Annotated in this window: 110 protein-coding genes and 2 pseudogenes (1 of these 112 only partly in view); 53 read left to right on the top strand and 59 right to left on the bottom strand. The window is 70.1% G+C overall.

Annotated elements, in window-relative coordinates:
* Both LBW94_RS40035 and LBW94_RS40030 read right to left on the bottom strand, forming a co-directional pair.
* On the bottom strand, positions 1–461 hold the beginning of the coding sequence (locus tag LBW94_RS40035) for an ABC transporter ATP-binding protein (protein WP_225060693.1). Its footprint begins 1,339 nt before the window's first position; only the first 461 of its 1,800 coding nucleotides appear in the window; the start codon lies at positions 459–461; its stop codon lies off the left edge, out of view.
* Positions 458–2,266 carry an ABC transporter ATP-binding protein gene (locus tag LBW94_RS40030; RefSeq protein WP_225060694.1) on the bottom strand — a complete coding sequence of 603 codons (1,809 nt, stop codon included), beginning with the start codon at positions 2,264–2,266 and terminating at the stop codon, positions 458–460. The genes LBW94_RS40035 and LBW94_RS40030 overlap by 4 nt, the downstream gene beginning before the upstream one ends.
* Before the next feature lie 213 nt (positions 2,267–2,479).
* On the opposite strand from LBW94_RS40030, the gene LBW94_RS40025 reads away from it, so the two are divergent.
* From LBW94_RS40025 to LBW94_RS40000, 6 genes are all read left to right on the top strand, one after another.
* Positions 2,480–3,784, top strand: coding sequence for an acyl-CoA dehydrogenase family protein (locus LBW94_RS40025; protein ID WP_225060695.1), 1,305 nt, complete (start codon positions 2,480–2,482; stop codon positions 3,782–3,784).
* Between the two features lie 2 nt (positions 3,785–3,786).
* Positions 3,787–4,176, top strand: coding sequence for a hypothetical protein (locus LBW94_RS40020; RefSeq protein ID WP_225060696.1), 390 nt, complete (start codon positions 3,787–3,789; stop codon positions 4,174–4,176).
* Positions 4,177–4,454: 278 nt separating this feature from the next.
* A complete protein-coding gene (locus tag LBW94_RS40015; protein WP_225060697.1) occupies positions 4,455–5,534 on the top strand; it encodes a DUF3349 domain-containing protein in 1,080 nt (359 codons plus the stop codon).
* 180 nt (positions 5,535–5,714) lie between these two features.
* Positions 5,715–6,152, top strand: coding sequence for an NAD(P)H-dependent oxidoreductase (locus LBW94_RS40010; protein ID WP_323138045.1), 438 nt, complete (start codon positions 5,715–5,717; stop codon positions 6,150–6,152).
* The gene (locus tag LBW94_RS40005) at positions 6,149–6,295 is read left to right on the top strand and encodes a hypothetical protein (RefSeq protein WP_225060698.1); all 147 of its coding nucleotides are present in this window, start codon (positions 6,149–6,151) and stop codon (positions 6,293–6,295) included. The genes LBW94_RS40010 and LBW94_RS40005 overlap by 4 nt, the downstream gene beginning before the upstream one ends.
* A 158-nt stretch (positions 6,296–6,453) precedes the next feature.
* Positions 6,454–6,744 (top strand): hydrolase, encoded by a 291-nt coding sequence (locus LBW94_RS40000; protein ID WP_225060699.1) that lies wholly within the window; start codon positions 6,454–6,456, stop codon positions 6,742–6,744.
* 25 nt (positions 6,745–6,769) lie between these two features.
* On the opposite strand, the gene LBW94_RS39995 is transcribed toward LBW94_RS40000, so the two are convergent.
* The 4 genes from LBW94_RS39995 to LBW94_RS39980 all read right to left on the bottom strand — a co-directional run bounded on the left by LBW94_RS39995 (position 6,770) and on the right by LBW94_RS39980 (position 9,788).
* Positions 6,770–7,549, bottom strand: a complete 780-nt coding sequence (locus LBW94_RS39995; protein ID WP_225060700.1) for an SDR family NAD(P)-dependent oxidoreductase — start codon at positions 7,547–7,549, stop codon at positions 6,770–6,772.
* Between the two features lie 28 nt (positions 7,550–7,577).
* Positions 7,578–8,000: an ester cyclase gene (locus LBW94_RS39990; RefSeq protein WP_225060701.1), complete on the bottom strand. Its 423-nt coding sequence runs from the start codon at positions 7,998–8,000 to the stop codon at positions 7,578–7,580.
* 75 nt (positions 8,001–8,075) lie between these two features.
* Positions 8,076–8,876 (bottom strand): alpha/beta hydrolase, encoded by an 801-nt coding sequence (locus LBW94_RS39985; protein ID WP_225060702.1) that lies wholly within the window; start codon positions 8,874–8,876, stop codon positions 8,076–8,078.
* A 102-nt stretch (positions 8,877–8,978) separates the two neighbouring features.
* Positions 8,979–9,788: an alpha/beta fold hydrolase gene (locus tag LBW94_RS39980; protein WP_225060703.1), complete on the bottom strand. Its 810-nt coding sequence runs from the start codon at positions 9,786–9,788 to the stop codon at positions 8,979–8,981.
* A gap of 38 nt (positions 9,789–9,826) precedes the next feature.
* Between LBW94_RS39980 and LBW94_RS44640 the strand changes: the two genes are divergently transcribed.
* Together LBW94_RS44640 and LBW94_RS44635 are read left to right on the top strand one after the other, a co-directional pair.
* Complete coding sequence (locus LBW94_RS44640; protein WP_416277048.1) at positions 9,827–10,180, top strand: FAD-dependent oxidoreductase; 354 nt, start codon at positions 9,827–9,829, stop codon at positions 10,178–10,180.
* The gene (locus LBW94_RS44635) at positions 10,080–10,430 is read left to right on the top strand and encodes a helix-turn-helix domain-containing protein (RefSeq protein ID WP_416277053.1); all 351 of its coding nucleotides are present in this window, start codon (positions 10,080–10,082) and stop codon (positions 10,428–10,430) included. The genes LBW94_RS44640 and LBW94_RS44635 overlap by 101 nt, the downstream gene beginning before the upstream one ends.
* 52 nt (positions 10,431–10,482) lie before the next feature.
* Here LBW94_RS44635 and LBW94_RS39970 read toward each other — a convergent pair whose 3' ends face one another.
* The 5 genes from LBW94_RS39970 to LBW94_RS39950 all read right to left on the bottom strand — a co-directional run bounded on the left by LBW94_RS39970 (position 10,483) and on the right by LBW94_RS39950 (position 15,397).
* Positions 10,483–10,638: a DUF6131 family protein gene (locus LBW94_RS39970; protein WP_225060705.1), complete on the bottom strand. Its 156-nt coding sequence runs from the start codon at positions 10,636–10,638 to the stop codon at positions 10,483–10,485.
* Between the two features lie 96 nt (positions 10,639–10,734).
* On the bottom strand, positions 10,735–11,658 hold the full coding sequence (locus tag LBW94_RS39965) for a phytanoyl-CoA dioxygenase family protein (RefSeq protein WP_225060706.1): 924 nt from the start codon (positions 11,656–11,658) through the stop codon (positions 10,735–10,737).
* Positions 11,655–12,566, bottom strand: coding sequence for a class I SAM-dependent methyltransferase (locus LBW94_RS39960; RefSeq protein WP_225060707.1), 912 nt, complete (start codon positions 12,564–12,566; stop codon positions 11,655–11,657). The genes LBW94_RS39965 and LBW94_RS39960 overlap by 4 nt, the downstream gene beginning before the upstream one ends.
* Positions 12,567–12,921: 355 nt before the next feature.
* The gene (locus LBW94_RS39955) at positions 12,922–14,457 is read right to left on the bottom strand and encodes a class I adenylate-forming enzyme family protein (RefSeq protein ID WP_225060708.1); all 1,536 of its coding nucleotides are present in this window, start codon (positions 14,455–14,457) and stop codon (positions 12,922–12,924) included.
* 34 nt (positions 14,458–14,491) lie between these two features.
* Positions 14,492–15,397, bottom strand: coding sequence for a cyclase family protein (locus LBW94_RS39950; protein WP_255634907.1), 906 nt, complete (start codon positions 15,395–15,397; stop codon positions 14,492–14,494).
* A gap of 306 nt (positions 15,398–15,703) precedes the next feature.
* On the opposite strand from LBW94_RS39950, the gene LBW94_RS39945 reads away from it, so the two are divergent.
* The gene (locus LBW94_RS39945) at positions 15,704–17,008 is read left to right on the top strand and encodes a TetR/AcrR family transcriptional regulator (RefSeq protein ID WP_225060710.1); all 1,305 of its coding nucleotides are present in this window, start codon (positions 15,704–15,706) and stop codon (positions 17,006–17,008) included.
* Between the two features lie 6 nt (positions 17,009–17,014).
* Here the strand turns inward: LBW94_RS39945 and LBW94_RS39940 are convergent, their stop codons facing one another.
* Positions 17,015–18,223, bottom strand: a complete 1,209-nt coding sequence (locus tag LBW94_RS39940) for a cytochrome P450 (RefSeq protein WP_225060711.1) — start codon at positions 18,221–18,223, stop codon at positions 17,015–17,017.
* A gap of 202 nt (positions 18,224–18,425) precedes the next feature.
* On the opposite strand from LBW94_RS39940, the pseudogene LBW94_RS39935 reads away from it, so the two are divergent.
* From LBW94_RS39935 to LBW94_RS39910, 6 genes and pseudogenes are all read left to right on the top strand, one after another.
* Positions 18,426–18,590 (top strand): annotated as a pseudogene (locus LBW94_RS39935) (ABC transporter permease); the annotation flags it as partial.
* A 288-nt stretch (positions 18,591–18,878) separates the two neighbouring features.
* A complete protein-coding gene (locus LBW94_RS39930; protein ID WP_225060712.1) occupies positions 18,879–19,241 on the top strand; it encodes a hypothetical protein in 363 nt (120 codons plus the stop codon).
* A gap of 124 nt (positions 19,242–19,365) precedes the next feature.
* Positions 19,366–20,514, top strand: a complete 1,149-nt coding sequence (locus tag LBW94_RS39925; RefSeq protein WP_225060713.1) for a radical SAM protein — start codon at positions 19,366–19,368, stop codon at positions 20,512–20,514.
* A gap of 100 nt (positions 20,515–20,614) precedes the next feature.
* Positions 20,615–21,472 (top strand): hypothetical protein, encoded by an 858-nt coding sequence (locus LBW94_RS39920; protein WP_225060714.1) that lies wholly within the window; start codon positions 20,615–20,617, stop codon positions 21,470–21,472.
* A gap of 83 nt (positions 21,473–21,555) precedes the next feature.
* Positions 21,556–22,671, top strand: a complete 1,116-nt coding sequence (locus LBW94_RS39915) for an ROK family protein (protein WP_225060715.1) — start codon at positions 21,556–21,558, stop codon at positions 22,669–22,671.
* 61 nt (positions 22,672–22,732) lie between these two features.
* Positions 22,733–24,076 carry an LLM class flavin-dependent oxidoreductase gene (locus LBW94_RS39910; protein WP_225060716.1) on the top strand — a complete coding sequence of 448 codons (1,344 nt, stop codon included), beginning with the start codon at positions 22,733–22,735 and terminating at the stop codon, positions 24,074–24,076.
* A gap of 57 nt (positions 24,077–24,133) precedes the next feature.
* Here LBW94_RS39910 and LBW94_RS39905 read toward each other — a convergent pair whose 3' ends face one another.
* From LBW94_RS39905 to LBW94_RS39885, 5 genes are read right to left on the bottom strand one after another with little or no spacing between them, the layout of a single operon-like run.
* A complete protein-coding gene (locus tag LBW94_RS39905) occupies positions 24,134–24,394 on the bottom strand; it encodes an acyl carrier protein (RefSeq protein ID WP_225060717.1) in 261 nt (86 codons plus the stop codon).
* A 33-nt stretch (positions 24,395–24,427) separates the two neighbouring features.
* Entirely contained in the window at positions 24,428–25,414 is a 987-nt protein-coding gene (locus tag LBW94_RS39900; protein WP_225060718.1) for a hypothetical protein, read from the bottom strand.
* Positions 25,411–27,159 carry an AMP-binding protein gene (locus LBW94_RS39895; protein WP_225060719.1) on the bottom strand — a complete coding sequence of 583 codons (1,749 nt, stop codon included), beginning with the start codon at positions 27,157–27,159 and terminating at the stop codon, positions 25,411–25,413. Before LBW94_RS39895 ends, LBW94_RS39900 begins: the two co-directional genes overlap by 4 nt.
* 13 nt (positions 27,160–27,172) lie before the next feature.
* Positions 27,173–28,636 carry an MFS transporter gene (locus tag LBW94_RS39890; RefSeq protein WP_225060720.1) on the bottom strand — a complete coding sequence of 488 codons (1,464 nt, stop codon included), beginning with the start codon at positions 28,634–28,636 and terminating at the stop codon, positions 27,173–27,175.
* Positions 28,633–30,252 carry an AMP-binding protein gene (locus tag LBW94_RS39885; protein WP_225060721.1) on the bottom strand — a complete coding sequence of 540 codons (1,620 nt, stop codon included), beginning with the start codon at positions 30,250–30,252 and terminating at the stop codon, positions 28,633–28,635. Before LBW94_RS39885 ends, LBW94_RS39890 begins: the two co-directional genes overlap by 4 nt.
* 292 nt (positions 30,253–30,544) lie before the next feature.
* Here LBW94_RS39885 and LBW94_RS39880 point away from each other — a divergent pair, with 292 nt between their 5' ends.
* Positions 30,545–31,846, top strand: coding sequence for a cytochrome P450 (locus tag LBW94_RS39880; protein WP_225060722.1), 1,302 nt, complete (start codon positions 30,545–30,547; stop codon positions 31,844–31,846).
* On the opposite strand, the gene LBW94_RS39875 is transcribed toward LBW94_RS39880, so the two are convergent.
* The 4 genes from LBW94_RS39875 to LBW94_RS39860 all read right to left on the bottom strand — a co-directional run bounded on the left by LBW94_RS39875 (position 31,843) and on the right by LBW94_RS39860 (position 36,383).
* Positions 31,843–32,761, bottom strand: a protein-coding gene (locus LBW94_RS39875) for an IS5 family transposase (RefSeq protein WP_266271503.1) whose coding sequence is annotated in 2 segments (ribosomal slippage) — positions 31,843–32,395 and positions 32,394–32,761 — 921 coding nt in all. Because the reading frame shifts where the segments join, the coding sequence is not laid out codon by codon here. The genes LBW94_RS39880 and LBW94_RS39875 overlap by 4 nt on opposite strands.
* A gap of 37 nt (positions 32,762–32,798) precedes the next feature.
* Positions 32,799–33,717, bottom strand: a protein-coding gene (locus LBW94_RS39870) for an IS5 family transposase (RefSeq protein ID WP_266273261.1) whose coding sequence is annotated in 2 segments (ribosomal slippage) — positions 32,799–33,351 and positions 33,350–33,717 — 921 coding nt in all. Because the reading frame shifts where the segments join, the coding sequence is not laid out codon by codon here.
* 284 nt (positions 33,718–34,001) lie between these two features.
* Complete coding sequence (locus LBW94_RS39865; protein ID WP_225057998.1) at positions 34,002–34,856, bottom strand: LLM class F420-dependent oxidoreductase; 855 nt, start codon at positions 34,854–34,856, stop codon at positions 34,002–34,004.
* A 57-nt stretch (positions 34,857–34,913) separates the two neighbouring features.
* On the bottom strand, positions 34,914–36,383 hold the full coding sequence (locus LBW94_RS39860; protein ID WP_225057986.1) for an aldehyde dehydrogenase: 1,470 nt from the start codon (positions 36,381–36,383) through the stop codon (positions 34,914–34,916).
* A 152-nt stretch (positions 36,384–36,535) separates the two neighbouring features.
* Here LBW94_RS39860 and LBW94_RS39855 point away from each other — a divergent pair, with 152 nt between their 5' ends.
* The 7 genes from LBW94_RS39855 to LBW94_RS39825 all read left to right on the top strand — a co-directional run bounded on the left by LBW94_RS39855 (position 36,536) and on the right by LBW94_RS39825 (position 44,166).
* Positions 36,536–37,741: a cytochrome P450 gene (locus tag LBW94_RS39855; RefSeq protein ID WP_225057985.1), complete on the top strand. Its 1,206-nt coding sequence runs from the start codon at positions 36,536–36,538 to the stop codon at positions 37,739–37,741.
* Positions 37,742–38,527: an SDR family oxidoreductase gene (locus LBW94_RS39850; RefSeq protein WP_225057984.1), complete on the top strand. Its 786-nt coding sequence runs from the start codon at positions 37,742–37,744 to the stop codon at positions 38,525–38,527.
* A 50-nt stretch (positions 38,528–38,577) separates the two neighbouring features.
* Positions 38,578–39,126 (top strand): nuclear transport factor 2 family protein, encoded by a 549-nt coding sequence (locus LBW94_RS39845; RefSeq protein ID WP_225057983.1) that lies wholly within the window; start codon positions 38,578–38,580, stop codon positions 39,124–39,126.
* Complete coding sequence (locus tag LBW94_RS39840; RefSeq protein ID WP_416277052.1) at positions 39,123–40,376, top strand: hypothetical protein; 1,254 nt, start codon at positions 39,123–39,125, stop codon at positions 40,374–40,376. Before LBW94_RS39845 ends, LBW94_RS39840 begins: the two co-directional genes overlap by 4 nt.
* 58 nt (positions 40,377–40,434) lie before the next feature.
* Positions 40,435–42,060: an acyl-CoA synthetase gene (locus LBW94_RS39835; protein ID WP_225057981.1), complete on the top strand. Its 1,626-nt coding sequence runs from the start codon at positions 40,435–40,437 to the stop codon at positions 42,058–42,060.
* 48 nt (positions 42,061–42,108) lie between these two features.
* Positions 42,109–42,696 carry a TetR/AcrR family transcriptional regulator gene (locus LBW94_RS39830; protein ID WP_225057980.1) on the top strand — a complete coding sequence of 196 codons (588 nt, stop codon included), beginning with the start codon at positions 42,109–42,111 and terminating at the stop codon, positions 42,694–42,696.
* A 225-nt stretch (positions 42,697–42,921) separates the two neighbouring features.
* Positions 42,922–44,166, top strand: coding sequence for a cytochrome P450 (locus LBW94_RS39825; RefSeq protein ID WP_225057979.1), 1,245 nt, complete (start codon positions 42,922–42,924; stop codon positions 44,164–44,166).
* Positions 44,167–44,262: 96 nt separating this feature from the next.
* Here LBW94_RS39825 and LBW94_RS39820 read toward each other — a convergent pair whose 3' ends face one another.
* Positions 44,263–45,000 (bottom strand): glucose 1-dehydrogenase, encoded by a 738-nt coding sequence (locus LBW94_RS39820; protein WP_225057978.1) that lies wholly within the window; start codon positions 44,998–45,000, stop codon positions 44,263–44,265.
* 117 nt (positions 45,001–45,117) lie between these two features.
* On the opposite strand from LBW94_RS39820, the gene LBW94_RS39815 reads away from it, so the two are divergent.
* Together LBW94_RS39815 and LBW94_RS39810 are read left to right on the top strand one after the other, a co-directional pair.
* Positions 45,118–46,203, top strand: coding sequence for a diacylglycerol kinase (locus tag LBW94_RS39815; RefSeq protein ID WP_225057977.1), 1,086 nt, complete (start codon positions 45,118–45,120; stop codon positions 46,201–46,203).
* A gap of 69 nt (positions 46,204–46,272) precedes the next feature.
* The gene (locus LBW94_RS39810; RefSeq protein ID WP_225057976.1) at positions 46,273–46,761 is read left to right on the top strand and encodes a hypothetical protein; all 489 of its coding nucleotides are present in this window, start codon (positions 46,273–46,275) and stop codon (positions 46,759–46,761) included.
* Between the two features lie 3 nt (positions 46,762–46,764).
* Here LBW94_RS39810 and LBW94_RS39805 read toward each other — a convergent pair whose 3' ends face one another.
* Positions 46,765–47,352: a TetR/AcrR family transcriptional regulator gene (locus tag LBW94_RS39805; protein ID WP_225057975.1), complete on the bottom strand. Its 588-nt coding sequence runs from the start codon at positions 47,350–47,352 to the stop codon at positions 46,765–46,767.
* Between the two features lie 159 nt (positions 47,353–47,511).
* Here LBW94_RS39805 and LBW94_RS39800 point away from each other — a divergent pair, with 159 nt between their 5' ends.
* Entirely contained in the window at positions 47,512–49,737 is a 2,226-nt protein-coding gene (locus LBW94_RS39800) for a glycoside hydrolase family 3 C-terminal domain-containing protein (RefSeq protein WP_225057974.1), read from the top strand.
* A gap of 67 nt (positions 49,738–49,804) precedes the next feature.
* Here the strand turns inward: LBW94_RS39800 and LBW94_RS39795 are convergent, their stop codons facing one another.
* Positions 49,805–50,782 carry a LacI family DNA-binding transcriptional regulator gene (locus LBW94_RS39795; protein ID WP_225057973.1) on the bottom strand — a complete coding sequence of 326 codons (978 nt, stop codon included), beginning with the start codon at positions 50,780–50,782 and terminating at the stop codon, positions 49,805–49,807.
* Between the two features lie 163 nt (positions 50,783–50,945).
* On the opposite strand from LBW94_RS39795, the gene LBW94_RS39790 reads away from it, so the two are divergent.
* Positions 50,946–52,148 carry a cytochrome P450 gene (locus LBW94_RS39790; protein WP_225057972.1) on the top strand — a complete coding sequence of 401 codons (1,203 nt, stop codon included), beginning with the start codon at positions 50,946–50,948 and terminating at the stop codon, positions 52,146–52,148.
* Between the two features lie 110 nt (positions 52,149–52,258).
* On the opposite strand, the pseudogene LBW94_RS44630 reads toward LBW94_RS39790, so the two are convergent.
* From LBW94_RS44630 to LBW94_RS39770, 4 genes and pseudogenes are all read right to left on the bottom strand, one after another.
* A pseudogene (locus tag LBW94_RS44630) lies at positions 52,259–52,366 on the bottom strand (AraC family transcriptional regulator); the annotation flags it as partial.
* A gap of 242 nt (positions 52,367–52,608) precedes the next feature.
* Complete coding sequence (locus LBW94_RS39780; RefSeq protein WP_225057971.1) at positions 52,609–53,181, bottom strand: dihydrofolate reductase family protein; 573 nt, start codon at positions 53,179–53,181, stop codon at positions 52,609–52,611.
* A 72-nt stretch (positions 53,182–53,253) separates the two neighbouring features.
* Complete coding sequence (locus LBW94_RS39775) at positions 53,254–53,988, bottom strand: SRPBCC family protein (RefSeq protein ID WP_225057970.1); 735 nt, start codon at positions 53,986–53,988, stop codon at positions 53,254–53,256.
* A 2-nt stretch (positions 53,989–53,990) separates the two neighbouring features.
* Positions 53,991–54,629 (bottom strand): ArsR/SmtB family transcription factor, encoded by a 639-nt coding sequence (locus LBW94_RS39770; protein WP_225057969.1) that lies wholly within the window; start codon positions 54,627–54,629, stop codon positions 53,991–53,993.
* A 116-nt stretch (positions 54,630–54,745) separates the two neighbouring features.
* Between LBW94_RS39770 and LBW94_RS39765 the strand changes: the two genes are divergently transcribed.
* Complete coding sequence (locus tag LBW94_RS39765; RefSeq protein WP_225057968.1) at positions 54,746–56,305, top strand: HD domain-containing phosphohydrolase; 1,560 nt, start codon at positions 54,746–54,748, stop codon at positions 56,303–56,305.
* 46 nt (positions 56,306–56,351) lie between these two features.
* Here the strand turns inward: LBW94_RS39765 and LBW94_RS39760 are convergent, their stop codons facing one another.
* A complete protein-coding gene (locus tag LBW94_RS39760; RefSeq protein WP_225057967.1) occupies positions 56,352–56,717 on the bottom strand; it encodes a DsrE family protein in 366 nt (121 codons plus the stop codon).
* A 506-nt stretch (positions 56,718–57,223) separates the two neighbouring features.
* Here LBW94_RS39760 and LBW94_RS39755 point away from each other — a divergent pair.
* The 4 genes from LBW94_RS39755 to LBW94_RS39740 all read left to right on the top strand — a co-directional run bounded on the left by LBW94_RS39755 (position 57,224) and on the right by LBW94_RS39740 (position 60,938).
* Complete coding sequence (locus tag LBW94_RS39755; protein ID WP_225057997.1) at positions 57,224–58,042, top strand: mycofactocin-coupled SDR family oxidoreductase; 819 nt, start codon at positions 57,224–57,226, stop codon at positions 58,040–58,042.
* A 199-nt stretch (positions 58,043–58,241) separates the two neighbouring features.
* Complete coding sequence (locus LBW94_RS39750) at positions 58,242–58,775, top strand: HtaA domain-containing protein (protein ID WP_225057966.1); 534 nt, start codon at positions 58,242–58,244, stop codon at positions 58,773–58,775.
* A 137-nt stretch (positions 58,776–58,912) separates the two neighbouring features.
* Positions 58,913–60,358, top strand: a complete 1,446-nt coding sequence (locus tag LBW94_RS39745; protein WP_225057965.1) for an MFS transporter — start codon at positions 58,913–58,915, stop codon at positions 60,356–60,358.
* Positions 60,359–60,362: 4 nt separating this feature from the next.
* Positions 60,363–60,938 (top strand): TetR/AcrR family transcriptional regulator, encoded by a 576-nt coding sequence (locus LBW94_RS39740; RefSeq protein ID WP_225057964.1) that lies wholly within the window; start codon positions 60,363–60,365, stop codon positions 60,936–60,938.
* A 60-nt stretch (positions 60,939–60,998) separates the two neighbouring features.
* On the opposite strand, the gene LBW94_RS39735 is transcribed toward LBW94_RS39740, so the two are convergent.
* From LBW94_RS39735 to LBW94_RS39725, 3 genes are all read right to left on the bottom strand, one after another.
* On the bottom strand, positions 60,999–61,838 hold the full coding sequence (locus tag LBW94_RS39735; RefSeq protein WP_416277047.1) for an enoyl-CoA hydratase-related protein: 840 nt from the start codon (positions 61,836–61,838) through the stop codon (positions 60,999–61,001).
* A 5-nt stretch (positions 61,839–61,843) separates the two neighbouring features.
* Positions 61,844–63,361, bottom strand: coding sequence for a class I adenylate-forming enzyme family protein (locus tag LBW94_RS39730; protein ID WP_225057962.1), 1,518 nt, complete (start codon positions 63,359–63,361; stop codon positions 61,844–61,846).
* 96 nt (positions 63,362–63,457) lie between these two features.
* Complete coding sequence (locus LBW94_RS39725; RefSeq protein ID WP_225057961.1) at positions 63,458–64,420, bottom strand: PDR/VanB family oxidoreductase; 963 nt, start codon at positions 64,418–64,420, stop codon at positions 63,458–63,460.
* 162 nt (positions 64,421–64,582) lie between these two features.
* Between LBW94_RS39725 and LBW94_RS39720 the strand changes: the two genes are divergently transcribed.
* Entirely contained in the window at positions 64,583–65,371 is a 789-nt protein-coding gene (locus LBW94_RS39720) for an SDR family NAD(P)-dependent oxidoreductase (RefSeq protein ID WP_225057960.1), read from the top strand.
* 97 nt (positions 65,372–65,468) lie between these two features.
* Positions 65,469–66,134 (top strand): TetR family transcriptional regulator, encoded by a 666-nt coding sequence (locus LBW94_RS39715; RefSeq protein ID WP_225057959.1) that lies wholly within the window; start codon positions 65,469–65,471, stop codon positions 66,132–66,134.
* Here the strand turns inward: LBW94_RS39715 and LBW94_RS39710 are convergent.
* Both LBW94_RS39710 and LBW94_RS39705 read right to left on the bottom strand, forming a co-directional pair.
* On the bottom strand, positions 66,124–66,786 hold the full coding sequence (locus tag LBW94_RS39710) for a class I SAM-dependent methyltransferase (RefSeq protein ID WP_225057958.1): 663 nt from the start codon (positions 66,784–66,786) through the stop codon (positions 66,124–66,126). The two genes, LBW94_RS39715 and LBW94_RS39710, sit on opposite strands and share 11 nt — an antisense overlap.
* Before the next feature lie 248 nt (positions 66,787–67,034).
* On the bottom strand, positions 67,035–68,027 hold the full coding sequence (locus LBW94_RS39705) for a GNAT family N-acetyltransferase (protein WP_225057957.1): 993 nt from the start codon (positions 68,025–68,027) through the stop codon (positions 67,035–67,037).
* Between the two features lie 134 nt (positions 68,028–68,161).
* Between LBW94_RS39705 and LBW94_RS39700 the strand changes: the two genes are divergently transcribed.
* Positions 68,162–69,331 carry an aromatic ring-hydroxylating oxygenase subunit alpha gene (locus tag LBW94_RS39700; protein ID WP_225057956.1) on the top strand — a complete coding sequence of 390 codons (1,170 nt, stop codon included), beginning with the start codon at positions 68,162–68,164 and terminating at the stop codon, positions 69,329–69,331.
* A 41-nt stretch (positions 69,332–69,372) separates the two neighbouring features.
* On the top strand, positions 69,373–70,524 hold the full coding sequence (locus LBW94_RS39695; RefSeq protein ID WP_225057955.1) for an acyl-CoA dehydrogenase family protein: 1,152 nt from the start codon (positions 69,373–69,375) through the stop codon (positions 70,522–70,524).
* A gap of 157 nt (positions 70,525–70,681) precedes the next feature.
* Here LBW94_RS39695 and LBW94_RS39690 read toward each other — a convergent pair whose 3' ends face one another.
* From LBW94_RS39690 to LBW94_RS39675, 4 genes are all read right to left on the bottom strand, one after another.
* Positions 70,682–71,362 carry a hypothetical protein gene (locus LBW94_RS39690; protein WP_225057954.1) on the bottom strand — a complete coding sequence of 227 codons (681 nt, stop codon included), beginning with the start codon at positions 71,360–71,362 and terminating at the stop codon, positions 70,682–70,684.
* Between the two features lie 611 nt (positions 71,363–71,973).
* Positions 71,974–73,401, bottom strand: a complete 1,428-nt coding sequence (locus tag LBW94_RS39685) for an APC family permease (RefSeq protein ID WP_225057953.1) — start codon at positions 73,399–73,401, stop codon at positions 71,974–71,976.
* Positions 73,402–73,611: 210 nt separating this feature from the next.
* Positions 73,612–74,499, bottom strand: a complete 888-nt coding sequence (locus LBW94_RS39680; RefSeq protein WP_225057952.1) for a dihydrodipicolinate synthase family protein — start codon at positions 74,497–74,499, stop codon at positions 73,612–73,614.
* 3 nt (positions 74,500–74,502) lie between these two features.
* On the bottom strand, positions 74,503–75,297 hold the full coding sequence (locus LBW94_RS39675; RefSeq protein WP_225057951.1) for an aldolase: 795 nt from the start codon (positions 75,295–75,297) through the stop codon (positions 74,503–74,505).
* A 92-nt stretch (positions 75,298–75,389) separates the two neighbouring features.
* Here LBW94_RS39675 and LBW94_RS39670 point away from each other — a divergent pair, with 92 nt between their 5' ends.
* Both LBW94_RS39670 and LBW94_RS39665 read left to right on the top strand, forming a co-directional pair.
* Complete coding sequence (locus LBW94_RS39670) at positions 75,390–75,944, top strand: helix-turn-helix domain-containing protein (RefSeq protein WP_225057950.1); 555 nt, start codon at positions 75,390–75,392, stop codon at positions 75,942–75,944.
* Between the two features lie 178 nt (positions 75,945–76,122).
* Positions 76,123–76,665 carry a cupin domain-containing protein gene (locus LBW94_RS39665; protein ID WP_225057949.1) on the top strand — a complete coding sequence of 181 codons (543 nt, stop codon included), beginning with the start codon at positions 76,123–76,125 and terminating at the stop codon, positions 76,663–76,665.
* Here the strand turns inward: LBW94_RS39665 and LBW94_RS39660 are convergent.
* A complete protein-coding gene (locus tag LBW94_RS39660; RefSeq protein ID WP_225057996.1) occupies positions 76,634–76,951 on the bottom strand; it encodes a maleylpyruvate isomerase N-terminal domain-containing protein in 318 nt (105 codons plus the stop codon). The two genes, LBW94_RS39665 and LBW94_RS39660, sit on opposite strands and share 32 nt — an antisense overlap.
* Before the next feature lie 251 nt (positions 76,952–77,202).
* Here LBW94_RS39660 and LBW94_RS39655 point away from each other — a divergent pair, with 251 nt between their 5' ends.
* A complete protein-coding gene (locus LBW94_RS39655; RefSeq protein ID WP_225057948.1) occupies positions 77,203–80,016 on the top strand; it encodes a tetratricopeptide repeat protein in 2,814 nt (937 codons plus the stop codon).
* Between the two features lie 63 nt (positions 80,017–80,079).
* On the opposite strand, the gene LBW94_RS39650 is transcribed toward LBW94_RS39655, so the two are convergent.
* The 6 genes from LBW94_RS39650 to LBW94_RS39625 all read right to left on the bottom strand — a co-directional run bounded on the left by LBW94_RS39650 (position 80,080) and on the right by LBW94_RS39625 (position 87,260).
* Complete coding sequence (locus tag LBW94_RS39650) at positions 80,080–81,564, bottom strand: aldehyde dehydrogenase (protein WP_225057947.1); 1,485 nt, start codon at positions 81,562–81,564, stop codon at positions 80,080–80,082.
* 17 nt (positions 81,565–81,581) lie between these two features.
* Positions 81,582–82,406 (bottom strand): mycofactocin-coupled SDR family oxidoreductase, encoded by an 825-nt coding sequence (locus LBW94_RS39645; RefSeq protein ID WP_225057946.1) that lies wholly within the window; start codon positions 82,404–82,406, stop codon positions 81,582–81,584.
* A 37-nt stretch (positions 82,407–82,443) separates the two neighbouring features.
* Complete coding sequence (locus tag LBW94_RS39640; protein ID WP_225057945.1) at positions 82,444–83,985, bottom strand: class I adenylate-forming enzyme family protein; 1,542 nt, start codon at positions 83,983–83,985, stop codon at positions 82,444–82,446.
* A gap of 235 nt (positions 83,986–84,220) precedes the next feature.
* On the bottom strand, positions 84,221–85,408 hold the full coding sequence (locus LBW94_RS39635; RefSeq protein ID WP_225057944.1) for a CaiB/BaiF CoA transferase family protein: 1,188 nt from the start codon (positions 85,406–85,408) through the stop codon (positions 84,221–84,223).
* Positions 85,405–86,070 (bottom strand): hotdog fold domain-containing protein, encoded by a 666-nt coding sequence (locus tag LBW94_RS39630; protein ID WP_225057943.1) that lies wholly within the window; start codon positions 86,068–86,070, stop codon positions 85,405–85,407. The genes LBW94_RS39635 and LBW94_RS39630 overlap by 4 nt, the downstream gene beginning before the upstream one ends.
* A 5-nt stretch (positions 86,071–86,075) precedes the next feature.
* Entirely contained in the window at positions 86,076–87,260 is a 1,185-nt protein-coding gene (locus tag LBW94_RS39625) for an aromatic ring-hydroxylating oxygenase subunit alpha (RefSeq protein ID WP_225057942.1), read from the bottom strand.
* Between the two features lie 84 nt (positions 87,261–87,344).
* Between LBW94_RS39625 and LBW94_RS39620 the strand changes: the two genes are divergently transcribed.
* On the top strand, positions 87,345–87,932 hold the full coding sequence (locus LBW94_RS39620) for a TetR/AcrR family transcriptional regulator (RefSeq protein WP_225057941.1): 588 nt from the start codon (positions 87,345–87,347) through the stop codon (positions 87,930–87,932).
* 340 nt (positions 87,933–88,272) lie between these two features.
* On the opposite strand, the gene LBW94_RS39615 is transcribed toward LBW94_RS39620, so the two are convergent.
* The 7 genes from LBW94_RS39615 to LBW94_RS39585 all read right to left on the bottom strand — a co-directional run bounded on the left by LBW94_RS39615 (position 88,273) and on the right by LBW94_RS39585 (position 96,778).
* Positions 88,273–90,810, bottom strand: a complete 2,538-nt coding sequence (locus tag LBW94_RS39615) for a CaiB/BaiF CoA transferase family protein (RefSeq protein WP_225057940.1) — start codon at positions 90,808–90,810, stop codon at positions 88,273–88,275.
* 35 nt (positions 90,811–90,845) lie between these two features.
* Complete coding sequence (locus tag LBW94_RS39610; protein ID WP_225057939.1) at positions 90,846–92,294, bottom strand: aldehyde dehydrogenase; 1,449 nt, start codon at positions 92,292–92,294, stop codon at positions 90,846–90,848.
* Positions 92,295–92,359: 65 nt separating this feature from the next.
* Entirely contained in the window at positions 92,360–93,544 is a 1,185-nt protein-coding gene (locus LBW94_RS39605) for a thiolase C-terminal domain-containing protein (RefSeq protein WP_225057938.1), read from the bottom strand.
* Positions 93,541–93,978, bottom strand: a complete 438-nt coding sequence (locus LBW94_RS39600) for a Zn-ribbon domain-containing OB-fold protein (RefSeq protein ID WP_225057937.1) — start codon at positions 93,976–93,978, stop codon at positions 93,541–93,543. The genes LBW94_RS39605 and LBW94_RS39600 overlap by 4 nt, the downstream gene beginning before the upstream one ends.
* Complete coding sequence (locus LBW94_RS39595) at positions 93,975–94,286, bottom strand: hypothetical protein (RefSeq protein ID WP_225057936.1); 312 nt, start codon at positions 94,284–94,286, stop codon at positions 93,975–93,977. The genes LBW94_RS39600 and LBW94_RS39595 overlap by 4 nt, the downstream gene beginning before the upstream one ends.
* A gap of 81 nt (positions 94,287–94,367) precedes the next feature.
* Positions 94,368–95,849 carry an acetyl-CoA acetyltransferase gene (locus LBW94_RS39590; protein WP_225057935.1) on the bottom strand — a complete coding sequence of 494 codons (1,482 nt, stop codon included), beginning with the start codon at positions 95,847–95,849 and terminating at the stop codon, positions 94,368–94,370.
* Positions 95,850–96,013: 164 nt separating this feature from the next.
* A complete protein-coding gene (locus LBW94_RS39585; RefSeq protein ID WP_225057934.1) occupies positions 96,014–96,778 on the bottom strand; it encodes a crotonase/enoyl-CoA hydratase family protein in 765 nt (254 codons plus the stop codon).
* A gap of 285 nt (positions 96,779–97,063) precedes the next feature.
* On the opposite strand from LBW94_RS39585, the gene LBW94_RS39580 reads away from it, so the two are divergent.
* The 4 genes from LBW94_RS39580 to LBW94_RS39565 all read left to right on the top strand — a co-directional run bounded on the left by LBW94_RS39580 (position 97,064) and on the right by LBW94_RS39565 (position 100,102).
* Positions 97,064–97,930, top strand: coding sequence for an SDR family NAD(P)-dependent oxidoreductase (locus tag LBW94_RS39580; protein WP_225057933.1), 867 nt, complete (start codon positions 97,064–97,066; stop codon positions 97,928–97,930).
* A gap of 1 nt (position 97,931) precedes the next feature.
* Positions 97,932–98,171, top strand: a complete 240-nt coding sequence (locus LBW94_RS39575) for a ferredoxin (protein ID WP_225057932.1) — start codon at positions 97,932–97,934, stop codon at positions 98,169–98,171.
* Positions 98,168–99,400: a cytochrome P450 gene (locus LBW94_RS39570; protein WP_225057931.1), complete on the top strand. Its 1,233-nt coding sequence runs from the start codon at positions 98,168–98,170 to the stop codon at positions 99,398–99,400. The genes LBW94_RS39575 and LBW94_RS39570 overlap by 4 nt, the downstream gene beginning before the upstream one ends.
* Positions 99,401–99,490: 90 nt before the next feature.
* Positions 99,491–100,102, top strand: a complete 612-nt coding sequence (locus LBW94_RS39565) for a TetR/AcrR family transcriptional regulator (protein ID WP_225057930.1) — start codon at positions 99,491–99,493, stop codon at positions 100,100–100,102.
* Between the two features lie 66 nt (positions 100,103–100,168).
* Here the strand turns inward: LBW94_RS39565 and LBW94_RS39560 are convergent, their stop codons facing one another.
* Entirely contained in the window at positions 100,169–100,909 is a 741-nt protein-coding gene (locus tag LBW94_RS39560) for an SDR family NAD(P)-dependent oxidoreductase (protein ID WP_225057929.1), read from the bottom strand.
* 148 nt (positions 100,910–101,057) lie between these two features.
* Between LBW94_RS39560 and LBW94_RS39555 the strand changes: the two genes are divergently transcribed.
* Positions 101,058–102,056 (top strand): sigma-70 family RNA polymerase sigma factor, encoded by a 999-nt coding sequence (locus tag LBW94_RS39555; protein WP_225057928.1) that lies wholly within the window; start codon positions 101,058–101,060, stop codon positions 102,054–102,056.
* Positions 102,057–102,104: 48 nt separating this feature from the next.
* Here the strand turns inward: LBW94_RS39555 and LBW94_RS39550 are convergent, their stop codons facing one another.
* The 4 genes from LBW94_RS39550 to LBW94_RS39535 form a co-directional block, all read right to left on the bottom strand.
* A complete protein-coding gene (locus LBW94_RS39550; protein ID WP_225057927.1) occupies positions 102,105–103,052 on the bottom strand; it encodes an LLM class F420-dependent oxidoreductase in 948 nt (315 codons plus the stop codon).
* Positions 103,049–103,174 carry a hypothetical protein gene (locus LBW94_RS39545; protein ID WP_255634283.1) on the bottom strand — a complete coding sequence of 42 codons (126 nt, stop codon included), beginning with the start codon at positions 103,172–103,174 and terminating at the stop codon, positions 103,049–103,051. The genes LBW94_RS39550 and LBW94_RS39545 overlap by 4 nt, the downstream gene beginning before the upstream one ends.
* A 96-nt stretch (positions 103,175–103,270) precedes the next feature.
* Positions 103,271–104,518 (bottom strand): RNA polymerase sigma factor, encoded by a 1,248-nt coding sequence (locus LBW94_RS39540; protein WP_225057926.1) that lies wholly within the window; start codon positions 104,516–104,518, stop codon positions 103,271–103,273.
* Entirely contained in the window at positions 104,515–104,871 is a 357-nt protein-coding gene (locus LBW94_RS39535; RefSeq protein WP_225057925.1) for a YciI family protein, read from the bottom strand. The genes LBW94_RS39540 and LBW94_RS39535 overlap by 4 nt, the downstream gene beginning before the upstream one ends.
* Before the next feature lie 266 nt (positions 104,872–105,137).
* Here LBW94_RS39535 and LBW94_RS39530 point away from each other — a divergent pair, with 266 nt between their 5' ends.
* A complete protein-coding gene (locus tag LBW94_RS39530) occupies positions 105,138–105,983 on the top strand; it encodes an SMP-30/gluconolactonase/LRE family protein (protein WP_225057924.1) in 846 nt (281 codons plus the stop codon).
* Positions 105,984–106,254: 271 nt separating this feature from the next.
* Here LBW94_RS39530 and LBW94_RS39525 read toward each other — a convergent pair whose 3' ends face one another.
* A complete protein-coding gene (locus tag LBW94_RS39525; RefSeq protein WP_225057923.1) occupies positions 106,255–107,646 on the bottom strand; it encodes an amidohydrolase family protein in 1,392 nt (463 codons plus the stop codon).
* Positions 107,647–107,826: 180 nt separating this feature from the next.
* Here LBW94_RS39525 and LBW94_RS39520 point away from each other — a divergent pair, with 180 nt between their 5' ends.
* A complete protein-coding gene (locus LBW94_RS39520) occupies positions 107,827–108,579 on the top strand; it encodes a GntR family transcriptional regulator (RefSeq protein ID WP_225057922.1) in 753 nt (250 codons plus the stop codon).
* Positions 108,580–108,645: 66 nt separating this feature from the next.
* On the opposite strand, the gene LBW94_RS39515 is transcribed toward LBW94_RS39520, so the two are convergent.
* Positions 108,646–109,407, bottom strand: coding sequence for an amidohydrolase family protein (locus LBW94_RS39515; protein WP_225057995.1), 762 nt, complete (start codon positions 109,405–109,407; stop codon positions 108,646–108,648).
* 59 nt (positions 109,408–109,466) lie between these two features.
* Between LBW94_RS39515 and LBW94_RS39510 the strand changes: the two genes are divergently transcribed.
* The 6 genes from LBW94_RS39510 (at position 109,467) to LBW94_RS39485 (ending at position 112,814) form a co-directional block, all read left to right on the top strand.
* Positions 109,467–109,679, top strand: coding sequence for a hypothetical protein (locus LBW94_RS39510; protein ID WP_225057921.1), 213 nt, complete (start codon positions 109,467–109,469; stop codon positions 109,677–109,679).
* A 298-nt stretch (positions 109,680–109,977) separates the two neighbouring features.
* Positions 109,978–110,874, top strand: a complete 897-nt coding sequence (locus tag LBW94_RS39505; RefSeq protein WP_225057920.1) for a DoxX family protein — start codon at positions 109,978–109,980, stop codon at positions 110,872–110,874.
* A gap of 11 nt (positions 110,875–110,885) precedes the next feature.
* Positions 110,886–111,305 (top strand): hypothetical protein, encoded by a 420-nt coding sequence (locus LBW94_RS39500; RefSeq protein WP_225057919.1) that lies wholly within the window; start codon positions 110,886–110,888, stop codon positions 111,303–111,305.
* A gap of 102 nt (positions 111,306–111,407) precedes the next feature.
* Positions 111,408–111,563 carry a hypothetical protein gene (locus LBW94_RS39495; protein ID WP_225057918.1) on the top strand — a complete coding sequence of 52 codons (156 nt, stop codon included), beginning with the start codon at positions 111,408–111,410 and terminating at the stop codon, positions 111,561–111,563.
* A 184-nt stretch (positions 111,564–111,747) separates the two neighbouring features.
* Positions 111,748–112,605, top strand: coding sequence for a glycosyltransferase (locus LBW94_RS39490; protein ID WP_255634282.1), 858 nt, complete (start codon positions 111,748–111,750; stop codon positions 112,603–112,605).
* Entirely contained in the window at positions 112,605–112,814 is a 210-nt protein-coding gene (locus tag LBW94_RS39485; RefSeq protein WP_416277046.1) for an ANTAR domain-containing protein, read from the top strand. Before LBW94_RS39490 ends, LBW94_RS39485 begins: the two co-directional genes overlap by 1 nt.
* Positions 112,815–113,013: the final 199 nt, after the last annotated feature.

Below are 113,013 nucleotides of genomic sequence, written 5' to 3'. Positions count from 1 at the left end.
TGCACCAGGGTGACGCCGCCGGACTGCGCGTAGCGGGTGACCATGTCGAGATCGTTGGTGACGCGCGCGACGAGATCGCCGCCGGGCGCGATCACCGGATCGGCCGGGCTGCGGCGCATGATCCGGGTGAACGCGGCGATCCGCAGGTGCAGCAGCGCGCGCTCGACCAAGCCGATGACGAGCCGGTTCACCAGCGACGAGCACACCATCGCGACCAGGATCGCGGTCGTGCCCACAGCGACCGCGCCGGTCACGATCCGAGTGCGGCCGGCGGAATCGACGTGGGCGAGCAGGGCGTGGTCGAGGGCGTACTGGATGGTGACCGGAATGACGATCCGGCCGCCTCCGGCCGCCACCACCAGGACCACGGCGATCAGCAGCGCGCCGCGCGGCACCGGCGCGATGCGCGCTATCCGCCGTACCAGCGAGACGGTGCCGTGGGGACGGGCGTCGGCGCTCACCGCGCACAGTCCGCGGTGTCGTAGGCCCCCAGCAGATCTCGATAGCCGGACACGGTCCGGGCCAGCTCGTCGTGCGGTCCGTGGGCGACGATCCGGCCCGCCTCCAGATAGACGACGGTGTCCGCCAGCCCGACCGTCGCGGCCCGATGACCGACGAGCACCACCGTGGTGCGGCGATCCGCACCGGCGTAGCGACATCGCAGCCGATCGATCACGATCCGCTCGACCACCGGATCGAGCGCGGAGGTCGCATCGTCGAGCAGCAGCAGTCGCGGCGCGCGGAACACCGCGCGCGCCAACGCGATCCGCTGGCGCTGCCCGCCGGACAACTGGACCGTCTCGGAGAGCACGGTGTCCGGGCCGTCCGGGAGCGCGGCGACGAACTCGTCGGCGGCGGCCACGTACAGCGCCGCCCGGACCGCGTCGTCGGTGGCGGCGGCGCCGAGGGTCACGTTGGCGCGCACGCTGCCGGTGAACAGGAAGGCACTCTGGGTGACCAGCGCGATATCGCGGCGCAGCGCCCCGGGTGCGAGGCGGCGGGTGTCGGTCCCGTCGAGCAGCACCGTGCCCCGTCCGGCCTCCAGCAGATGCGCCACGACGGTCAGCAGGGTGGACTTGCCCGAACCGGTCGGACCCACGACGGCGACGATCCCGCCCGGTGGGATCCGCAACGCGATGTCGCGCACCACCGCCGCAGCGCCGTAACCGAATTCGACCTCGGCCAGTTCGACCGCCGCGCCCGGCCCGCCGCCGGGTGGATCGCACCGGCCGTGCCGGGGCGCCTCGGTCTCGGCCGCGGTCTCCCGCACGCGGCGGTGCCCGGCGACCCCGGTCGGCAGCGCGCCGAGGAAGCGGGCGATCACGTTCAGCGGAATCGCGGTGGTGATCAGCAGGTAGACGACCTCCACCAGGACACCGACCTCGAGCCGGCCGGCCTCGACGCGGGCGACCCCGACGGCGAGGATCACCAGCGCGGCCAGCGGCGGCAGCAGTTCGATCGCGGGATCGAAGATCGCGCTCGCGCCGCCGACGCGGATGTTGGCGGCGCGCAACGCGTCCGCCGCCGTCCGGAACAGGGCGATCTCCCGATCGGCGATGCCCAGGGTGGTGATGACCTGACGGCCCTCGATCGCCTCGTGGGCCAGTGCGCCGAGTTCCGCGCGGCGCCGCTGCGCGCGTTGCGCGCGCGGGGTCAGTACCCGCTGGTAGACCAGATTCGCGGCGAACACCAGGGGCACGACGACGACCGCGACGACCGCGAGCCAGCCGTCCGCGGCGACGATGTCGATCATCACCAGGATCAACATGCCGGTCATGCCCACGGCGAACGGGAAGTGCTGCATAGGATCCCAGGTCATCTCGGTGTCGGAGACCGCGTGCGACACCAGATGACCGGCCCGGCGCCGCCGATGCCAGCCCACTCCGAGCCGGAGATAGTGCGCGACAACGGCTTTGCGCGCCACCGCGACGGAACCGTACTGCACCAGCCCGGTGGCGACGGTCCGGCCGACGATGGTCGCGACCCGGATCAGCGACACGCCGAGGACATAGGCGGCGCCGAGACCGCCGGCGGCCCAGGAGAACCGGCCCTGGGCGAAACCGGCGACCACCACGTGCTGGGTGCACCAGCCGATCGCCTTGGCGCCCAGCACCATACAACCGCCGTTGATCAACGCGCAGCCGAGCGCGATCAGCGCCGGCCACGGATGACGCCGACACCCCGCCGCCATGATCGCGAGCCCGCCCCGCAGTGCGGAGCCGTCGCGATCGGCAGCCGTATCGGCCGGGAGACCAACGCCGGCCACCGCACCTCCTCACCTGACAACCCGTCCACTGTGCTCGGTCCGGTTAGCCGAGGCAACGAAATCGATCGCCGTGATCGGAACTCCGCTCGGTCCGATCGTGAAGTTCAGGTTTACGAAATCTCGCCGAATAAAACATTGTTCGGCTCCCGCCGGACTCGCATGCTGAGCGAATCAGCGCGCCCGGTCGTCCGCGGACGAGGAATGGAGAGCACCGTGCCACCCATCGAGACCATCACTGCCACAACGGACCTCGCCCCGGCGGCGGCCGTCGGCGACGCGGAACTGCTCGCGCGGTTCCGTCCCCTCTTCGACGACATCGCCGCGGGCGCGGTCGAGCGGGAGGCGGGCCGGCGGCTGCCGATCGAGGAGATCCGGCGGCTGCGCGCGGCCGGATTCGGCGCCCTGCGGGTGCCGCGGGAACTCGGCGGGTCCGGCGTCTCGCTGCGGCAGCTGTTCCTGTTGCTCACCGAACTCGGCGCCGCCGATTCGAATCTGGTGCAGGCCCTGCGGGTGCACTACCGCTTCACCGAGGAGCGACTGGCCGAGCGGGACACCGAACGGGGCCGGGAATGGTTGCGGCGCATCGGATCCGGCGTCCTGGTCGGCAATGCCAGCAGCGAGCGCTCCGGGAACGTGCGCGGCCGCACCAACACCACCCTGACGCCCGACGGCGATCGGCTGGTGCTCAACGGGACCAAGTACTACAGCACCGGCAGCCTCTACTCCGACTACATCTCGGTGGCGGTCACCGGTGACGACGGCGGCCGGGTGACGGCGCTGGTCCGCAACGACACCCCCGGCATCGAATTGTTCGACGACTATTCGGGTTTCGGCCAGTACGCCAGCGCCAGCGGCACCACCGTCTTCACCGATGCCGCGGTGGATCCGGACAACGTGATCACCCAGCAATTCCGCATCGCCGGTCAGCAGGCGGTGTTGCAACTGACCCATCTGGCGACACTGGCGGGGATCGCCCGCCGCGCGGTGGACGACATCGCGGAATTCGTGCGCCGCCGGCGCCGCTCCTACGGCCACTCCACCGCCGATCTGCCCCGGGACGAGGCGCTGGTGCAGCAGGTGATCGGCAAGGCCGACGCCACCGCGCACGCCGCCCGCGACATCGTGCTGAGCGTGGCCGCCCGCCTGGACCGGGTGGTGGACGACCGCCGGGCGTACGCGTTGCTACCCGAGGAGGACCGGACTGCGGAGGCGGACAACGCGATTCGCGATCTGGAGGTCGCCGCGGAACTCGACGTGTACCGGGCGCAGTCGATCGTGATCGAGCTGGTGTTGCGCACCACGACGGAGATCTTCGAGGTCGGCGGGGCGTCGGCGCTGGACGCGAGCCTGCGGCTGGACCGGCACTGGCGCAATGCCCGCACCCTCTCCTCCCACAATCCGCTCATCTACCGGCAGCGGCAGATCGGCGACCACCTGCTCAACGGCACGGTGCCGAACAACATCCCGTCGGTCGGCGAGGCCCCGGGGCTCGCCGCCGATCCGGCCGGGGAGGCGTGACCATGACCCGGCCGCGGCTGTTGCTCAACGCCTTCACGATGGACACCGTCACGCACGTCTCGGACGGCTCCTGGCGCCGGGACGACACCCGGCAGACGGACGCGGGGGTGGACGGGATCAACCTCCAATACCTGGTCACGCCGGGCAGTTTCGCGGATTTCGCCGACCATGTGGTGCCGGAGTTGCGGCGGCGAGGGCCGGCACAGCACGAGTACGCGCCGGGGACGTTGCGGCACAAGCGTTCTGGGGCTGGTGACATGCTGCCGGAGTCGCATCCGGGGCGGAGGTGGCACGGGGCGTTCACTTCGGTCTCGGCCGAGGCCGCGGGGGTGAGGTGGGAAGAGAACTCGAGGGTGCCGGGCCTGCGAGTCGGTGACCGCGAACCGGGGTGAGCCGGGTGGCGAGCCTGCGTTGTGGTGACACAGGTCCGAAGGCGAGGTGGGCAACGAACTTGGGATGTCTGGTGACCGGGATCCGGGGCGAGCCGGGTGCGAGGTCTGTGCGGTGGTGGCTGGGGTGTGTTGGTGGATCGGGGCGGACGACCGGCGTATCGGACGCCGGGGTTCTAGGCTGTGGGCGGCAGGTGTTTCCAGGTGGCGGGAGGTGGGGTGACCGTGCGTGGTACCTGGGCGGGGTGTGCTTCCGGTGTGACTGTGCAAGGGACCGGCTGATGGAGTGGTCGAATCTGCTGGCTCGGATCGTGGCGTGGTTGCGGGCGGGGTATCCGCACGGGGCGCCGGATCGGGACTATTTCCCGCTCTTGGCGGTGCTCGGGCGGCGGCTGTCCGACGACGAGGTGGACGCGGTGGTCGGTGAGCTCGTCGCGCAGGGCAAACTGCCCGCGACCCGGATCGACGCGGGGGTGGCGATCGCCCGGCTCACCCTCGAACTGCCCCGGGAATCCGATCTTGCGCGGGTCCGTGAACGGCTGCTGGTCACCGGGCGGTCCGTCGATCGCGGCTGGCTCGCGGCCGTGCCGTCGCGACCCGCCGTGGCCGGTGGGCCTGTCGCAACAGCGCCGAATGGGTTTGAATGGGGTGTGCGGACCCAGTACCACGAGAATTTGCAGCAACTCGCCGGATCGCTGCATGCGATGTGCCTGCGCGACCGCGACATCGTGGCGGCCGCGACCGAGGCCCTGCTGAGCAACGATCTACCGGCCGCGGAGGCCGCCATCGATCTCGGCCACGAGGTCGAGGTCATGCAGCAGGACGCCGAGCGGGAGGCCATGCGGTTGCTGACCTTGCAGTCGCCCGTCGCCGGGGAGTTGCGGCAGGTGGTCACCGCGGTCCAGCTGACCGGCAATATGAAACGGATGGCCGCGCTCGCCACTCATATCGCCGCCGCGGCGCGCCGCCGGCATCCCGAACCGGTCGTCCCCGGCCCGGCCCATGCGGTGATCGCGGGAATGGGCGCCGCGGCGGTCGCGATCGCCGACAGTGCCGCCGCGGTGCTGGAGTCCGGTGATCCCGAGGCCGCTGCCGCGCTCGACCGGCAGGACGACACGATGGACCAGTTGCACGAGCAACTGCTCGCCATCGTCCTGGCTCCGGACTGGTCCGGCGGCATCACCTCCGCCGTCGACCTGACCCTGCTGGGCCGCTACTACGAGCGTTTCGCCGACAACGCCGTCGAGGTCGGGCGGCGCACCATCTTCCTCACCACCGGCGAGACCGCCGACGCTTGGGTTTCCGGCATGGGCGCGGAAACCACCGACGCGGACACGGACACCGCGGACACCGGCGAATAATCGACCGTTCGCACGCATCCGGGAACTCTTGCTGCCGTCAGCACGCCGCCGTCTCGTCGACATCGAGTCGGCCTCCTGCTGACGGTCAGCGTTTTCTGCGGCGGGGCGCGGCCGCCGGGGCCTCGGCGGCGGCCCGGTGTTCCCGGATCCTCACTCGGGGAAGCCTCGGTCTCCCGCCAGGTGGCCGCGTCGTTCCGGGACGCCTGGCAGAGGGCGGTCGTTCATCGCGACCTGGCCGCCACACCCGTGCCGCATCTGAGTGCCGCGGCCATCTCCGCCCGCACCACCGAACCCGCCGGCCGCACCCCGGAACAGGCCGCTGCCGCCGCGCTCGAGGAGGAGCTGATCGGCGAATTCCTCGGTGCGAGCGCGTACCTGTTCACCGTACCGATGTACAACCTGACCATGCCGTCGGTGTTCAAGGCGTGGCTGGACCAGATCATGGTCGTCGGCCGCACCCTCGACCCCGCCGGCACCCCGCCGGCCACCGGCCGCCCGGCCGTGGTGATCTCCGCCCGCGGCGGCGGCTACGGTCCCGGCACCCCAGGCACGGCATGGACCACCTGGTTCCCACGCTGGAAACCGTACTGGGCCCCGCCGTTCTCGGCCTGGACGTGACCACCCTGACCCCCGAACTGACCATGGCTCCGCACGTCCCGGAATTCGCCGCACTGCTGCCGCTGCACGAGGCGTCCCTGGTCGAATCCCACACCCGCGCACGCCAACTCGCCACGAGTATCGGCACGCTCGCCGCGGCCTGAGACGGCTCCTGGCCGGGGAGTTCCTCGGCGCCGCGCCAGAATTCGGCCGTCCACCTGTACCTGATGGCCCAGCCCGCCGGCCTGCCCGAGGAGCTGATCGGCCACAGCGCCGACGCGTTCTTCGGCCACTTCCTCGACATCTGGTCGGTCCGGCCGACGTGCGAGCGGACTGCCGGAACGCCGTACCGTCGATCGTCGCCGACTACCGGGCGACGGCGACGATCGACATCGAACACGATCGGGCCGACCTCGCGGCCGGCCACCGGCTCACCCTGCCGGTCACTGTCCTCCAGCAGGACTGGGGCAGTGTGCTCGGCTTCGACGCCGCCGCGGTGTGGCGGCCCTGGGTCGCGGACCTGCACCATGTCACCACGCGCGCAGGACATTTCATGGCCGAGGAGGCCCCGGCCGACACCGCCGCGATGCTCGCGGAGCTGCTGCGCCGGTGATCGTCACCGCCGCGCGGTGTCGTTGTCACCAGGTGGGTACATAGCCGCCGTCGATACGGAATTCGGCGCCGGTGATGTTGCCGCCCAGGTCGCGGGCGAGGGTCAGGACCAGGGCGGCGACCTCCTCGGGGGTGGAGAACCGGCCGGTGACCATGGCGGCGGAGGCACCCGCGGCGACCTCCTCGGGGGTGCTGCCGGTCGTGCGGCCGACCGTCGCCGCCACCCCGTCGGCGGCCAGCCACAGGTCGGTCGCCACCGGGCCGGGGCTCACGATGTTCGCCCGGATCCCTTGCGGGCCGTACTCTTTCGAGACCGCCTTGGTGAACGCGGTCACCGCCGCCTTGGCGGCGCTGTAGTCGACCACCAGCGGCTCGGGCAGGCTCGCGTTGACCGATCCGATGGTGACGATGCTGCCGCCGCCGGTGGCGAGCATGGCGGGCAGCACGGCGCGGGTGGTCCGGACCGCGGCGAGCAGGTTGAGCTCCAGCGTGGTCTGCCACTGCTCGTCGGTCACCGCGAGGAATCCCGCGGTGCGCGGCGGGGCGCCACCGACGTTGTTGACCAGGATGTCGATGCGCTCACCGGCGGCCGCCACCAGTTCGGCCGGTGCGGCCGGATCCGTCAGATCGGTGGTGACACAACGGACTCGACCGGCGGCGATCACCTCGTCGAGTTCGGGCCCGAATTTCCGGGCCCCGGCGATGACGAAGGCGCCGTCGGCGGCCAGTGCGCGGACGACCGCCAGGCCGATACCGCGGCTGGCACCGGTGACCACGGCGATGCGGCCGTGCAGATCGGTTCCCATGGGTGTGCTCCTCTCGGGTGGGTGTGGATCAGGCCGCCCGGACACTGTCGGGCAGGTAGCCGATCTGCTTCAGCAGGCCGAATTGATCCTGGAGAGTGCGGATTTCGACGACCAGATCACCGTCGAAGCGCCACAGCGCCAGATCGGAGATGGTGACCCGGCGGCCGGTGGGCTCGACACCGCCGTAGGCACCGGTGTGGGTGCCGGACCACATCAGGTGGATCGCCACCGTGTCGTCGGCCGCGACGAGCCGCTCCACGGAGGTCGTCAGATCGGGAAAGCCGATCAGCCGCTCACGGATTCGCGTTTTCGGCCCCTCGATGCCGACGGGTACCCCGTTGGTGACCAGGTCGGTGCTGAAGAGGGTGTCGGCGAGATCGATGTCGACGGTCCAGCCTTCGGTGAACCACCGGTAGGCGAGGACGAGGCGTTTCTGGTCGGCGTCGGACATGTGCGGTTCCTCGGATGCCTGGGCGGGCGAGGTGGGCGACGGTGGCCACCCCGCCGGCGTTCGGGGTCGACGGGTTCAGAAGCCTTGTTCGGCAAGCCAGTGCAGGCAGGCGTCGGCGACCTCGGACCAGCCGTTGTCGATGGTGAGCGAATGCCCGCGGTCGGGGAATTCGATCAGGTCGGTCGGGGCGTCGGTGTGCCGGTACTGCTTCAGCGTCGCCTTGGTGATCACCTCGGGCACGGTGTGGTCCTGGCCACCGGCGATCAGCAGCAGCGGCGCCCCGGTGTCGCGGTCGGTGTTCACCTTCGCCGGTGAGTGCAGCGAGAAATTCGCCGCGGCCGCCTCGAACAGCGGCCGTCCGGGCGCGGGAATCGCGAACCGCGCGAACAGTTCCTTGGATTCCAGCTCGGGGACCGCGTTGCCGAACGCGTAGCGGAACTGGTCCTCGGTCAGCTCCACCGCCCGGTGGATGTTCGCGGGATTGCGGAACACCGGCAGCGTCGCGTGCAGCGACGACAGCGGCAGCGGCAGTACCCCTTTGATCTGCGCGGCGTCGATGCCGATCGCCGCCGCGGCGGTGCCCTCGCCGAGCAGCTTCTGCGCGATCATGCCGCCGAAGGAGTGCCCGATGACGATCGGCGCTTCGGGCAGGCCCGCGATGATCTCGGTGTAGTGCGCGTCCACGGCGTCGATGCCCTTGTCCGCAATGGCCTCCGGGTTGTCGCGGCTCTCCGCGACGGTGGCGGCCACGCCGGGCCAGCCCGGGGCGACGGCGGCGTAGCCGTGGGCGGCGAACCGCTCCACCCACGGCTGCCAGGAATCGGGGTGCAGCCACAGTCCGTGGATGAATACCACCGGGCGCTTGCTGTCGGTCATTGTCGTCTCTCTTCTCGAATTCGGCGGGTTTGCTTCATCATCGCCAGCCGGTCGGCCCGGCTTCTTCAGTCGATCGACTGACGATCGTGATCCGGTCGGCTGTCAGGGGCGGTCGGCGGCGACCGCGTCGAGCACGATCTGCACGACGGCGTCCGGATGCGACACCATCACCGCGTGCGACGAGTGCACCCGTTCCACCCGGGCGCCGGCGCGCTCGGCCATGTATTCCTGCCCGGCCGGGGGAATCGCCTTGTCGTCCAGAGTGATCAGGTCCCGGCTGGGCACGGTTCGCCAGGCCGGCGGGCCGGACGGGTCCAACTGCGCGGACAGCGCCAGCGGATGCTGGGTGGCGGCCATGTCCCGCTGCCGGTCGGCGGGCACGTCCGCGGCGAACACGGCGGCGAAATCCTCGGACTTGATGTAGACGTCGGCGTCGAGCGCGTCGGTGCGCGGGTGGACGTCGATGGTCGCCGGGCCCAGCAGGGCACCGGGGAACCGGATCGGATCGACTGCGGTGGTGATGCTTTCACCCTCGTCCGGCACGAAGGCGCCGACGTACACCAGTGCCTGCACATTCGGCACCCCACGGGCGGCATTGGTGATCACCGCGCCGCCGTAGGAGTGCCCGACCAGCACGATCGGCCCGGGTATCGCCCGCAGGGCGGCCCGTACGGCATCGGCGTCGCTCGCCACGCCGCGCAGCGGATCATCCACCGCCACAGCGGAATAGCCGCGCTGCCGCAGGCCGGCGATCACCGCGTCCCAGCCGCTGGAGTCGGCGAAGGCGCCGTGCACGAACACGATCGTCGGCGCGGGCCCCGCCGCGGCACCGGCCACGGTCTGCGGCAGTACCGGTGACAGCGCGATCGCCGCCGCGAGAACCGTTGTACGCCAGCCAAATCCGATACCCATAGCACTTCGCCCTTCGGTCTTCGACGCCGCCGGTCGCGATGTCGTATCCGACGGTAGGCAGTGCGGTACGAGCCGGGCTTCGGTCAGATGGCCGAAGCCCCGACCGCCGTCGGCGACCTGAGGTGACGGACATGTTCGCTACGTCATCTCGTTCCACCGGCCCCGCGCATCGGGTGGCCGTGATCGGCGCGGGGCTGGCCGGACTGTTCGCCGCCAGAACAGTACGACGGGCACCGGTCGAGGTGACGCTCATCGACCGCGCGCCGTACCACCAATTACGGCCGCTGCTCTATAGGTCGCGACCGGCATTCTCTCCGAGGGCGGTATCGCACCGCCGGTCCGGGCGATCCTGCGCGAGCGGCGCGACGTGCAGGTGTTGCCGGGCGAGGTGACCGCGATGTCCGAGCTCGAGATGGACCCCTGTCACCCCAGGAATTGCAGATCGCCCGCCTGGCCGCGCAGGGGTTGTCGAACCGGGAGATCGGGGAGCGGCTGTATCTGTCGCCCCGCACGGTCGGCTCCCACCTCGACCGGATCTTCCCGAAACGCGGCATCACCTCCCGCGACCAGCTCGCCGCATGTTCCGATCAGCGGGCGGCCGATATCGGTATCGCCGAGGCCTGGGCCGCACCCGGGCACTGAGACATGCGGCAACGGTGGCGGTCCGTCCGGGCCGTCACCCGAATCGCCGGGATCAGTAGTAGTGGCGGCGGCCGCCGATCGGCCGGCCGACGGCACCCAGCAGCATCAGGATCGCACCCACGACCAGCAGAATGATGCCGATGGTCGTCAGGATCGGAATTCCGGCGACGATGCCGATGATCAGCAGGATGATGCCCAGGACGATCATGGTTCCTCCTCACGGAGCGACGGTCCGGCGGACCGCCACGACCTGCGGCTACCCCGCCGGAACCGAACCATGCAGCGGCCACAGGACACGACTCGGTCACGCCGGCGGACGCACCGAGGCCCTGTCCGCATCCGGCGGTCCCGACGAGGGTGCCTCGCTGCCGAGGAGGCGTTTCGGATGCATGCCGTCGACCGCGCCCATGAACGGCGGGTGGATGCTGTAGCCGAGCATGCGGCGAATGTCCTCGGACACCAGGCGCGCGGTCTCCCGGCTGGTCGACAACGTGTACGCCTCCTGCGGCCGCAGCCACGGCTCGCAGTACTGCGCGGTCACCGCCAGCCGCGCGGTATGGTCGCGATTGGCCCCGCCGCCGTGCCAGAGGGTGCCGAGATAGAACACGCAGGAACCGGCGGGCATCCGCGTGCTGGTCCGGACATCCACGTCGGCCGGTGACCGGTCGCCCCAGCGGTGACTGCCGGGTACGAGCACAGTCCCGCCGTTGGTCTCGGTGAAGGGGTCGACGGCCCACATGGTGGCGGCGCTCAGCGGTGGCCGGGGCCGGGGCACCGGATAGAAGCCGTCGTCGTGGTGCAGTAGTTGGGCCTGTTCGCCGGGCAGGATGTTGATCACCTGGAGCTGGGAGAGCAGATAGTTGGGCAGGAACAGCCGGTCGAGCAGTGCCAGCACCCGCGGATGGTCGACGAGCCGGTCGCAGGCGCGCGTCTTCTCCAGCAGGGTGTAGACGCGCTGGGTTCGCTTGCCTTCGAAGGTGTTCCGGCCGGTGTGGCCGAGCAGCCCGGCGAGTTCGGCACGGACGGCCGCGCACTGGGCGGGGGTGAGCAGGCCGGGCAGCACGACGTATCCGTCGCGGTCGAGGGCGGCCAGGTCGGCGTCGACCACGGCCGGATCGACCGCCGCACCCGCGCTGGGGGTGGCGCGGTACTGCCGGGCCAGGTCGACGCGCAGTTCGTCCAGATCGGTGATGACGTCACCGCCGGTGTCCGGCCCGGGGGCGGTCACGGTTGTGCCCCAGCGGATTCCGGCGACACCTTCCGCAACATGATCCGATAGAGCACGAGGTGTTCCCGCTCGAACTGCCGGATCGAGGCCGCCAGATACTGTTCGTAGGCCTCCGTGACGCGGGCGCCCGCGATGCGTTCCGCCTCGGCGCGCCGGGCCCGCAACCGGCGCAGCCAGTGCGCGCACGTCAGCGCGTAATGACTGCGATCGTTGACCACCGATCGGATCTCGAACAGCTTCTCCGCGGCATGCGCGAGTTCCGCCAGCCGCGGCGGCTCCGATTCGGGAAATATCTCGTCGGCGAGGAATTGCACATCAGCCAGGGCATTCTCGTCCAGCGGACGGTTACCCTTGCCGATGGTCTGCACCACGAGACCGCCACCGGGACGGAGCAGATCGTGGCAGTGCGTGAAGAACGCCCGGTAGGTGGCGGTACGTTCCTGCCGGGAACGGCCGAATCTGACGAAATGCTCGAGGGCGCCGATGCAGAATATCGCGTCGTAGGGCCGCTCGCCGCGGTGTGCATTCCAGTGTTCCAACCGGACGTCGATGCGGTCGGCCGGATGGGTACGGGCGTAGTCGAATTGGTCGCGGCTGAGGGTGAGGCCGGTGACCCGCGCCTGCGGGTACCGCCCGGCCGCGCGGCGCATGAGACTGCCCCAGCCGCAACCGATGTCGAGGATGCGATCAGCGGTGGTCAGCCCGGCGCCGTCCAGGAGATAGTCGAGCTTGCGGCGCTGCGCCAGATCCAGTGCGTCGTCGGCGTCCTCGTCGCCGTCGGCCCACAGCGCGCACGAGTAGGTCAGCTCGGAATCGAGCCACAATCGGTAGAATTCGCTGCCGACGTCGTAATGATGGCGGACCGCATCCGCCGACGCACCCTGATGCTCACCGATATCGGATACCATTTTCGATCTCCGTCGCTCCGGTACTCACGCGCGGTCGCACCGAACGACCGCACGGGAGAAGCCCCACCACTGCCATGATCAGAAGAGACAACGTATCGATGTCTCAGAGCGGACAAGAAACCAACGGCCGCAGGAATATTCGAACTCATCGACGACAATCGCCGCTACTCGCAACATATTTCGCGACCGGCACCAATTTTCCCGCAGGACAACCGTTACCCATTCTAGCCAATCGGCGGCATCCCCGGCAAGCGTCCGGCGCCGACCGGCAACCTTCCGGCGGCCGGGTGGTACTGCGCCGGAACGACTTCCGCCGCGGCCGGGGTCCGGCCGCGGCGGCAGCGCCGATGCGGTGTCAGCCGTCGGCGAGGCGGGCGCGCAGTTCCGCCTTGCGGATCTTGCCGCTGACCGTCTTCGGCAGTTCGTCGACGAAGACGACCTCCCGCGGCTGCTTGAAGGACGCGAGGCGGTCCTTGCAGGCCGCGGCGACCTGCTCCGGCGACACCGTCGCGCCGTCCCGGGTGACCACGACCGCCGTGACCCGCTCACCCCAGACCGGATCCGGAGTGCCGATCACCGCCGCCTCGGCCACGTCCGCCAGGGTGTAGATCGCGTTCTCGACCTCACTGGGATAGATGTTCTCGCCGCCGGAGATGATCATGTCCTTGGTGCGGTCCACGATGTAGACGAAGCCCTCCGCGTCCTGCCGGGCCAGGTCGCCGGTGTGGAACCAGCCGCCCTCGAAGGCCTCCGCGGTGGCCTCGGGATTACCGAAATAGCCTCGCATGACCTGATTTCCGCGGATCACCATCTCACCGACCTCGCCCACGGCGCACTCCTGCCCCGCGGTGTCGACGATCCGGACGTCGACCAGCGCCATCGGCTTGCCGGCGGCGTCCAGCAGATGATCCTCGCCGTGCGCGGCACGGATGTGCGCCTGCCGGTCCAGGGTCAGGATGTTGCCGCCGAGTTCGGTCATCCCCATCCCGGCGTAGACGATCGGACCGAAGTGCTCGATGGTCCGCCGCAGCACCTCCACCGGAATCTTCGACGCTCCGTAGCCCATCCACCGCAGGCTGGACAGGTCGTACTCCGCCAGCTTCGGATGATTGAGCAGCATTGTCATCATGGTCGGCGCGAAACCGCCACTGGTGACGGCGTTGTCCTGCACCGTCCGCATCCAGCGCTGCGGATCCCAGCCGGCCATCATCAGCACCCGGCCACCCTTGAACAGATTCGTCGGGACCAGATATCCGGCGACATGGCACAGCGGCATGGCGTTCAGATAGACGGTGTCCTCGGACAGTTCGTACTCCAGCGCCGACTGCACCACCGCGGTGACGAGATTGCGATGCGACAGCTGCGCACCCTTCGGGAATCCGGTGGTCCCGCTGGTGTACAGCAACCACGCGATGTCGTCCTCGGTGGTGTCCGTCGCGGGCTGCGCGGAATGCTCGGGCCCGGTGAAACTTTCGTACCCGGCCACGCCGTCCACCGGATCGCCGATCACGACGATGTCGGTGACGGTGACCAACTGATCCCGATACTCCGCGATCGCCTCGTAGTACGGCGCGGCCACCAGCAGCACCCGGGCCCGGGCATTGTTGAGGATCCACACCCATTCCTTCGGATGCAGCCGGTAGTTCAGCATGGTCAGCGCCATGCCGGCCGCCGGAATGCCGTAGTACGCCTCGACGTATTCGAGGCTGTTCTCGGACAGGATCGCGATGCGGTCCCCGCGACCGGCCAGGGTACGGATCCCGTTGCCCAGCCGGATCGCGCGCTCGTAGAGCTCCCGATAGGTGCGGGTCGCTCCGGTGTCGATGTCCTGCACCGCGATTCGGTCGGGGGTGCGAGTCGCGACGCGCCGCAGGATGTCATGGAAAAGCATGGGTGGTCCTTCGGATGCGGAGGGGTCGGCGCCGCTACTTGATGGCCAGCGGGTTGATCGGCGACCCGACACCGCGGGTGAACTTCAGCGGCGGCCCCGCGTAGAAGAACTCGTAGACGCCGTCGGCCGCGCAGTCGGCGGCCAGCTCCTCGAAGTCGAGCAGCTCCGCCAGCGTCATACCCATGTCACGGATGAGCACCATGTGCAGTTCGAACAGCGCGCCCTCGTGCTCGCCGGGGATGACCTCGACGGCCCAGTTGTCCGAGCCGACGACGGCGGCGTCGCGGTCCTTGAACCAGCGCGCGGTGGACAGGCCCAGGCCCGGCTCCCCCGCCATGAACGCCTGCGGATCGCGCTCGGCCAGGAACTTCGCCCGCCAGCCGGTGCGGATCAGCACGATGTCACCGGGGCCGACCCGCACGCCCTGTGCCCGTTCGGCGGCGTCGAGTTCGTCGGCGGTGACGACCTCGCCCGCGGCCAGCCAGTCCACCCCGCGCAACCGCGCGATGTCCAGCAGCACGCCGCGACCGGCGATGCCCTTCGACTGGGTCTGGATCCCGCAGCGCCCCGCACCCTTCACGGTGACCGCGTCGCCGTCGTGGCCGTTGTACAGCTGCCCGTCGTAGTGCACGTGGGCCAGCGCGTCGTACTGGGACGCCGATTGCAGGGGCATGAACACATAGTCGTCGGCCCATTTGAAGCCGCCGGGCAGCACCTGCTCCTGGCCGTTCTCCGACATCAGCCGGATCGGGTTGATGCGGTTGCCACCCGGCTGCGGGCCGTCGCCGTCGAGCGGGATGCCCAGGTCGAAGACCTTGCCCGTGCGCACCAGCCGCGCGGCCGCCACCAGGGCCTCCGGCGTGATCAGGTTGGTGGTTCCGCGTTCGTCATCGGCCCCCCACCGACCCCAGTTCCGCAGTTCTGCGCCCAGTTCGCGCATATCCGGCGCAACTTCGCTCACCAGGACCTCCTCGTCCGTCCGTGAATGCATTTAGTGACGTGACAGTCATGTCATGTTTGGGGACAGGAGCGAGTATGTCCGGGATCACACCGCCTGTCAACAGGCCGGCGAACTGGGCCGCCGACCGGACCGGCGCCGATCTCGCGGATCGTCCGGTATCCGTGCGGGCGGTCCGGCGACCCGGACGTGTCCCCTGCTCTGCTACCTTGAACCAAAGAGTTGGTGTCGTCACCACGGCAGCCCGGCGGGCACCTGTGACCGGGATCGAGCGGGTGTGGAGGTGCCGTGGTACGGAGTCGGGCAAGCCGGGGGCAACCCGCGCTGGAGCCGGTCGGCGCCGGGTACGCCGCCGACGACGGCACCCGCCGCACCGAGATCCTGCACACCGCCGCCGCGCTGATCGCGTCCACCGGCCTGCGCACCTCGCTCCAGGAGATCGCCGACGCCTGCGGCATTCTGCCCGGCAGCCTGTACCACCATTTCGAATCCAAGGAAGCCATCCTGGTCGAGCTGTTGCAGCGCTATCACACCGACCTGGACGAGGTGGCCCGGCATGCCCGGGAGACATTGCAGGACAACGACGCCCGGCCACCGCTGGATCGGGTCACCGATCTCGCCGTCGCGATCGCGCGGTGCGCGGTGGCGCATCGCGCGGCGTTGCAGATGTCGTTCTACGAGGGCCCCGCCGCCAATCCCGCACTGGTGGAACTCACCCGGCGCCGGCCGACGGTGCTGCTCGAGGTGATGACGCAGACCCTGCGCGCCGCCCGGGTGCACGGCGATCTCGCGGCCGGTATCGAGGCGCCGCTGCTGGCGGACCGGATCACCCAGACGATGCTGTACGTCGGCCTCGATGTCATCCGCCACCACGCCCCGGCCGACCAGGTCGCCCTGGTGTTCTGCCGAATCCTGTTGCACGGGTTGGCCACCGGCCCGCTCGACGATGCCGCGCTGGACGGTTCACCGGCGTTCCTGGCCGCCGACCGGGTCGTCCGGAGCTGGGCCGGCGACGGCGAGGACGGCGCCGACGCCAAGACGGCCCACATCCGCGCGGTCGCCCGCGCCGAATTCGGCCGCCGGGGGTACGAGGGCACCACCGTCCGCGACATCGCCACGGCCGCGGGGCTCGGCACCGGGTCGGTCTACCGGCTGATCGGCTCGAAGGAGGAGCTGCTGGCGTCGATCATGCGGTCCTTCGGGGAGAAGGTCGCCATCGGCTGGACCGACGTGCTGCGCTGCGACGCCTCGCCGGTGGCGAAGCTGGACGCGCTCAGCTGGATCAACACCAACATGCTCGCGCGGTTCGGCGACGAGTTCCGCATCCAGCTGGCCTGGATGCGGCAGTCGCCGCCGGACACCCCGAATCCGGGCTGGCACTTCGCCAAACGCATCCGGCAGATGAAATCGTTGCTGGCCCAGGGCATCCGGTCGGGCGAGATCGCGATCGAGCATCCGTCGCAGGAGATGCTGACCCGCTGCGTGATCGGTGCGAGCTGGGTACCGGAGAACATCCTGGCCGACATCGGGCCGCGAGCAGCGCAACTGCTGGTGCGGGACACCACTTTACGCGGGGTCGTCACCGCACGCTGACCGCGATCAGGCGGTCAGCGCCGGCAGGGTGGCCCAGCCGCGCACGCTGGAGGTGTGCGCCTTGACCGCGCGGGTGTAGTCGACCTCCCAGTCCGGCCACCGCGTCAGCACCTCGTCGAGGGCGACGCGGGCCTCCATCCGCGCCAGCGCCGCTCCGAGGCAGAAGTGCAGGCCCTGACCGAAGCTCAGATGCGTGGCCTGCCGGTCGATGTCGAAGGTGTCGGCGCCGGGGTAGCGGCGCTCGTCGCGGTTGGCGGATCCGTTGAGCAACAACATCACCGACCCCTCGGGCACCGTGTGACCGTGGTACTCCCGATCGGCGGCGACATAGCGGGCCTGCACCGGGGACGGCGCCTCGTAGCGCAGCACCTCCTCGATCGCGTTCGGGATCAGTGCGCGATCGGCGGCGATGCGGCGGCGCTGATCCGGATGGTCGGACAGCAACTGACCGATGAAACCGATGAGGCGCGTGGTGGTCTCGCTGCCCGCGCCCATGATCATGCTGATGTAGGTGAGCACCTCGATGCGGGTGAGGGCGCGGCGGGTGTTGCCCTCCTCGTCCTCCACCTCGGCGTGCAGCAGATCCGTCATCAGGTCGTCGGTGGGATGCTGGGCCCGCCATTCCACGTACTCGGCGATCATCTCGAGATTCGGTGGCGTGAACTCCTTCACGACGCGACCGGTCGACGGCGCACCCGAGGACAGCGTGATGGCCTTGTCGGTGGTGTCGCGCATGATCTGCTGATCCTGCTCCGGGATGCCCAGCAGCGCACCGATCGTGCGCATCGGCATCCGGGCGCCGAGATTCTCGATGAAGTCGAAGGAACCGGTGTCCCGCAACGGATCCAGCGCCTCCACGGTGAAGGCGCGGGCGATGGGCTCGACCGCCGCCATCCGCCGGGGGGTGAACACCCGCGACAGGATCTTGCGGTGCATGTCGTGCAGCGGCGGGTCCTCCCACAGCACGAGCCCGGACGGGATCGCGACCCCGCTGGTGATGACGTCCAGGACGGTGCCCTTACCGGAACGGAAGGTTCGCCAGTCCGTGATGGCCGGCGCCACATCGTCGTAGCGGCTCAGCGCGTAGAAGTTGTACTTCTCGTTGTGGTAGAGCGGAGCCTCGTCGCGCAACCATCGCCAGACCGGATAGGGATCGTCGTCGATGGCGAAATCGTAGGGATCGTAGTAGACATCCGAGTCCGTGGTTCCGTCCATCAGTCGACGCCTTCCCTGCCCGGCGTGCGGTGAGCCGGCGCGGTGCCCACGGCCACAGCCACTACCAAAGATTTGTTCAGAGCGTATCGGCACGGCCGCGGCGGGTCAATCACTCTCGGTCGGAGGCCAATTCGGGACGGGGTCGCGCTGCTGCGGCTCGGCCTCCGCGGCGGGACCGGCCCAGCTGTCCAGGGCGTCGTCCGGCAGTCACTGGGCCTCGTTCGGCTCCTTCACCAGTCCCGTCGACATCTGGGTGTCGCTGGTGAAGGCGGCGATCTTCGGCTTCCTGGTCGTCGTGATCGCCTGCCGGCGCGGGCTGGAGGCGAAGGGCGGCCCGCGCGGCGTCGCCGACGGTGTGAACGCCGCCGCCGGGCCTGCGCCGGCCGGCCCGGCTCCGGCATCGGGTCCGCCCGCTGGCCACGATCGAATCCCTGGGTTTCGCACTGGGATTCGGCTGGCAGGTGATCTCGTCGGTGCCGTACACGCTGGTGCACTACCGGCGCGAGACGGTCCGGGTGATCACCGACATGACCCGGGGCCGTGGCCCGCTTCCGATCCGATCGTGTAACCCACGGTCATATCTGTGATTGTCCGGCTGAATTCACAAGGAGTTCAAGGCTTCTGGAGCCGACCGGGCACGATCGGAGGAGTCCACATGTCACCTTCACACAGCGGCCGCGCGGCGGCGATCGCGCGGCTCGCCGGCATCGCCGCGACGATGGCGGCGGCGCCGGCGATCGCCATGAGTCTGGCCGGTCCGGCCGGTGCGGCGATCCTGCCCACGGCGGACAGCACCGTGGTCGGGGCCGCGGCCCAGGCCCATCTCGCGACCGTGCTCGATCAGCCCACGTCGGCGGAGCCCGTGTCCGCCGACGGCGTACAGCACGACGCGGTGCCGAATCCGTTCCACCAGTTCAACCAATTCCAGGAGGGTCCGTTCCGGCAGGGACAGCCGTTCCACCAGGTGGAGCCGTTCCGGCAGGCGCCCACGGGCTTCGTCCAGATCATCGATCCGTAGTCCGTCCGATAGATCTGCCGATGTCCTCGGGGCACCGCATGTTCCACGCTCGCCGTCGAGCCGGGGCGACTCGGCGGCGGGTGCGGGCAGTGTGCCCCGACTCGCGAGAAACGAGCGCGCTCAGATGAATTCGACCACCCGGAACATGCAGATCGTGGTGAAGGTCTCCAAGTTCTGCAACCTGCGATGCAAATACTGCTACGAGTATCCGGAGCTGGGAAACCGTGCGGCCATGTCCCGTGCGCAGCTCCTCACCATGTACCGGAACCTGCGCGACCATTTCCAGGCCGCCGACGAGCGGGACGGAGCCCGCACGGCACTGGATTTCATCTGGCACGGCGGCGAACCGCTGATGCAACCGGCGCAGTTCTACCGGCAGACGCTGGCCGACCAGCGGGAGATCTTCGGCGCGGCGATCGCGACCTCGAACAGTGTGCAGACGAATCTGACGGTGCTCGACGACGAACGCCGGCAACTGCTGGCCGACGGTTTCGATTCCGTCGGCGTCTCGCTCGACGTGGCCGGTGGGCTGCGCGTGAACCTGGCGGGCCGGGACTCCCAGCAACGAGTGGCCGCGAACCTCGACGCGCTGGTGGCCACCGGTGTGCCGGTGGGATGCATCTCGGTGCTGACCGCGCAGAACATCCACGCCGTGGAACGGGTCTTCCGGTTCTTCGAGGCACGCAACCTCAACTTCCGCGTACTGCCGCTGTTCGACACCGGCGAGCCCGGCCAGACCACCCCGTTCGAGGTGAGCACCGAACAGGAACTCGCCGCACTGGCACGGCTGGTGCAGCTGTGGCTGGCAGGCGACACCTTGCAGCGGCCGCCGGCTCCCCTGGACGACTACGTCCGGATCGCGGCCCGCTACCTCGCGGGCGAGCACGGGCCGCGATACCGGGACCGCCGCGAATGGCTGCCCGTCATGCTCGTCGACACCGACGGCTCCTGCTACACCTACGGCGAACCCTACGGCGACCGCGCGTGGTCGATCGGCAACGTCTTCACCGAACCGTTCGCCGACCTGCTGGCGGGTCCGGTCTTCGAGCGCTGCGCCGTCGAGGCCGAACGCCGGGTCGCGCGAAACTGCCTGTCCTGCCCCTTCTTCGACGCCTGTGGCGGCGCCCTGGTGGCCGAGACCGAAGCCCGCGAGCGCGACGAGGACGGCCACGGCACCCTGCTGTGCACCGGGCGGCCGATGATCACCTACATCGTCGATCAACTGCGCGATCGGGTGCCGCACACCGTGGCGCGCTGGCGCGCGACCGCCTGATTTCGTTGCCGCACAGTCACCCCCGGCACACCATCCGCATCATCTCGTTGCCGCACAGTCACTTCCGGCCAGACACCTCGACACCGCGCAGGAGAGCGCCATGCCCCACCACCTCGCCGATCTCGGGCGCCCGGCACTGCTGCGGGGACTGACGCTCACGCTCCCCGCCGCGGACCGCGCCGAGCTCAGCGCGGGCGTCCGGCCCGCGGCCGAAACCTCTTGTGCCGACACCTATTCAGAGGGTTGCTTCGTGCCCCGCGCGCCGTGGCGCGCACCCACCCGGCACGAGCGCGCGGTGCTCTCCGGCACGCCCGGACCCGGTGCGCTGCCCGGTGATTGGATCGCCGTCGTCCCCGTCCCCGGCCGGGTGCTGGCGGCGTGCACCGAATTGCGCGCGGCATCGGCCACCGGCGACGCGGCCGCCGTGGACGCCCTGATCGAGGGCCCGATCGGCCGGGTGGCACTGGTCGAGGCGCTGCGCTGGGCGACCGGCCTGACCGACCCGGCGCGGCCGGGCACCCGGACCCCGTTCCTCTACGGCAGGACCCCCGCCGGCAACCCGACCATGACCACCGGAAGTCATGGCCGCCGAGTCGGATTGCACGTCGACAGCTGGGACGACGGCCCGCTGGCGGAGCGCGCGGCGGCGGCCAACCGCGTCTCCGCCAACCTCGGCCACCGCGACCGCTACCTGTTGTTCGTCAACGCGCCCCTGCGGGTGATGGCGGCAGCCCTGCGCGAGCGCGATCTGCTCGACGGCGCCGCGGATCCGAGATTCGCACTGGGGCAGCGCTTCATGACGGTGTTCCCGCGCTACCCCGTCACGAGGCTCGTGGTCCACCCCGGCGAGGCCTACATCGCACCCACCGACAACATGCTCCACGACGGTTACGCCGAACCGCACGGGCAGATCGACGTGCAGTTCAGTTGCCGGGGCTGGTTCGTGGCGCCGGGGTAGCGCGAGTACCGATCCTGCTGCGCCGAAGCATGGCCACGCGTGCGGCCGCTGCCTAGGCTGACGCCGGACGAACGGAGACGGCGATGGCGGACAGTGCGGGCGCTGTGCTGCGGGCGGTACTGGATCTCGGCCCGGCGCCGCGGACGGCGGTCGCCCGCCACGCCGGGCTGTCCCCGGCCACGGTCACCTCGGCGAGCCGATCGCTGCTGGCCGCAGGGCTGCTGACCGAACTTCCCGGGGTCGGCGGCGCGGTCGGCCGGCCGACCAATCCCCTCGCCCTGGCCGCCGACTCGAACGTGGTGCTCGCGGTGCACGTCGCCGCGACGGTGACCTCGGTGGCGGTGGTGGATCTGGCCGGAATCGTGCGGCGCACCGATCGCATCCCACATCGCGGCGCCGGTCCCGGCACCGTGCTGGACGCCGCCGCCGACCGGGTCCTGAAGTGGCGCAGCGAGATCGGGGAACGGGTCCTCGGTCTGGGAATCGCCACCGGTGGCTGGGTGGACCGCGACAGCGGCACCGTGGTCGAACATCCGGCGCTGGGCTGGCGCGATGTGCCGGTGCGCGACCGGCTGGCCGCCCGCACCGGGCTGCCCACCGGTCTGGACAGCCACGCGCGCGGACTGGTCCACGCCGAGCGGTTGTTCGGTCAGGTCGGCCGGGCGGACTGTGCGGTGGTGTTGTTCGTGGGCAACGTGATCGATGCCGCGCTGGCCGTGCACGGCAGTGTCCACTACGGGCCGCGGTCCGGCGCCGGCTCACTGGGCCGGATGCTCGGCGGCGCGCCACGCCCACTCGGCGACTACACCGAACGGGCGCTGCTGGATCGGTCGCCGCATCCGGACTTCGCCGCGCTGGTAGCTGCGGCCGCGGCCGGTGACACACCCGCGCGGGCCCTGCTGCTGGAGCGGGCGCGGGCCCTGGGCCAGTTGCTGGCCGTGCTGATCGATCTGATCGACCCGGACACCGTGGTCGTGGTCGACCGGGCACTGGATGCGGTGCCGGGGGTGTACGAGGCGTATCTGGCCGCGGTGCGGGAATTCTCGGCGGTGTGCGACCGGCCCGAGAAGGTGGTGATCGCCACGTCCTTCGACGGGCGGGTACTGGAACTGTCCGCGGGCGCGGTGGCGCTGCACGAGATATTCGCCGCTCCCCTGGCCCATTCGAATCCGCGTTATTTTAAGTCGAACGAAAATTGACGGCCCACAATCCCATTGGCGACGATCTTTTCGACAGCAGGTGAAGGCGAAAGGGATCGATATGTCCGGGAACCGAAAGCAGTTGCACCTCAATGCCTTCCTGATGTCGGTCGGACATCACGAGGCCGCTTGGCGGCTGCCGGAAAGTGATCCGCACGCCCACATCGACATCGACCACTACGTCCGGCTGGCCCAGCTGGCCGAACGCGGCAAACTCGACTCGATCTTCTTCGCCGACGGTCCGGCGCTACAGGGAGATCCGGGCCGCAGGCCGCTGGGTACGCTGGAGCCCACCGTGATCCTGACCGCCGTGGCGGTGCAGACCAGCCGCATCGGGCTCATCGCCACCGCCTCCACCAGCTACAACGAGCCCTACAATCTGGCCCGGCGGTTCGCCTCGGTGGACTGGGTCAGCCGCGGGCGGGCCGGCTGGAACATCGTCACCACCGCCGGGGACGACGCGGCGCGCAACTTCGGCCTCGACGGCGCGCCCGAACATCGCCGCCGCTACGAGAAGGCCGCGGAATTCGTCGAGGTGTCGACCAAACTGTGGGACAGCTGGGAGGACGACACCACGGTCGCCGACAAGGAACTGGGCATCCACACCGATTCGTCGCGAGTGCACCCCGTCGCGCACGACGGCGAATTCTTCCGGGTGGCAGGCGCATTGAACGTACCCCGGCCGCCGCAGGGGTATCCGCTGCTCGTGCAGGCGGGTTCGTCGGAGGACGGCAAGGATTTCGCGGCCCGCTACGCCGAGGCGGTCTTCACCGCACAGCAGACCCTCGCCGACGGGCAGGCGTTCTACACCGATCTCAAGCGGCGGGCGGTGGAATCGGGCCGGGACCCCGACACGATCAAGATCCTGCCCGGCATCGTGCCGGTCATCGGCGACACCGAGGAACAGGCCCGCGCACTGGATGCCGAACTGGAGCGCCTCATCTCGCCGGAGTTCGCCCGCGCCCAGCTGTCCCGCCAGTTCGGCCTGCCCGTCGAGGAATTGGATCTGGATGCCGAACTGCCCGACACGCTGCGCGGCGAGGACGAGATCGAGGGTGCCAAGAGTCGCTACACGCTGATCGTGAATCTGGCCCGCCGCGAACATCTCACGCTGCGGCAGTTGATCGCCCGCCTCGGCGGCGGTCGCGGGCACCGCACCTTCGTCGGCACCCCCGAACAGGTCGCCGACACCATCGAGGAGTGGTTCGACGCGGGCGCGGCCGACGGATTCAACATCATGCCCGCGGTGCTGCCCTCCGGACTGGAGCGTTTCGTCGACGATGTGGTCCCGATCCTGCAACGGCGCGGGCTGTTCCGCACCGAGTACACCGCCACCACGCTGCGCGGTCACTACGGATTGGACCGGCCCGCCAACCGGTTCGCCGAACCGGTCACGGTGAGCTGAGCACCGGCCCCGGTGCGCCGAGCCGTCACCGGCCGGCGGCCCGGGCCGGGAGCCGCCTCAGATCGCCGGCGTGGCGCTGGATTGTGCTGCCGCGATGAGCTTTTCCAGGTCAGCCACGGTCGCCAGGTCCGCGGGCGCCTCGTCGCCGCCGACCGGCTGCAGGTCGAACTCTGATTCCAGCGCCACCGAAAGCTCCACCAGCGCCATGGAACTCAGGCCCAGATCCTCGATGAGCCGATCGTCGCCGCCGATCTCCCGATCGACCTTGGCCAACCGGCCGACGATGGCCCGCACCCGGGCCGAGATGCTGTCGTTCATGGTGTCTTCTCCTGCTGTCGTGACTTCGGATGATCAGGCGTCGGTCAGCCGGACCAGATGCGGCCGGCCCCAGATCTCGGCGTACCGGTCGAGTCCGGTTTCGACACCGGCGTCGAAGGCCGCCGCGGCGGCGGGCCCGTACTGCGCCAAGCCGATGCTGCCCAGTTGCCGCACGGCCCGGTCACGCGCCGTCGACCAGGCGTCGCGCAACTGTGCCCCCAGATAGTTCGACGCGGCCCGGATCATCGGGACGTGCTGCCGGGCGTGCGGCGCGACCAGCACGATCGCGGCCAGCCCGACCGCGTCCAGATACGCCGCGACCAGCGGCTGCGCGAGCCCGGTCGCGACGGCCCGCCGCGCCGCCAGGACACCGAACGAGATGTGCCGCGACTCGTCGCGGGTGACGTTGGTCAGGCCCTCGTCGAGGGTGTGCAGTTCGAGCGCTTTCGCGCGCCTGCGGTTGGTGCGCAGACCGGTCACCGCCAGCACGCCTTCGGTGACCAGGTGGTAGTAGACCGAGGCTGTGCACCAGCTGACCGGGTCGCCACCGCTGGTGTGCACCGCACGGGTGACGCGCCGCAACTCGGGGTCGAAGTAGTGGCCGTAGTCCGTCCGGGTCCGCATGGCGGCGAGCTCGGACTCCGAACCCACCCCCGCGACGCGGTCCAGATAGGTCTGGAAGAACAGGACGTGCCGGGCCTCGTCCGCCAGCTGGGTGGCGAGATACAGCTGATCGGATTCGGTTCCCGCATGCTCCACCAGGGAGCTGAGCGTGGCGGTGACCGACACCTCGCCGATCTCGATCTCGGCCAGCGCGCCGAGCAGTTCCGCGCGATGATGCGGGCCGAGTTGCTCCCACACCACCCGGTCGCGGTCGAAATCCAGCGCGGCCACGGTCCAGTGCTGATTCTCCCAGCGGTCGTAGAGCGCACGCGCGCCGGCGGAATCGCCGGTGCGGCCGGGGGCGGGCTCGTCGGTGAGGGCGGTGTCCAGGTCGTCGACGAGTTCGGTTGCGCTCATGCGGCGTCTCCGTCCGGGTGGATCGTGGTGTGGGTTTCCCAGGGTGGCGGGGTCGGTGCGACAGCGCGCCAGGTGGTGTGGACGAGCATGCCGGGCAGCCGGCCGTCGGTGACCACCTGCCACATGACCCGGCGCCGCGGCTTGCCGCTCGACGTGCGCTGGATCGCCCCGGAGGTCGCCCGAACGATCACCAGGGCCACTGCGTCCGACGTGCGGGCCGCCATCAGCGTGGTGATGCGGGAGACGAGGTCGTCGTCCAGGTCCGCCTGTACGACGATCACGGCGGTGTCGACCAGATCGAGGGTGCCGAGCAGCACGGCGACCTGGCTGGTGACCAGACCGAGTTCGCGGGCGATCTCCAGTTCCACGTCCTCGGCGTGCACCGCGGCGCCGCGGACCTTGAGACTGTCGCCGATGCGGCCGATCACGAACAGGCTGCCCTCGACCAGGACGCCCGAGTCGCCGGTGCGGAAACCGCCGCCGGCGAAGCGGTCGTCCGGGCCGCCGGGGTCGGCGTCGCCGTGGTGGTAACCGGCCGTCACCGAGGTCCCGTGCACCCGGATCTCGCCGAGATATCCCTCGGGCAGCGGATTTCCGGATTCGTCGATGATCTCGATCCGCGTCCCGGCCGCGGGGGTGCCGCACTCCGTCAGCCAGGTTCCGGTGTGCGGTGCGTCCGCCCCGAGGATTCCGGTCGCCCCGAACTTCACCGGCTCACCGATGCGGACCGTGGGTTCGGACAGCTCCCGGATGAGCGATTCCTCGCCGACGGTGACGCCGGCGGCGATCAGCGTGGTCTCGGCCATACCGTACGCGGGCATCAGTGCGGCGGTGCGGAATCCGAACGGCTCGACCGCGCGGACGAATTCGGCCACCGCGGCGGGATCGATGCGCTCGGCGCCGAGCACGGCCACCCGGCACGGCGAGAAGTCCATTCCGGCAAGCTGTTCCGGCTGCACGCGGCGGGCCGCGTAGAGGTAGCCGAAGGGCGGGCCGCCGGTCAGCGTCGCACCGTCCTCGCCGAGGCAGCGCAGCCACCGCAGCGGGTCGCGGATGAACTGCTGGGGCGTCATGAGCCACAACGGGATCTGCGATGTCACCCCGAGCAACAGGCTCATCAGGCCCATGTCGTGGTAGTGCGGCAGCCACAGCGCCGAGCTGTCGCCGGCGGACATCCCCATCCATCGGTGCAGGGCGGAGACGTTGGCGCACAGGTTGTCCCGGGTGACCCGGACACCCTTCGGGGTGCCGCTCGAGCCCGAAGTGAATTGCAGCAGCGCCAGATCCGGGATCGCGCGGGCGTCCGGCCGCGCCGGCGCGTCGGCCGGTTCGGCGCCGACCCGCAGCACCGCGGGCACCGGCGCACAGGTGGCGGCGGTCGTGGTGGCGACGGCGGCCGTGCTGTCGTCCACCAGCACCGCCGCACAGCCGCTGCGGTGCATGAGGGTGGTCAGGTGCGCGCTGTAGCGTGCACCGTTGCCGAACGCGGCGGGCGGGGCCACCGGAACCGGTGTGCAGCCCGCGCCGAGCGTCCCGAAGAACCCTGCGATGAAGTCGGCTTGCCGGGCGAACAACAGCATCACGTTCGCGCCGGGGGCGATCCGGGCCGCGCGCAGGTGCGCGGCCGTCGCGGCCGCGGCGGCGGCGAGTTCGGTGTAGGGCCGATACGTCCAGCCGTCCGCGCCGTCGGCGACGTGGACTCCGCGGTCGGCACTCGGGTCCGACAGCCAGTCGTTGAGCAGCATGGTGCGAATCCTTCTAGGAGACAGCCGAATTCGGCGAATCGGCGGGGGTTGCGGCCGGGCGGGCCCGGCGCGGCAGGACGCTGATCACGGCGGCCGCGGCCGCCGGCACCGCGACGACCGCGAAGGCGGGCCGGAACCCGGCCACCAGGGCGTCGCCGACCGCGGATCCGGACAGCATCCGATGTGTGCCGATCGTCGACGCGATCGATGTCGCCGCGGCGATGCCGAGGGCGCCGCCGATCTGGCCGGACGTGGTGAACAGGCCCGCGCCCGCGCCCGCCTCGGCCGGTCCGAGACCGTCCATGGCGAGCACGGTGTTCGACACCGCCGAGAGTCCGAAACCGGCACCCAGCGCGATCAGCGGCACGAGCAGGTTCACCAGGTAGGAGGCGTGCGTGCCCGCGCTGATCAGCCACAGCCCGCTCACCACGGACGCGATCGCGCCGGCGAACGCGACCGCCTGCGCACCGATCCTCGGAAGCGCCCGCCGGGCAACGAGAGTGGCGAGCACGATGGCGGCGCCGGCGGGCAGGAACAGCAGTCCGGTTCGTAATGCGCTGTAGCCGAGCACGTCCTGGCACAGCCGGGTCAGCAGGAATTTGGCGGGATAGCCGAAGGCGAACACCAGCAGGTAGGTCAGGCAGGCCCGGAGGGTGCTGCCGTTGGCGAACAGGTGCACCGGCACGATCGGCTGTGCCGACAACCGCTCGGCGACAACGAAACCGGCGACCAGCACGATGGCCGCCGCCAGGGCCGCCAGCGTCCCGTGATCGCCCCAGCCCTGATCGCCGGCCCGGATCAGCGCGTACACCACCGTGATCAGCGTCGCCGTACCCAGCAGCGCGCCGAGCACGTTCAGCCGTCGCGGGATCGTCGGCGGCGTGCTGAGCACCAGCGGCGCGGCGATCAGCAGCACCAGTCCCACCGGGACGTTGACCCCGAACACCCAGCGCCACGACGCTTCCCCGGTGAGGATGCCGCCCAGCAGTTCGCCCATCATGGCGCCCAGCCCGCCCATCGCGCCGTACAGCGCCAGCGCCGAGGTGCGCGCCCGTCCCGCCGGAACCATGGTCGCGATCAGGGAGATCGCGGCCGGGCTGATCATCGCGCCGCCGACGCCCTGCACCAGCCGGGCCGCGACGAGCAGCGCGCCGCTGCCGGCCAGCCCGCACGCCAGCGACGCGGCGGTGAACACGACGATGCCCGACAGGAAGACCCGCCGCTTGCCCAGCACGTCCCCGAGGCCGCCGCCGAGCAGCAGCAACCCGCCGAAGGTCAGCACGTAGCCGTCCGCGATCCACGCCAGACCGGAGCCGCCGACGTGCAGCGACCGGCCGATCGAGGGCAGTGCCACGTTCACGATGGTGGCGTCGAGCACGACGATGAACTGGGCCAGGCAGATCAGCGGCACCGCGTAGCGCGAGAACCGTTTGCCCTGTCCCGCAGCCGGATCGGCCGAGACGATGGTGTCGCTCACGGCGCCACCGCCGTCGTCCGGGCGGACGAGTAACGCTCCCGGCACACGCCGCGCCGGGCCTTCCCGCTCGTCGTCACCGGGATGGTGCCGGTGGCGGTGAGGGTCACGTCCCGGACGGGGACACCGTGACTCGACGCCACCGCCGTGGCGACGGCCGCCGTGACCGCCTCCGGGTCCGGCACCTGCGCACCGTCGACCTCGAGGACGAGCGCGACCGCGTCCGCGACGCCGAAGGCGACCGCGCGCCGGACCGGCACGCCCGCCGCAGCGGCGGCCGTGCGCTCGAGGTCGAACGGGTAGTGGTGACGGCCGGCGATCGTGATCAGGTCCGCGAGGCGGTCGAGCACGAACAACTCGCCCGCATTCATCGCCCCGAGGTCGCCGGTCGGCAGATAGCGCACGCCGTCGAGCACCACCGCGGGGTCCGGCCGCCCCCAGTAGCCGGCGCTGATGTTGTCACCCGCGAGCAGGATTTCACCGGTGTGACCGTCCGGCCGGTCGGCGCGGGTGACCGGGTCCACGATCCGGACCCGGATTCCCGGCGCCGGCACGCCGCTGCCGATCAGTGCAAGATCGCCAGAGCCGGGGACGAGCACGCCGGTCGACAGCAGGTCCCGGCTCACCCGCGTCGTGGTCCACGGGGTGCCCGGTGGGCAGGACGCCACCAGCGCGACGGCCTCGGCCATGCCGTAACACGGCAGCAGCGCAGTCGGATTCAGGCCCGTATCGGCCAATCCGTCGGCGAAGGCCCGCAACTCGTCGTGGGATACGGTGTCGGCCCCGACGCCGATCGCCCGCAGACTCGACAGATCGAATTCCGCGCGCTGCGCCACCGGCACCCGCTGCAACAGCATCCGGCAGGCGAAGGCGGGCAGCGGGGCGAATTGCGCTCGGTACCCGCTGATCCGGTGCAGCCACTGCTTCGGGAAGCGCACGAAATCCAGCGGGTCCATGACGACATTGCGACGACCGTCGAAGATCGGGGCCAGCAGCTGGACGACCAGGCCGAAGTCGTGGAAGTGCGGCATCCAGCCGACCGTGGTCTCCTCCGGTCCCGGTGCGAACATCGACGCGAGCATGGCCAGGTTGGCCAGCGCATTGGCGTGGGTCACCCGCACGCCCCGCGGGGAACCCGTTGTGCCCGAGGAGTATTGGAGATAGGCGAGATCGCCCGGCGCCACCGCCGGCAGGGCCCCGGCCCCGGCCGGGGCGACGGCCTCGACATCCGAGGCGGCCCAGGGCGTCACGCCTGCGTCGAACAGCGCGCTCCACGCACCGGCCGTCAGGATCAACGCCGGGTCGCAGTCCGCCACGATGTGGCCGAACCGGTCACGCATCGGCCCCGGCAGCGGCGGCGGCACCGGAACCGCGACGACCCCGGCCGTCAGGCAGCCGAAGAAGGCCGCGACGAACTCGGGGCCGGCCGGATAGGCCAGCAGCACCCGCTCACCCGGTTCCACTCGCCGTAACAGCAGTGCGGCAATGGATTCCACTCGCGAGTACAGCTCGGCATAACTCGGTGCGGCGACGGCGCCGCCCGCGCTCGGAAACTCCAGCGGCGCCTGGTCCGGCGCCGCGGCGACCCGAACCCGCAGCATTTCTTCCAACGTTCGCATGAGCCTCTTCCGTGACAACAGCGATTCGGCATACGACCACGCGGAAACCACATGGTCACTTCGGATTTCGACCCGGCTCGGACAACCTTCCTGTCGCAGAAGCTATCTGTGTTCCGGCATCGAATGCCGTCGCGGAGATGAACGGACAACCAATGATTGCCGGGCTTTTCGTGATTCACATGCAACAACGAACGTGTCATCGAATGGACAGATTCGGTTTCCCACTCGGGTACCGACCGGTCTTCAGCGGCGGACAGCATCCGTGCCCTACCCGTTCGACAGAGAGCGTCCGATGACGTCGATGTTGCAGAGCTCGTTCATGCAGGAGTCCGCCCGCATGGCGCCCGAACACGGACCGGTATTCGCGCGCCGGCTGTTCAACCTGGAATTCACGTTCGTCACCGGCGCCGAACTCGTCGCCGAACTGGCCGACGACAACCGGTTCGAGAAGCATGTGGTACCGGCGCTGCAGGTGGTGCGCCCGCTGATCGGCGACGGCCTGCTCTCCGCGCACAACCACGAACCCACTTGGCACACAGCGCACGACCTGCTGATCCCGGCGTTCTCACAGACCGCGATGCGTCACTACCACACGCTCATGACCGAGGTCTGCGGCCGGTTGACCGATTCCTGGGACCGGTCCGCCCGGGAGGGCGGCAGTGTGGACGTGACGGCGTCGATGGCGAAGGTCACCCTCGAGATCATCGGCCGCACCGGCTTCGGCTACTCGTTCGGGTCCTTCGATCGCGACACTCCACATCCGTTCGTGACCGCCCTCGACGAGGTGCTCGACCACGGCCAGCGATCGGTCACCAGTCCCGCGATCGCCGGCCGCTTCCTGGGCAAGCGGATGGCTGAGCGCAACAACGAGAACGTCACCTACCTCAGGGATGTCGTCGACGAGGTGATCGCGCGCCGCAGCCGCGGCGATCACGGCACCGATCTGCTGGGGCTGATGCTCGACTCCGATGTGCTGGACCCGGTCAACATCCGCTACCAGGTGCTGACCTTCCTCGCGGCCGGCCACGAGACCACCTCCGCGGCAATGTCGTTCACCCTCTACTACCTCGCCGCCAATCCCGGGATCGCCGAACGGGCGCGCGCGGAGGCGGAATCGGTGCTCGCGGCGCCCGAGCCGCAGTTCGCCGACATCGCCAGGCTGCGGTACCTGCGCCGGGTCATCGACGAGTCGCTGCGGTTGTGGCCGACGGCGCCGGGATACGCCCGGAAGGCCAAGGCGGACACGGTGCTCGGCGGACGCTACCCGATGCCGGCGGGGGAGCCGTTCTTCGTGCTGCTGCCCGCGCTGCACCGGGAACCGGTGTGGGGCGCCGACACCGACGCCTTCGACCCGGACCGCTTTCTGCCCGAACGTGTCCGGGCTCGCCCGCCGCACTCGTTCAAGCCGTTCGGCACCGGCATGCGGGCCTGCATCGGACGCCAATTCGCCTTGCATCAGATCGCTCTGGTCATCGCGACGATCCTCCGCCGCTACGACCTCGCGCTACCCACCGACTACCGGCTCACCGTAGCCGAGGGGATCACGTTCAGCCCTGTCGACCTCACCCTGAACCTCTCGCCACGCCGGGCCTAGGTCTTGTCTCCCAATAGTTTGAGCCATTCGACTACGAGGGCCATGACGACGCCTGCACGGTAGGTCAGCGCCAGCTTGTCGTAGCGGGTGGCGACGGCCCGCCACTGTTTGGCCTTGTTGAAGGCCCGTTCGACGACGTTGCGTCCCTTGTACGCCTCCCGGTCGAACGAGGGCGCCCTGCCACCGTCACGGCCCTTGCGTTTCCGATTGGCGAGCTGATCGGCACGCTCGGGAATGACAGCTCGTATCCGTCTGCGGCGCAGCAGTTTCCGATTCGCTGCCGACGAATACGCCTTGTCGCCGAGCAGTGCGTCCGGATTCGTCCGTGGTGCCCCGCCGCCGAGGCGGGGCACCCTGACACCGTCGAGCACCTCACCGAGAAAGGGACTGTCGCCGGCCTGACCGGGCGTGATCAGCACCGACAGGCCGCGACCGGCACCATCGGTGATCAGGTGGATCTTCGTCGTCAGCCCGCCACGAGACCGGCCGATCCCGTGATCGGCAGGCTCATCGAGCAGATTCGTGTAATTCGAGGGAGCCCCCTGTGTGGCGGGCGGCGTTCGCACCGTGCTGGTGAACCCGCACGATCGTGGTGTCGATCGACGCCACCCAGTCCAGATCACCGGACACGTCGGCCAGCGCGGCCAACGCGATCAGCACCTTGTCCCACGTCCCATCAGCGGCATAGCGGCGATGGCGCTTCCACACCGTCTGCCACGGCCCGAACACCGCCGGCAGGTCCCGCCACGGCCCGCTGACCCGCAGCCGGTACAGCAATCCCTCCACGATCAGGCGGCTATCACTGAAGTTACGGCCCACGCGCCCTTCGGATTTCGGCAGCAGCAACTCCAGCAACTCCCACTGCGCATCCGTCAACACCCGAAACCGATCACCAACCACAACCACGACGACCATGCTGCCGCACCGCCACCGATCTATTGGGAGACACGCCCTAGGTCTTGTCTCCCAATAGTTTGAGCCATTCGACTACGAGGGCCATGACGACGCCTGCACGGTAGGTCAGCGCCAGCTTGTCGTAGCGGGTGGCGACGGCCCGCCACTGTTTGGCCTTGTTGAAGGCCCGTTCGACGACGTTGCGTCCCTTGTACGCCTCCCGGTCGAACGAGGGCGCCCTGCCACCGTCACGGCCCTTGCGTTTCCGATTGGCGAGCTGATCGGCACGCTCGGGAATGACAGCTCGTATCCGTCTGCGGCGCAGCAGTTTCCGATTCGCTGCCGACGAATACGCCTTGTCGCCGAGCAGTGCGTCCGGATTCGTCCGTGGTGCCCCGCCGCCGAGGCGGGGCACCCTGACACCGTCGAGCACCTCACCGAGAAAGGGACTGTCGCCGGCCTGACCGGGCGTGATCAGCACCGACAGGCCGCGACCGGCACCATCGGTGATCAGGTGGATCTTCGTCGTCAGCCCGCCACGAGACCGGCCGATCCCGTGATCGGCAGGCTCATCGAGCAGATTCGTGTAATTCGAGGGAGCCCCCTGTGTGGCGGGCGGCGTTCGCACCGTGCTGGTGAACCCGCACGATCGTGGTGTCGATCGACGCCACCCAGTCCAGATCACCGGACACGTCGGCCAGCGCGGCCAACGCGATCAGCACCTTGTCCCACGTCCCATCAGCGGCATAGCGGCGATGGCGCTTCCACACCGTCTGCCACGGCCCGAACACCACCGGCAGGTCCCGCCACGGCCCGCCGACCCGCAGCCGGTACAGCAATCCCTCCACGATCAGGCGGCTATCACTGAAGTTACGGCCCACGCGCCCTTCGGATTTCGGCAGCAGCAACTCCAGCAACTCCCACTGCGCATCCGTCAACACCCGAAACCGATCACCAACCACAACCACGACGACCATGCTGCCGCACCGCCACCGATCTATTGGGAGACACGCCCTAGCGCGCTCGCGCCGGTGGCCGGCTCTGCCCGCGCGCGATGATCACAGCCGTGCCGTCAGCCGATCAGGCCCTCGAGTTCCGCGATCGACCACGGCGGCTGGTCGGCGTGGTCGCGGTAGGCCACCGGCACGGTCGCCGGCCGCGCCGATACCGCTGCCGCCGCCGACCACGACCACTCCGCGGTCGGCGAACATCTTCTCCTCGGACATGTCTCCCTCGATTTCGTCGGGGCCGCCGGACCTCGTCAGAACAGTTGCAGCGCTTCCAGTTTCGCCTGCAAGCGGTCCAGGTGGGCGAGGATGTCGCCGGGGGACCTGTCCGGGAGCCCGTACAGCACGTCGGTGACGCCCTCGGCGGCCCAGCTCGCCAGGCGCTCGCCGTCCGGCTTGAAGTCCAGCGCTACCACCCGGGGCCGGCCCGCACGGCCCGCTTCGGCCCAGATCTTCTGCAACAGTGGCAGTCTCGCGGAGATATCGGTTTCGGTCGGGGTGGTGATCCAGCCGTCCCCGGTGCGCGCGATCCAGCGGAAGGTCTTCTCCGTGCCCGCGGCGCCGACCAGCACCGGGATGTGGGACTGCACCGGCTTGGGCCAGGCCCAGCTGGGTCCGAAGTTGACGTATTCGCCGTCGTAGGCGGCCTCTTCGCGGGTCCACAGTTCCCGCATGGCCTCCACGTACTCGCGCAGCACGGTGCGCCGCTTCTGCGGCGGCACCCCGTGATCGGTGAGTTCGTCGGTGTTCCAGCCGAATCCGGTGCCGAGGGTGACCCGGCCGCCGGAGAGGTGGTCCAGCGTCGCGATCGTCTTGGCCAGGGTGATCGGGTCGTGCTCGACCGGCAGCGCGACGGCGGTGGACAATTCGATGCGCTCGGTCACCGCCGCCGCCGTCGCCAGCGCCACCCAGGGATCCAGGGTGCGGGTGTAGCGATCGTCGGGCAGCGAGGCGTCTCCGGTACCCGGATGCGCCGCTTCGCGTTTCACCGGGATGTGGGTGTGCTCCGGGACGAAGAACGATCGGAAGCCGCGCTCCTCGGCGGCCACGGCGGCCGCCGCCGGCGTGATGCCGCGATCGCTGGTGAACAGGACGATGCCGGCGCGCAGCGGGCCGGCGGCGGGTGATGCCACGATATCCACTCCTGAATGTTCGAGATCGGCGGGTCAGGCCGGGGTCGCGACCAGCTTGGTCTCGAGGTACTCCTCGAATCCGGCGACGCCCATCTCCCGGCCGATACCGGACTGCTTGTAGCCGCCGAAGGGCGCGTCGGCGTGGTACCACAGCCCGCCGTTGACGCTCAGCGTGCCGGTGCGCACGCCGGACACCACGCGCTCCACCCGCTCCGGATCGGTGCCCCACACCGAACCCGAAAGGCCGTAGGGGGATTCGTTGGCCAGCCGGATCGCGTCGGCATCGTCGTCGTAATCGATCACCACGAGCACCGGGCCGAAGATCTCCTCCTGGGCCACCGTGGAGTTGTTGCCGAGTCCGGTGATGAGGGTCGGGTCGATGAAGAAGCCCCGCGGCCGCTTCCCGGGCCGGCCACCGCCGACCTCGATCGTGCCGCCCTCGCTGCGCGCGATCTCCAGATACCGCTCCACCCGCTCCCGCTGCCGTGCGGAAATCAGTGGGCCGCAGATGGTTCCGGGCTTGGTGGGATCACCGGCCCGGATGCCGGACAGCGTCCCCGCGGCCGCGGCCACCGCCTCGTCGTGCCGCGAGCGCGGCACCAGCAGGCGGGTGGTCAGCGCGCAGCCCTGCCCGGCGTGCATGGCGACGGAGAAGGCGGTGTAGGCCGCCGCGGCGGCGATATCGGCGTCGTCGAGCACGAGAGCGGCCGACTTGCCGCCCAGCTCGAGGAAGGTGCGCTTGAGATTGGCCGCGCCGCCGATCATCACGGAGCGACCGGTCGCGGTCGAGCCGGTGAAGGTGATCATGTCGACCCGCGGATCCTCCACCAGCCGGGCGCCCAGGCGGTGATCGGTGGCGGTGACGATGTTCAGCACCCCCGCCGGGATGTCGGTGTGCTCGGTGATCAGCGAGCCGAGAGCGGCTGCGCACCACGGGGTGTCGGGCGCGGGCTTGAGCACCACGGTGTTGCCCGCGGCCAGCGCCGGCCCGATCTTGGCCAGGTTGATCTGATGCGGGAAGTTCCACGGCGTGATGGCCCCGACGACACCGGTCGCCTCGCGCCGGATCACCCGGCGGCTGGCGATGCCCATCTGCTCGGCGACGCCGAGATCGGTTTCCCAGCTGTAGCTCTCGGCCAGATCGGCGGCGAAGCTCAGGTCGGCGACCGGGCCCTCCAGCTGCGGTCCGCTGGTGAGCATGACCGGCGCGCCGACCTCGGCGACGGTGATCTCCCGCAGTTCCTCGATGTGGGCCTGCATGGCATCGCGCAACTGGCGCAGGCAGTGCGCACGCAGGGCCGGGTCGCGCGACCAGCCGGACTCGTCGAAGGCCGTCCGGGCCGCCGCGACCGCGGCGTCCATGTCCTCGGCGGAGGCGTCGGCGGCGTGGCCGAGCACCTCCTCGGTGGCCGGATTGACGGTGGCGAAGACGCCCGAGCCACCGGGGACCAGCTTGCCGCCGATCAGCAGAGGGGTGCCCTCGGAAGGGACGAGGCCGTTCATGTGCAGGCTCCGATGCATGTCTGGACAGGTGTTCGGAATATAGTTCGAATCCTTGATCGAATGCAAGAATCGCAAGGCCGTTGTGGTGAGCGGACGTCGGTGATACCGTCCAGACACATGTCCAGCTGTGTGTCTTCCTGGAGGGGGACGTCATGACCTCGGCCTCGCTCGAGCCGTTCACGTTCGACCCCTACGACTACCGGTTCCACGACGACCCGTACCCGACCTATCGGCGGCTGCGCACCGACGCACCGCTGTACCACAACCCGGAGCTGAACTTCTGGGCGTTGTCGCGGCACTCGGACGTCATCACGGCCTTCCGTGACCACGTCCGGCTGTCCAGCGCCAACGGGGTCTCCCTGGATCCCGCGGCCTGGGGCCCGCACGCGCACAAGACGATGTCCTTTCTCGCCATGGACGATCCGCGGCACGTGCGGATGCGGCGCCTGGTGTACAAGGGCTTCACCCCGCGCCGGGTCCAGGAGATGGACGAGCGGATCCTCGAACTGACCCGTGAGCATCTGGAACCGGCGCTGGCGCGCGGAACCTTCGACTGGATCGAGGATTTCGCGGGCAAGCTGCCGATGGACGTCATCTCCGAACTGATGGGGGTGCCGGTCCCGGATCGCGCCGAGGTACGCCGGCTCGCCGATCTCGTGGTGCACCGCGAGGAGGGCGTGCTCGACGTCCCGATGGCCGCCATCGAATCGGCGCTGTCGCTGATCACCTACTACAGCGACATGGTCACCGCCCGGCGCAAGTCGCCGACCGAGGACCTGACCTCCGCGCTGCTCGACGCCGAGATCGACGGCGACCGGCTCACCGACGAGGAGATCATCGGCTTCATGTTCCTGATGGTCGTCGCCGGCAACGAGACGACCACCAAACTGCTGGGCAATTCGGTCTATTGGGCCGCCCGCAACCCGGAGGAGTACGCCAAGGTCGCCGCCGACCCGGGCCTGGTGCCGGACTGGGTGGAGGAGACGCTGCGCTACGACACCTCGAGCCAGATCGTCGCCCGCAGCGCGGCGACCGATATCGAGATGTACGGCGCCACGATTCCGGCGGGCTCGAAGGTGCTGCTGCTGATCGGCTCCGCCAACCGCGACACCGAGGTGTTCGAGGACGGTGACAGCTACCGCATCGACCGGCCCGACAAGGGCAACCTCGCGAGTTTCGGCGCCGGCGTGCACTTCTGCCTCGGCGCGCACCTGGCCCGCCTGGAGACCACCATCGCCCTGCGCGAATTCGCTTCGCGCGTCCGCGCTTACGAGCTCATCGAGTCCGGCATCGAACGGGTGCACTCGACGAATGTCCGCGGCTTCGCCACACTCCCCCTCACCGTAGAGGTCCGCTAGATGCCCCGTTTCGAACCCCATCCCGACCGCCGGCCCGTGCTGATCGCCGGCGCCTCCTCCGGCATCGGCGCGGCGACCGCCGAGGCGCTCGCCGAACTCGGCCATCCGGTGGCGCTGGGCGCGCGCCGCGTCGAACTGTGCGAGGCGCTGGCCGCGAAGATCACCGGCAACGGCGGTGAGGCGTTCGCCCATCGGCTCGACGTCACCGACGGCGATTCGGTCGACGCGTTCGTCACCGCCGCCGAGGCCGCGCTCGGCCCGGCCGAGGTCGTCGTCTCCGGGGCCGGTGACATGACCTTCGGCTTGATTCACGAGATGACCCCGGCGGAATTCGGGGCACAGATCGACGTCCATCTGGGCGGCGTGCACCGCCTGGTGCATCGGGTGATTCCCGGCATGATCGCCCGGCAGCGCGGCGATTTCGTGATGATCAGCTCCGACACCGCGAACCATCCCCGGCCCCGCGCGGGCGCCTATCCCGCCGCCAAGACCGCCGTCGAGGTGATGGCCCGGCAGCTGGGGATGGAGCTGGAGGGGACCGGCGTGCGGGTCTCGCTGGTCCGGCCGGGCCCGACCATGACCGGGATGGGGACGACCACCCCCGCGGACGTTCTCGGGCCCGTGCTAGAGGACTGGGTGCGCTGGGGTTTCGCGCGGCATCCGGAGATGCTGCGCGCGAGCCACCTGGCCGGCGCGATCGTCGCGGTGGTGTCGGCCCCGCGTGGCGCGCACATCCAGCTGACCGAGGTGCAACCGGAAGCCCGGGTACTGCCCGCCGGTTCCTGACCGCCCGCAGCCACCGGAACATCGACAGAATCACCGAAAGGAATACTGCCATGGCCGATTTCGATCGCGCCGAACTCGACGAGATGGTGCGGCGCTGGCTGCAGGCCAACCACGAGTGCGAGGAGGCGGGCGACTGGCGTCCGCTGGCGGACTACTACACCGAGGACGCCACCTACGGCTGGAACTACGGGCCCACCCAGGAGTTCATGGCCGTCGGGCGCGACCAGATCCGCGACATCGCCATCGGATTGGAGATGGACGGGCTGGAGGGCTGGACCTATCCGTATCAGGACTGGGTCATCGACGATCGCAGCGGCAACCTGATCGGCCTGTGGAAGCAGGTCTCCGATCGGACCCGGCCCGACGGCACCCACTATTCGCCGGAAGGTATCGGCGGCAGCTGGTTCCGCTACGGCGGCGACTTCCGGTGGTCGTGGCAGCGTGACTTCTTCGACTTCGGCAACGTCTCCGCGCTGTTCGTGGAGATGATCACCGCGAACGCGCTGTCGGAGGGCATGCAGCAGCGGATCGCGCGTACCGGATCCGGGCCGCTGCCTGGCTGGTACCGGGTCGGCACGGCGCCGGTGCCGCTGTGGTGAACGAAACCTCCACCGCCGCCAGCGGTTTCGCGGATCTGAGCCGGGACGAGCTGGCGGTGCTCGTGCCCGAACTGCTGCTGAGCGGGCATCTGATCGACCGTTCCGGCATGGCGCACAGCATCGCCGCCTTCGGGCGCGAAGGTATGGCCGCCGTCGCGATCGAGGAGTGGCAGACGGCCAGTCCCGTCTACACCCGGCGCATGCAGCGCGCGCTGAACTTCGTCGGCGACAGCGTCGAGACGATCTTCAAGGCACTGCAACTGGATGTCGGCGCACCACCGCAGTTCATGGACTTCCGGTTCCGGGTGGACGACCACGACCACGGCGAATTCTGGCTCGACCACTGCGGGGCGCTCGCGGATGTGGAGCCGATGGGCGAGTCGTATGTGCGCTCGATGTGCCACGACATCGAGGACCCCACCTTCGATGCCACCGCCCTGGCCACCAACGCCCGTGCCCAGGTGCGGCCGATCCACCGGCCGCCCCGGGTGCCCGCCGACCGGCATCCGGTCTGCGCGTGGACGGTGATCATCGATCCGTCGCACGAACCGCCGCCGATTCCGCCGAACTCGGACCGGCTCGCCGAGTGCCGGGCCGCCGAATTGTCCTTGGACCCCATCGATCCCACGGATGCGGGTACCGCGGACTACTCCGGGCCGCTGCTGAGCGATCTGCGGTTCGCCGACTTCTCGCGGTCGGCGCTGATCCGCATCGCCGACGAGGTGTGCCTCCAGCATCACCTGCTGGCACGGGCGTTCCGGATCTCGGTCGCCTCCCGCACCGACGCCGACGCCGACATCCTGCGCAAGAGCTTCACCGGTATCGCCGGACTCACCTCCGAGCGCATTCGCGACGCGCTGGGCCTCGGTGACGACGATGCGGGCCTGGCCCGGGTGCTGCGGCTGCATCCGGCCTGGAATCCGTTGCGCTACAGCGGCGCCGAGGTCGAGCATACGGAAGCCGGAGTGCGGCTGCGGCTTCCGAAGCACAGCCCCGCCCTCGAGGACGAGGTGTGGCCCTCGGTGATCGACGCCGAGCACCTGGCGCCGCTGGAGGCCATGGCACGCGGGGTGAACCGGCGGTACGCGGTCGAGGTCCTCGCGGACACCGAGGCGGAGTTGTCGATCGGTTTCGCGCTGGCCGACAAGCCGTTCCGCGAATCCGGTGAGGTGGCGATCACCCGGATCAGCACCGGAGCGAACTTCCGCTTCACCGATCGCGGCATCCCGCTGCCCCTGACGGTGGTCTGAATTCGGCGCCGTCCCACAACCCGGCAGTGGTCCGAACACAGATGAGAGACGAATTACCATGGCGTGTAACTTCGCTGACCTGTTCGAGCACTCGGTGGACGCGATGGGCGACCGCATCGCGCTGATCCACGGCGACCGCCGCGTCACCTACGCCGAACTCGAGGCGCGGGCCGACCGGCTGGCCGACCACCTGGCCACGACCGGCCTGGGCCGCGGCGATCACCTGGGTTTCCAGATGCACAACAGCATCGAGACCATGGAGACCCTGATCGCCTGCTTCAAGCTGCGGATGGTGCCGATCAACGTCAACTTCCGCTACGGCGTGGAGGAGCTGTGCTACCTCTACGACAACGCGGACCTCGACGTGCTGGTCTACCACCGCAGCTACGAGCCGGCAGCGGCGGCGGCGCTGCGGCGATCGCCGCGGGTGCGGCACGCCCTGGTCGTCGACGACGATCTGGGCAGCGCACAGGTGCCCAGCCACTCCACCTGCTACGAGACCGCGCTGGCCGGGGGCTCCCCGCGGCGGCGCGCGATCGAGCGCAGCGCCGACGACTTGTTCATGATGTACACCGGCGGCACCACCGGCCTGCCGAAGGGGGTGATGTGGCGGCAGGAGGACATGTGGCGGGTGCTCGGCGGCGGCATCGACTTCTACACCGGCGAGCCGGTCGCCGACGAGTTCCAGCAGTCCCGCACGGGCGCCGAGAGCGAGCCCAGCACCTGGCTGGTGCTGCCGCCGCTGATCCATCCCTCGGCGATGATGCCGACCTTCACCGCGCTGTGGACCGGCAACACCGTCGCCCTCGAATCCACATTCGACGCGGATCGGGTGTGGCGCACCGTGGTTCGCGAGCGGCCGCAGGTGCTGGTGATCACCGGGGACGCCATGGCCCGCCCGCTGCTGGACGCGCACGCCACCGCCGAGGGCGACACCGGCTCACTGGCGATCCTCGCCTCCGGCGCCGCGCTGCTGTCACAGCCGGTGAAGAACGCGCTGCTGGAACGATTCCCGGCCGCACTCATCTCGGACTCCATCGGATCCTCCGAAACGGGTTTCGGCGGTATGGGTTTCGCGACCAAGGACGACGATCCCAGCCGCGGCCCGCGGGTGCGGATCGGCCGCGGCGCGGTGGTGGTCGACGACGACGGCCGGCCGGTCGCCGTCGGCGAGGAGGGCTGGCTGGCCAAGACCGGATCGGTGCCGCTGGGCTACTACAAGGACGAGGCGAAGACCGCGAAGCTGTTCAAGACGGTGAACGGGGTCCGGATGGTGGTCACCGACGACCGGGCCCGCGCCGAGTCCGACACCGCCATCATGTTGCTCGGCCGCGGCAACATGGTGATCAACACCGGCGGTGAGAAGGTGTACGTGGAGGAGGTGGAAAGTGTTCTCAAGGCGCATAATTCGGTTTGCGACGCGGTGGTCGTCGGCATCGCGCACGAGCGCTGGGGCCAGCAGGTCGCGGCGGTGCTCTCCGCCGCGGACGCGGACGGGCCCGATTTCGAGGACCTCATCGCCCACGTGCGCCGTCATCTGGCGGGCTACAAGGTACCCCGCACTCTCTGGGTCGCCGAGACGGTGGTCCGCTCCCCCAGCGGTAAACCCGACTATCGCTGGGCGCGGGACTACGCCGGCGGCCGCACCCCGGACCATCGGGTCGGAACCGGCGGCGATCGCTAGCCGTGCCGCAACGACCCTGGTCGTGACACTACAGTAGGATTCAGACACATGTCCGAACTCGCATCCACCGGCATCGAGGCGACTCGACGGCGACTCACCGAGAAACAGGCCGACACCGTCGACCGGCTCACCACGGCCGCGGTCGATGTACTGTCGCGAGAAGGCTACTCCGGCACTACAATTCGACTCGTCGCCGCTGCCGCGGGAGTCGGCACCGCCACCGCCTACACCTATTTCTCGTCCAAGGAGCACCTCATCTCGGAGGTGTACTGGCGCCGTCTGATCGCCGCGCCGCCGCTGGAGACCGACGAGAAGGATCCGGCCACCCGCGTGGTGGCGGTGTTGCGCCAGGTTTCGCTGCTGGTGGCCGATGAACCGGCGCTGGCGAGTGCGGTGAGCAGCGCGCTGCTCGGCGACGATCCGGATGTCCGGCATCTGCGGGTGCGCATCGGCACCGAGATCCGGGGCCGATTGTCCGCGGCGCTGGGCTCGGCCGATACCGAGAGTCTGTCGATGCTCGAACTGCTCTACTCGGGCGCGCTGTTGCAGGCGGGCATGAATCTGCTGTCCTACGAACAGGTCGCCGATCTGCTGGAGATCTCGGCGCGGCGCCTGCTGGCCGATCGCGGGGCCTGATCCGGAACCCGCCCCGGCCTTCATCTTCCGGCCCGCCCGACGGCCCCGACCGCAACCCTGCGGCCGGGGCCGTCGTGGTTGTGCGGGCTTCGCTCCCACCGTGAGGCTTGTCGAGGGGATCTCATTCATAGTAGCGTCCAGACAGATGTCCATGATGTGTCTGGACAGCCATACGGAAAGGATTCTCCGGTCCGCGAGGACGTCAGTCCTGTCAGGAGGAATGCAGTGTCAGCTCCGTCCATCCCCGCCGGCTTCGATTTCACCGATCCGGCCCTCTGGGAGACCCGTAATCCGATTCGGGAATTCGCCGAACTGCGCCGCACCGCGCCGGTGTGGTGGAACCCGCAGACCGACGAACAGTCCGGCGGTTTTCGCGACGGAGGATACTGGGTCGTCTCCACACACGAGGACATCAAGGAGGTCTCGCGCAACGCGGAATTGTTCTCCGCGTCCCGGAAGGGGACCGTCATCCGGCTGCCCGGCGAGGTGACCCCCGAGCAGATCGAGATCACCGGCGCCCTGCTGCTCAACATGGATCCGCCGAAGCACACCAAGATCCGGCGGATCGTCGCCAAGGGCTTCAGCCCCCGGGCCGTCGAGGGATTGCGGGCCGCCCTGGCCGAGCGCGCGGCCGCCATCGTGCACGCGGCCCGCACCGAGGGTCACGGCGATTTCGTCGAGCAGGTGGCGTGTGAGCTGCCGTTGCAGGCCATCGCCGAATTGATCGGCATCCCGCAGGAGGACCGGCACAAGCTTTTCGAGTGGTCCAATCAGATGCTCAACTACGACGACCCGGAATACGGGGGCGCCAGTACGGCGGAGGTCTCGGCGCGGGCATCGATGGAAATCCTCGGCTACGCCTGGAACATGGCCGAGGCGCGGCGCGCCGAACCGCTCGGCGATATCGTGAGTCAGCTCGTGCACGCCGATATCGACGGTGAGGCACTGGCTTCCGAGGAATTCGGTTTCTTCGTCATCCTGCTCGCGGTGGCCGGAAACGAGACCACCCGCAATGCCATCACGCACGGCATGAAGGCATTCGTCGACAATCCCGAGCAGTGGGAGCTGTACAAGCGGGAGCGGCCGCGCACCGCGGTGGACGAGATCGTGCGCTGGGCCAGCCCGGTGACCGTGTTCCAGCGCACCGCCACCGCGGACACCGAACTCGGCGGGCAGCGCATCCGCGCGGGTGATCGCGTCGGATTGTTCTACAGCTCCGCCAATTTCGACGAGGACGCCTTCGAGGATCCGTTCCGGTTCGACATCACCCGCGATCCCAATCTGCATCTCGGCTTCGGCGGCACCGGCGCGCACTTCTGCATCGGGGCCAACCTGGCGCGGCTGGAGATCGGCCTGATGTTCGACGCCATCGCCGAGGTGATGCCGAATCTGACCGAACTGTCGGCGCCGAGCCGGCTACGGTCGGGCTGGATCAACGGCATCAAGCACTGGCAGGTCCGGTACGAATAACCCGGCCCGGGAACGACAACGGCCCGGACGGAGATCCGTCCGGGCCGTGCGACCTCCGGCCCATCCGGCCCTGGTGATGCCGAAAGGCGTTCGCGCTCAGGCCTTGTGCGGCACGGCGGTGACGAGCCCGCCGTCCACCACGAACTCCGAACCGGTCGCGTAGGAGGCCTCGTCGCTGGCCAGGAACAGCACGAAGGTCGCGACCTCGGACGGCTGCGCGGGCCGGCCCAGCGGGATGGTCACCAGATCGTCGGGGATCTGCTCGGTCATCGGGGTCCGGATCAGGCCCGGATGCAGCGAATTGACCCGGATGCCGCGGGGGGCCAGCTCGAGCGCCGCGGACTTGGCCAGACCGCGCACGGCCCATTTGGAGGCCACGTAGCCGTGCGCCCAGGGCGCGCCGCGCAGGCCCTCGATCGAGGACACGTTGATGATCGAGCCGCCGCCGGCGGCGGTCATCGCGTCGACCACCGCGCGCATGCCGAGGAAGGTGCCGGTGAGGTTGACGTCGATGATCCGGCGCCACTTCTCCAGATCGAACTTCTGAAGCGGTCCGCCGTTGATGATGCCGGCATTGTTCACCAGCACGTTCAGCCGGCCGTAGGTGGCGACCGCATCGGCCACCGCGGCCTGCCACTGCTCCGGATCGGTGACATCCAGATGTACGTAACGCGCTGCGGCGCCGAGCTTCTCGGCGACCGCCTTACCTTCGTCGTCCAGGACGTCACCGATGACGACCTTGGCTCCCTCGGCCACGAGCAGCTCCGCGTGCGCCGCGCCCATGCCGCGCGCGCCGCCACTGATGAGTGCCACTTTGCCGTCTACTCGTCCCATGGTCTGCACGCTAACATACCGACTGGAAGCCAATCCAGACTACTGTCCAGATATCTGAACGGACTCCGGCGCAAGGCTGCCCGCCGGGCGCCGATCCACCCGTCACGAGGAGAATCCATGTCCGTCCGAGTCGCCCACGTCGGCACCGGCAACGTCGGCCGCCTGGCCCTGACCGGCCTGATCGAGAGCCCGCGCTACGAGCTGACCGGCGTCTGCGTCTCGACGCCCGCCAAGGTCGGCCGCGATGCCGGGGAGCTCGCGGGACTCGGGGTCACGACCGGGATCACGGCGGTCGGCGATCTCGACGCGCTGCTGGCGACCGAGCCGGAGGTGGTGGTGTACTGCGCGATGGGCGACACCCGGCTGCTGGAGGCGGTCGAGGACGTGCGGCGGCTGCTGGCCGCCGGCGTCCACGTCGTCGGCTCGGCGCCGGGACTGCTGATGTACCCCTGGCAGGTGCTGCCGCCGAAATTCGTCGCACCGATCGAAGAGGCCGCGCGGCAGGGCAATTCGAGCCTGTTCATCACCGGCGTCGATCCCGGGTTCGCCAATGATCTACTGCCGCTGGCATTGACGGGCACCTGCCAGACCGTCGAACAGGTCCGCTGCATGGAGATCGCCGACTACGCGACCTACGACGGCGCCGAGGTCATGTTCGACGTCATGGGTTTCGGCAAGCCGCTGGACGAGATTCCGATGCTGTTGCAGCCGGGCGTGCTGAGCATCGCGTGGGGTCCGTCCATCCGGATGCTCGCGGCGGGGCTCGGCGTCACCGTGGACAACATCACCGAGCACTACGAGCGGATCCCGGCCACGGCGGCGTTCGACATCGCCGCCGGGCACGTACCCGCGGGCGGCGTGGTGGCCCTGCGCTTCGAACTGTGCGGCATGGTCGACGGGCATCCGGCGATCGTGATCGAGCACATCACCCGCCTGCGCGAGGATCTGTGCCCGCAGTGGGCGCAGCCGGCCCAGCCGGGCGGGTCCTATCGCATCGAGATCACCGGCGAGCCGTCGTACGCGGTCGACATCTGCCCGAACAGCCGTAAGGGTGATCACAACCACGCCGCCATCGTGGCCGCCGCGGGCCGCATCGTGAACGCGATCCCGGCCGTGGTGGCCGCCGCCCCCGGCATCCGCACCACCCTCGACCTGCCGTTGGTCACCACACCCGGGGTGATCCGGGTGCCACGGCCGCGGTAGCGCCACCGGCTCCCGAGCCGACCTGACAGTCCTTGCCACCCGCACTCGTCTGGACTAGCATTCGGACACATGTCCGATCCAATGTCCATCGTCGGTCCGCCGCCCGATGATCCCCCGATGGACCGCGCCGAACTGCTCGGCGTACTACTCGACTCGGCCTGGACGATCGTCGCGCGCACCGGCCTCGGGAGTCTCACGGTGCAGGCCCTCGCCGTCGAGGCGGGGATCAGCCTCACGGCGGCGCCCGCGCAGTTCGCCTCCGCTGCCCGGCAGATCTCCGAATTGCTGTGGCGCCAGATGACTTCCGCGCCGCGCACGGGAGTGCGCCGCACCCTGCGATCGGATGCCCTCGACGTGCTGCACCTGCGCGACCGCACCGCCGGGGAGATCCGGCACCGCATCGCCGAAGCGCTGGGCCCGCAGCCCGACGACTCAGTCGCCGCGCGCCTGGAGACGATCTACACCGCCGCCCTGTTCGACGCGGGCACCGGCTACGCGGACTCCCGCGACGGCCGGGCCCGCGAGCAGGTCGTGTGGCGAATCCTCGACCGGCGCTGAGCGTCAGTCCGGCGCGGGCGCGGTTGCCAGCAGCTCGAGGAAATACCGCACCAGCGCGGGCATGTCGATGTCGCGGTCGTACAGCCATTGGGTCTGTAAGCCGTCGATGACCGCGAACAGCAACGGCGAGAGCCGGTGCGGATCGAGACCGGGGGCGATCGCGCCGGTGTCGCGGAGTTGCTCGAACGCGGCGCGGCCGAGTGCGCGGGTCGACTCGTAGCGGTCCCGGACGTAGGGGTGGGACGGGTGCGCCGATTCGGTGGCCTCCGCGGTCAGCCGGGTGTACAGCTCGACCAGGCCCGGTACCCCGGCGTTGTGGGCGACCAGATCCGCCAGCCGGGCGCCGATGTCGACGGCGGGCGTGCCGTAGGTGGCCAGGTCGAGTTCGTCACGGCGGCGCAGGATTTCGGTGAACAACGCGTCCTTGGAACCGAAATAGTGCAGCAGGCCGTTCTGGCTCAGTCCCACCGCCTCGGCGATCTCCTTGACCGTCGCCTTGCCGTAGCCGTTGCGAGCGACCACCGCCAGCGCGGTGTCGAGGATCTCCGCCCGTTTCTCGACACCCTTGCTGTAGGGACCGCGACTCGCCATGGATGCATCGTACGGAGCCGCCGGAGCCGGTCCCGGGCGCCGGACATCCGGCAGTTCCGGACCGGCGGTTGCTTGCCGCGCCGAAAACCGCATGCCATTCTGTTTTCATCCGAATGTCGCGCCACAACGGTGTGCCGGGAAGTGTCGGGAGGAACGACCATGACGTCGACGGTGCCGGATCCGGACCCCGTGATCACGCAGCAAGCCGCAGCGACCAGCGGCGCATCGTTCTGGTCCACGAAACAGCTGGACTCGGCGGCCGCGTTCGCGCTGCACGACGGGCCGCACGGCCTGCGGAAGCAGACCGGGACCACCGACCATCTCGGTATCGGCGAGAGCGTGCCGGCCACCTGCTTCCCGCCCGCGGTCGGACTGGCCCAGACCTGGAGCGTCGCACTCGCGCGGGAGGTCGGCGCCGCACTGGGCCGGGAATGCCGCGCCGAGAACGTCGGCGTACTGCTCGGCCCGGGAGTCAACATCAAGCGGGACCCGCGCGGCGGCCGCAACTTCGAGTACTTGTCCGAGGATCCGCACCTCACGGGGGCGCTCGGCGCGGCGTGGGTGACCGGACTACAGGAACAAGGCGCCGGCGCGTCGGTGAAACATTTCGCCGCCAACAACGCCGAGAACGACCGGATGCGGTCCAGTTCCGACATCGATCCGCGGACCCTGCGCGAGATCTACCTGCGCGGCTTCGAACGCATCGTCCGCGACGCGCGGCCCTGGACGATCATGTGTTCCTACAACCGGCTCAACGGCGTTCGCGTCTCCGAGGATCGCTGGCTGCTCACCGACGTGCTGCGCGGGGAATGGGGTTTCACCGGGGCCGTGGTCAGTGATTGGGGGGCGGTGCGCAACCGGCCCGCCGCACTCGCGGCCGGGGTGGATCTCGCGATGCCCGGCCCCGATCCGCGCGGCGACGAGCGCATCGTGGCCGCGGTGGCGGCCGGGGAACTACCGGCCGCGACCGTCGCGCGGGCCGCGGGCCGTCTCGGCGAACTGTCGGCGCGGATCGCCACACAGCCGGGCGTCCCGGTCGATCGGGACGCGCACCACGCCCTCGCCGCGCGGATCGCCGCGCACGCGATCGTGTTGCTGCGCAACGAGAACGCCCTGCTGCCGCTGGACCCCGGCCGATCCGTCGCGGTGATCGGCGAATTCGCCCGTACCCCGCGCTATCAGGGCGGCGGCAGCTCCCACGTGAACCCCACCCGGCTGGACATCCCGCTCGACGAGATCCGGCGGCTGGCCGCGACCGAGGTACCGTTCGCCACCGGATTCACCACCGACGGCGGCGGCGACGCCGCGGCCCTGCGCCGCGAGGCCGTCGACCTCGCCGCCGCGGCGTCGGTGGCGGTGCTGTTCCTGGGCGTCGCGGCCGGTCAGGAATCCGAGGGATTCGACCGCGACCACATCGAACTGCCCGCCGATCAGCTCACCCTGCTCCGCGAGATCGCCGCCGTGCAACCGGACACCGTCGTGGTGCTGTCGCACGGCGGGGTGCTGCGGCTGGCTCCGGTGGCGCGACTGGCCCCGGCGATCCTCGACGGCGCCCTGCTCGGCCAGGCCGGCGGCACCGCGATCGCCGAGGTGCTCTACGGCGTCGTCAATCCCTCCGGCAAGGTGGCCGAGACGGTGCCCGCACGGCTCGAGGATGTCCCGTCCTATCTCGAGTTTCCAGGCGAGTTCTCACACACCCGGTACGCGGAAGGGCTGTTCGTCGGGTACCGCTGGTACGACGCGCGCGCGATCGAGGTCACGTTCCCGTTCGGACACGGCTTGTCCTACACCAGCTTCGAATACTCCGACCTGCGGCTGACCACCACCGGCGCCGGCCTCACCGCGACCGTGGCCGTCACCAACACCGGCTCCCGGACCGGGCGCGAGGTCGTGCAGTTCTACGCCGGCCTGCCGGGTTCGGCGATCACCCGCGCGGTGCGGGAACTGAAGGGCTTCGCCGAGATCACCCTGGAACCGGGCGAGACCGCGGACGTCGCGGTCCTGCTGCGCCGGGAAGACCTGTGCTACTGGGACATTCGCACCGAGTCGTGGCTGCTGGAGTCCGGCGACTACGAGATCGTGGCCGCGGCCTCCAGCGCCGACCTCCGGTTGCGCGGCACCGTCACCGTCATCGGCGATACCGTGCCGCTGAGCATCGGCGAGGACACCACCCTCGGCGAGGTGCTCGCCGACCCCGCCGCGGCCGCCATGGTGGTGCCGCTGTTGCAGCAGATGATGCCCGCCGGCGGCGAACAGACAGCACTCGGCATGGATCTGGCCCGCATGATGCTGTCGATCCCGCTGGGCATGCTGGCCTCGTTCGCCGGTGGCGACGGCCCCGATCTGGTGGAACAGATCGCGAAGGCGGTGGGCACACCGGACTGAACGCCGCGCGGCCGGCCGTCTCTCTCGGCACGCTGTCCCGCCGACGCCGAGATCACCCGCCCCCGGATCAGGTGGAGCGGCGGGCAATCACCCGGGCCAGGCCGGTGTCCGGGGGTGGGTCCGGGACCTGGTAGCCCAGTGAGCGGAGCAGGACGGCGATGGCGATCTCGACGATGACATCGGCGTCGAAGGCCACGGTCGTCAAGGGTGGGGCCGCGACCTCGCCGAGCGGGATGGCGTCCACCCCCATCACCGCGAGATCCTCGGGGCAGCGCAGGCCCGCCTCGCGGATGCCGTGCTGGACCACGAAGGCCGTCTCGTCGTTCTGCGCGCAGACCGCGGTGACGCCGGCCTCGACCCAGCCGGTGACGGTGGCGGCGGCATCGTGCGGGCGCACGGTGGCCACGCGCAGGTCGGGCAGGTCGCGGGCGCGGGCGGCCGCCTCGAGCCCGGTCAGCCAATAGTCGCCCAGCGGACGCCATTTCGGCGATTCGGTGTAGGCGAACGCGAGTTGCCGGTGGCCGCGTTCGACCAGGTGGTCCACCCGCATCTCGCCGGTCAGCAGATGCAACTGGCCCACGGACTGCAATTCGCTGCTGCCCAGGTGGAATCGCGGCACCCCGGCCGCCTCCACCGCGGCCAGCGCGCCGCCGCTGAGCGGGAAGACACTGGTCACCGCCACCGGATCGAAGGAGGACAGGGCCTCGCCGACCTGCCGGTCGTCCTCGGTCTCGAACACCACCAGCGACATCACGCCGTGCCGGGCCAGCGCCGTCGTCATCCCGCTGCCGACCTCGATCACCAACTCTCCCAGGGCAACCCGGGGCACGATGTAGAGCACCACACCGCTGCCGCCGCGGGCGAGGTTGCGAGCCGCCAGATTGGGCCGGTAGCCCAGTTGCCGCGCCGCGCGCTGCACCGTCTCGCGCGTCTGCGCCGAGATACTGACACCTTTGGCGTCGTTGAGCACATAGCTGACCGTCGCCGTGGACACCTTCGCCAGGCGCGCCACATCGGCCTTCGTGGGCCGATCGGACCGGCTCATCGCTGCCACACCTCCGATCAGCCCGCACCGACTACGCCTCGCCAATAATGCCCCATACGGATTCCCCGGTGTGCCCGCGGATCGCTATTTACGCGCGTAAGCTGTCCGGCGAGCAGGGAGTTACGCGACGGTGTGACTTCAGAAAGTTGAAAGGCGAAGTTCCGTGACGATCACCGCCCCGAGCGACGTGCACTTCGATCCGTACGATGTCGATCTCATCGCCGATCCCTACCCGATGTTCCGGCGACTGCGCGAGGAAGCCCCCCTCTACTACAACGAGCAGTACGAGTTCTACGCGCTGAGCCGATTCGACGACGTCAACAAGGGTCTGATCGACTGGGAGACCTACAGCTCCGCCCGCGGCGGCATCCTGGAGCTGATCAAGGCGAATATCGAGATCCCCTCCGGGGTGGTGCTTTTCGAGGACCCGCCGCTGCACGACGTGCACCGCAAGCTGCTGGCCCGGATGTTCACCCCGCGCAAGGTCTACGCGCTGGAGCCGCGCATCCGCGAATTCTGCGCCCAGAGCCTCGACCCGCTGGTCGGCTCCGGCGGATTCGACTTCATCGCCGATCTCGGCGCCCAGATGCCGATGCGGGTGATCAGCATGCTGCTGGGCATCCCGGAGGACGATCAGGAGGCGATCCGCGATCACGCCAACGCCCAGTTGCGCACGGAGGAGGGCAAACCCATGCGCGCCGCCGAGGAGGGCCTGATCGCCGGCGACATCTTCGGCGCCTACATCGACTGGCGTGCCGCGCATCCCTCCGACGACATCATGACCGAGTTGCTCGAGGTCGAATTCGACGACGAGAAGGGCGTGCATCGCAAGCTCACCCGCGACGAACTGCTCACCTACATCAACGTCGTCGCGGGCGCCGGCAACGAGACCACCACCCGCCTGATCGGCTGGGCCGGAAAGGTTCTCGCCGAACATCCCGATCAGCGCCGCGAACTGGCCGAGAACCCGGCCCTGATCCCCGGCGCCATCGAGGAGCTGCTGCGTTTCGAGCCGCCGGCCCCGCACACGGCCCGCTACGTCACCCGCGACGTCGAGGTGCACGGCCACACCGTGCCGGAGGGCAGCATCATGATGATGCTGCTGGGCTCGGCCTGCCGCGACCATCGCCAATACGCCCCCGACGGCGATGTTTTCGACATCCACCGCGAGATCAAGCAGAACCTGGCCTTCAGTATCGGCACCCACTACTGCCTCGGCGCGGCACTGGCCCGGCTGGAGGGCCGCATCGCCCTCGAGGAGATCCTGAAGCGCTTCCCGGAGTGGAACGTCGACCTGAGCCGCGCGAAGCTGTCGCCGACCTCCACCGTCCGCGGCTGGGAAACCCTGCCCGCGGTGCTGGGCTGAGCGCGAACACCGTGGTGCGCGTGGCGGTCCGGCAGCTCACCGGCCGCTACGCGCATACCGCGCGGGGTCACGCCGACGATCCGGGTGAAGTGCCGGGTCGGATGCGGCTGATCGTGAAATCCAGTGGCAGCCGCGACATCTCGCGTCGGCACACCCGACGGCAACAGCGGGCGGGCGAGATCCACCCGGCGCGAGATCAGGTACCGATGCGGCGGCATCCCGAACTCGCGGCCGAACGCCCGCACCAGGTGGCTGGCGCCGGCGTGCAGCACGCCCGCCGCCTCGGCCAGATTTCCGGGTCGTGCTGGTCTCGGATGCGATCTCGGGGCTGTACGAACGCGGTGTGGCGGAGTGCCGCGCGATCGGCGTCGAGGTGCGCGAACTCGCGGCGGCGTCGGAGTGGTTGCGGCGCGGGTGAATTCGGGCCGTCGCCCGGGAGTGCCGGGCGACGGCCGAAGCGTCAGCGCACCACGTCGAAGACGTTCTTCTGGATGCCGTTCGAATAGGCCTCGTACTCGACCAGTTTCAGCTGTTGCGTGTCTTTGTCGGTGGCACTGAACAGACGCTTGCCCGCACCCAGCAACAGGGGGAAGACGAGCAGGTGGTAGCGGTCGATCAGGTCCGCGTCGGCGAGTGCCCGATTCAGGGAGGCGCTGCCGTGCACGATGATCGGGCCGCCCTCGGTCCGCTTCAGCGCGGCGACCTCGTCGAGGGAGCGCAGGATCGTGGTCTCACCCCAGTTCGACACCAGGTCGTCCTCGGTGAGGGTGGTGGAGACGACATATTTCGGCATCGCCTTGTAGCCGGTGAATTCGGCCATGTCCGGCCACACCGGGGCGAACGCCTGGTAACTGGCCCGGCCCAGCAGCAGCGCGGCCGATTCCGCCTGTTCGCGACCCTTGATCTCGTAGGCCTCGGGGGCGAATTCGATGTCCTTGAAGGTCCAGCCGGAATTACGGTACCCGGGTTCGCCGCCCGGACCCTCGACGACGCCGTCGAGGGAGATGAAGGCGGTGCTGATCAACGTGCGCATGGGATTTCCTCATCTCTGGTGAAGGTCGATTGCCGTTGCCGCCGGAATGCGCGGCAGCACATGGTCATCCGGTCAGGCGAGCAGGCCGGTCAGCCAGTGCTGCCAGGCGGTTTCGGCGCCGTCGGTGTCCGGGCCGAACAGGTGGTGGAACATCAGGGCCAGGCCGGTGAAGCCCTGGTGGAAGCTGTAGAGGCCGCCGGCGGTGCGGATCGCGATGCGCTCGTCGTCCGACCAGACCACCTCGCCGTCCAGCGGCGGCAGGCCCGCCGGCTCGGCATGGACGGGTGTACCGACGACGACGGGATCCGGCAACGACAGCCCGCGCACGAACGCCGCGCGGATAGCGGCGGCCGACGGGCCGGGGGCGGCGGCGAAGACGGGCACACCGGTGCGGCCGGGGAAGTGCGCCAGATACTCGCCGAGGGTGTGCAGGTGGAACGGCCAGCCGCGGCGCAGGGCGTCGTACTCGTCCTGCCAGTCGTCGCCGAGCATGCCGCTGTGGACGACGCGCAGCACCGTACTGCTCTGGTCGCGGCCCTCGACGAGATATTCGAAGGCCATGAACCGGCCGTCGTCCGTGGTGCCCGAGCGGGTGGCCAGTCGTTTGCCGGGCTCGTACGCGGTGATCACCGCCTCCTCGCGGTGGCCGCCGGTCTCCATGGCGACGACACCGCCCGCCCGCGGCTCCACCTCGTTGCGGCCCATGAACCAGGAGTCGATCCCCGGCCCGGTCGCGATCGCCGCCCAGACCTGGTCCGGGCTCGCCGGCAGCGTCGTCTCCAGTTCGATCTCGAACGGATGCGCCATCGTCAATTCTCCTGTCCTGCTTCGGTTCCGGTTTCCGGTGCGGAATCGCCGCCGCCGGGCGGCGTTCCGGGTATCTGGTGCAGCCCGACGACCACCCGGTGGGTGCGGCCACCGGCGGTGGACTCGTCGTGATAGCGGCCGACCAGGGTGGTCACCGCATTCGCCAGCTCCTCGGCGAAGGCGGCGCGGTCGGCCGCGGACGCGAACCGTACCTCCGCATCGATGCCGAAGGTGGCGACCCGCCGCTGCGCCCGGGCCGCGCCGGTCAGCAACGCGCCGACCTCCTGCACCAGCCGGGCCCCCAGCGCCAGCAGCCAGCGGGCCGAGAGCTGATCGGGCGCGCGGGCGGGGTCGGGGCAGACCGCGGCCAGGGCGGCGGGCGAGATGACATAGGAGGTGGCGGTGGCGCGGTACACCCGCTCGGTGACATTGCCCTTGCGCCGCTCCGCCTCGAGCTCCACCAGCCCGTGCCGCTCCAGCTCCTTGAGGTGGTAGTTCACCTTCTGCCGGGGCAGCTCCAACCGGGCGGCGAGCATGGCGGCCGAGCCGGGTTCGGACAGGGCGGCGAGGATCCGGGACCGGATCGGGTCCAGGGACGCCTCGGCCGCGGCGGGTTCTTCGATCACTGCGACGTCGAGCACGGCCCCAGCATGCTACCGACAAATTTTTTTGTCAAGACAAGACTAATTGTCGGAGACTCGGGGCGACGCGACGGCTCGGGGCGACCCGGTGGCAACGCGGAATCTATAGTCGGAGCGTGGATCGCACACGGGTCCGTCTCGCCGAACTTCTGGCCGTCCTGTCGCTGGCGAGCGACCTGGGTATGGGTCAGCCGATGGAACATGTCCTGCGGCAGTGCCTGATCGCGTTACGGCTGGCGCAGCGGCTGGGCCTGAGCGAGTCCGACCGCGAGGTGGTCTACTACACCGGGCTGATCTCCTGGGTGGGCTGCCATGTGGACGCCTACGAGCAGGCCAAGTGGTTCGGTGACGATCTGGTGTTCAAGGGCGATTTCCGCGGCACCGACATGGCCTCCACGACCGCCGAGCGGATGTTCGTGCTCCGGCATCTCGGCGCGGGAAGGCCACCGGCCGAACGGATCCGGCTCGGCGTCGGATTCCTCGGCGACGGCCGCCGGGTGGCCGATTCCCTGCTGGACAACCACTGGCGGGCCTCCGACCATCTCGCGATGCGGCTCGGCCTGGACCAGCGGGTGCGCGACGGGGTGGAGCAGACCTTCGAACGATGGGACGGCCGGGGCGCACCGAAAGGCATACGCGGCGAGGATCTTTCGCTGCCCGCCCGGCTGGTGAACCTGGCCGACGTGGTCGAGGTGTTCCACCGGGCCGCGGGCACCGCGGCGGCCGTCGAGGTGGCGCGCGCTCGCGCCGGCACCCAGTTCGATCCGGCGGTGGTCGAACTCTTCGCGGCCGAAGCCGAGGCGATCTTCGCCGATCTGGACGGGATCGACAGCTGGGACACCGTCATCGCGGCCGAACCGGCCCTGGGCGCCCGGCTGACCGATCCCGAACTGGACTCCGCGCTGGCCGCCATCGCCGACTTCACCGACGTCAAATCGCCCTATACGATCGGCCATTCGCGCGGCGTCGCGGAACTGGCCGGGGCCGCCGCCGAGACGCTGGGCCTGGCGACGGCGGCGCTGGTGCGCCGGGCCGGACTGGTGCACGATCTGGGCCGGCTCGGGGTGTCGAATGCCATCTGGGACAAGCACGCCACGCTGAACCACATCGAGCAGGAGCGAATTCGCCTGCACCCGTACCTGACCGAGCGGATGCTCGCCCGCTCCCCCGCGCTGGCGCCGCTGGCCGAGATCGCCGTGCAGCATCACGAACGGCTGGACGGGTCCGGCTATCCGCGCGGATTGTCCGGCGCCGCAATCGGTATCGAGGGCCGGGTGCTGGCCGCCGCCGACTTCTACCACTCCCGGACCGAGCCCCGGCCGCACCGGGCCGCCGCCCCCGCCGCCGAGGCCGCCACCCTGCTGCGGGCCGAGGTACGGCACGGCCGCCTCGACGGCGACGCGGCCGCCGCCGTGCTGAGGGCCGCCGGTCACCGTGGCGGTCGCCGCCGCACCTGGCCCGCCGGACTCAGCGACCGCGAGGTGGAGGTGCTGCGCCTGCTGGCCCGCGGCCTGTCGAATCGGGAGATCGCCGAAGCGCTGGTCATCTCCCGCCGGACCGCGGGGCATCACGTCGAGCACATCTACGCCAAGACCGGCACCACGAACCGCGCCCTGGCCAGCCTGTTCGCCGCCGAACACGGCCTCATCGGCGAGACCGGCACCCCGAGCACATGATCCGCGACCGCCGGATCGGCGGCGACGCGCTCGCGCGTTGAGGATCTCAGTAGCTGAAGGCGGTGACGTTGTCCTCGCCGATCCATTGCCACAGCTGTACCGTGCCGCCGAGTTCGGCGTTGCTCGCCAGGGTGTCCTTCGCGAGGTGCCGGGCATCGAAACAGATGGGGCACACCAGCATCCGGCCACCGGCGGCACGGAACCGCGCCACCAGTTCGGGCAGCGGCGGGCAGCCCTCGCAGGCCACACCCTGCGCCACCTCCCCGGTCGCCAGCCGCACCGCTTCCTTGGTCAGGAACATGAGTGTGGACCGTCCGTGCTCGGCGGCGCCCAGCGCTACCAGGAACGCCACGGTCACCTTTTCCGTATCTTCCAGCCCGGTGATCAGGCTCACCACTGCTTTGCTCGTCATACCTACGAGCATCGGCGGCGAGGGCCTGTCGCCGCATGGGTCAACTTCCCCATCTTCACGATCCAGATACAGGCACAGAATGAATACTCGGCCATGTAAAACATTTGTTTGCCAGATGTGAACGGTGCCACCGCGAGGTGACCCCGGCGGAACTCGGGCTGCGGCCGTGGCGCATCAGCGCGGCGATGACGAGGGCCGCCACCGCGGTGCCGCTCATCGTCCAGAAGGTCAGCACGTAGCCGCGATCACACCGAACACCTGCGGAATCTCGCGATACCGCGTTCAACTCTCATGGGAACGTTATTCTACTGTCGCCAGCCCACATGTCTTCGTTTTCATCGGATTGCCCAGGTCCGTTCGGGGCGACCGGGTCCGCGCGCGCCCCGCGCAATCCCCTTGGCCCGCAGACGATCCTGCCGAATTCCGCGGACCACCCCGCACGCGATGCTACTTTGTGCCCGATCTGCGGAATCGCAAGGGATTCCACAGGATTGGAGATCGACATCATGGGAAAGCTGGACGGCAAAGTCGCCTTCATCACCGGAGCCGCCCGTGGTCAGGGCCGCAGCCACGCGGTCCGACTGGCGGAGGAGGGCGCGGACATCATCGCCCTGGACATCTGCGCCCAACTGGAATCCGTGCGATACCCGATGGGCACCGGCGACGAACTCGAGGAGACCGTCGCGGCGGTCGAGGCGCTCGGCCGCCGGATCGTGGCCCGGCAGGCCGATGTCCGGGATGTCGCCGCCCTGCGCAAGGCGTTCGAGGACGGCACCGCCGAACTCGGGCCGGTCGACATCGTGCTGGCCAACGCCGGTATCGGCGCCGGTGGCGCGACCGTCGCGGAGGAGCAGGAATGGGACGAGGTGATCGGCGTCAACCTGACCGGGGTGTGGAACACCGGCCGGGTCGCGATCCCCTCGATGCTGGAACGCAAGCAGGGCGGGGCCGTGGTGCTGACCAGCTCCACCGGCGGGATGGCCGGCGTCGGCATCCCCACCGCGGGCTTCCTGGGTTACACCGCCGCCAAGCACGGCGTCATCGGGCTGATGCGGTCGTGGGCCAACTACCTTGCCCCGCACAATATCCGGGTCAACAGTGTGGCCCCGACCGCGGTGCGGACCCCGATGGCCGGCGACGGCAACCTCAGCGCCATCCTGGAACGCTCCCCCGCCCTGGCCCACGCCCTGTCCAATGCGATGCCCGTCGATCTGGTGGAACCGGTCGACGTCTCCAATGCCATCGTATGGCTGGTGTCCGACGATGCCCGCTACGTCACCGGCTCGGTCATTCCCGTCGACGCGGGCCAGCTCAACAAGCGGTAGCCTCGCCCGGCCCACCTGCCGCGGGTGGTGATCGAATCCACCACCGGCGGCGGGCCGGAAAGCGTCGATCCGGCGGCGGTGGCCGGGACCGGTGCCGGGTGGTGCGCAAATCAGCAGTAAAGGGTAGAACGCAGATTCGCAGGCAGCAGAATAAAGCTCTCCTCTATTTCATATGGCATTTTCCGGGGATGATGGCCAGGTGACCTCCAGCGAACTACCCGATGCCGAGACGGCCTCCGCTCCCACCCCCAGCTCCGGTGACGCGCCCTTCCACGGGCTGCGCTGGGGTATCAAGCCCAGCTTCCTGTCGTACGTCTCGAACACCCCCGACGGTCGCGGCTACCTCAATGCCGGCGCCGGCATCACCGACCGCAACGAGCTGCTGTTCCCGCTCGACGAACGGGAGTCACCGGCCGACACCGGCGCCGACCGCGTGTTCACCTTCGGCGGCGACGTCTGCTTCACCGCCCACATGGGCATGCTGTACGTGCGGATCACCGCGCCGCGGATCGTGCTGCGCGGCGACAGCGGCGAGTTGATCGCCCCCGATCCGGCCTCGGGCAGCGACGTCCGGCTGGTCACCTTCACCCTCGCCGAGCCGGTCACCGAGCCGAGCCGGCTGCGCTGGGAGGCGACCGACGTCCAGCTCACCCCGGAGGGCGTGCCGATGTTCGGTGACGTCTACCAGGCCGGGGAGCCATTCGCGCCCCTGACCATCACCGCTGCGAACTGACCGCGACCGCGCCCCGAACCGGCGCCGCGCCAAGGTAATTCGCATCACCGAAGGTGGACCTCAGGGTCCGGTTGTGATCCAATGGGCTCATAAACGGACCCCTGGGTCCACTTGGTGCGCGGAAGGCGGGCGATCCGATGAACGGTCGGGATGCGGGGCGGGAGCAGGCCGGAGGCGGCGGTCTGCTGGTCCTGGCGGTGGCGGCGGGCGCCTATTCGCTCGCGCAGACGGCGGTGGTGCCCGGTCTCGGCCAGCTGACCAAGGCGCTGCACACCTCCTCGGAGAACGTCTCCTGGGTGCTGACCGGCTATCTGGTGTCCGCGGCGATCCTGACCCCGGTCGGCGGCCGCCTCGGTGACATGTTCGGCAAGCGCCGCGTCCTGGCGCTGGCCCTGGCCGGATTCACCGTGGGCAGTGTCGTCGCCGCGCTGTCGGGCAGCATCTGGGTGCTGGTCGCGGCCCGGGTGGTGCAGGGTGCGGGCAGCATGGTGTTCCCGCTGTGCTTCGGCATCATCAGCGACGCCTTCCCCGCCGAGCGGCGGCCCGGGGCGCTCGGGCTGATCTCCGCGATCGCGGGCATCGGCGCGGGCGGCGGGTTGCTGATGGGTGGCCTGTTGCTGGACCACGCCTCCTGGCGCTGGATCTTCTGGGCCGGTGCGATCATGGCCGGCCTCTCCGCACTGGGCACGCTGCGGCTGCCGGAATCCGCCACCCGCACCCCCGGCCGGGTGGATCTGATCGGCGCGCTGCTGCTCGCGGTCGGGCTCACCGCACCGCTGATCGCGCTGACCCGCACCACGAAATGGGGCTGGGCCGACGCGCGCACCCTCGGCCTGATCGCCGCCGGCCTGCTGGTGCTGGTGGTGTTCGCCTGGTTCGAGAACCGCACCGCCGAACCGCTGGTGAACGTGCGGCTGCTGGCCCGCCCGGTGGTGCTGGGCACCAATGTCGCCACGGCGCTGATCGGCTTCGGCATGTTCGGCGCGTTCGTGCTCATCCCGCAGATCGCCGAGACCCCGGCGGCCACCGGCTACGGATTCGGCATGACCGCCACCGGCGCCGGTCTGCTGTTGCTGCCCGCCTGCCTGGTGATGCTGGTGACCGGCGGCGCGGCAGGCGCGTTCGGGCTGCGCTTCGGCGCTCGCACCCCGCTGGTGGTGGGGCTGCTCGTCGCGGTGGCCGGACTGGCCGTGCTCGCGGGCGTGCACCACGACAAATGGGTGGTGCTCGCGCTGTCCGCGGTCGTGTTCGGCGGTATCGGCCTGGGCATGGCGGCGGTGCCGAATCTCATCGTCGGCGCGGTGCCGCCGGATGCGACCGGCCAGGCGACCGGCGTCAACGCGCTGGTGCGTTCGGTCGGCTCGTCGATCGGCTCCCAGGTCGCGGCGACCGTGCTTGCCGGCAGCGTCACCGCGCTCAGCCCGCTGCCCACGGATTCGGCGTTCACCGAGGCGTTCTGGATCGGCGCCGGCGCCACGGCCTGCGCGGCCGTGGCCGCCCTGCTGATCCCCCGCGAGCGCCGCGGAGCCGACCTTCCCGCACCGGCCCCCGTATCCGACGCGGACGGTGTTCGGGCAGGCTGAGGTCATGTCCTCGCCGGCCACGCCTACCCCCGCCGACTGGTCCGACCGCCGCGCGGACGCCCGCCGCAACCACGAGCGCATCGTCGCCGCCGCCCTGGAAGTCTTCTCCGAGAAGGGATTACAGGCGACGGTGCCGGAGGTCGCGGCTCGCGCCGGGGTGGGCAAGGCCACCGTCTACCGCAGCTACCCCACCAAGGCCGACCTGGTCCGGGCCGTCGCGGACCAGGAGATGCAGTGGCTGCGGACCCGGCTGGCCGCGATCGCCGAGGACGACGACCCCTATACGGCTCTGCGCGATTTCGTCGGCGACGCCTCCGAACGGCTGGCCCGCCAGCAGATGCTGCTCATCGAGGTGCTCCCCCGCGAGGACCCGCGCAAAACCGATTCCGAATCCAACCGGATGCTGCAACGGATCATCGACGCGGCCCGGGAACGCGGCCAGGTGCGCGCCGACGTCACCGCGACGGACCTGCGCATCCTCGTCGGCGGCTATGCCCGCATCCTGCTGGACCTGGGCATCCGCGACCCGGAGCAGTGGCGCCGCTACGCCGAACTGGTGATGGCGGCGCTGCGGCCCTGAACGGCATCGGCCGAGACGGCCACCCGGAGCAGCGGTCCCGACCGACGTGCGGCGAAAGGTTCAGTGACCGAACAGGTCCGGCAGTCCGTCGGAGACCCGGTCGGTGAACTTCGGGTCGCGCTTGGCGAGGAACGCGTCGACACCCTCCTGGACGTCGGCGGCGCGGCCGCGCTCGTAGATGCCGCGGGATTCCACCGCGTGCCCGACCTCCGGGCCCTCGGCGCCGAGCATCCGCCACAACATCTGGCGGGTCAGGGCCACCGAGACCGGTGCGGTGCCGGACACCAGCCCGCGCGCCAGCTCCAGCGCGCGATCCAGCACCTGGTCCTGCGGGACCACCTCGCGGACCAGGCCCTTGGCCAGCGCCTCCTGCGCGTCGATCATCCGGCCGCTCAGGGTCCATTCCAGCGCGGTGGCGATGCCGACGATCCGCGGCAGGAACCAGGACGAGCACGCCTCCGGCACCAGCCCGCGGCGGGTGAACACGAAGCCGAATCGGGCTGTGTCCGAAGCGATCCGGATATCGGCGGGCAGGGTGCTGGTCACCCCGACACCGACGGCGGGACCGTTGATCGCCACCACCACCGGCTTGTGCGACCGGTAGATCCGCAGCGAGGCGAGCCCGCCCTCGTCCGGCGGCGCGGCGCCGTCGGCGGACTCCGCGACGAAGGTATCACCGCCGGCGGCGAGATCGGCGCCCGCGCAATAGGCGCGCCCGGAGCCGGTCAGCACGACCGCGCGGACCTCGTCGTCGGCATCGGTGCGGTCGAAGGCCGCCTCGATCTCCTTGCGCATCTGCACCGTGAAGGCGTTGAGCCGCTCGGGCCGATGCAACCGGAGCACGGCGATCTCACCGTGGCGTTCGAACAGGACGACCGGATTTTCCGCGGACTGGGTCACCCCCGTCACCGTAGCTTCTCGAAGCGGTCCGCGACATCGCGATATTCGGCCCGGATCGCGGTCTTGGCCAATTTGCCGCTGGGCAGCCGGGGCAGCGGCTCGTCCCGGATCACCACGTACCGCGGCACCTTGTAGTCGGCCACCTGGGTATTGCAGTGCTCGATGATGCGCGATTCGTCCACGCCGGCGGACACTTTCACGATCGCCGCCGGGGTCTCGCCGAAGCGCTCGTCGCGGGCCGCGATGACCGCGACCTCCTCCACGCCCTCGATCTGGCCGATCACCCGTTCCAGCTCCACGGGCGAGATGTTGATGCCGCCGGTGATGATCAGATCCTTGAGCCGGTCGACGAACTGCAACCGGCCGTCCTCGTCCTGCTTGCCCAGATCACCGCTGTGCAGCCAGCCGTCGGCGAAGGCGGTCTCGGTCGATTCGGGATCGTTCCAGTAGCCCGGTGTGACGCCGGGACCGCGCAGCAGGATCTCGCCCTCCTCACCGGGTGCGGCGGGGGAACCGTCCTCGCGCACCACCTGGAGTTCGGTGAAGATCGAGCCGCTGCCGCACCACTGCGGGAAGTCGGCCGCCTCTTCGACCAGGGTCGCGGTGGCGACGCCGCCGGCCTCGGTCATGCCGTAGATCTGGCGCAACGCCACGCCCTTCTCGGCCCAGCGTTCCAGCAGCGCGGCGGGCACCGCGGCGCCGCCGACGATGGCGGTGCGCACCGAACTCATGTCGGCTTCCTCGAATTCCGGTGTGCGCGAGATGGATTCGAACACCAGCGGGACACCGAACATGGCCCGGACCTGGCGCTCGGCGACCAGCTTCGCCGCCCGGCCGGGCACGAATTCGGGCTCGATCACGATGGTGCCGCCGAGCACCACGGCCATCAGCAGACCCCAGACCAGGCCCGGCGTGAACACCAGCGGCAGCACCAGCAGCGAGGTGGTGCCCGGGAAGAAGCCCTCCTCGACCAGCGAGGCTTCGAACACGATGTTCAGCAGTGTGCGGTTGGTGCAGACCACGCCCTTGGACAGCCCGGTGGAACCGCTGGTGAACAGCAGCGCGGCCGGCTCGTCCGGATCGAGGTCGATGCGGAAGTCGTCGGCGCCGCCGGTGCGCAGGGTCTCCAGTTCCGTGAAGGCGATCCGGTCGAAGGGGTCGCCGAGGGCCAGCGTCCCGTCGATCACCTCGTCGTACCCGGCCGGCAGCGCGACCACGCGGGCGCCGGCGTCGTCGAGCACCTTGCGCAGCTCGGCGGGCTTGAGCCGCGGGTTCAGCGGCACCAGCACCGCACCGGCCTTCATCACGCCGAGCGCGACGACCGGCCAGGTCAGCGAGTTCGGGCCGAGCACGCCGACCCGGTCACCGGGGGCGATACCGCGCTCGGCGAGGTTGCGCGCGATGCGGCTCGACCAGTCCCGCAACTGCCGGTAGGTCAGCTCCTCGCCGTCCACGACGATCGCGGTCCGATCCCCCTTCACCCGACCCCACCAGCTCAGGGCGGATCCGATTGTCGCTGCCATCTCTCCTCAACTTCCTTGTCGAATCCGGCGTTGCCGGGAGGTCGCACCGAGCGTGACGCCCGTCACCTTTTATCTAATGTCCGTAGTTTAAGCGACTCAGAGGTCCAGCACCAGCCTGGCACCCAGGCAGCGCGAGACACAGGGCATCATGACGTCCCCGGCGGCTTGTTCCTCCTCGGTGAGGACGGAATCCCGATGGTCGGGAACGCCCGCCAGCACCGCCACCTCGCAGGTACCGCAGGTGCCCTCGCGGCAGGAGTACTCGGTCCGCACCCCGGCGGCCTCCAGCGCGTCGAGGATCGAGGCCGACGCCGGCACGGTGACGACCGTGCCCGAGCGGGCCGACTCCACCTCGAACTCACCGTCGGCGGTCGTCGCGGCCACCGCTTTGGGGGCGAAGCGCTCGACGTGCAGGGTCAGACCGGCGTGGCCGCGCACGGCCGCCTCGATCGCCTGCAACAGCGGCTCCGGGCCGCAACAGTACACCGCGGTCCCCGGCGCGGCCGCCGCCAGCGCCGCCTCGAGGTCGAGCAGGCCGTGGCCGTCCCGCGGGTGGATCGCCACCCGGTCCGGATGCGCGGCGGCCAGGTCGCCGGCGAAGGCCACGCTCGCCCGGGTTCGGCCGCCGTACAGCAGCCGCCAGGGCCTACCCGCGGCGGCGGCGGCGCCGATCATCGGCAGCAGTGGGGTGATCCCGATGCCACCGGCGACGAACAGGTAGCCGGGCGCGTCGACCAGCGCGAAGTTGTTGCGCGGCCCGCCGACCTCGACGAGGTCGCCCTCCTCCAGCTTGTCGTGCACCCGGATCGACCCGCCGCGGCCCGCGGCCTCGCGCAGCACCGCCACGGTCAGCTCGCGGTCGTCGGCCGGATCGCCGCACAGCGAGTACTGCCTGATCAGCCCGGCGTCGAGGACGAGGTCGAGATGCGCGCCCGGAGTCCAGGCGGGAACCGGGCCACCGTCGGGCTCGGCCAGCCGAACCGCGACGACGTCCCGGGCCACCACCGTCTTGGCGACCACGCGCATCCGGCGCGTGACCGGCCCGCCAGATCCGTCCATGAAGGCTCCTCTCACCACCCGAACCGGGTCCCACTTGCTGTTATAAATCTTAAGGCCATAGATTAATGACAAGCAACCCGCGAGTTCGAACTCGTTGCTCTGCATCTGGTTCGATCCTCAAACCTATGCTCGTTAGATATCTCGGGAAGATTGGATGGGATCATGGTGAACCCGGCGCGCCCCCCGGCCGGCGACGTGCTGAGCCTGTTCCGGCTCGACGACTCGGTCGCGATCGTCACCGGCGGCGGCAGTGGCCTCGGGGCGGGGATCTCGCGGTCGCTGGCCGAGGCCGGGGCCGACATCGTCGTGGCGGGCCGCCGCCGCGGCCCGCTGGACGAGGTGGCCGCCGAGGTGCGCGCGCTAGGCCGGCGCGCCCTGGTGGTGCCCACCGACGTCACCGACCCCGCCGAATGCGATGCGCTGGTGCTGGCCGCGACAGCGGCGTTCGGCCGGGTCGACGTGCTGGTCAACAATGCCGGGGTGAGTCATGTGGCGCCCGCGAGCCGGGAACTGCCGGCCGACTTCCGCGCGGTGCTCGACATCAACCTGCTCGGCGCGTACTGGATGGCGCAGTCGGTGTCGCGGGTGATGCAACCGGGCGCGGCGATCGTGAACGTGTCCAGCATGCTCGGCCTGATCGGCTCGATCCTGCCGCAGGCGGCCTACTCGGCCAGCAAGGCGGGCCTGATCGGCCTGACCCGGGACCTCGCCAATCAGTGGTCAGGGCGGCGCGGCATCCGGGTCAACGCCGTCGCACCCGGTTTCGTGGAGACCGACATGATCTCCGAGATGCCGCCGGAGACGCTCGCGGAATTCCTGCGCGGCTGCCCGCTGGGCCGGCCCGCGACCATGCAGGAGGTGGGTGCCGCGGTGGTGTTCCTGGCCGGGCGGGCCGCGTCCTACATCACCGGATCGACGATCGCCGTGGACGGCGGCACCTCCGGGCATTGACGCGCGATCAGCCCTCCGGCCGATAGGATTACCGAATTACCGTAGATTAGCCGCCCTGCCCCGCCCGAAGTCCGGGCCTCCGTCACGAGAGCGAGCCATGCCGCGACCGTCGAAACCCTTGATCAGCCGAACTGCCGCTGTCGCAGCGGCATTGGAGATCATCGACACCGAGGGCCTGGAGGCCTTCAGCGTCCCGCGCCTGGCGAAACATCTGGGCGTGCAGGCGCCTTCGCTGTACTACCACTTCGCGGACAAGGCGGAGCTGATGTCCGCGGTGGCGCTGCACGTGATCGGCGACGTGTCGCTGCCGCGCCGCAAGCCGGGGCCCGACTGGCCGGAGTACTTCGTCACCCTGGGCCTGAACTTCCGGACGGGCATCCTGCGCCACCGCAACGCCGCGCCGATCCTGCTGCAAGCGCTGCCGCGCACGGTGCTGCTGCGCCGCTACGAGGAGGCCGCCGAGTTCCTCGCCGCTTCCGGCGTCCCGGAGGAGCTGCACGTGCAGATCCTGGACGGCATGGAACGGCTGTCGCTGGGGGCCGTGCTCACCGAGGCGGTCCGCTCCCCCGGCAGCCGCGCCACCATCTTCCCGAACGTCGACCCGGCCTCCCAGCCGGCGCTGGCGCGCGCCCTGGCGGCCAACGACCGCACGTCCAAACGGCTGTACGAGGAGATGATCCGCAGCTTCCTGTACGGCGTGGTGCGGGACGCGGAACTCCCCGCGGCACAGCCCACCGCCCAGGGACGCCGGCTCACTTCCTGATCGCCGTGCCGGTGATCAGCGGCCGGACGATCGGCGGCATACCCCGCCACGACATCTTCCGTACCTCTTCGATCTCCAGCCCGCACGCCCGGATCCGCTCGAGGGTGTCGCGGTTGCAGTGGCAGCCCTCCGCGAACCGGCGCCACGGCCGGGCGAGCCGGTCCTGCCACGCGGCCAGCCGCGGCGACTCGGACCGCACGTGCTCGAGGAACAGCAGCCGGCCGCCGGGCCGCAGTACCCGCTCGACCTCCCGCAACACCGGATCGGGTTCGTCGACGGTACACAGCACCAGCGTCGAGACGACCGTGTCCACGGTTCCGTCCGCGAACGGCAGGTGTTCCGCCGAGGCGTCGAGCACCCGCGCGCGGACCCCGCTGCCGTGCAGCCTCCGGGCCGACCGCACCCGCATCGCGGCCTCCGGTTCGGTGAGGATCAACTCGTCGAGATCGACGGGGTAGTACGCCAGATTGAGGCCGGTACCGCTGCCGAGTTCGACGGTCCGCCCCCGCGCCCGGCCGAGCAGATTTCGCCGACGAGTCCCCATCCCGGCCCGCTCGCCCAGCCAGAGCAACGGGTCGTACAGCGCCGCGAAAGCCCTGGTCCACCGGCCGGAGCCCTGCGCCGCAACCACCGGGACGACGCCACTTGTCACACAGTCCACGCTACGCCGAACGGCACGATCATGTGGCCCGAGTCACACCCGTCGCGGGAAACCGCCCGAGTACGCGCGGCAGGCGGGTCCGCGGCCACCACGCGGGAATCCCGCGCGATCGGGGCCGGGCTGGACAGATCGGCCATGCAGGACACAATCAGGCCGGGCCGTGCCGACCATGGTCGGCCCGCACGAATTCGACCGGGTGGCGGCGCTCGCCGATCGGCCGGGCCGATCGCGCTCTGCGGTCAGGGGCGAGCGAACACCGGCGGGTCGTCCCACTCGCCGAGTTGGTAGCAGGCGTGCGCCTCGTCCTGTTCGAAGGAGCGCAACCGGCACATCCGGACCGCCGCACGGTTGTCGGGGTCGACGCGCAGCAGCGCCACCTGGGCGCCGCCGGCCGCGACGGCGTGCAGGGCGCGGGTCAGCAGCGCCGCGCCGAGGCCCGCGCCGCGCGCCGCCGGATCGACCATCAGGGCGCGCACCCAGCCCGCCGACCATTCCGCGTGCGGGAGTACCGCCGGATCGAACCAGGCGAATCCGGCGTCCTTGCCGTCATGGGTGGCGATCAGGGCCGAGCCGTGCCGGTCGGCGACATCCTCCGCGAAGCGATCGGCCTGGGCCGACGTCAGCGCGGCCTGCCCGGCCAGGGCCTCGATCCGGGCGGCGACGCCGGGATCGGCGAGGTCCAGCGGTTCGCTCAGCTCGTATCCGGCCGGTAGCGGGTCGTCGTCCAGCGGCATGGCGAACGGCCCGGTCAGATGGCGCAGCAGCGTCCACAGCCGGGCCACCGCCGCAATGCCGAACCGCCTGGTCAGGCGTTGCGCGGCGGGGTGGCTGCCGAAGGCCCAGCAGCGCAGCGCGGTGGCGCCGGTGCCCTGCCAGCCGCCGGGGACGGACACCTCCAGGCCGAGCTCCTCGACCAGTTGGGTGGTGACGCCGCGCGAGCGGTAGCCGGGGTGCACGGTGTAGCCGACGGTGCCCTGGCCGTCCTCGTCCACGGTCAGCCGCAGGTAGGCCACCAGCACCATCGGCGCGTCGGCGCCGCCGCGCAGATCCTTGCGGGCCTTGATCGGCAGATGCCACACCCGGGTCCCGGCCGCGGCGACCGCGCGCACGTCACGGGTGTCGAGCACCGCGAACCCGGCGTCGGCGTCGTAGGCCGCGGCCTCGGTCACCAGCTGTTCGGCGGCGGCGCGATCCTCGCCGTCGAGCCGATCGCGCCACGCGTAGCAGATCATCGCCTCTCCCCATCACCGGTTTACAACATAAATCTACATGAGTTAGATTTAGAAGTGTATACGGACAGCTCAGGCTGATATGACCAATCACCCGGTTCACACGCCGGGCAGGTGGACGACATTGGAGGCATGCCATGACCGAGGTCGGGGCTCCCCGCGAGGAACGCATTCGCCGCGCGCTGACACATCTGCGCAACGACACCACCGACGAGTTCGACCACATCACCTGGTTCGCGCCGCGGGAGTTCACCGATCCCGCAGTGGCACAACGGGAACGCGACCTGATCTTCGGGCGGGTGCCCTCGATCGTCGCGCACGGCTCCGAGATCCCGAACGCCGGCGACTTCTTCACCCTCCAGCTGCCCCGCAACAACGTCATCGTGGTGCGGCAGCGCGACGGCGGGGTCAAGACCCTGGTGAACCTGTGCCGCCACCGCGGCGCCCTGGTCGAGAAGGAGGAGCGCGGCCGCTGCCGCCTGTTCTCCTGCCCCTACCACCGCTGGTCCTACGACATCGACGGCGGACTGCGAACCATCACCCGCGACAACACCTTCGGCGAGCCGGACCGCTCGACGCTGGGGCTGATCGAGCTCCCCACCGAGGTGCGGCACGGTTTCATCTGGGTGGTCGACGATGCCGACGCCGAGATCGATGTGGCCGCCTGGCTGGGCCCGGAGATGGACGCCATCCTCGGCTCCTACGACCTCGAGTCGAAGATCTCGGTGCAGTCGGAGGGCTTCGACGAGCCGGTGAACTGGAAGATCATGCAGGACGCCTTCCTCGACGGCTACCACATCCAGTACGCCCACCCGAACACCGCGGCCAAGCACATCCACACCAATGTGATGGCCTTCGACGACTTCGGCCGGCACTGCCGCTTCATCGCGCTGCGCAAGTCGATCGACCGCTGGATCGAGGAGGATCCCGGCGACCAGAGCCTGGCCCGCGACGTCACCGAGACCCACTTCCTGCTCCCCAACAGCACCCTGCTGCGGCAGCCGGATCACTTCCAGCTGTTGACCTTCCGCCCGCACCCCACCGACCCGCAGCGGTCCCGGATGGAGATGCGCCTGATCGTGCCGCCGGTCGAGCAGACCACCATGACCGAGGAGAAGTGGAACCGGGTGTGGGCCAAGAACTGGCAGATCCTGCTGGATGTGCTGCACGCCGAGGACTTCCCGCTGCTGCGTGATTCGCAGCGCGGCATGGTCAGCGCGAGCGCGGGCCGGATGGTGCTGGGCCAGAACGAAGTCGCCAATCAGGTCTTCCGCCGGGAGACCCAGAAGCTGCTGGCGCACAACTGAGAACATCCCGGGATCGGAGTCCCGGACCAGGAAGGAATGCAGTGAAAACCGATCTGTTCGACGCCGATCACGAGCTGTTCGCCAGTACCGTCCGCGGTTTCGTGGAGCGGCACGTGGTGCCGAAGCTGGAGAAGTGGGATGCCGACCGCCTGATCGACCGCGAAACCTGGCGGGCCGCGGGCGAACAGGGCCTGCTCGGCCTCGCGGTGCCCGAGGAGTTCGGCGGTCCCGGCGAGACCGACTACCGCTTCCGGGTGGCGATCCAGACCGAGATCGCCCGCGTCGGCGCCTCCGCGTTGCAGTCGGGCTTCTCGACCAACGACGACATCGCGCTCAACTACCTGCTGCGGCACGCGAATCCGGAGCAGAAGCGGCGCTGGCTGCCCGGCTTCGTCACCGGCGACACCATCGGCGCGATCGCGATGACCGAACCCGGCGCGGGCAGCGACCTGCGCGCGATCCAGACCACCGCGGTGCTCGAGGGCGACACCTGGATCCTCAACGGCTCCAAGACGTTCATCACCAGCGGCATCCTCGCCGACCTGGTGATCGTGTTCGCCGTCACCGACCGGGAGGCCGGTTCGCACGGCTACAGCCTGCTGGTCGTCGAGGACGGCACCCCGGGCTTCACCCGCGGCCGCAAGCTGGACAAGGTCGGCCTGCACGCCCAGGACACCGCGGAACTGTTCTTCGACAACGTCCGCGTCCCGGCCGCCAACCTGCTCGGCGAGCCCGGCGGCGGCTTCGGCCATCTGATGCAGAGCCTGCCGCTGGAGCGCCTCGGCATCGGCATCGCCGCCCAGGTCTCCGCGGAGGCCGTGCTGGGGTGGACGCTGGACTACGTGAAGCAGCGCAAGGCGTTCGGCAAGCGCATCGGCGAATTCCAGGGCCTGGGCTTCACCCTCGCTGATCTCCAGACCTCCGTGGAGGTCTCGCGCGCCTACATCGACCGCTGCGTCCGCGAATACAACGCGGGCACCCTGACCGCCGTGGACGCCGCCAAGGCGAAGCTGTGGGCAACGGAGTTGCAGGGCAAGGTGATCGACGCCGGCGTCCAGCTGCACGGCGGGTACGGCTACATGATGGAGTACCCGGTCGCGAAGGCCTACATCGACGCCCGCATCCAGCGGATCTACGGTGGCACCAACGAGATCATGCGCGAGATCATCCACCGGGACCTGTTGCGCTCCTGAGGGATGCTGTTGCGGGCCCGAGTGGTTCCCCCGCACGGCTGGGCAGTTCGGCTGCGGGGCTGAGTGATTCGGCTGCGCGGTCGGGCGGTTCGGCTGCGGGGGCGCGGGGCTGGGCGATACGGAGACGGCGGGCGCGATCCCGCCGTCTCCGCCCAGCTCACCGGCCCTTGCGCAGTCCGTCCAGCGTCGCCCGGGCCTGGTTCTCGGCGATCGTGACGAGTTCGTCGCCCTCTGCCGGGGATTGCTGATCCGACCGCAGCACGGCGACCTCGACCCGCACCGACACATTGCTGTCCTGCACGCCGACGGTGGCACTCACCCCGGCGGCCTGATCCGTCGTCTCGATGTCGTATCGCCGGTACCCTCGGGCGCCGATCCCGGAGACCGCATCGACGTCCCGGTCCGGCCCGGGCGCGGTGTCGTCGAGACTCCAGCGGTCGTAGGCCGGTACCGCTGTGGTGTCGGTGAATTGGACCTGGAGGCTGATCCCGGCCTCGCCCGCGGCCTCGTCGGCGCTCGCCGAGGTGCCGATGTAGCGGATCCGGCAGAGGAGCGTGCCGCCGTCGCCGGAACTCGCGGGGTATTCCCGGTGGATGCTCTCGCCCGGGGTGGACGACCAGCGGCTCAGCGACGTGGGATCGACCAGATCGCAGGCATCGGTCACCGCGTCCATCGAGTACATCCCCGGCGCCGCCGCGGGCCGGGGTGCCGCCGAGGTGACGGCCAGGTGGGAGGAGACCGCGGCGGGCATGTCGTCGTCGTGCCGACCGGCGTCGACACCGATCGCCACACCGATCCCGGCCACCACCACCAGCCCGGCGACACCGGCGACGATCACGCCCTTCCGGCCCGCACCGGCTCGCGGCCGTCGCGGCGACGGGGCGTCCGGCCACGGGCCGGACCCGGCTGCGCGGTGGCCGGGAGCCGGCCGCGGCACAGCTGCGCCCGAGTCGGGGATGCGCGGAGCACCGGGCGATGTGACGGGCTGCCGCCGAACGGAATTCGCCTCATGCGCTGCGCGCCGGGCGACGGGTGCGGTCGTCCGCGGCCCGCGCGGGTGGCCCGCGGCGGGCCGCGGGCGGCGACCGGCGAGGACGGCGACGGCCACCGCGATCCCCAGCACCACGACACCGGTCAGGAGCAGCCCTCGCCGGTCCCGCCGGGCCGGACGCGGAGGCCGCTGCCGGTCGGCGGGACCGGCGCCGCCCGTGATCGGCTGATCCCAAGGCCCGTAACCAGATTCGGCCATCGACTGTCGTCCTCCCGTTCTCGCACAACGGGCCTCCCCGTCGATCATCGACTCGGACAGATCGTATTCCTGGTCGACGCCGAAACGGTACTCGCGCCCTCGATCCCTGTGACGACGGCCGATGGGAGCGCTGCCCGGTCGGGACCGGGCCCACGGCGGCGACGTCACCGCCGTGGGCCCGGGTCGCCGCAGGCCCCGGATCAGCCGTGCGTGGCCTCCAGATCGGTCTCGATCGCGGTGAGGATGCCGCGGTGCCGGCGGGAGGTGATGTACAGCCAGATTCCACCCAGCGCCAGGAATGTCAGGAACAGGTACGGGAACAGCGACACCGGCCAGGCGGGCAACGGGTAGAAGCTGCCGACCGTCGGCACCAGCAGGCAGAGGAACGCCGCGACCGACAGCGCGATGCTGCGAGGCGTGCGTTCGCCGATCTTGCGCAGGTAGACCGGCGCGGCGACGGTGACCAGGAAGTAGGCCAGCAGGAATCCGAACGCGGCCAGGGTCCCCGCGTCGTTGAAGATGGTCAGCGTATCGGTCTGCGAGGACCAGATCGCGGGCACCGCGAACATCACCAGGATGTAGGCGGTGAGCGCCGCGGCGGGAGTGGCGTTCGACCGGTGCGTGGTGCCCAGGACCGCGGGGAACACCGAGTGCCGGGCCATCGGATAGATGATCCGCGCGCCGGCGTTCAGGCACGAGAGGGTGAGGGCGAAGAAGCTGATCACCGCGCCCAGCGACAGCGGCAGTTTCAGATACGACACGTCGTAGGTCTCGGCGAGGGTGTTGAGCGGCATGGACAGGGTGTCCAGCGTCGCGCTGCCACCGCGGGTGCCGTACACCTCCACATAGCTCATGAACACGAAGAACAGCCCGGTGATCACCAGGCTCCAGATCACCGCGCGCGGAATCGTCCGCATCGGATCGCGGGCCTCACCACCCATCGCGGTGGCGCTCTCGAAACCGACGAGGCTGAAGATGCAGGCGACGACCGCGAAGCTCATGCCGCGCACCGACGTTCCCTTCAGCGCCACCTGATCGGTGTCGATGTGGATGCCGTGCCTGAACAGCACGACGCAGGCCAGCGCGAGGATGAACAGCACCGACAGGCCCTCCAGCACCAGCATCAGCATCGAGGACAGCCGGACGTCCTTCACCGTCAGCGCCCAGGCGACCGCCGCGCTCACCGCGAAGAACGCCACCGAGGGGATGGTGCCGTGAATTCCGAGGAGGCTCAGCACCTCCCGGCCGAAGATGGTGAATCCCGTCAGGCCGGCGATGCCGATGAACAGGTAGCACCACAACAGGGTCCAGCCCGCCGTCACCCCGCCCATCGGGCCCAGTCCGCGGCCGATGTAGGCGTACATCGACCCGGGTGAGGTGGAGCGCCGGGCGAACTGGTTGAGGTTGAACACCACCAGCAGCAGCATTCCGGTGCCGAACAGATAGGCCATCCAGGTGCCCTCCCCGGCGTTCGAGAAGGCCAGCGGCAGGATCAGCGCGGCGGTCATGGTCGGCGAGATCAGCGCGATCGACTGGGCCAGCAGCGCCGGGAAACCCAGCACGCCGACGCGGAGGCCGGTGACGGATATCTGGGTCTGCGTCTGCGGCGGAATTTTCATGTCGGTCATCCCGGGCTCCTTCGTACTTCCCCCCGGCTTTTCTTGATACGAAGAAGTGTGGTGCCGTGGTGTTTCCACGTAAATCGCCGCCGTTAAAGAACGGTAAAGTAGGTATCACCGGAGCGAAATCGACACCCGGACATGCCCGTACGCCGCCGGGCGCCGAATATGAATTCACGCCCGGCGGTCCCGGAGTATTCTGTCGATTTGTACCGGAGATCAATTCCGCACAGCGGAGACCAGCGCTGCCAGTGCGGCGGCGGTGGCCGGATCCAGCGGGAGCATGGGCCGGCGCGGATCACCGGCCTCGATGCCGAGCGAACGCAGGCCGGACTTCACCGTGGCCGGCAATCCCCGACTGACCAGCATCGTCAGCAACGGCTGCAAGCGGGTGAACAACTCGCCCGCACCGGCGGTATCGCCTTCCCGCAGCAATTCCCAGAACAGCACGACCTGCTCGGGAACCAGACAGGGTGCGGCGGTGCACCATCCGGCCGCACCCGCCTCGAACGCCTTCAGGGCCAGCGGATTACTGCCGTTGAAGAAAGGCACCTCCCCGCCGCCGAGTTCGACGATCCGATGCATTCGCGCGATATCGCCGGTGGATTCCTTGATCATCGTGATGTTGCCGACCGTGGCGACCAGATCGACCAGGAATTCCGGTGTCATGTCGATTCCGGTGGTCGCGGGATTGTTGTAGACCATCACCGGCAGCGCCGTGGACCCGGCCACCGCGGTGAAATGCTCCCGCAATTCGTCCTCGGCCAGCGGCCAGTACGAGATCGGCAGCACCATGAGCGCGTCGGCCCCGGCCTCCTCGGCGATCCGGGCGCGCTTGATCGTGCCGGCGGTCGTCAGATCGGACACCCCGACCACCGTGGGCACCCGGCCCGCGGTGTGCTCGACGCATTCCGTGGCGACACAGGACCATTCGGCATCGCTGAGGTAGGCGCTCTCACCCGTACTGCCCAGCGGGGCGAGCGCGTCGACGCCCGCGTCGATCATCCGGTCCAGCAGCGCACGCAGGGTGCCGGTGTCGATCTTCTCCGCGTCCGCCGAGTACGGGGTGACCGGATATCCGACGATCCCCGACAGTGGTGCAGACATTTCTCACTCCGAACTCTCGTGCTCGAACACCTCTGGATGACGCCGCAGCACCCTGCGGGCGTAGTAGCCGAAATTCGCCTCGACGCGTTTCGGCAGCAGCGTCCAGTCATGGGCTTCCTCGGCCAGAACCGTTGGCAGCGGCTGGATCTCGCCCGCCGCCATGGCGAGCAGCTGGAGTTGGGCGGCGCGTTCGATGGCATGGGCCAGCGTGCACGCCTCCTCGATCGAGGCGCCCACGACCAGTTGCCCGTGATGCGCGAGCAGGATCGCCCGCTTGTCGCCGAGCGCGGTCGAGATGATCTCGCCCTCTTCGTTTCCCACCGGCACCCCGGGCCATTCGGCCAGGAAGGCGCAGTCGCCGAACAGCGGCGCGGTGTCCATGTGCGACACCTCCAGCGGCACCCCGAGCATCGACAACGCCGACGCGTGCAGCGGGTGGGTGTGCACGATGCATTCGACATCGGGCCGGGCGCGATAGATCCAGCTGTGAAAACGGTTGGCCGGGTTGGCCATTCCGTCGCCCTCCAGCACTTCGAGGTCCTCGTCGACCAGCAGCAGGTTGGCGTCGGTGATCTCGTCGAATCCCAGGCCCAGCCGCTGGGTCAGGAAGGTCGAATGCGCCTGCCGGACCGAGATCTGTCCGGCCAGGCCCGAATCGTGTCCGGCATCGGACAGCGATCGGCAGGTCAGGGCGATCTTCTGCCGGTCGGTCCAGTCGCCGGTGCGAATCCGGGTGAGCATCGCCTGCTCGGCCGTCGCCATCAGCTCGGACTTGCCGAGGTTCATCGTCCTACCCACTGGCCACCTCCACGCGAGACACTGGGTTCACTATAAGACACCTTGTGTCATCCAGCTACTCTGGTGTCCTTGCAGACCGACAAGGAGTGACCGTGGCCGCGTTTCTCAGATCGCACCGACGCCGGGCAGGGCTGTCCCTGGAGGCGCTGGCCGAGCGCACCGGCCTGACCAAGAGCTACCTGTCGAAGATCGAGCGGGGCCTGAGCACCCCCTCGATCGCCGTGGCGCTGAAGATCGCCCACGTCCTGGAGACCGACGTCGCCCAACTGTTCGCTGCCAACCCCGACAACTCCCTGCTGGCCGTCGCGCGCGCGGGCGAGAACGAGCCCGACGCCGCATCCCCCGCCGCCCACTACCACCCCCTGGCCACCCAGCTGGTCGGAAAAGCGATGCAGCCGTTCATCGTCCACCCCGGCACCGAACCCGGCCCGCCGGACAACGAGCACGCCGGCGACGAGTTCATCTTCGTCCACTCCGGCACCGTCGAACTCGCCCTCCCCGGCAGCGTGATCACCCTGGACCGCGGCGACAGCCTCTACTTCGACGCCAACACCCCGCACCGCCTCCGATCCGTCTCCCCCGAACGCGCCGAGGTCGTCGTCATCGTCCACGACCGTGACGCCGGGGTATCACCGGGCGCGCACTGAACCCGGGCGCCGGAAGGGGAACCATCCGATCACGACCGTGGCCGCGGCGCAGAGCCCTGCGGTATCGTCCGCGCAGCAGAGTTCCCGTGGTAGCCAGGCTGTCGCGGATTCGCGCGACCACCGCGCCGAACCCGGGACGGCGTGCCTGTTCAGTCACCGTGACCGGAAGGTTGCCCGCATGACCGCGAACAGCTCGTACCTCTTCCGCTTCTCGGCGGCGACCGCCAACGAATACGACGCGGGCGCGCTGAAGGGCGCCCACGAGCAGAACTTCCCGGTGCTGCGCGGCCAGGAGGGGTCGGTGTACCGGATCCGGCTCGAGGGCGGCGGTATCCGGGAGCCGCACTGGCATCCGACCGCCTGGGAACTGAACTACGTGATCGCGGGCCGGGCCCGCTGGACCGTGCTGGGCACCCACCCCGACGGCAACTATCACAACGAGACCTTCGAGGCCGGGCCGGACGACCTGGTGTTCGCACCCCAGGGCTTCTTCCACTACTTCGAGAACGTCAGCGACACCGAGCCGCTCGAGGTACTGGTCGTGTTCAACACCAGCACCCAGGAACCCAACGACGACATCGGCATCGTCGGCACGGTCAACAGCCTCCCCCGCTACGTCCTCGCCTCCGCCTTCGGCGTCCCGGTCTCGACCTTCGACAACCTCCCCACCGACCTGAAACCGGTCATCCTCAGCAGGCGTCCGGACCACCCTTCCCAGTAGCCCCGGGGTGGCAGGGCCGCGGAATCCGCTCGGTCGGTGCCTCCGGAAGCGTTGCGGCCCTTGGTGAAACCCCTCGGGCCGGGAGACGGCCGACGCGTCGGCATACCCGTCGGTGGCTCGGCGACCGAGCCCTGTCTCGTGCCCGGCCGGTCAGCCTCGCCGCCGCGGTGAGATGGGCGACCACCTCCTCGACGGTCCACTGCCCGCACAGCGTCCGCTGCTGCCACTGCGCCTCGTCGAGTCCGGCGAGATCGTCGGCCGGCGCGGCCCGTTCGGCATGCACCATCGACCACATCGCCTCGCGGGCAAGGCCACTCGGCACGGGGAGCCTCCAGTTCCGGTCCGGCAGTGCAGACCACGCGGCCCACCCCGGATTCATCGGCCGGCCCGCGCCGTCGGCGATGATCGTCCGGGCCGTCGGTGACGGTGTCCGGCGGTGTTCCGAGCGCGCGGGCTCCCCATGGGCTGGAAGAACCGGCCCCGGGCGAAATGTATAACGGAACGAGCACACCGACCGGGGAAGGATGTGTGGTAGCGATGACCGTCACGGATTCCGCGTCCGGTGTGATCGTCGTCGGCGAGATACCGGACGAGCCCATCGGATTCGTCGGGCGCGGTGTCCCGGACCGGCTGGCCGCCGCGGTGCGGCGCAATCCGATCACGATCGTGTCGTCGCCGAATGCCGCAGCGGGAGTGGGCAAGACGCATGCCGCGGCCGCATGTGCGCGGGCCGCCGTGGCCGCCGGTGACGGCCTGGTGGGGTGGGTGAACGCGGAAACCGAGCTGGATCTGCTCAGCGGCCTGACACAGATCGCGGCTCGGCTCGGTATCGCCGATTCCGGTGGCGACGCCGAGGAGACTTCCCGGCAACTGCTGTCGCCGACCGGATCGGAGGCCGCGGCGAGCGACGGCAGCGGCCGCGACACCGATGCCGCCGGCGCGGCGAGTACCACCGTCCACGTGCTCGAACTCGTCGTGCAGGACTGCGAAACACGATGTGGCGCACTGCATCCGGATACGATCGCCGCCCGCCACCGGCTGGCCACGGCATTGTTCGCCGCGAACAGCCCGGAGCGGGCGATCACGCTGTGGGAGCGCAGTTTCGGTGACCGGGCGAGCGCGCTCGGCGACCTGCATCCCGATACCGCCGAGTCACGCGAGATCCTCGCACTCGCGTATCACCGGGCCGGTCAGCATGATTCGGTCATCCTCGTCGCCGAGGACGCCGTGGCCGCCACCGAACGCGAGTTCGGCGCCGACCACGCCGACACCCTCACCGCCCGCCGGCACCTCGCTCGTGCCTTCCGCTCCGCGCAACGGTACGACGATGCCATCCGGCTGCTGGAGGACATCATCGCCCGTTCCGAGGGTGTTCTCGGCGCCGATCATCCGGATACCGTCGCGGCCCGGGACCATCTCGTCACCACCTGTGAGCGCGCGAACCGGCCCGAACAGGCCATCGCCTTGCTGGCACGAATCCTCGCCGACCATCGCCGCCTGCTCGGGGAGCAGCATCCGGACACGCTGCGCACCTGCGACCGATTGGCGCTGCTGTACGAATCGGCCGAACAGCACGACAACGCCGCGGCAGCGCGGGAGGACCTGCTCGCCGTTCGCGAGCAGTTCGTGGCACCCGACGATATCGATCTCGTCGGCCACTACGAAGATCTCGGCCGGAGCTATTTCTGCCTCGGCCGGCACGCCGACGCGATCCCCTTGCTGGAGCGAGCTCTCGCCGACCGCGAGCAGCGGAGTGTCGCGGGCCGGATGGATATCACGGTGCTGTGCACCGTTCTCGCGATCAGTATCGCGCGAGTCGAGCGATACGACGAGGCGGTGCCGCTGTTCGCGCGCGCCCTCCGCGAACTGGAGGACCGGCACGGGGCGGATCACCCGGCAACCCTGGAGGCATGCGAGCGACTCGCGATCACCATGCTCGAGGTGGACCGGATCGACGAGCGGATCCCCGTCCTCGAGCGCGCGGTGACCGGCCGCGAAAGCCTCAGCGGCCCCGACCATCCCCTGGCCGTCCGCAACCGCGGCATGCTCGTCGAGGCATATCTGTCGGCGGATCCGAAACGCGCCGGCGACGCTGCCGAGGTGCTGAAACGAACGGTCGAATCCGCCGCGCGCGTCCACGGGCCCGACCGTGCCGAGACCTTCGAGGCCCGGGGCAACCTCCGCACGATCCTGTGGACGGCCGGACAGCGCGAGGCGGCGGTCTCGGCATCGGCGAGCCTGCTCGCGGACATCGAGCGGGTGTCGGGCTCCGATCACGAGGACGCCGTCCGAGCCCGGGACATCCTCACGTTCATGTACGTCCGGACCGAACGGCACGCCGAGGCCGCCGGACAGCAGGAGCGCATTCTCGACCATCGGGAACGCACCCTGGGACCGGATCATCCGGATACTCTCGCCGTCTGTTTCAGACTGGCGGAAAGCCACATGTGCGCGGAGCAGCCCGAGACGGCCGCCCCGTACTACGAACGAGTCGCCGCGACCCACGAACGTATCGACGGCCCCGACCACGCGGGAGCCGTCCGGGCCCGGATGGCGCTCGCCATGATCTATTTCCGAGCGGGCCGGCACGCCGAAGCCGCGGTGCAGAACGAGCACATCCTCGACCATCGGGAACGCACGCTGGGGCCCGACGATCCCCTGACCATCACCAGCTGCGTGAATCTCGCGCACGCCTATCAGAGCAGCGGCGGTGTCGCCGCGGCCGTTCCGCTGCTCGAACGCGCGCTGTCGGCCTCCATCCGGACGCTGGGGCCTGGTCACCCGGAAACCCTGACCATCCGCAACAACCTCGCCGGCGCGTACCAGCTCGCGGGCCGCGGCGACCTGGCCGTCCCGCTGTACGAACAGGTTCTGGCCGAGCGGGAGCGCGTCGCCGGTCGCGACGACCCCGGTGTGCTGACCACCCGGCACAACCTCGCGACCAGCTATCTGGCCGCGAAGCGGTACGCCGAGGCGGTCGGCCTGCGCGAGCGGACCGTCGCCGACCACGTCCGCCTCTTCGGCCCCGAACATCCGAAGACGCTGCACTCGTACCTCACCCTCGCGAGCGCCTGCATCAGCGCGGGCCGGATCGACGACTGCATCGCGGCGAACGAACGCGCGCTCGGCGGCTTCGAACGCACCCTCGGCCCCGAACATCCGGACACCCTGAGCACCTGCCATGTCCTGGGCCTCGCCTACCGCCGGGCCGGCCGCCACGACGCCGCCGTCGACCTGCTCCATCGCGCGCTGACCGGCCACGCCCGCATATTCGGCGACCATCACGCCGACACCGTCGCCACCCGCGACGCTCTCACCGCCGCGACCGACGCCGCGCGCCGGCGCGCCTGAGTACGGACGAGAGCCGTACGCGATCCGAATTCGCGCACGGCCCTTGCCTTTTCCTGGACCCGCCTACGCGGGCATGTGCACCGTCTTGGTCTCGAAGTACTCCTCGAGGCCCTCCGGCCCGCCCTCACGGCCCACGCCGGACTGCTTGTAGCCGCCGAAGGGGAGGGTGAAGTCGATGACGGCGCCGTTGACACTGATCGTGCCGGTGCGAACACGCTGGGCCAGCGCGTATCCGCGCTCCAGGTCCTCGGTGTAGACCGCGCCGGACAGGCCGTAGATCGAATCGTTGGCGATCGCGACGGCGTCGTCCTCGTCCTCGTAGGTGATCACGGAGATCACCGGGCCGAAGACCTCCTCCTGGGCGACGCGCATGTCGTTGCGGACGCCGTCGAGCAGGGTGGGCTGCACGAAGTAACCGGTGGTGACGCCCTCGGGGCGGCCGCCGCCGTAGACCACGGTGGCGCCTTCGGCCTTCGCGGATTCGATGTAGCTCTCCACCCGCTCGAGGTGACGGGCGCCGGCCAGCGGGCCGAGGAAATTGGTGGGCTCCCACGGGTTTCCGATGGGCAGCGCGGCGTAGGCGGCGGCGAGGGTGGCCACCACCTCGTCGTGGCGGGCCCGGGACACCAGGACGCGGGTCAGCGCGATGCAGGCCTGGCCGGACTGCATGCAGCCGCCCATCGGCAGCGACTGCACCACGTGGTTCAGGTCGGCGTCGTCGAGGATGATCGCGGCGGACTTGCCGCCGAGTTCCAGTGAGACACGGGCGATCCGCTCCCCCGCCAGCGACATGATGCGGCGGCCGGCGGCGGTGGAGCCGGTGAAGGTGATGCGGTCCACGCCCGGATCGGTGACCAGGGCCTCGGAGACCTCGCGGTCGGCCACCAGCACGCTCACCACACCGGCCGGAATGCGCTGCTCGGCAACGAGTTCGGCGATCACGTCGGCGAAGACGCTGGGCGACAGGGGCGCGTCGGGGGCGGCCTTGAGGATCACCGAGCAACCGGCGGCCAGGGCGGGGGCCAGCTTGAACGCGATGGTGCCGATCGGGCCGTTCCACGGGATGATCGCCGCGATGACACCGGCCGGCTCCTTCAGGATCCGGGAGATGCCGCCGTCGGCGCGGGTGCGGTCCTCGCGCAGTTGCACCTTGCGGGCCTCGGCGGCGACCGCGCGGAACAGTTCCGCGGTCATCTGCTGGGTCGGGCCGCTCACCGCGATCGGGATGCCGACCTCGACCACCCCGATATCGGTGAGTTCCGCAGTGCGCGTGGTCAACCGGTCGGCGATGGCGTCCAGCACGTCGGCGCGCTCGGCGATCGGGGTACGGGCCCAGGCGCCCTCGTCGAAGGAGGCGCGGGCGGCCGCCACCGCACGGTGCACGTCCTCGGTGGTGGCGCTGCGTACGCGGGCGACCCGCTGCTCGCTCCACGGATCGATCACGTCGATCCATTCGTCACCGGACGATTCGACCCACTGGCCGCCGATGAAAACCTTTTCCCGGGAAGCGATTTCGGGCGCCACCGCAGGTGCCGTCTCGACTGTCATTGCGGATGTTCTCCTCGTCAGCGGTTGTGGTAACCGGCGTCGACCGGGAGGGTGACGCCGGTGATGTAGCGGGCCTCGTCGGAGGCGAGGAAGACCAGGGCGTTGGACACGTCCACGGCCTCGATCAGTTCGACGGGCATCGGGTTCTTGTACGCCTCGTCGTTGGCGACCTCGGGATGGCTGTTGACGAAGGCGCCGTATTCGGCGTTCGCCACCATCGGGGTGTTGACGTCGGTCGGGTGGATGGAGTTGACCCGGATCAGATGCTCGGCCAACTGCTTCGAGTACAGCCGCATCAGGCCGACGACACCGTGCTTGGCCGCCGAGTATCCGGCCTGGCCGGGAAAGGTGTTGAGGCCCATGCTGGTCAGGCCCGCCGCGGAGCTGGTGATGGCGATCGACCCGCCCGCGCCGCGCTCGATCATGCCCGGCACCGCCACGTCGAGCACGTGCCACACACCGGTGAGCATGGTGTCGACGGCGTCGTGCCACGCCTGCGGCTCGACGCCCTGGTCGATGACCGGCATGATGCCCGCGTTCGGCACCAGGATGTCGACGCCGCCGAAGCGCTCGATGCCCGCGTCGTAGGCGCGCTGCACGTCGGCGCGCTGACGCACGTCGCCGACGACGGTGACGATGTCGCCACCGGCCGCCTTCACCAGGCGCTCGGTCTCGGCGAGATCCTCCTCGGTGGCCATCGGGTAGAACACACTGGGGATCTGGGCACAGATGTCCATACCGATGATGGACGCGCCCTCCTCGGCCATCCGCACCGCGTGCGAACGGCCTTGTCCCCGTGCCACACCGGTGATGAGCGCGACCTTGCCGGACAGTCTCTTCACGGATTACCTCTTCTTCCTGGGTGATCGGGATGCGGGCTCAGGACTTCGCGGGCGTCGCGTCCAGCGCGACGGCGTCGTCCGGAGCGGCGGGGAAGCGCTGCCGCAGTGCGGGTTTGGCCAGCTTCCCGGAGAAGGTGCGGGGCAGCGGTTCGCCGAGTTCGATTGCGTGCTTGGGCCGCTTGAACTTGGCCAGCTGCTCCGCGGCCACCGTGGCGATGTCGGCGGCCACCTCGGCGGACGGCCGGGCGCTGTGGAACACCACCATCGGCACCTCGCCCCAGCGGTCGTCGGTGACGCCGATGACGGCGAGGTCGACCAGCCCGTCGATGCCGTGCAGCACCTTCTCGATCTCGGCGGGATAGACGTTGAGCCCACCGGAGATCAGCATGTCCTTGCTGCGGTCGACGATCTTCAGGAAGCCGTCCTCGTCCTGGAGGCCGAGGTCGCCGGTGCGCAGCCAGCCGTCGGTGAGCGCCGCGGCGGTCGCCTCGGGCCGGTTCCAGTAGCCGCGCATGACGTGCTCGCCGCGCACCAGGATCTCGCCGACCTCACCGGCAGGCGTCTGCTCACCCGGCTCGCCGATGCGGACCCGGGTGCCGACCAGCGCGCGGCCGGTGAACCCCGGCCGCGACAGCGCGTCCTCGTAGGTCAGGCTGGCCACCATACCGGACGCCTCGGTCAGCCCGTACACCTGGGTGAGCGGAATCCCTTGGCGGCGATAGCATTCCAGCAGATCGGCGCTGACCGGGGCGCCACCGGTGGCGGCGAAGGTGAAGTCCGCGAGCGTGCGCTTGCCGAAGCCGGGCAGGGTGGTCATCCGCTCCCAGATCACCGGGACGGTGGTGGTGGCGGTGATCTGCTCGCGTTCGAAGGTGTCCAGCGCGATCTCCGGATCGTATTCGCGCAGCAGCACCATGGTGGCGCCGGGCACCACGACCAGCTGCATGAACACCGACAGCACCGAGCCGGTGTACACCAGCGGCGCCGAGCACAGCACCCGGTCGCGAGCGGTGAAGCCGTAGCTGACGGTTTGCGAGATGCCCGGGGCGATGGCGCTGCGGTGCGTGATGACCGCGCCCTTCTGCACGCCGGTGGTGCCGGAGGTGTAGCAGATGAAGGCCGGATCGTCGCCCGCGATCTCGACCGCCGGGGCGACGCCGGGATCGAGCAGGCTCGCGTACGGGCGATGCGAATCGCCGTCGACGCCGTAGATCTCGAACTCGGTCTCCGCGGCGCCGGCCTCGAGCAGCCCGGCCAGATCGTCCTCCACGACGACCACCCGCGGGGCGGCGTCGACCAGCAGCGGCGCGAGTTCCCGGCCGGTGAGCCGGAAGTTGAGCGGGACGCTGATCGCGCCCAGTTTCAGCGTCGCCACGATGACGTGCGCGAGTTCGGGCCGGTTGAGCATCATGACGGCGACCCGGTCGCCCTTGCGCACACCACGCGCGGCCAGGCCGCGGGCGAGCGCATCGGTGACCGCGTCCAGTTCGGCCCAGGTCTGCGCCGTGTCCCCGAACACGATCGCCTGCTGCCGCGGCCTGACTCTGCCCCAGTAGCGGGTCAAGTCGGCCAGATTCATGTGAACTCCTCGTCGTCATGGCGCCCACCCCGGACCGGTGTGACTCCGGTCACCGCAAATCTATCACCCGTAGATAACTCGCACAATGCCGAGTTCCGGAATTTTGTTGCGTATCCCCCTGCTGCGCAGTGCTTTTCACGTGCGGACAGCACAGCCCGGCGGGTCCGGCGCTTCCGCCCCTTTCGGCGCGTGCACCGGCCCGTCCGGACAGTTCGGTATTCGGTTGTCGCCGGGGCTACCCGGTGCCCGCCACGGCGCCGCGGATCTCGCCGGTGTGCGCCCCGTATTCCGGCGGCAGCTCCGGCGCGAACGTCTCGCCGTGCACGCGCACCGGGCTCGCCGCGAACTCCAGTTCGCCGACGCCCGGATACGCCACGCGGTAGGTGTTGCGCCGGGCCCGGAAATGCGGATCGTCGAGCAGTTCGGGCACGCTGTTGACCGGGCCGCCCGCGATGTCGTGGGCGAGGAACACCTCGATCCACTCGGCGCGGGTGCGCTGCGCGAAGATCTCGGTGAGCGCCCGCCAGACCGTCTCGGCCCGCTCGACCGCGCCCGCGTCGGTACTCGCGAGATCGATCTCCGCGAGCTCCGGACGGCCCACGGCCACCGCGAAATTGCGCCAGAACTTGTCCACGTGCGCGCCGAACAGCACGGCGTGGCCGTCGCTGGTCCGATACGCCTCCAGCCGCGGCCAATCCGGCAACCGGCCGTCGGGCAGCCAGCCCGGCCGCGGCAGGGAGCGGTCCCGGTTGAGTTCGGCGTCGATCAGATCGGGCATCCAGGCCGCGGCCACATCGATGCCGGCCACCTCGACATGACAGCCCTGCCCGGTGCGCGCGGCCCTGTGCAGCGCGGCCAGCAGGCCCATCGCGCCGTAGGCGCCCAGGGCGTACATGGCGATCGGCGGCGTGGTGCCGCCGGCCATACCCTCGGTCGGCGGCCGCTCCGGGATCCGCACCGCGCGCAGACCGGCGAAGGCGTCGAACACCGGGCCGCCGGTGCCGAGGCCGCGGTACGGCCCGTCGGTGCCCATCCCGGACACCGAGCAGAGCACGATCCGCGGATTGACCTCGCGCAGCGTCTCGTAACCGAGGCCGAGCCAGTCCAGATAGCCGCCGCGCATGCCCTCGATCACGGCGTCGCAGTCGCGGGCGATGTCCAGGAAGGCCTGCTTGTCCTCGGGTCTGCGCAGATCCAGCGCCACCGACTTCTTGCCGCGATTCCAGCGCAGATGCATGAACGACGGGCCGTCGGGGGTGCCGACCGCCCGGCTGCCGCCGACACGCACCGGATCACCGGCCGGACCGGCCTCCACCTTGATCACCTCGGCGCCGAGGTCCGCGAGATGGCCGCCCAGCGAGGCCGGGGCCAACTGGGCCACCTCGAGCACCCGCACGCCGTCGAGCAGCGAATAACCGCTCATCGCTCCGACACCTCCGTACCGTTGTTCGAAAAGATCTGTGTCTGTTCGGGTCTGAGCTCCACCCAGAGGCCCTCGGCCTCGGCCACGACCTGGTCGCCGTGATACATCGCGCCGCGCATGAAGCGCTTGCGGCCCTCCCGGCCGACCAGCTCCGCGGTGACCCGCAGTTCGGTGTGCAGCGGCGCGGGCGCGCGGAACTGCACGGTGAGACAGGCGGTCCGGGCCCAGGGGCGATTGCCGCCGTTGGCCACCCGGGCCAGGATCTCGTCGAAGATCAGGGTGGTGACCCCGCCGTTGAGCGCGTACCGCCCGGAATGGAACCGTCCCACGACGATTCGCGCGGACGCGGCCGTATCGGTGACGGTCTCGATGTGCAGCGGCACCGGCAGCGGATGACCGCGCCCGGCCAGGTCGTAGCGCTTACCGGCCAGCTGACCGTCCTCGTCGGCCTCGAATTCCTCCAGCTCCGAGGCGATCTCGCGCAGTGCGGCGGCGACGCGGGCGGCGGCCGCGGGCGTGGGACAGCTGCGGGTGACCGCCTCCTGTACCGCCCGGGTCGCCTCGATCAGCGCCGCGAACTCGTCCGCGCCGACGGCGGTCGGCTCCAGCCGGGCCTCCCAGCTCGGTTCCCAGATGTCGGATGCCGCTTCGATATTCGTCATCGGCGCTACCGGGCCGCCGCGACCGGACCGGCCGTCTCGTGGTCGAGCGCGGCGACGTCGGCGGCGACCATGGTGTGGAAGACCTGGCCCGGCAGTTCGTTACGGCCGTAGACCAGTTCCTCGACCTGCCCGCCGGCGGCGTTGGCGGTGATGGTGCCGCTGACGAACCAGTCCTCGGCGTGCAGGGTCTCCATCAGCAGATCCCAGCTCTTGTCGAGAATCCGCTGCTCCCGTTCGGTTTCGGGCTTGCGGGGGGCGAGCAGGCGGATGGTGCAGTGGCTGACGTTCGGATCCTCGGCGTCGGGCACGATCGTCCAGATCTCGAAATGCTGTGGCTCGGTGACCATCATGGTGCCGGGGTACACGGTGTAGTTGGCCAGCGAGTAGTCCCGCACGTCGAAGCTGTCCGGATCCGCGTCGCGGACCTCGGCGATCGTCTTGCGCGCCACCACCAGCCGCCAGGACCGGTCCACTCGATCGAAAGTGGACACATTGCCCTCGAGGAAGTGGCACACCGTCTTGGTGTGCAGCTGGCACAGGTGATAGGCGTCCTGCACGCCGTCGACGGCAATCTTCCAGTTCATCGCCAGCCGCCAGGTCTCCTTGCGCACCTGGTAGGAGGCGCCGATCCCGGTGTCGATCACCTCGGCGTCGTGCTTGGGCCCCAGCACGGCCGCGATGTCGAGGCCGGCCCCGGCCGTCGGCACCACCCAGATCAGCCCGTGCCGCACCTCGCACGGAAACTCGACCAGGCCGTGGTCGCCGCGGTCCAATTCCTCGAACCCGTCCGCATGCGGCATGCCACGCAGGGCGCCGTCCCGGCCGTAGGACCAGTTGTGGTACTTGCAGGCGAAGACGCGCTTACAACCGGACTGCTCGAATTCGACACGCGCGCCGCGGTGGCGGCAGACATTGGAGAACGCCCGGACACCGCCGTCGTTCTGCCGGACCACCAGCAGCGGCGTGCCGATCAGCTCGGTGGTCAGGAAATCGCCGGGCTCGGCCAGCTCGTCGACGTGCGCCACGATGTGCGGGAACCGGCGCACCACCGCGCGCTCCTTGGCGGCGAGTTCCGGATCGTTGAACACCGAGAACGGCACGCGCATGAGTCCGTCCGCGTAGTCGGTGGTCCGGTTGTCGACATGGGCGATCAACCGCCGGGTCAGGTCGATCTTCTCCTCGCGCTCCATGAATCCAGCGTGACACATGAGACGATTTCCGTCTAGTGTCTTATCTAAGAATCGTAGATTTAGGAGCTTGGTAACGTGCCGGGGATGGACAGCATCGACACGGGGACCGCCGACGTCCGCGCCGCGATCCTGACGGCCGCGGAGACGTGCTTCACCCGGTTCGGCATCGCGAAGACGACGATGGAGGACGTGGCGCGCGCGGCCGAGCTCTCCCGCGCCACCGTGTACCGGTATTTCGCCGACCGCGAATCGCTGATCGTGGAGTCGATCGCCCGCCGCGCCCGGATGAACATGGGCCCGGCCCGCGCCTTCATCGCACAGTGGCCCACCGTCGCCGACCGCCTGGTGGAGGGCATCTGCCAGGACATCCGCAAGGGCCACCTGGACCCGATGGTGAACCGCCTGGTCTCCCCCGGCGCGATGGGCCTCGCCACCCGCCTGCTGCACCAGTCCGGCCGAGCCCTGGAACTCACCCGCGAGTTGTGGGAACCGATCCTCGCCGAGGAACAACAGGCCGGCCGCCTCCGCGCCGACCTGGACCTGCGGCTGCTCTGCGAATGGATCGCCGAACTCGAGATCCTCTACGTCAGCCAGTACGGCAGCGACGAGACCACCCTGGACCGGGTCCGCGCCAAACTGCGCGCCTTCGTGGTCCCCGCCCTGCTCCCCTGACCGGTTTCCTGACGAGCCACCGCCGACCGGCCCGCACGCGCCGGGCAGCACATCCACTCGATACCCCACGCCACCGCGCGACGAGCCCGGGAACCCGGGCACCTGCCCCGACCACCGATCCGGGCCGGGTCGCGTCCGGCGCGGATCGGCTGCGTGGCCGAACGACTCACCCGGACAACAGAACTCCGCTCCGGTCGATCGGTCCGGTCGGTCCCGCCGGCATGCGATCGGCCGGGCCGACGCGGCGAGGCGCCGACGTGGACCGGGCCGTGGACCTGATCGGTCCCTACCCGGTCCGGCTGGACGACAGGGTCTGGTCGGCGCGCGGAGGGCGGTCATCTCACCCGGTGGCGACGGTGCCGACGGGCCGGGGCAGCGAGGGCGCGGCCGGGCGCGACCCGGGCGGAAGGACTTGCAGCACACCCTGTTCCACCAGTGCGGCGATGGTCTCATCGCTCATGCCCAGCAGGGTCCGGCAGATCTGCTCGGTGTGCTCGCCCGGTAGCGGGGCCGGGCGCAGCGGCGGTGCGGGGATGGTGTCGAAGTGCGCGACCGTGGCGGTGGCCGGGAGGTCGGCGGGCAGCAGCGGGTGGGCGAGCACGGCGTAGGCCCCGCGCTCGCGCAACTGCGGGTCGCGCAGCAGTTCCGGCAGGCGCAGCATGGCGCCGGCCGGGACGCCGGCCGCTTGCAGGGTCGCCATCGCCTCGCGCGGCGAGCGGCCGGCGAGCCAGTGGATCAGCCGGTCCTCGGCGGCGGAGCGGTGCGCGAGGCGCCCCTCCCGCGTCGCGAACATCGGATCGGCCGCCGGTTCGGGGCGGCCGACGACCTCGCACAGCCGCGCCCACTCCGCGTCGGTCCGCACCGCGACGACGCACCATTCGTCGTCACCGGCACAGGGGAAGACGCCGGTGGGGGCGTAGTACGGATCCCGATTGCCCGGCGCCGCAGCCGATCCCGGCACGATCGATTCCGCGGCGAGCTGGACGCCCAGCTGCACCAGCGCGGTATCCGACTGCGCCAGTTCGATCAGACCGCCCACTCCGGTGTCGACGCGCCGGATCAGCGCGGCCAGGATCGCGGTGGCGGCGACCTGTCCGGCGATGTGGTCCGGATAGACGGTCATGCCGTCGCACAACAGTTCCGGATCGTCGGGATAGCGCCACATCGCCGACACCCCGCACGAGGCCCGGACCAGCGGGCCGTAGCCCAGCCGCTCCCGCCACGGGCCCACGTTGCCGAAAGCGCTGGCGTCCGAGACGATCAGGCGCGGATTGAGCGCCGACAGTTCGGCCGGATCGAAGCCCATCGAGGTCAGGGTGCCGGGCTTGAAATTGGCCAGCAGCACGTCGGCGTCGCGCACCAGCTCGGTGAAGATCCGCCGCCCCTCGCCGGTGCGCAGGTCCACCCCGAAGCTGCGCTTGTTGCGATGCCCCCACGCCACCGACGGTGCCAGCGCCGCACCGCGTTTGGCCTGTCGCAGCCCGTCCGGGAAGGCCGCGTTCTCGATCTTGATCACGTCCGCGCCGTAATCGGCCAGCTGCCTGCTCAATTCGGCGCCGAACACGATCACCCCGAGGTCGAGCACCCGCAACCCCGCCAGCGGCCGCACCGGATCGGCAGCCACCACCGCACCGGTGGTCGTCCCGGCGCCGGACGGGCTCGCCGCCCCGTTCACCACCGAATACGCACCGGAATGCCGCGCCTGGTCGGCGGCAGCCGCCGCTTCGGCCGGCGCACCGCCCGGCTGCCCGTCGCGCTCCCCCACTCCCGGTGCGGGAGTGCGGATTCCGGCACGTACACCGTCGATGTTCAGGTAGCCCGCCGGCACCCGGGCGGACAGTCCGGGCGCCAGCTCCATGTCGGTCAGCGCCCCGGAGGCCGCGAAGTGTTCCAGGCGCAGCACCTCGGCCACGTCGTGCACACCGCCCAGCGGGACGCCGCGCCGCGCGCCCTCGGCGACGAGTTCGTCGCGGGTGCGCTCGGCGAACAGGGCGCCGATCAGGGGGTGCAGGCGGTCCGCGGCGGCGAAGCGGGCCGGGATGGTGTCGTATTTCGGGTCGGCGAATTCCGCGGGCGCACCGAGCCATTCGAACATCGACCGCCACTGCCGGCGGGCCAGCAGGCAGATCCGGACGTAGCCGTCCGCGCACCGGAAGACCGGGTAGAAGTTCGCCGCCGCGGGGCGCCCGCGCGGGAAGTCCTCCGACCGGCCGGCCGCGGCCGAGCCCTGGGTGCCGAAGCCGGGATCGAAGCCGTGCACCACGGTCTCGAAGGCCGACAGATCGACGAATTCGCCACGGCCGGAACCCAGGGCCGCGACGTGCGCGAGCAGCGCCGACCAGGCGGCGTGCACGCCCACGGTCTCCTCGATCAGCCCGGCGGGCGGCAGCAGCGGCGCGGCGCCGGGAGTCCCGGACCGCGACAGCACGCCGCTCATCGCGTAGAGCACGGATTCACTCGCCGTCCAGTCCCGGTACGGCCCGGTCCGGCCGAACGGGGTGATCGACACCCAGACCAGCGCCGGATTCTCGGCCAGCAGATCGGCCACCGTGGGCGACGGATCCGCCGCGAGGTCCAGTGCCGCGCGCGAATCCGCGCCCATCGTCCCGGAATCCACGACGATGTCCACCCCGCGGACCAGTTCGCGCAGGTGCTCCGGCCGGTCCGGGTCCAGGGTGATGCCGCGCTTGTTGGCGTTGCGCAGTGCGAACGGGATACTCACCCCGCCGACACGCGGTTCGGCGGACCGCGAGCGGGTTCCGCCCGGCGGTTCCGCGCGCACCACCTCGGCGCCCAGATCGGCCAGATACCGGCCGCAGGATTCGCCGAGCCCGTCGGTCAGATCGAGCACTCGGATGCCGGTGAGGGGAAATGTCATGGACGACTCCGTAATTCCGATCGCGCGGGGACGCCTCAGCGCCCGGCGAGGTAGATCGACTTCGTCTGCTGGTACGGCAGCAGGCCCTCCGGGCCCAGTTCCCGGCCGAGCCCGGACGCCTTCACCCCGCCGAAGGGCGCGGCCGGATCGAGGGCGTAGTGGTTGACCCCGACGGTGCCGCTGTGGATGCGGTCGGCCAGCGCGATCCCGCGCTCCTCGTCGGTGGTCCAGACGGTTCCGGCCAGGCCGTATTCCGAATCGTTGGCGATGGCCACCGCCTCGTCCTCGTCGCGGTACGGGGTCACGGTGAGGACCGGGCCGAAGATCTCCTCCCGTGCGAGCAGCGCGGTGTTGTCGACATCGGCGAACACGGTCGGCGCCACGAACCAGCCGTGCGGCTGCCCGGCCGGCGCGCCGCCGCCGGTGGTGAGCCGGTGCCCGGCGCGCACCCCGGCCTCGATGTAGCCGAGCACCCGGGCGCGCTGTGCGGCGCTGACCAGGGGGCCGATCTGGGTCGCGCGGTCCAGCGGATCACCGACCACGAAAGTGCGGACCGTCTCCGTCACCGCCTCGACCACCTCGTCGTAGCGGCCGCGCGGGGCCAGGATCCGGGTGCTGGCATGGCAGGTCTGGCCGTTGTTGGCCAGCGACACCTCGAGCAGGTTCGCGGTGAACAGCGCCAGGTCGGCGTCGTCGGTGACGATCGCGGCGGACTTGCCGCCGAGTTCGAGGGTGACCGGCCGCAGCAACCGGCCGCAGACCTCGCCGATCGCCCGCCCGGCGCCGGTGGAACCGGTGAAGGCCACCTTGTCCACACTGGGGTGGGCCACCAGGTGCGCACCGGCCTCACGGTCGGCGGGCACCACGTTCAGCACCCCCGGCGGCAGCTCCGCCTCGATCACGGCCTCCGCGAAAAGATAAGCGTCCAAGGCGGTTTCGGGTGCGGGCTTGAGCACGACCGCACATCCGGCGGCCAGCGCCGGGGCCAGCTTCATCACGGCCAGGGCCTGCGGGTAGTTCCACGGGGTGATCGCCGCGACCACCCCGATCGGCTCGCGCCGCACCAGCGTCCGGCCGCCGAACATGCTGGGCCGCACGTCGTCGGTGTCCCGGCCGCGCAGCAGATCGGCGTAGTAGGCGACGATCGCGGCGGGACCGTAGCCGTTGACCGCGATCGACAGCGAGATCGGCATACCGTTCTCCCGGCTGACAAGTGCCGCAGTCGATTTCGCGCGCGCCTTCAACGCCGCCGCGAACCGGTCCAGGGCGTCGGCCCGCTGCGCGATGGTGTATCCGGACCACGGCCCCTCCAGGGCGGTCCGCGCCGCGACGACCGCGGCATCGATATCGGCCCGGCCGGCGGCGGCCGAACGGCCCAGCGGCTTCTCGGTCGCCGCCTCCACCAGATCGACGGAACCGCCGCGCGGCGCGACCCATTCGCCGCCGATGAACAGGCTGGGCCGGTCGAAGTTGGTGTCGTCCATGGGATCTCCTCCGCGTCGGATCGGATTCGGGCAATGCCGCAGCGGGCCGATTGCCGCAGTCGGGGTTACAGGGTGTCGTGGTGGCCGAACAGGGTCGAACTGACCAGCGGGGCCATCGGGCCGCCGACGAACAGCGAAACCTTCGCGTCCTTCACCGGATTGGTGGAGGTGCCGCGGATCTGGCGCACGGCCTCCACCGCCAGCCCCATCCCGTTGACGAACGAGTCGGCCAGATTGCCGCCGCTGGTGTTCACCGGCAGCGCGCCGATTCCGGCGGTCAGGTTGTCGACGGTCAGCACCTCACCCGCGGCCGGGCCGGCCGGTACCAGGCCGTGGTCGATGAGCGCGGCGACCGCTGGGCCACTGAAGTTCTCGTACACCTGGGTCACGTCGACATCGGCCGGGCCCAGCCCGGCCGCCGCCCACAGCCGGTCCGCGACGCCGGGACGTCCCGGGGCGCCGGTGAATCCGGCCGAGGTGTACAGATCGTCGTTGTCGATCAGCGCGGAGTAGCCACCCGGCGCACCCTGCGCCCCGGCGAGCACATAGGCCGGATCCGGCCGCAGTTCCCGGGCCAGGTCGGCGGACACCAGCACCATGGCCACCGCGCCGTCGCTCTCGCGGGAGCAGTCGAACAGGTGGAACGGCTCGGTGATCAGCCGGGACTTCTCGTAGGTGTCCTCGTCCAGCGGTGTGCCGTACGCCTGCGCGCTGGGATTCTGCTGCGCATGCCGGTAGGCGGCGAGCACGAAAGCCCGCATGCCGGAACGGGGTACGCCGTCGTGCTCCAGCAGGCGCTGGGTCCGCAGCGCGCACACCTGCGCGGGCGAGCCGACGCCGTGCGCGAGGTAGTGCGGGCCGTAGAAGTACTTGGCATAGCCGAGCCGGCCGGTGTCGGCCTGGGCCATCGACCGGTAGACGACCACGCATTCGGCCTGCCCGGCGGCGATCGCGACCGCGGCGGTGTTGATCGCCGCGGCGACCGAGCCGCCGCCACCGCCCCACATCATGGTGGACCAGCGCACGTCGTCGACGCCGAGCGCGGCACCGATCATCGAACCGTCGTGCCCGCCACCGGCATAGGAGACGAACCCGTCCAGCCGCCGCGGCGAGACCCCGGCGTCGGCGCAGGCCCGGGTGATCGCCTCCAGGGTCATCCGCAGTTCGCCGTGCGGCGCCCGGCCACGGCGGTAGTGCAGTTCCGCGATGCCGACGACCGCCGCCGCACCGCGCAACATGTTCGCGCTCATCGCTGTCCTCCGGTCGTCGCGGACCGGCGCCACCGCAGCAGTGGCCAGGTCGCGCCCTCGTCGAGTTCGATGTGGCCGGTCACGGCCTCGCCGATGCGGGGGGTGTCGCCCGCGCCCGCGTCGGTGAGGATGCCCAGCACCCGCCGGTTGCCCGCGTGCGGCAGCTCGACCAGCACGGTCACGTACGGCAGCGCCACCGGCAGTTCGCTGATGAACGGGTACCAGCTGCGTGACCAGGTGTACACGGTGCCGACCGCGTCGACCGATTCCCAGCCCGGGTCGAAGGTGTGGCAGTGCGCGCAGATCCACTGCGGTCCCCAGATCCAGGCGTGGCAGCCGGTGCAGCGCTGGAGCCGCAGTTCACCGGCGCGCAGCCCCTCCCAGTAGGGCCGATCGACGCCGTCCTCGGCGGGCCCCCACGGCTCGCCGCTCACGACTGTGCCTCCACCGGGAAGTTCGCCAGGGCGGCGGCCAGCCAGACGCCGTCGCGCTGCTCCCAGATCGACCGCAGCCCGATCACGCCCTCGGGCGTGTCGTACACGGCCTCGCCGACATAGGTGTCGCCCTCGGCGCGGACCTCGACGATGCGCGCCGCCGACACCTCGCGGCCGGGCACCCGGACGCCCTCGAACACGGCGGGGATGTTCTCGGCCACCATGTCGCCCAGCGCCGCCTGCACGTCACCGGCGCGGACGTAGCCCACGTGCCGCTCGTAACGAGCGCGGAAGTCCTCCAGGGACATCGGAAACTCCTTGCCCCGGGCGATGTTTCGCAGAATCATCGCCCGAAATCAGTAAAACTCGTGTCTTCGGACGTAAGAGCGTCACCGCGGCAGGCACTCGCCCGCCGCGGTGACCGAGACCACCGCACCGGCCACGTCGTCGGTGGCCAGCCGGGCCACCCAGTCCGCGTCGGTCGCGGCCGCCAGCGCCCGCGCGCCGCCGGGAGTGCGGGCGACCACGAAACCCTTCTCGGGCAGACCCGCACGGTCGTAGACGACCGTCCACGATTCGACCGTGGCCGTGCCCTCGTAGCCGGCCGGCGCCGGAGTGGTCGGTTCGGCGTCGACCCGGGCCTGCACGTCCTCGCGCCGGAAGCCCTGCTCCGGCGGCTCGGTCGAGTAGAGGCCGATGGCGTGTTTGGTGAGGTAGCCGCCGTTGGCGGTGATCATGCCGTAGCTGCCGGGCGATTCCCGCAGCCGGTTCATCAGGGTCGCGACCGCGTGCGTGACGTAGTTGTTCCAGGGCCCGCCCGCGAAGGTGAGCCCACCGGTCAGCGTCAGCGGCCGGCCCGGATCATCCAGTGGCAGACCGAGTTCCGCGGCGGCGACCTGCACCGCCGACGGGAAGCAGGAGTAGACGTCGATGTGCGCCACGTCGTCGGCGCCCACACCGGCCAGTTCCAGGGCCCGCGCTCCCGCGAACCGGATGGCCGGCGAGCGGTGCAGCGCACCGCGTTCGGCGATCGCGTAGGTGTCGTGCGCCTCGGTGCCGGACTGCGGGAACACCCAGCGGTCGCGCGGAATACCGTGCCGCCGTGCGGCTTCCACCGAGCACAGCAGCACGCCCGCGCCCTGCTCGACCATGTTGTTCGAATTCATCAGCTTGGTGTAGGGCAGCGTGATCAGCCGGTTGCCCGGCGACGGCTCGAGGATCTCCGCGGCGCTGTACTCGCGCCGGTTCCAGGCGTGCGGATTGGTCGCCGCCACCTTGCTGAACCGCGACCACAGGGCCGCGGCGTGCTCGCGCTGCTCGTCGATGCTCCGCCCGGCGGCGATCCGCAGCGCCTGCTCGAACAGCGGGTAGATATAGACCGGCCGGTCCAGGCCGATGCGCCGCTCCGACTCGGAGTTCATCGGCACCGGCGGCATCAGCAGCGGCGCCTCGGGCACGGATTCGTCCTGTTTTGTCCAGTCCGGGCGCGCACCCTCGGCCCGCAGTTTCATCCGGGTCCGCCAGGACTCGCCACCGCCGATCAGCACGACGTCGGCCCGTCCCGCGGCGATATCGGCGGCGGCGCCGTTCACCAGCGCCTGCGGGGTGCTGCCGCCGTCGCCGGTGTAGCCGGTGTGCCGGGGCGCGGCCCCGATGCGCTCGCCGACCAGGCGGCCGGGATCGCGGTAGCGCCAGGACAGCAACCCCACGATGCGGATCGAGTCGACGGCGGCGAGCAGTCCGGGCGCGCCCGCGTCGGCGGCGGCCGCGCGGGCCGCATCGGCGATCAGGTCGACCGGCTCGCGACCGCCCGCGCGATCGTTGATCTGCCCGCCGCCGACCAGCACCGGCGTGCGTGGGTCGAGCGTCATGCCACCGACCTCCGCATCCGGCTCACCGCGTACTCCTCGCGCATGCCCACCACCTCGTCGTCATCGACCAGTTTATCTACGTTCGTTAGATTAAACGAAGGCTCGCGCGGACGCCACCACAGCTTTCACCGGGATTCGGTGGCCGCCGCGAGCCGGTGGCCGCCTCAGCGACCCTGCCAGATCGGCGGCCGCTTCTCCGCGAACGCCACCGCGCCCTCGCGGGCATCCGCCGACGTCATGATCTCCTTGACCGCGTCGGCCTGGCTACGGAAGCCCTCGCCGGACGGCCAGTCGACCGCCGACGCGACGATCTGCTTGGTGGTCCGCACCGCCAGCGGCGCGTTCGCCGCGATGCGGGCGGCCAGCTGCCGGGCGCCGTCGAGGGCCGCGCCGGGCTCGGTGAGCATATTGACCACGCCGTGCCGGTGCGCCACCTCGGCGCTCAGCTCGTCGCCGGTCAGCGCGATCTCCATCGCCAGCTGGTACGGCAGCGTCTTCGGCAGCCGCAGCAGACCGCCGGCCGCGGCGACCAGGCCGCGCTTCACCTCCGGGATGCCGAACTTCGCCGTGCGCGACGCCACCACCAGGTCGGCGCTGAGCACGATCTCGAAGCCACCGGCCAGCGCCCAGCCCTCGACGGCCGCGATGAGCGGCTTGGCCGGCGGCCGCTCGGTGATGCCGGCGAATCCGCGCCCGCGCACCATCGAATTCCCACCGCGCACGAATGCCTTGAGATCCATTCCCGCGCAGAAGGTTCCGCCGGCCCCGGTGATGATCGCGACCGTGACGTCCGGCCGGGAGTCGATCTCGTCGACCGCCGCCGCGATACCCTCGGCCGTGGCCCGGTCGATGGCATTGCGCGCCGCCGGGCGATCGATGGTGATCACCGCGACCCCACCCTCGAACTCGGTCCGGACACTTTCGGTCATAGCTGCTCCTTCGCACCTGGGATCACCGCTACTTTATCTATTATCATTAGGTTTAGCGAGCCCGGCCACCGGCCATCGGTCGAACTTAGGTCAATTTACAAATTACGATTGACGTCAGTCGTCTCATGACATACCTTCTGCTGTGAGGCACAGCACATCAGTCGCCCTCGCCGGAGGAGGACCGCAGCCCGGTTCCGTCCCCCGCCCCGGCCGCCGTGCCCTCTCCGGCGCCGGTCCCCCGCGGATCGGCCGCATCGTTTCCTGCAAAAACGGAGTAAAAAGCCCATGAAGCTCGAAGGCAAAGTCGCCATCATCACCGGCGCCGGTTCCGGCCTCGGCCGCGAAAGCTCCCGGTTGTTCGCCACCGAGGGCGCGAAGGTCGCCGTCGTGGACATCGATCCGGAACGCGCCGCGCAGACGGTCGAACTGGTCGAGAAGGACGGCGGCACCGCGCTGGCAATCACCGCCGACGTCAGCGACGAGGCGCAGGTACAGGCCGCCGTGGCCGTCACGGTGGAGCAGTTCGGCAAGCTGGACATCATGTGGGCCAACGCGGGCATCGTGTCCCGCGGCGGCGTGCCGTCCGTGCTCGGCGGCGAGCAGATCGAGTTCCAGGACGTCACCGACGCCGACTGGCAGCAGGTGCTCGGGGTCAACCTCAGCGGCGTGTTCTACTCCGCCAAGGCGGCCGTCCCCGCGCTGCGCGCCAACGGCGGCGGCACCATCCTCGCCACCTCCTCGGCGGCGTCGCTGGTCGCCTACCACGGCATCGCGATGTACTCGGCGACCAAGGCCGGGGTCAACGGCCTGGTCCGCGGCCTGAGCCTGGACCTGGGCCGGTACGGCATCCGGGTCAACGCGCTGTGCCCCACCCACGGCATGTCGCCGAACTTCCTGATGCCGGCGGGCGCGCCGGTGGTGGGCCAGTCCTACGAGGAGGTCGCCGGTCCGTGGGATCCGTCGATCTCGCCGATCCCGCTGAAGTTGCAGCGGCCGCCGTCGCTGCAGGACAACGCGCGCGTGGCGCTGTTCCTGGTCTCCGACGACTCGCAGTACATCTCCGGCCAGTGCCTGCCCGCCACCGACGGTGGCACCCTGTCGCGGGTCGGCATGTGGTTCCCGGAGGACAAGGGTTCCCCCGGGGACCTCTGAGATGAGCCCGGAACCCAGCCGCCTCGTCGTCGATCGGAATGCCTGTGCGGGCCATGGCCTCTGCTATGCGACGGCACCCGATCTGCTCGGCCCGGACGACCAGGGTGACCCTGTCGTACTGGCCGATCCCCTGCCCGCCGATCGGCTCGATGCCGGGCAGACGGTCGTGACCGTCTGCCCGGAACGGGCACTGTCACTGACGGGGCCGTCCCGTCACCGATCCGAGGAACAGTCATCATGACTACTGCCGCAAAGGTTCCCGGTAATCTGGTCGTCGATTTCGACATCTACGACCAGTCGATGGCCATGCCGGTGGACACCGTGCCCCAGCGCGTCGCGGAACTCGCGAGCAAGGGCCCGGTGGTGTACTCCACCGCGCACGGCGGCCACTGGATCGTCACCCGCTATCAGGAGATCCACGACGTCCTCCGCGACCCGGAGACGTTCTCCAGCTACCCCAACAATCTGGTGAGCACCACCGCCGGATTCGGCAAATTCCTTCCGCTGGAACTGGATCCGCCGGAACACACCGGCTACCGCCGGGCCCTGCAACCGCTGTTCAGCCCGCAGCGCATGCAGGCGCTCGAGGACGACATCCGGGCCGTGATCAACGAACTCATCGACGCGTTCGCGAATACCGGTGAGGCGGAGTTCATCACCGCCTTCGCCCACGAACTGCCCACCCGGGTCTTCCTCACCCTGATGGATTGGCCGCTGGCCGACGCCGCGATGTTCACCGAGGCGACCGATATCGTGCTCACCGGCATTCCCGGTGCGAGCGAAGAGGAATCGAATCAGGCCCGCGGCACGGCGGCGTTCCGGATGCTGGGGTACTTCCAGCAGATGATCGACGCCCGGCGCGCGAATCCCGGTACGGATGTGACCTCCACGATCATCCACACCGAGGTGGAACTCGCCGACGGCACCCGGCTGCTCACCGACGAAGAACTCAACCGGATGTTCTTCCTGTTGCTGATCGCCGGCCTGCACACGGTGCAGGGTTCCCTGGCCTGGAGCATCATGCACCTGTCGAACAATCCCGAGCAGCGCCGGGAACTCGTCGCCGATCCCACGCTGATCCCCTCGGCCGTCGAGGAGATCCTGCGCATCGAGGCCGCCGTCATCCCCGGCCGGCGGGCCACCCGGGCTGTCGAACTCGGTGGCGTGACCATCGCGGAGGGCGATCAGCTGATCCTGTTGCTGTGCTCCGCCAATCGCGATGCGGCCGAGTTCGCACAGCCCGACGCACTGCAATTGGATCGGCGGCCGAACCGGCACCTGTCCTTCGGCGCCGGGGCACACCGTTGCCTCGGTTCGCATCTGGCCCGGGTCGAACTCCGGCTCGCGCTGGAGGAGATCCACCGCCGGATCCCGGATTACGCACTGGTGGAATCGGATCCGCCGATTCTGCATGCCAGTCAGGTCCGCGGCTGCGTCCGGCTGCCGATCACGTTCACGGCGGAGGGCTGACGGCAGCACACCGAGAGCGAATCAAGAACATCCGACGAGTATCGTCCATGGTGTCGTGACGAATCGATCCCGTGGAGGGCGGAGTAGAGCATGGCTCGGCGGAACAGCAACGTCCTCAGCACGGATGTGGAGGAGGCGCGCGGCCAGATCCTCGCGGCGGCGCAGACCACCTTCCTGCGATTCGGTGTCGACAAGACCACCATGGACGACATCGCCAAGGCGGCCGGGGTGTCGCGGCCCACGATCTACCGGTATTTCCGGGATCGCGACACCCTCATCGCCGACCTGATCCGCCTGCGGTCGCGGAAGTTGTTCGTGCGCGGCACGAAATTCGTGCTCGAGCGGGAGCACTTCCGCGATCAACTGGTCGACGGGCTGATGTTCATGGTCGACCACGGCCGCCAGGATCCGCTGATCCGGCTCATCGTCGGGCCGGAGCACATGGACCTGGCGACCACCGTGGTCGGCACCTCGCGACTGGCCAGCACCCTCACCCTGGAGATGTGGGGCCCGATCTTCGACCGCGCCCGCGAGCGCGGCGAACTGCGCGCGGGCATGAGCAACGAGCGGGCCAGCGAATGGCTCGCGCTGGTGCAGCTGATCCTGGTGGGGCGGCTCGATTTCGAGAATCCGGCCGACCCCTCGCACCGTGCGCTGATCGAGACCTTCGTGCTCCCGGCCTTCCTGCCCGCCGGGGCCTGAGCGCGGCCCGATCGGCGACGTCGCGGCCCGCGACATCTGCGGACGGGCCGCGGCGTCACCCGCCCGTCACGCGAAGCGGTTCAGGCCCGCGGCGGTGAGCAGGTAGCTCTCGCCGAGGTCGGCGGGCTCGGTCGCGGCCAGTTCGACCACCGCCGCTCCGACCGTCTCCGGGGTGAGCAGGCCGCCGAGTTGCTCCGCGTACTGCTGCGCGGACAGGCCGTTGGGCGTGGCGTAGGCGTCCACCGCGGCCTGCCCGACGCCGGTGCCCGGAACCGGCCGGGGCAGCACGGTGGTGAAGTCGATCCCGAGCCCGGCCCGGGCCGATTCGCCGTTGGCATAGGCGGTGATGAAACGCTGGGTGGCCTTCGCCCCGGCATAACCGCCGCTCAACGGCGAACCACCTACTGCCGCACCGCTACTGACCACGATCACCCGGCTGCCGGGCCGCAACGGCCGCAGCAGGCTCGCCGACAGCCACAGGAACGCGATCCGGACATCGGTCTCCCAGTTCACCGAGAACGTCTCCCAGGTCTGCTGCTCGAGCGGCGCCACGTGCGGGATGGCCCCGGCGACCAGCACGACGGTGTCCGGTTCGTACTGTTCGAGCAGTCGCTCGGCGACACCCTTCTCCCCCGCGTCGGCGGCGTCGTATCGAATGCCGGGCGCCTCGGCGGCCAGTTCGGCCAGCCGGGACTCGTCGCGGGCCACCGCGACGACGCTGCCGCCGTCCGCGGCGAATGCGGTGGCGATACCGCGGCCCAGGCCGCGCGAGGCGCCGACGACGACGGTGGTGTGTGCGTTTCTCATCCGTGATCCTCCTCGATGGTGTGACTGTTCTTGCCCGTTGAGACACCGCACCGGCACCGAATCGAGCGGTCCGGCACCGCTGAATTCCGGGCCCGGCCGGTGTCTGTATGTGCAGGAGTCACGGCATCGGAAGGGACGGGACCATCACATGACCGCCACTGAGCATCACCGCACGCACGACCTGCTGGCCCGCGCCCGCGCCGGTGACGGCGTGGCGTTCGGGGAACTGGTCGAGCCCTACCGACGGGAGTTGCACGTGCACTGCTACCGCATGCTCGGGTCGGTCCAGGATGCCGAGGATCTGGTCCAGGAGACCCTGCTGGCCGCGTGGAACGGGCTGCCCGGTTTCGAGGCGCGGTCCTCGTTGCGGGCCTGGCTGTACCGGATCGCCACCAATCGCAGCCTCAACGCGCTGCGCGCGCATCGCCGCCGCGAGCCGGGCGACGGGCCGCACCTGCCCGAGCCGACCCGCCGGACGATGGTGACCTGGCTGGAGCCCTATCCGGACACCCTGCTCGACGACCTGCCCGCCACCGAACCCGGACCGGAGGCCCGGCTCGAACGCAAGGAGTCCGTCTCGCTCGCCTTCATCGCCGCGATCCAGGTGCTGCCACCGCGGCAGCGGGCCGTGCTGGTGCTGCGCGACGTGCTGGGCTACACCGCTCGCGAGACCGCCGCGACCCTCGACACCACCGAGCCTTCGGTCCACAGCGCGCTGCAACGTGCCCGCGCCACCCTCGACGACCTGGTCGACGCCGAATCGCCGTCCCCGCGCGAGCGCGAACTCGCCGACCGCTTCGCCGAGGCATTCACCGGCGGCGACGTCGACGGCATCGTCGCATTGCTGACCGACGACGCGTGGCTGCGCATGCCCCCGCTGCCGGTCGAATACCAGGGCCGCGCCGCCGCGCGGGACTTCCTGCGCACGGTCGCTTTCCACGGCGCGCCGCGCTACCGCCTGATCCCCACCCGCGCCAACGGCCAGCCGGCGTACGGCGTGTACGCGTGCGACCCGACCGGCGGTCCGGCCCACGCGCACGGCCTGGACGTCCTGACCGTGACCGAGCGCGGGATCACCGCGATCACCCATTTCACGGATACGAACATCCTGTCCCGGTTCGGGCTGCCCCGGACCCTGCACGACTGACGCGCACCCGGACGATGCCGGGTGCGCGACGACGGCGAGCCTCCGCGCTCAGGACATGAATTCGGCCGCGAATCGCCGCAGCCCGTCCGGGTTGAGCTGGTCGTCGAAGGTGATGACGAGTTCCTGCGCACCGGCGGCCTCGTACTCCGCGAGGCGTGCGCGGATGGTGCCGGGGGTGCCGATCAGGCCGTAGGAACCGACGTCACCGGGATAGACGGCCGGGGCCCACGGTGGCACCAGGGCACGGGCCTGCTCGTCGGTGTCGGCGATGATGCACAGCGTCAGCACCGTTCGCCGGATCTCGTCGTAATCGCGGTCGGCCTCCTTGCAATGTCGTTGCAGGGCGGCGAATTTGCGCCGCAGTCCGGCGGGGCTCTCCGATACGTTGCACGCGTCGGCATACTGCGCGACCAGTTTCAACGTCACCTGCTCGCCGCCGCCCGCGACCATGATCGGAATGTGCGGCAGCTGAACGCCTTTCGGCTCGTTGATGGCACCACGCAGGGTGTAGTGCCCGCCCGTGAAAGTGGTCTCGGGCTCGGTCCACATGCTGCGGATGACCTGCAACGCCTCCTCCAGCTGTCGCAGGCGTTCGGGCGCGGTGCCGAATTCGTAGCCGTAGGCCTGATAGTCGGGCTCGTACCAGCCGGCGCCGATACCGAAGGTGTAGCGGCCGTGCGACAGCACGTCCAGCGTCGAGGCCATCTTCGCCTGTAGCCCGGGATTGCGATAGTTGTTGCAGGTCACCATGTGTCCGATGCGGATCCGCTCGGTGTCCCGCGCCAGCGCTGCGGCCGTGGTCCAGGATTCGAACAGCGGATGCGGCGACGGTGGCACGGTCATCAGGTGGTCCGACACCCAGACCGAGTGGTAGCCCTCGTGTTCGGCCGCGCGGGCGAGCACGGTCAGCCGCTCGAACAGATCGACGGGTTCGCCGAGTCCGGCCAGCTCACCGACGAAGCCCTGGGGCAGAAAGACGCTGTGGTCCATGGTCATTGCCCGGCCTTTCGGCTCGGACGGTGGCACAGCAACGTCGCCGCCTCGTCACCCGGACACGGGGATGGGTCGCCGTGGATGCCGTCCAGGGACACCAGGACACTGACAATGAGTTCGGCCATGCCGATTCCTCCGGATCGTCGGGCTCCGCCCGCGTGGCGGGCGGAGATCTTCCGGAACAGTGACGCGGCACCGGGTCGGTTCCGGACCGCCATGGCTCACGAATGCCCGAGCGCCGACAGCCGCCGGTGCAGTTCGTCGCGCTCGACCGTGTTCTCGGTGAGTGCGAGGGCGCGTTCGTAGGCGGCGGCCGCACCCGCCGGATCGCCTGCGCGGCGCAGCATGTCGGCATGGGTGGCATGCAGCGGCTGATAGCGTTCCAGCGCCGGATCGGCCAGCAGCGGGCGCAGCAGCGCCATCCCCGCCGCCGGGCCCGAGGCATATCCCACCGCCGCCGCGTGATTGAGCCGGACCACCGCCGACGGGGCGACGCGCAGCAGGGCGTCGTAGAGTTCCGCGATCACCGGCCGGTCCGCCGTGCCGGACACCATGTGCGCGGCGCTGATCGCGGCCTGCAAGACGTACTCCCCCGGCGGCCCGAGTCGCGTCGCCTGCTCCAGCACGCGCAGGCCCTCCCCGATACGCGGTGTGTCCCAGCGTGATCGGTCCTGATCGGCCAGCGCCACGTACCGGCCCCGGTCGTCGACCCGCGCCGCGCTGCGGGCATCGTTGAGCAGCAGCAGCGCGAGCAGGCCGAGCGCCTCCGGGTCGGCGGGCAGCAGTTCCGCCAGCAATCGGCCCAATCTGAGGGCCTCGCCGCACAATTCGCCGCGGATCAGCCGATCACCGCGATTGGCCCGGTAGCCCTCGGTGAAGATGAGGTAGACCACCCGCAGCACGCCGCGCAGCCGGTCCGGAAGGTCGGCGGGGCCGGGCACCTCGTACGGGATTCCGGCGGCGGCGATCTTGCGTTTGGCCCGGGAGATCCGTTTGCCCATGGTCGGTTCGGTGACCAGGTAGGCGCGCGCGATCTCGGCGGTGCTGAGCCCGGCGACGGTGCGCAGGGTCAGCGCGACCCGGGCCGAGATGTCCAGTGCGGGATGGCAACAGGTGAAGATCAGCCGTAACCGGTCGTCGACGATCGGCCCGGGATCCGGCGGCGGCTCGGGGTGGGCGAGGTCCAGGCGCACCAGTTCGCCGAGCCGGACGGCCCGGTCCAGATAGGATCGGTGCCGCCGGATGCGATCGACGGCCCGGCGCCGCGCGGCGACCTGGAGCCAGCCGCGCGGGTTGCCGGGCACGCCGTCCCGCGGCCACGCGGTGACGGCGTCGACGAAGGCGTCCTGCAACGCGTCCTCGGCCAGTTGCAGATCGCCGACCTGGCGGACCAGGGTGGCGAGAACGGCCGGGTATTCGTGCCGGAACACCTCCGCGACGGCCGTCGCCGCCGCACCGGGATCGCTCACACCGCCCCGGACAGGTCGTGCACCGGCCGTACCTCCACCGAGCCGTAGGCCGCCGCCGGGAACCGGGCCGCGTGCCGCAGCGCCTCGTCGAGACTCGCGCACCGCAGCAGGTAGTAGCCGACGAGCGTCTCCGCGGTCACCGCGAACGGGCCGTCGGTGACCTCCGTGTCACCGCCGCGCACCCGGACCGTGGTGGCGGTGTCGGTGGCGTGCAGCCGGTTGTTCGACAGCAGCACACCGGAATTGCGCAGACTCTCGGTGACGGCGATCCACGCCGGCATATCCGCCAGGCGCGCCTGCTCACCCTCGGCATCGGTCTCCGGTGCGTAGAGCAGCACCATGTAGTCCGTCATGATCTTCCGGCCTTTCTCGTGTGCGAAAACCTTTCCGAGTAGGACGCACGTACCCGCGCGTTTCGGACCGCACGGTGAGGGGACGGAATCGGCGCACCGTATTCATCGGTCGCCGGGACAGGCTGCCGGGATCGCCCGGCACGACCGTCGAACGCGGGTGCGCCCGGACATGATGTGGGTCACAATCCCCGGCCGGCTGTCGATATCCCCCGGCCGCGGCCGTCTGGAAGACGAGTCCGAATTCACCCGACGCGAGGAGTTTGTCCATGACCGCCGCACTGCGCACGATCCTGACCGGGCGAGGACTGGTCGAATCGCCGCGCTGGCACGAGGGCCGGCTGTATTTCTCGGACTGGTCCGCGGGCGAGGTGATCGCCGTCGACGACGCCGGGCAGGCCGAGGTCGTCGCTTCCGTGCAGTCGCTGCCGTTGTGCACCGCGTGGCATCCGGACGGCCGGTTGCTGGTCGTGTCCTCGCCGGACGGCACGGTACTGGCCCGGCAACCGGACGGATCGCTGGTCACGCATGCCGATCTCGGGCAGCCGGGCTGGAACGACATCGCGGTGGACGGACGCGGCCACCTCTATGTGAACCGATGTGGCTTCGACCCGATGTCGGGCGAACCGTTCCGGCCCGGCTCCGTCCACCTCGTCACCCCCGGCGGCACGGTCAGCGAGGTCGCCGGCGACATCGACTTCCCCAACGGGATGGCCGTCACCGCCGACGACCGGACCCTGATCGTCGCCGACTCCTACCGCGGCCGCCTGCTCGCCTTCGACATCGCCCCCGACGGCACCCTCTCCGGCCGCCGGATCTGGGCCGACCTCGGCGAGGCCGCACCGGACGGCCTCTGCGTCGACGCCGAGAACGCGGTCTGGTACGCCGACGTCCCGAACCGGCGCTGTGTCCGGGTCGCCGAAGGCGGCGAGGTGCTGCGCACGGCCGACGCCGACCGCGGCTGCTTCGCCTGTGCACTCGGTGGCCCGGACGGCGCCACCCTCTACATCACCGCCGCCGAATGGCACGGCATGTCGGAGTTCCCGCCCGTGACACCGGGCAGCGGCCGCATCCTCGCCCTCGACGTCGAGGTACCCGCCGCCGGGTGGGTGTGACCCGCCGCACGGGCCGCCGGTCGAGCCACCGAACTACCCGGCCCGCAACACAATTCACTCGCCCGGGATCGCCGCGAGTCGCGATGATGCCATGGTCCGATCGGCCGTGACGACAGACCACAGACCCGGCGCCACGGGCCACCCGGCCGAACGCACATACCGCTCGGCCTACGCCGCGGCCGAGCGGGCAGAGCAGTCGGCCGACGCCGCGAATCGTCCGGCCACCTCACCGAACCGATCGGTCGGTTCTGCGGCCGAGCGGGCATATCACTCAGCCGATGCCGCGGACCGCGATGCGGTCGCGGAGGGCGGCGAGGTCCGCGGCCGAGTGATATGTGCCGGCGCGGACGACGCCGGTGACGGTGTGCAGGTTCGCGGTGTCGGCGAGGGGGTCGGCGGAGAGCAGGACCAGGTCGGCGTCTTTGCCGACATCGACGCTGCCGGAGCTGTTCTCGCGGCCGAGGAAGCGGGCGGGACCGGAGGTGGCGGCTTGCAGGACGCTCAGCGGGGGCAGGCCGGCGCGGGACAGCAGGTCGAATTCGCGATGCAGCGCGGAACCGGGGATCACCCAGGCGGCGCCGACCGCGTCGCTGCCCGCCAGCAGGGGGACACCCTCGTCGTGGAACAGCCGCACCAGGGTGAGCTGGCGTTCGAACTGGGCGGCGAAGATCTCGTGTTGTGCGGTGGAGAACTTCCGGGTGAAGGCGGTCGCAGCCTTCGCCCAGGTGCGGCGGACTCGCGGGGCGATGTACCGCAGGTCCGGATCGCCCGCGAATTCCGGGCTGCCGCACAGTTCCTGGGTTTGTACCCGGATCAGGGTGGGGCAGTTCCAGGTGTCGTTGGCGACGAACTCCCGGGCCAGTTCACGGCACTTGTCCTCGTCGAAGCTGTCGAGGGCGTCCCGCATCGCGTGCAGTTGCCCGGGGGTGGTCAGCTGCGACGGGTTGACGACCAGTGTGGCGAGCATCCGCCCGGCGAGACGGTCCATGAACGGAATCGTGAACGGCGGCACCGGAATCGAGCGGCCGTGATCGTTCGCGACGAGCTGATGTTCGTGATGCGAGCAACCGGCGAGCACACCCGGTCCGGGGCCGAGGTGTTCGATGGAGCGGAATCCGGCGCGGGAGGCGGCGCGGACGTCGATCCCGGCCGGGAGGTGCCCGAGGACGGCGATGTCGTGCCGGTCGGCCTCCCGCTGGGCCGCGAAATAGACGTCAGGACTGATCATTACGGCCTTGACGAAGTCCGCACCGGCGGCGGCCTGCGCGGCCACCTCGGCGACGGCCGCGGCCGGGCTGCCCGCGTTGAACGGGGTGAGCAGATCACCGGCCAGCGCCAGCAGGCGCGGGCGGTCCGGCGCATCGAACTCACCGGAGTTCCTGCGCCGCAACAGGTCCCGGGTGCCCGCCATCTGCCGGTAGCCGGTGATGCCGAAGGACAGCATGAGCGCCAGCGCGTCGGCAGGATCGGGCAGTCCGAGCACGTGACTGTGCATGTCGGCGTAACCGGGGACGAGAAACCTGCCGCTGCCGTCCACCTGTCCCGGGTCGACCGTGCCGGTGGTCGCCCCGATCGCGGCGATGCGGCCGTTGTCGATCCGGACGTCCTGATGCGGGGTCCGGGTGCCGTCGCGGGTGTCGACGACGGCGATGTCGGTGATCACAGTGGAATGCGAGCCCATGGCCGCCTTTCGCCGGTTCGCACGATCATTCCGGCCGATGAAAATCGATTATCTGTCCGAAAGTAGCATGTTAGAACGTAGTCGTTTATGTTCGAGGTTGTACAACTCTGCGCGGCCACCGCCGCGTGTCTACCCGCCGCCCCGGCGGCAGGGAGGAAATCGATGATGGTGCGGCTGCCGAAGGAGGAGCGCCCGATCGGATCGGTCGCGGCCAAGGGGTCGGCGGCGCGCAGCCTGGGCGCGGCGGTGCACGCCGGGGTGCGGGCCGCCATTCTCGGCGGCCGGTTCGAGCCCGGGGCCCGGCTCAGCCCCCGCGAGCTGGCCGTTGAATTCCAGGTCAGCCTGTCGGTGGTGCGGGAGGCGCTGTCCCGGCTGGCCGAACAGGGCCTGGTGGTGGCGATGCCGCAGCTGGGATTCTCGGTGGTCGATCTGAACATCGACGATCTGCGGGACCTCACCCGGGTCCGGGTGCTGATCGAGGGTGAGGCGCTGCGCGACGCGGTGCTGCACGCCGACGTCGACTACGAATCCCGCCTCGTCGCCGCCCATCACCGCCTGGCCCGCACCCCGCTGACGGCCGAGGGGACGCCCGCCACCATCACCGAGGATTGGGCGAGCGCGCACGCCGTCTTCCACGACACGCTGATCAGCGCCTGCATCAGTTCCCGGCTGCGGGAGATGGCGGCCCGGCTGCGTGACCAGTCCGAGCTGTACCGGCGCTGGTCCGGTCCGTTCGACACCGCCGCCGAGCCCCGGGACGTGGCCCGCGAGCACCGGGAACTGATGGAGGCGGCCCTCGATCACGACGCCGAGCGCGCGGTGGACCTGCTGGCCGCCCACTTCGGCCTGACCACCTCGATCCTCATCGACTACGCGACCACCCACGACGCCACCGGTTCCGAGGCCAGCGCCTGAACCGATCCGGCGGCCGTGACACCGGCCGGCCGCAGGCGCGATCACACCGCCCGGCGCGGGCACCGATCACCCCGCCAGGCGCGGGAACAGCTGGGCGCCAGGGGAATCCGGAGTCAGTCCCAGCCGCGCATCGGCGAGTTCCGGCGCACCGGCCAGCGTCTCGGCCAGGTACTCCACCGCCGGGGCGGGCGTGAACGGGAAATCGCTGCCGTACAACAGCTTTCCGGGGTCGACCAGCTCCAGCAGCGCGGGCAGCGCGACCGGCAGCGGGACACCGGCCAGGTCGTAGTACAGCCCGCCCAGCAGCGCGGGCAGATCCGCCGGCGTGGAGGTCACCGTGGAGATCAGCGCCACCCGGTGCGCCACGATCGGCAGTACCGCGCCCGCGTGCGGAACCACCCAGCGGATCCGGGGGTAGCGGGTGAGAATCCCGCTCATCGCCAGGTCGACGACGCAGCGCGTGGTGTCGAACAGGAACTCCAGCATCGGCCGGGGCCGGCCCAGCGCGGTGGTCTCCCAGCACGGCGGTGAGGTCGGGTGCAACAGCACCACCGCCGCCCGCCGCTCCAATTCGTCCAGCACCGGGGTGAATTCGGGATCGCCGAGATAACGGCCGTGATAGTTGGTCTTCAGCGCGACCGCGTCCGCGCCGAGCTGATCACCGGCCCGTGTCAGTTCGGCCAGCGACCCCTCGACATCCGGCAGCGGCAGCACCGCGGCCAGGCCGAACCGATCCGGCGCCCGCGCGACGATCTCGGCCCTCGACGCCTTCCTCACGATCGCGACCGGACGGATGCATACCGGGCGGCGGGACGGGTAGTGCGACATGCGTGGCGCGAAATTCGCGCCCACGAGTGGAACGCTATGTCTCCAGGGAGGTCGTGAAGATGCCTGATCCCCGTAACAAGGGTCAGTTCGGCAACCGCGCGGACACCGCAGAGCAGGCCAGCAAGGGCGGTCGGGCCAGTTCCGGCAGCTTCGGCGCACCCAACTCCGCCGACCCGCACGAAGCGGGCCGCAAGGGCGCCCGCGCGCAGCCGACCTCGGGTAAGGCCAAAGGCGGCGCGAACAGCCACACCGGGGCCGCCCGCGGCCGCTGACCGCACCACCGAACACCGTCGATGCCGGAGTGGATCGGATCCACTCCGGCATCGGCACGTTCCAGTGCCCGGCCGGCCGCAGCCGATGCCCCACTCCGTCGATCCGGATTCGATTCGCAGGCAGGGTGTTCGGGCCCCACCGATAGTCTGTGCATCCCGTCACCGGCCCACCGTCGCGGCGGCACGCGGCACAACCATTGCGGCGGAATCAGTTTGACCGCCGGTGCGCCGGGAACAGCGGGGACATGGACTGCGGGGACACAGAGAGCCCTGAAGTATTTCTCCTGGAGAGGATTTCATGATGCTCCGGCGTATAGCCCACCCCATGCTGGCGGCCGATTCGATCGTCGGCGGGATGGATGCGCTGCTCGACCCCGAGCCGCGGGTGCGCGCCGTGGCCGACCTCGTGCAGCGTGGTGAGAAGTCGCTGCCGCCCAAGGTGGCGGCCTATCTGCCCGGTAATCCCGCGCTGGTCGTGCGGGTCAACGCGGCGGCGCGGATCGGTGGCGGTGTGCTGCTGGCGCTGGGGAAGATGCCCCGGCTGTCGGTGATCCTGCTGGCCGCCACCACCGTTCCGACCGTGGTGTCCGAACACGATTTCTGGAACGAACCGGACCAGCAGCGGCGGGCCGCCAAGCGCGCGGGATTCCTGAAGGAGGTGAGCCTGTTCGGCGGCCTGGTCATCGCGTCGACCGATCGAGCGGGCAAACCGTCGCTGACCTGGCGCGGCCGCCGGGCGGCCGCCGAACTGCGCGGCACGTCCACCACGTGGCGCGGGCACCTGGCCGAGGCCGCCGAAGCCGCCGCGGATCGCGCACCCGAACTCGGTGCGACGCTGCGGCATCGCGGCGAGCGGCTCGCCGGCACCGCCCGCGACCGCGGCGGGGATCTGTACGACGCCGCTCGCGACCGCGGCGGCGACCTGCTCGGCACCGCCCGCCATCGCGGGAGCGACCTGTACGAGACCGCCCACGATCGCGGTGGCGATCTGTACGACACCGCTCGCGACCGCGGCGGCGACCTGCTCGGCACCGCCCGCGACCGCGGCGGGGATCTCCTCGATACCGTGCGGGACCGGGGAGCGGATCTGCTGGATGCCGCGCGCGATCGGGGCGGCGATCTGCTCGAGAGCGCACGGGACCGCGGGGAACGGCTCGGCGGCACCGCGCGCGATGCCGTCGGCCGACACCGATGAAGGGAATCACCATGGCACAGAACCATTCTCGTCCCGGAACCTGGCGGCGCTGGTCCGCCGGGGCCGTGCTCGCGATGGCCTTCGCCGCCGCGGGTTGCGCCACCAGCACCACACCGGGTGTACCGGATACCGGCACGACGGCGCCCGCCGCCGAAACACCGGACGTCTCCGCGGATTCCGCGAAGCAACTCTGCGACATGATCGGGCCGCAGGTCGACACCTGGCGGGGCGACGGGCCCACGCTGGGCAAGACCAAATTAAATGCCACCGTGCACGATTGGGCCCTGCGCAACAACGGCGTGAACGTGGCCGTGATGCGCAACCGGGCGGTGGTCGACGAGATCACCACTGCCCACTGCCCGGATGTGCGTCAGGCCGCCATCGCGGCATTGCAGATTCCCGATCTCGCTTCCGGGCTGGCCGGAATCTGACCGGCATTACGCAATTCATTGCCGGGCCGCGTGTTTGATACCCGGCGAATCGGGAATTGCTTCATCGTCACACCATTCGAGTCGAACGGAAATGGAAATATCATGGCCATCCTCGGTCTCATTCTGCTACTGCTCGGGGTCGTGTTCGGAATTCCGATCCTGACCACTGTCGGAGTCATCCTGCTGATCGCGGGCGGAATTCTGATGTTGCTCGGCGCGGTCGGCCGCCCGCTCGGCGGTCGCAGCCACTATTACTGAGAATGACAATCCCGGCCGCCGGCACCCCCGGCGGCCGGAATATCCTCCCCCGGCCGCTGTGCCCCGGTACCCGAAACATTCGGGTACCGGGGCACAGCGGCTTTCCGAATTTCCACGACCGAAAAGGCCCGGACGGTTCGGCGCGTCGCCGCGGTGGAATGCCGACAACGGCGGGACTCGACGATTGCGGACTGCCGTCCCGACGACGACGGCCATCCGTCCCGGGTGCCGCTGGGAGCGGCTGATCGCCGCGCGCGCCTCGCACATCATCGCCACCTGCACCGACGATGCCGCCGAACTGACCCGGATGGGGGTGCCGCGCCGGCGGATCTCGGTCGTACCCCGCGGCGTGGACCTCACCCTGTTCAGCCCCCGGGGTCCGGTCGCGCGCCGCGAGGGCGTCCGGCATCGCGTGGTCGCGGCAGGAAGTCTGGTGCCACGCAAGGGCTTCGACATGACGATCCGCGCGCTGGCGGCTCTGCCCGACACCGAGCTGGTGATCGCCGGTGGCGGTGCGGCCGACGCCGCCGAGATGCGCCGGTTGCGGCGGGTGGCCGCCGAAGCCGGTGTGACGGAACGACTTCGGCTACCGGGCCGGTTCCCCCGCCGGGCCGTCGCGCCGCTGCTGCGCTCGGCCGAGGTGGTGCTCTGCACGCCGCGCTACGCACCGGGTGGCGCGGTGTCGCTCGAGGCGATGGCCTGCGGACGTCCGGTCGTGACCACGGCCGGCGGCGGCCCGGCCGATGCGGTGATCGACGGCGTCACCGGCCGGGTGGTGCCCAGCGCCGATCCGAAGTCGATCGCCGCGGCCGTGCGGCCCCTGCTCGATGACGGTCTGCTGCGCGATGTCTGGGGCGCCGCCGGGGCGGAGCGCGCCCGCACTCGGTATTCCTGGGATCGGATCGCCGCGCTCACCGCGACGGTGTACCGGCAGGTCGGCGCGCCCGCGCCGGAACCGGAGCACACCGCCACCGAGCCCGGACCGGGTCGTACGGCCCCGTCCGCCGCGGCTCGCGGGAACCTCGTGCCAAGGGGTTGCTGATGTGGATCTACCACATCGGCGCGGACCAGGCTTTCGCGGTGCTGCGCTGGCGATCCCAGGAGACCAACACGAAGCTGCGCTCCCTGGCCGAGCAGATGATCCGCGAACCGGACACCCTGCCCCCGACCACCCCGTCGCTGCGCAGCCGCTTCGACCACCTGCTGCTCACCGTCCACGAACGCATTCCCGCCGATTCACAGACCGGGTGATCGAGACGAGCCGTTATCCCGCTCGGCGGCAGGGTATGCCGGTCACATCGCCTACGAAAGGAGACGGTAATGGTCCTCGGAGATCTGTCGCAGGTTCTGAATTTCATCACGGCGAGCGTGTTCGAATACGTCGGGCAGTTGCGCGGCATCACGGGCAGTTGAGCCGCACCCGACCGATCGCGCCGGGCCGCCCGATTCG

It is taken from the genome of Nocardia sp. alder85J, from assembly GCF_020176955.2.
GTDB lineage: Bacteria > Actinomycetota > Actinomycetes > Mycobacteriales > Mycobacteriaceae > Nocardia.
This window is presented reverse-complemented; position numbering and strand designations above follow the sequence as displayed.

Excerpts from the sequence above, each read along its gene's own strand:
- LBW94_RS39655 (WP_225057948.1), top strand. The coding sequence starts at position 77,203 with ATGACCGTCACGGATTCCGCGTCCGGTGTGATCGTCGTCGGCGAGATA.
- LBW94_RS39990 (WP_225060701.1), bottom strand. The coding sequence starts at position 8,000 with ATGTCCGACGCCGACCAGAAACGCCTCGTCCTCGCCTACCGGTGGTTC.
- LBW94_RS39955 (WP_225060708.1), bottom strand. The coding sequence starts at position 14,457 with ATGCTTTTCCATGACATCCTGCGGCGCGTCGCGACTCGCACCCCCGAC.
- LBW94_RS39835 (WP_225057981.1), top strand. The coding sequence starts at position 40,435 with ATGGCGTGTAACTTCGCTGACCTGTTCGAGCACTCGGTGGACGCGATG.
- LBW94_RS44640 (WP_416277048.1), top strand. The coding sequence starts at position 9,827 with ATGTCGTATCCGACGGTAGGCAGTGCGGTACGAGCCGGGCTTCGGTCA.
- LBW94_RS39775 (WP_225057970.1), bottom strand. The coding sequence starts at position 53,988 with ATGGCGCATCCGTTCGAGATCGAACTGGAGACGACGCTGCCGGCGAGC.
- LBW94_RS39860 (WP_225057986.1), bottom strand. The coding sequence starts at position 36,383 with ATGAACGGCCTCGTCCCTTCCGAGGGCACCCCTCTGCTGATCGGCGGC.
- LBW94_RS39725 (WP_225057961.1), bottom strand. The coding sequence starts at position 64,420 with ATGGACGGATCTGGCGGGCCGGTCACGCGCCGGATGCGCGTGGTCGCC.
- LBW94_RS39665 (WP_225057949.1), top strand. The coding sequence starts at position 76,123 with ATGACCGCGAACAGCTCGTACCTCTTCCGCTTCTCGGCGGCGACCGCC.
- LBW94_RS39970 (WP_225060705.1), bottom strand. The coding sequence starts at position 10,638 with ATGATCGTCCTGGGCATCATCCTGCTGATCATCGGCATCGTCGCCGGA.
- LBW94_RS39505 (WP_225057920.1), top strand. The coding sequence starts at position 109,978 with ATGATGCTCCGGCGTATAGCCCACCCCATGCTGGCGGCCGATTCGATC.
- LBW94_RS39530 (WP_225057924.1), top strand. The coding sequence starts at position 105,138 with ATGACCGCCGCACTGCGCACGATCCTGACCGGGCGAGGACTGGTCGAA.
- LBW94_RS39855 (WP_225057985.1), top strand. The coding sequence starts at position 36,536 with ATGACCTCGGCCTCGCTCGAGCCGTTCACGTTCGACCCCTACGACTAC.
- LBW94_RS39580 (WP_225057933.1), top strand. The coding sequence starts at position 97,064 with ATGAAGCTCGAAGGCAAAGTCGCCATCATCACCGGCGCCGGTTCCGGC.
- LBW94_RS39635 (WP_225057944.1), bottom strand. The coding sequence starts at position 85,408 with ATGAGCGGTTATTCGCTGCTCGACGGCGTGCGGGTGCTCGAGGTGGCC.
- LBW94_RS39610 (WP_225057939.1), bottom strand. The coding sequence starts at position 92,294 with ATGGACGACACCAACTTCGACCGGCCCAGCCTGTTCATCGGCGGCGAA.
- LBW94_RS39680 (WP_225057952.1), bottom strand. The coding sequence starts at position 74,499 with ATGTCTGCACCACTGTCGGGGATCGTCGGATATCCGGTCACCCCGTAC.
- LBW94_RS39500 (WP_225057919.1), top strand. The coding sequence starts at position 110,886 with ATGGCACAGAACCATTCTCGTCCCGGAACCTGGCGGCGCTGGTCCGCC.
- LBW94_RS39605 (WP_225057938.1), bottom strand. The coding sequence starts at position 93,544 with ATGAGCGCGAACATGTTGCGCGGTGCGGCGGCGGTCGTCGGCATCGCG.
- LBW94_RS39925 (WP_225060713.1), top strand. The coding sequence starts at position 19,366 with ATGAATTCGACCACCCGGAACATGCAGATCGTGGTGAAGGTCTCCAAG.
- LBW94_RS39565 (WP_225057930.1), top strand. The coding sequence starts at position 99,491 with ATGGCTCGGCGGAACAGCAACGTCCTCAGCACGGATGTGGAGGAGGCG.
- LBW94_RS39685 (WP_225057953.1), bottom strand. The coding sequence starts at position 73,401 with ATGACCGACATGAAAATTCCGCCGCAGACGCAGACCCAGATATCCGTC.
- LBW94_RS39660 (WP_225057996.1), bottom strand. The coding sequence starts at position 76,951 with ATGGTGCATGCCGAACGGGCCGCGCCGGCCGACGATCTCGCCGGACTC.
- LBW94_RS39545 (WP_255634283.1), bottom strand. The coding sequence starts at position 103,174 with ATGGCCGAACTCATTGTCAGTGTCCTGGTGTCCCTGGACGGCATCCAC.
- LBW94_RS39830 (WP_225057980.1), top strand. The coding sequence starts at position 42,109 with ATGTCCGAACTCGCATCCACCGGCATCGAGGCGACTCGACGGCGACTC.
- LBW94_RS39920 (WP_225060714.1), top strand. The coding sequence starts at position 20,615 with ATGCCCCACCACCTCGCCGATCTCGGGCGCCCGGCACTGCTGCGGGGA.
- LBW94_RS39560 (WP_225057929.1), bottom strand. The coding sequence starts at position 100,909 with ATGAGAAACGCACACACCACCGTCGTCGTCGGCGCCTCGCGCGGCCTG.
- LBW94_RS39810 (WP_225057976.1), top strand. The coding sequence starts at position 46,273 with ATGTCCGATCCAATGTCCATCGTCGGTCCGCCGCCCGATGATCCCCCG.
- LBW94_RS39915 (WP_225060715.1), top strand. The coding sequence starts at position 21,556 with ATGGCGGACAGTGCGGGCGCTGTGCTGCGGGCGGTACTGGATCTCGGC.
- LBW94_RS39570 (WP_225057931.1), top strand. The coding sequence starts at position 98,168 with ATGACTACTGCCGCAAAGGTTCCCGGTAATCTGGTCGTCGATTTCGAC.
- LBW94_RS39595 (WP_225057936.1), bottom strand. The coding sequence starts at position 94,286 with ATGTCCCTGGAGGACTTCCGCGCTCGTTACGAGCGGCACGTGGGCTAC.
- LBW94_RS39930 (WP_225060712.1), top strand. The coding sequence starts at position 18,879 with ATGTCACCTTCACACAGCGGCCGCGCGGCGGCGATCGCGCGGCTCGCC.
- LBW94_RS39485 (WP_416277046.1), top strand. The coding sequence starts at position 112,605 with ATGTGGATCTACCACATCGGCGCGGACCAGGCTTTCGCGGTGCTGCGC.
- LBW94_RS39555 (WP_225057928.1), top strand. The coding sequence starts at position 101,058 with ATGACCGCCACTGAGCATCACCGCACGCACGACCTGCTGGCCCGCGCC.
- LBW94_RS39510 (WP_225057921.1), top strand. The coding sequence starts at position 109,467 with ATGCCTGATCCCCGTAACAAGGGTCAGTTCGGCAACCGCGCGGACACC.
- LBW94_RS39820 (WP_225057978.1), bottom strand. The coding sequence starts at position 45,000 with ATGGGACGAGTAGACGGCAAAGTGGCACTCATCAGTGGCGGCGCGCGC.
- LBW94_RS39960 (WP_225060707.1), bottom strand. The coding sequence starts at position 12,566 with ATGGTATCCGATATCGGTGAGCATCAGGGTGCGTCGGCGGATGCGGTC.
- LBW94_RS39720 (WP_225057960.1), top strand. The coding sequence starts at position 64,583 with ATGGTGAACCCGGCGCGCCCCCCGGCCGGCGACGTGCTGAGCCTGTTC.
- LBW94_RS39520 (WP_225057922.1), top strand. The coding sequence starts at position 107,827 with ATGATGGTGCGGCTGCCGAAGGAGGAGCGCCCGATCGGATCGGTCGCG.
- LBW94_RS39535 (WP_225057925.1), bottom strand. The coding sequence starts at position 104,871 with ATGACGGACTACATGGTGCTGCTCTACGCACCGGAGACCGATGCCGAG.
- LBW94_RS39590 (WP_225057935.1), bottom strand. The coding sequence starts at position 95,849 with ATGACGCTCGACCCACGCACGCCGGTGCTGGTCGGCGGCGGGCAGATC.
- LBW94_RS39740 (WP_225057964.1), top strand. The coding sequence starts at position 60,363 with ATGTCCTCGCCGGCCACGCCTACCCCCGCCGACTGGTCCGACCGCCGC.
- LBW94_RS39625 (WP_225057942.1), bottom strand. The coding sequence starts at position 87,260 with ATGGAGCGCGAGGAGAAGATCGACCTGACCCGGCGGTTGATCGCCCAT.
- LBW94_RS39615 (WP_225057940.1), bottom strand. The coding sequence starts at position 90,810 with ATGACATTTCCCCTCACCGGCATCCGAGTGCTCGATCTGACCGACGGG.
- LBW94_RS39760 (WP_225057967.1), bottom strand. The coding sequence starts at position 56,717 with ATGACGAGCAAAGCAGTGGTGAGCCTGATCACCGGGCTGGAAGATACG.
- LBW94_RS39940 (WP_225060711.1), bottom strand. The coding sequence starts at position 18,223 with ATGGACGGAACCACGGACTCGGATGTCTACTACGATCCCTACGATTTC.
- LBW94_RS39800 (WP_225057974.1), top strand. The coding sequence starts at position 47,512 with ATGACGTCGACGGTGCCGGATCCGGACCCCGTGATCACGCAGCAAGCC.
- LBW94_RS39980 (WP_225060703.1), bottom strand. The coding sequence starts at position 9,788 with ATGGGTATCGGATTTGGCTGGCGTACAACGGTTCTCGCGGCGGCGATC.
- LBW94_RS39845 (WP_225057983.1), top strand. The coding sequence starts at position 38,578 with ATGGCCGATTTCGATCGCGCCGAACTCGACGAGATGGTGCGGCGCTGG.
- LBW94_RS39895 (WP_225060719.1), bottom strand. The coding sequence starts at position 27,159 with ATGCTGCTCAACGACTGGCTGTCGGACCCGAGTGCCGACCGCGGAGTC.
- LBW94_RS39985 (WP_225060702.1), bottom strand. The coding sequence starts at position 8,876 with ATGACCGACAGCAAGCGCCCGGTGGTATTCATCCACGGACTGTGGCTG.
- LBW94_RS39515 (WP_225057995.1), bottom strand. The coding sequence starts at position 109,407 with ATGTCGCACTACCCGTCCCGCCGCCCGGTATGCATCCGTCCGGTCGCG.
- LBW94_RS39995 (WP_225060700.1), bottom strand. The coding sequence starts at position 7,549 with ATGGGAACCGATCTGCACGGCCGCATCGCCGTGGTCACCGGTGCCAGC.
- LBW94_RS39730 (WP_225057962.1), bottom strand. The coding sequence starts at position 63,361 with ATGGCAGCGACAATCGGATCCGCCCTGAGCTGGTGGGGTCGGGTGAAG.
- LBW94_RS39585 (WP_225057934.1), bottom strand. The coding sequence starts at position 96,778 with ATGACCGAAAGTGTCCGGACCGAGTTCGAGGGTGGGGTCGCGGTGATC.
- LBW94_RS39755 (WP_225057997.1), top strand. The coding sequence starts at position 57,224 with ATGGGAAAGCTGGACGGCAAAGTCGCCTTCATCACCGGAGCCGCCCGT.
- LBW94_RS39795 (WP_225057973.1), bottom strand. The coding sequence starts at position 50,782 with ATGAGCCGGTCCGATCGGCCCACGAAGGCCGATGTGGCGCGCCTGGCG.
- LBW94_RS39620 (WP_225057941.1), top strand. The coding sequence starts at position 87,345 with ATGGACAGCATCGACACGGGGACCGCCGACGTCCGCGCCGCGATCCTG.
- LBW94_RS39910 (WP_225060716.1), top strand. The coding sequence starts at position 22,733 with ATGTCCGGGAACCGAAAGCAGTTGCACCTCAATGCCTTCCTGATGTCG.
- LBW94_RS39950 (WP_255634907.1), bottom strand. The coding sequence starts at position 15,397 with ATGCGCGAACTGGGCGCAGAACTGCGGAACTGGGGTCGGTGGGGGGCC.
- LBW94_RS39650 (WP_225057947.1), bottom strand. The coding sequence starts at position 81,564 with ATGACAGTCGAGACGGCACCTGCGGTGGCGCCCGAAATCGCTTCCCGG.
- LBW94_RS39850 (WP_225057984.1), top strand. The coding sequence starts at position 37,742 with ATGCCCCGTTTCGAACCCCATCCCGACCGCCGGCCCGTGCTGATCGCC.
- LBW94_RS39885 (WP_225060721.1), bottom strand. The coding sequence starts at position 30,252 with ATGCGAACGTTGGAAGAAATGCTGCGGGTTCGGGTCGCCGCGGCGCCG.
- LBW94_RS39745 (WP_225057965.1), top strand. The coding sequence starts at position 58,913 with ATGAACGGTCGGGATGCGGGGCGGGAGCAGGCCGGAGGCGGCGGTCTG.
- LBW94_RS39880 (WP_225060722.1), top strand. The coding sequence starts at position 30,545 with ATGACGTCGATGTTGCAGAGCTCGTTCATGCAGGAGTCCGCCCGCATG.
- LBW94_RS39705 (WP_225057957.1), bottom strand. The coding sequence starts at position 68,027 with ATGATCTGCTACGCGTGGCGCGATCGGCTCGACGGCGAGGATCGCGCC.
- LBW94_RS39805 (WP_225057975.1), bottom strand. The coding sequence starts at position 47,352 with ATGGCGAGTCGCGGTCCCTACAGCAAGGGTGTCGAGAAACGGGCGGAG.
- LBW94_RS39640 (WP_225057945.1), bottom strand. The coding sequence starts at position 83,985 with ATGAATCTGGCCGACTTGACCCGCTACTGGGGCAGAGTCAGGCCGCGG.
- LBW94_RS39630 (WP_225057943.1), bottom strand. The coding sequence starts at position 86,070 with ATGACGAATATCGAAGCGGCATCCGACATCTGGGAACCGAGCTGGGAG.
- LBW94_RS39495 (WP_225057918.1), top strand. The coding sequence starts at position 111,408 with ATGGCCATCCTCGGTCTCATTCTGCTACTGCTCGGGGTCGTGTTCGGA.
- LBW94_RS39700 (WP_225057956.1), top strand. The coding sequence starts at position 68,162 with ATGACCGAGGTCGGGGCTCCCCGCGAGGAACGCATTCGCCGCGCGCTG.
- LBW94_RS39550 (WP_225057927.1), bottom strand. The coding sequence starts at position 103,052 with ATGACCATGGACCACAGCGTCTTTCTGCCCCAGGGCTTCGTCGGTGAG.
- LBW94_RS39815 (WP_225057977.1), top strand. The coding sequence starts at position 45,118 with ATGTCCGTCCGAGTCGCCCACGTCGGCACCGGCAACGTCGGCCGCCTG.
- LBW94_RS39715 (WP_225057959.1), top strand. The coding sequence starts at position 65,469 with ATGCCGCGACCGTCGAAACCCTTGATCAGCCGAACTGCCGCTGTCGCA.
- LBW94_RS40015 (WP_225060697.1), top strand. The coding sequence starts at position 4,455 with ATGGAGTGGTCGAATCTGCTGGCTCGGATCGTGGCGTGGTTGCGGGCG.
- LBW94_RS40020 (WP_225060696.1), top strand. The coding sequence starts at position 3,787 with ATGACCCGGCCGCGGCTGTTGCTCAACGCCTTCACGATGGACACCGTC.
- LBW94_RS39905 (WP_225060717.1), bottom strand. The coding sequence starts at position 24,394 with ATGAACGACAGCATCTCGGCCCGGGTGCGGGCCATCGTCGGCCGGTTG.
- LBW94_RS39900 (WP_225060718.1), bottom strand. The coding sequence starts at position 25,414 with ATGAGCGCAACCGAACTCGTCGACGACCTGGACACCGCCCTCACCGAC.
- LBW94_RS39780 (WP_225057971.1), bottom strand. The coding sequence starts at position 53,181 with ATGCGCACGTTGATCAGCACCGCCTTCATCTCCCTCGACGGCGTCGTC.
- LBW94_RS39575 (WP_225057932.1), top strand. The coding sequence starts at position 97,932 with ATGAGCCCGGAACCCAGCCGCCTCGTCGTCGATCGGAATGCCTGTGCG.